An 87,107-nucleotide genomic window follows, 5' to 3' on the forward strand; every position below is an offset into this window, starting at 1 on the left:
GCTAGTTGAATCTCTTGTCAATTTTTCTTTTCCTAAAGTAACAAAAGAGGGATAATTCCGAGTTTTTTGGGTTAGCAATTACATCAATGCAAAGAAATAATTGCATCAACTTTTGTATCCAGCAAAAATGTGATTATGAGTCATGACGATACTCAACCAAAAAATAACAAACCCAAATACAAAGGTAAATATCGAATTGATTCAACCCGTTTACCAGCATGGAATTATGCTAGTGATAGTGGATATTTCATTACTATTTGCACGGATGGTAAGAAATGCTTTTTTGGTGAGGTTGTGCAGGGTGAAATGCAGCGATCGCCTATTGGAGAAATTGCTTATAAACTGTGGTACGAGATTCCTAATTATTTTTCCAATTGCCAGATAGATGCGTTCTGCGTCATGCCTAATCATATTCATGGAATTTTGATTATTAATCAAACACAAAAAGACGCGATTCCAATACAAAAACAAGAAGAAGACGCGATTCATCGCGTCTCTACAAGTCAATGGGGGGATGGGGAACGGGGCGGGGTTACTGGGTTATTTAACCCGATGTTGTCTAAAAATTCCCTTTCTAAAATTGTTAGGTGGTACAAAGGACGATGTTCGTTTGAAATTAATCAAATTTATCAAGGTTTTGGATGGCAACAAAGGTTCCATGACAACATAATTCGTGATGAATTTGCCCTAGATCGCATCAGACAATATATTATAAATAACCCAATCAATTGGCAAAGCGATGCCTACAACGGCACATAACCCATCGCATCCCTTGTAGAGACGCGATGAATCGCGTCTTCTTCTTGAAATTAATTCAAAAGCCTAAAGTTTAAATTTATTTTGTTAATTTTAGTATTAGAAAGATACCCATTTTTTGACATGGGTATCTGGTGTATCATGAGGACTTTAAGACTCTCTCCCAGAAGCCCAAGTATCACGCCATTTAACTGTGCCTTCCTTCGCCACTACCCAACGACGATTTAAGGTATTTTCTCGCAGAGGCGATCGCCCTTCACGCCACATGGCATATTTGTAACTAATGAGTTTGCCTGCGCTTTCATCAAAGGGAATTTCGGCAAACCAAGTATTAGAGTTGATATATTCCAGGGGATAGGCTTTACTAATATCCCAGTTACCCAATTCTGGACAGTCACCGACAACTACAATAGTTTCCCCTGGTTGAGTATGTACACCATTGAGTTGAACGCGGATAATGGTTTGCGCTTTTACTCGTTCGCCTACATGACTTAAAACGATGACTCCTCGTTCTTCGAGTTGTAGATTGTAGATTTTACCGTCTTTTACCTCAAATTTATTCCGAGTCACCGCACAAGTATGTTCACCATCTGGTAAATCTGTTTGGACTTCTGGTAAAGTCACCTCTCCACCACGATTAAGGGCGACGAAGCAAACAGAAGAACGATAACGGCGGACATAACAATAAACATCGGGTGTGAGGTATTTTTGCCACTGGCTACCCATAGAGACGGCTGGATTTAACCGCCGGATACCAGACAACAATCGGAGGTATCTATAAACCTCAGTATCAGTATCCCAATTTTCCATCATGGGGCGGTTATAGGGGTCATTACCGCCGTTGGTATCATCGTGCAGATATTGTTCTGTACCGTAATAGATACATGGAATACCCCGTGATGTCATAATGAGCGCGATCGCTACCTTCAACATTGCTGGATCGGGGTTGAGGGATTGAAAGCGGGGCATATCATGGTTATCAACAAAGGTGATTAACTCCGTAGCCCCGTTGTAGCGATCATCTTGGTCGAATATTTCTTGGATGAGATGGAATCCCCCTTCCGCACCTTGGGCTAATGCGCCGCGAATTGCTACGCACAGTCCAAAATCAAGTAAAGTCATGCCGGAATTATTGGCAAATTCCACCGAGCGATCGTCACTGGGATGATTGTAAATCCACTCACCAAAAATAAACACATCTGGTTTGTGATTATACATATCACCAGTAAATTCTTGCCAAAACCAAATCGGCATATGTTTGACTGTATCTACCCGCAGTGCATCCACACCCCGGTCTAGCCATTGCTTAATTGCAGACTTGATATAGTTACGATACTCAGTATTATTTTCATTAAAAGTAGCTAAACCAGCCAGTTCACAGTTTTGGACTTGCCAATCATCTTCCCAGTTCTGCACTTCACCATAGTGGTGATACCAGTGATTCACATCATCATTAAAGTCGGCAATTTTTACGCCATCATCATATAACTCACCTTTGCTACCACTAGTATCAGGACTGCTATGGTTACAGACAATATCCAGTATCAGCTTCATTTTCCGCTTGTGTAATTCTGCAATTAAGCGGTCAAAAGTCGTATTTCTGGTTTCTTGAGTATTGTTTAAGGAAGGATCTTCTCCGTTACCAATGTAGCGAGGATTTAGCCGCTTAAAATCTTTTGTCCAATAGCCGTGCATGGCAGCGTTACCAACAAATAATTCCTCGACTTGTTCAAATAAAGGAGTTAGCCAAATGGCTGTTACTCCCATATCTTTCAAGTAGTCTAATTTGTCGATTACTCCTTGTAAATCACCCCCCCAATACTTGCCCCAATCTTTTCCACTGGGGTCATAAAGTTCTGGATTATAACCTTCGCTATTTTCAGAATCGCCATCATAAAAGCGATCTACAACAAGGAAGTAAATAGTTTCTTGGCGAAATTCAATATCTCTAGTGTAGAGAAATTCTAAATCTATTTCTGTCTCTGGCGTAGGCGATTCGATTAATGCTTGTACCTCTGCATTAGCATTTTCGACTTTGTATTGCTCTTCGGAAAATTGTGATGGTGGTGTTTGTACCATAAAAAAATGCAATTTTTAATGCGATATAAAGTATGTATAAACAGAGATACAAATTTTTGTATTTCCCTATTTCTGTAGACAATAGGTATTATCTATTCAAAAATTTTTTTTGAGCATCTATCTTTAGGTAAGTTGTATTTAAAGCTTTCTAAAAGCTGTTGTGCAAGCATATCCAGCGTTTTATAAAAAAAATGGAGATATGAAACCTGCTAATTCTACTCCTTTTAGCTATTAACAAATATATCTTTTGGCGCTAGTAAATTATCTCCAAGACAATTCATGATTCTATCTGGAGCTTTTGGGAAAAGTGTGTAATTGATGACATTTGTTGTCGGCTAACCTTTACACAAAATCTGATTTAACGGGAGGATGCTGCGTGAAAATTGGCGCTCACTACTTGGGTAATGGAGAGTGTGAGTTTACAGTTTGGTCTCCAAAATTAAACAGCGTTGCAGTGCAAATCTTAAAGCCAGAGCAACAGTTAATTCCGCTTAAACCTATAGCGGAGGGTTATTGGCAGATAAAAGTAAATGATGTGTATCCGGGTACGCTTTATCGCTATCAATTAAATGACCAAGAAGCCTTTGCTGACCCGGCTTCCCAGTATCAACCAGAAGGAGTCCACGGAGCATCTGAAGTTGTTGATCATCAATTTAAGTGGACAGATGAAAATTGGTGTGGTGTTCCCTTGGAATCGATGATTTTCTATGAAGTCCATGTAGGGACATTCACGCCGGAAGGAACCTTTACAGCTATCATTCCCCGTTTACCAGAACTGAGGGAATTAGGAATTAATGCCATTGAAATTATGCCGATCGCTCAATTTCCGGGTGATACTCATATTGAGGCTGATTTAGCATACCGTAACTGGGGTTATGATGGCGTTTATCCGTTTGCTGTGCAAAATTCCTACGGCACTCCTACAGATTTAAAGCAATTTGTCAATGCTTGTCACGAAAATGGTATTGCTGTAGTGCTGGATGTGGTTTATAACCACTTTGGCCCAGAAGGTAATTACATGGGTGAGTTCGCGCCCTATTTTACTAGAACATATAAGACACCTTGGGGCAATGCGATGAATTTCGATGATGCTTATAGTCAAGGTGTGCGGAATTATTTTATTGAAAATGCGCTGTATTGGTTGGAAGAGTTCCACATAGATGGGTTGCGGTTGGATGCAATTCAAGCAATCTATGATTTGGGTGCAAAGCATTTCTTGCGGGAGTTGGCGGAAGCTGTACATAACTTCTCCCAAGGGGAAACATGGAAACGCCATTTGATTGCTGAAAGTGACTTGAATAATCCCCAAATCATTCGTCCGGTAGAATTGGGTGGTTATGGACTGGATGCACAGTGGAGTGATGACTTTCACCACGCATTACACGCATTGTTAACAGGCGATCGCCAAGGTTATTATCAAGACTTCGGTAAGTGTGCGGATTTAGCTAAAGCTTACGCAGATACTTTTGTCTATGATTGGCGGTATGCGCCACACCGTAAACGTTTTCATGGTATATCATGCCGCGATCGCCCATTATCTCAGTTTTCGGTATGTATCCAAAATCATGACCAAATAGGTAATCAAATGCAGGGGGAACGCTTATCTGCGCGAATTTCCTTTGCAGGGTTGAAGTTAGCGGCTGGTGCTGTGTTGCTATCGCCTTATTTACCGTTACTTTTCATGGGTGAAGAATATGGCGAAACTGCACCTTTTATATATTTTGTGAGTCATTCTGACCCGGATTTGATTCAAGCTGTACGTGCTGGACGTAAGGAAGAGTTTGAGGCGTTCCATTATGCGGAAGACCCACCAGACCCCGAATCGGCGGAAACTTTCTTGCGGTGTAAACTCAACTGGGAATTACGTCATCAAGGTCAGCACAAGGTTTTATGGGATTGGTATCGTCAGTTAATTCATTTACGTAAAACTCATCCCGCATTGCTGAATTATGACCGCGACAGTATTGAAGCAACTAGTGATGAGGATAAGCAAATAGTTGTGGTGCGGCGTTGGTGTGAGTCGGGGGAAGTGATATTGGTGATGAATTTTAGTTCGTCTGCGGTGACGGTGGTTTTACCAATTCAGCAGAGTGCGCGGAAGTTGTTAGATTCTTCTGGTTGTGGAGGGGTTGAGACTTTGTCTGTGGGGGAGGAGGTTGTTTTACAGCCTACAAGTTTGGTTTTGTATGAGGTTTAGGAGGTTTTTTTAACGCAGAGGGACGCAGAGGAAAGCGCAGAGGGGCGCGGAGTGTTTGTTGGGTTTATTAAATTAAGAGTTATAGATTATGAGAATACCAAAGGCAACTTATAGAGTTCAGTTTACACCGGAGTTTGGGTTTGATGATGCTAGAGCGATCGCATCTTACCTGGCAGATTTAGGTATTTCTGATTTGTACGCGTCTCCGATTTTTAAGGCTAGAACTGGCAGTACACATGGTTATGATGTGGTGGATGGGTCACAACTTAATCCCCAATTAGGAACTACTGAGGCTTTTGAGGCGTTAGTGGCTGAGTTACAGTCTTTTGAGATGGGTTGGTTGCAAGATATTGTCCCAAACCACATGGCTTATAGTAGCGAAAATCCATATTTAATGGATGTGCTGGAACATGGGCCGGATTCTAGCTATACAGACTACTTTGATGTTTGTTGGAATTCTCCATTTGCTAATAGTCAAGAGCGTATCCTGGCTCCTTTGCTAGGGGATTTTTATGGTGAGTCTCTAGAAAAGGGAAATATTCAACTGCAATATGAGCAAAATGGTTTAACTGTTAACTATTACAGCTTAAAATTGCCATTGCGGTTAGAGTCTTACACAAAATTTATTACTCATAATTTGGGCAAGCTGACACGCACGCTGGGACGGAATCACCCTGATTTTATTAAACTTTTAGGCATTCTCTACATTCTGAAAAGTGTTCCCTCGGAAGTTGCAGGGAAACAGCGACAAGACCAAATTGCTTTTATCAAGGGTTTGATTTGGGAACTCTACACCAGTAATGATGATATTCACGCATTCATTGAGGAAAATATTCAAATATTTAACGGTGAACCAGGTAATTCTGAAAGTTTTAATTTGTTAGATGACTTACTCAACGACCAATTCTATCGCCTTGCTTTCTGGAAGGTTGGGGCGGAAGAAATGAATTATCGCCGCTTCTTTACTGTTAACGAATTGATTTCCGTGAAAGTAGAAGAATTGCGCGTGTTTAACAATACCCATAGTTTAATTCAACAATTAGTAGAACAAGGCATATTTACTGGATTGAGAATTGACCATATTGACGGACTTTATCAACCGACGCAGTATTTAGAACGTCTACGGGAAAAGATGGGGGATGTTTATGTCACCGTTGAGAAGATTTTAGAATTAACTGAAGATTTACCAGAAAATTGGGATATTCAAGGTACATCTGGATATGATTTTTTGAATTACGTGAATGGGGTATTTTGTCAATCTACAAATGAATCATTTTTCGATCATATCTACCATAAATTTATTGGTAAGCCTGTAGATTATCCATCCCTTGTAAATGAGAAAAAACACCTGATTTTAGACAAGAACTTAGCAGGTGACATAGATAATTTGGCAAATTTGTTAAAGAATATTGCCAGTAAATACCGCTATGGGAATGATTTTACATTGAATGGGTTGAAGCGAGCGATCGCCGAAGTTCTCACCCTCTTCCCCATTTACCGCACTTATATCACTCCCGATGGGATTGGAGATAGTGATAAAGCCTGCATCCTAGAAGTAATCAAGACAGCTAAAAAACAAGTTCCTCTCCTACATCATGAGATGAACTTTATAGAAAAAGTCATGCTGCTGGAATTCGATGCTTCCCTTACCCAAACAGAACGGGAACAGTGGATATATTTTGTCATGCGGATGCAGCAATATAGTGGCCCCCTCATGGCTAAAGGTGTAGAAGACACCACCTTATATGTATACAACCGTCTCTTATCTCTGAATGAAGTAGGCGGAAACCCCAGCCATTTCGGTATTACCGTCGATAAATTCCACAAATTCAACCAACAACACCAAGCTAACTGGCCTCACACCATGAACGCCACAGCTACCCATGACACCAAACGCGGCGAAGATATGAGAGCCAGGTTAAATGTGTTGTCGGAGATTCCCCAAGAGTGGGAAGAACAGGTAAATCAATGGAGCCAACTTAATCAGGTACATCGTAGCAATAACCAACCCGATCGCAACGACGAATATTTTCTCTATCAAACTCTGGTAGGCGCGTTTCCTTTTGCAGAACATGAACAAGCGTCCTTTGTCCAGAGGGTACAAGACTACATGATTAAAGCCATTCGGGAAGCGAAAGTACATACTGCATGGTTACGTCCCGATAATGAGTACGAAGAAGCTTGTACCTCTTTTATCCAGAAATTACTTGACCCCAACCTATCGCGGCAATTTTTAGAAACATTCTGCCCCTTTCAAGAGAAAATTGCCGAATATGGCATATTTAATTCTCTTTCCCAAACTCTCTTGAAAATTGCTGCTCCTGGTGTACCTGACTTTTACCAAGGAACAGAACTCTGGGACTTAAGCTTAGTTGACCCCGACAACCGTCGTCCCGTTGATTTTGAATCACGCGCTGCATACTTAAGCACCATCCAAGAGCAAAGCAAAACCGATATTCTCGGCTTAATTTCCGAACTAATCCATCACAAAACCGACGGTAGAATCAAACTATTTTTAACATTCCAAGCCCTCAAAGCCAGAACACAATACCTAGAATTATTCCAAGACGGCGAATATCTCCCATTAGAAGTTCACGGAACCCACGCCAACCATATCATCGCATTTGCCAGACAAAAAGGTGAGCAAACAGCGATCGCCATCGCCCCCCGCTTCCTCACCACCCTCACCCCCCCAGGACAACCCCCACTAGGCGAAATCTGGCAAGATACTCACCTAAAACTCCCCCCTCAAACCTGGTACAACCCCCTCACCCACCAAACCCTACAAACCGAAAACACCATACCCATCGCCCAAGCCCTCACCCACTTCCCCGTAGCCTTATTAATCGCCCAATAACCCTCTTCCCTCTCTTCTTTGCGCCTCTGCGCCTCTGCGTGAGAAAAAACCCATGACCAAAAACACCGTCAGAACCTACATCAAACAAACCTGGAAAACCCTCACCCGCTCCCACCAACATTTACTAGAATCCGCCCAAGACACCAAACTAGAACACCAACCCAACACCCCTTGGATTATCTACATCTCCCCCCAAGAAGACTGTAATACAGTCAAGTCCGTATTAGAGCGATCGCTCTCCACAAAAGAGATGCAGCAAATAGAAATTCGCACCTTACCCAGCGAAGTTGAAGCCATCCAAGAACACGGATTGTTATATCTCCCTGGTGCTTACGTCGTCCCTGGTGGTCGTTTTAATGAAATGTATGGTTGGGATAGCTATTTTATTTTGCTTGGACTGTTGCAAGATGAAGAATGGGAACTAGCCCAAAGTCAAGTTGATCAGCTACTTTACCAAGTCCAGCATTACGGTACAATCCTCAACGCTAACCGTACTTATATGCTGACGCGATCGCAACCCCCCGTTTTGAGTATGATGGTACTGGCGTTATTCCAACACACCCAAGACCAAGCATGGCTAAAATCAACCGTGCCATTGCTAGAACAGTTTTATTACTACTGGGTAGTTCCACCTCACCTAAATTCAGCCACAGGCTTATCTAGGTACTACGCCTTAGGCGAAGGCCCAGCACCAGAAGTATTATTTTCCGAACTCGATGAAGCCGGACGCAGCCACTACGAACGTGTCAAGGAATATTACAAAACATTTGAGATTGATGATTATGATGTGAGTTTGTTTTATGACCGAGAAAAAGACGAACTCACAGACTTATTTTACAAAGGCGATCGCTCCATGCGCGAGTCTGGTTTTGATATCACCAACCGCTTTGGCCCCTTCAGTGTTGATATCGTCCATTATGCGCCCGTCTGTCTGAACAGCCTGCTTTATCAAATGGAGCAAGACTTGACGCAAATTCACAAGATTTTAGATAATCCAGAACTTGCAGAACAATGGAGCGATCGCGCTAAGATCCGCCGTGAGCGTATCAATCAATACCTGTGGGATGAAGAAAAAGGAATTTACTTAGACTATCACTTCTACAGTGGCAAACGCCGTCATTATGAATTTGCTACTACCTTCTATCCCTTGTGGACAGGACTTTCCTCCCCAGAACAAGCCCAACGCATTGTAGAAAATCTTTCCTTATTCACAGCCCCAGGAGGAATCTTCACCAGCACCCGTGTAACGGGGAACCAATGGGACGCACCTTTTGGCTGGGCCCCACTCACCCTAATTGCAGTCCAAGGACTTTATCGTTACGGATATCGCAAGGAGGGGGATGATATTGCTCATAAATTCCTAACTATGGCGATTCAAGAATTTACGAAATATGGCTTTTTTGTAGAAAAATACGATGTAGAACGTTGTTCGGCTCAAGTTTCCGATGAAATCTGCTTTGGCTATAGTTCTAACGAGATAGGTTTTGGTTGGACAAATGGAGTCATTTTAGAATTATTAGCTAACCTTGACGATTCATGAAGGCTGAGTGGGAATTATAGCTAGGGACTGGGGACTGGGGATTGGGGACTGGGTGAAAAGTCCTGTTGTGTCTAAGTTGTATCATCTATCGATGTCCTAACACTACTGACAACAGCTATACAAATTCAGGACTTACGTATGAAAAAGAAAAATCAAGGGCTTTGGCTAGGGTATAGGGGTGTAGGGGTGTAGGGGTGTAAGAGCTTTAAACCTATACCCCTACACCCTCACACCCTTACACCCTGTCTCCATAGATAACATCAGTGCGTAAGTCCTAAAATTCAGGAAACTGGCGCTTTAGGGCGGAAAAAACTGGACAAGGGGCTTGTTCTTGTAAATTCTCTGGTTTACTCCAAGTAAAGGGGGCTTTTTGCGCCGCAGACATCCACAATAATTGCTTTGCCCTGGTCATCGCCACATATAGTAAACGATATTCTTCCGCCGTTTTCAAGTGTTTTGCTTGCTCCCAAGCCGACGTTACTTCCGGTATCCCAGTTTCACCATGAAGCGCAGCCCGAATCTGGGCGCGGGCAACTTCTGATAAGGTAAAGTCACCCAAAAATTGGCTTTGGGGCGGAACCCAAAATCGACCAGGGATTAAGTTTTCATGGAGGAAGGGAATAAAAACATAGTTCCAATCCAGCCCTTTGGCTTTGTGCATGGTGATAATTGTCAATTGACCATTGCGGGTGTAACGGGCTTCCGAATCATCGGTTTCCACTGGTTCAAAACGTTCGGAATTGACGATTTCACTTAAAGCGGAAAGCATAGCCCCCATTGAGTTGTTACCCGCTATCTGCTTGTTTACCCGTTCTGAAAGTTTATCAGCAGTCGCCAGTTCCGCTTGGTCATAATTTAACGTCAGGGCAAGGAAAGAAATAATCTGATATAAAGGCAATTCCAAACGAGCGCGCAGTAAACTACGACAAAGATGAGAGGCTTTTTGGACTACTTCCGACTGGGGTGCAGCTAAGGGGCCAGGATACAAAAATTCTTCTGGTAGACTAGCCAAGGCGTTGAGGTCTTGAGTCGGAATTAATTGGCGCTTTACCAATGCTTCTAAAGCTGCTTTGAGATAATCGGGGGAATGGGGGCGATCGCAAAATTGCAATAACGCTAAAATCTCTTGGGGGACATGAGAACGGCGATCGCTTTCTCCCACATCAAATAGTGTAATATTATGCTCTTTACACTTAGGTGCTAGCGCCTCCGCCAACCAACGTCCTTGGCGATTCTCCCGCACTAACACCGCCGCACTCTTCCCCATATCTTCGGTTAATAACTCAATTACCCGTTGAGATAGCAATTCTACAGTGTGATAAATATCACGGGGTATATGTAATTCTAATCCCCTACCTACTGGTGCTGGGTTGACATCGGTTTGCTGGACAGGACGTATTGTTTGCAGACTAAAGGGCGCAGAGAGAGGAAGATGGGGAGACTTTTTATTTTTATCGTAAGAATCATTTACCCATTTCAAAGCAGAGTTAGCAGCTGCAATAATCATAGCGGTACTACGACCAGCTTGATCCATTGTCGCTAGTTTATTAGAGCGATCGCATTCTTGACAAAATTCCCGAAAGTAAATCGGGTCAGCCGGGGTAAAAGTAGAGTTAATCGCTTGATTAGGATCGCCAACACGAATTAAGTTGATTGGGGACTGGGGATTGGGGATTGGGGACTGGGGATTGGGGAAGGTGGGGCCCCCTCTGGGGATAAGGGGTAATGGGGATTGGGGATTGGGCGAAAATCTTGCAGTCAGTTCTCCCCCTGCCCCCTGCCCCCTGCCCCCTGCCTCTCCACCACTCGCCAAAATCTCTAATAACTGCGTTTGCAAGGGGCTGGAATCTTGGGCTTCGTCTTCAAAGACGGCGAAAACTTGGTTTTGCTCAATGCGTCGGGCGCTGTCGTTTTCCAGAACGCGTAGGGCTGCTAGGATCATGTCGTCGTAGTCGATGAAGTCGCGCGATCGCATCAGGTTTTGATACTGCTCGTATAAGCCCGCCGCTATTGTTAAAATCTCGTAAGCGTCTGTAGTTTCTTGACTCCATTGCCGTAGTTGCTCTGGTGATATACCAGAACTTTTGGCTTCATGAATCACAGTAGTTGCCAAATCTGGTAAGATTTCCGTCCGCAATACCGACTGGCGACGTAACCTTTCTGTCTCTTCACCATCAAATTGCTGTCCTTCCAATAACCGCAAATAAAGCTGGGGATGATGATTAATCCATTGTTCAACTGCGGTACGAATAAAGCGATGGCTTTGGTTAGGGGTGATGAGGGTAACATTTTCTAACTCTAACCCCGACAAATCAGGATGGCGACTGGCAATATTCAACGCCAAACCATGCAGAGTATAAACAGCAAAACCAGTTTGCGGTAAGGATAATTGCTTGAGATAGTGACGAATTTTTGCTTTAATATTGGCAGCCGCCGAGCGAGTAAAAGTAACTACCACCAACTGACGACGGGAAGATGTGCGCGACTCCGCCGCCTGCTGATACTGACGAGCAATAGCGATCGCCGCCGCCGCCGCCATCCCCGTAGATTTACCAGCACCAGGTACAGCCGATACCGCCAAAGGCCCCGACTGCCAGTCAGCCATTTGTTGTTGTCCTGGGCGCAGAGTACTGCGAATTAGAGCAATTCTCTCCTGCAAAAGCGCAACAAATGACGGTTGGGATACTGATACAGTGGCGGTAACATTAGTCTCTGACATATCAATTTAAAATTCAAAAATAATTACTCATACCATTTCACTAAAATTCTGATACAAATCCGAACCTAGAAACCTTTGCAAAATATAGGTTTCTTAATTTTGAATTTTGCGAAAAGTTCTGTAGGCGGGTTTCCCGCCGTAGGAAACTTTTCAAGACGAATTTTGAATTTTGAATTGGTATCAGGACGTTACTCAACGCCCCGCTACTATTTTCAGCGCTGCTATTCCCGCTTCATAGCACTTAAATTACTCGTCAATTTGCCACGAGTCCTTAGTTACGTTTTCATCCAAAATTTTTCGCGGACGAACTAGAATAATCACTTTTCCTAATATGGGAAACTCTGGTTCAGTTTCAAACCACTGAAAATCTAACTCGCCGTCGTGATCTACGGCAAAATAACTAAAATCATTCCATTCCCGTTGAGAACGATCTACCACCACTAACACAGGCCCAGACTCAGTTTGATTCTGTTTTGGAAAGCGATCGCTCATCGCTAAAATTGTTACTGGGTCTTCTGCTGCTAACAAAACTTGCCAACCAGGTAAAGCCACCCAAGCTTGTTCACCAGCAAATTTCACTAGGCGAAATGGCTCAACTTCTTCAACTAAGGGAACAGCCTTTAATTCCTGGGCTTTTAAAGGTAACTCACCCACGACAGGAACAATCCGGGGTAACTCATCTTCTGTATCGAAGCGGAAAAAGGGCGGGATGGGAGCCGGACGCTTAGAAACAACGGTAAAATCTACTAGTAATTGTTCGATTTGTTTCCTAGCTGTTTCGCTATGAGCAAAACGTAACCCTTTGGCAATGAGACGCGATCGCTCTTGCAAATCTGAGTATTGCCGTGCTAATTTCCAAGCTTGATAGGCGACTGCATCCCCAGGATGGCTAGAGAATCCTTCTGGTAAGATGCGGAAGCGAGAGAAATCTTTAATCGCTTTGGCTACTTCCCGCGCCTCATCTGCATCGACTTTATGAGTAAAAGTCAATTCACCCGCCGCCGCTCGTTCTTCATGGGTGAGCAAACGTAACTCATATAAAACATCACTTCCCCGTGTAGCATAGTGGGCTAAAGTGGCTGCTGATGCTCCTGCTTTTTCTAAAGAATTATAAACTTGAGAACCAACAATTACCTGATTCTGTTGTACTGGTTCAAATCCAGTTGCCTCAAAAATATCTTGAGGATTGTAACCAGATTTTTGTAGAGAGGCGATCGCCTGACCCCATTCCACCCAATTACCTTGTTTTTGTCTTAACTTTCGTAACAATTCTTGTGCCAATTCATTGCTAGTGTTCTCTGGATTAGGAGCGTTGGGTGGTAATTCAGTCATATTGCAATTCAAGATTCAACAAAATGTTTTTGTAGCGTTTCGTAGAGAAGAAATGGTAGCAGTGCTGAGATTATAGATTTTGAATAGGACACAATTTAAACGCTCATCAGCTTAACTTTATACTGCATCAGTAAATCTTATTGTAATCTTTAACAGCTAACCATCTCTACACTCTACCGCCAAATATATTTTTGAGTTATGAATATTACTCATTACAGTAGGGAAAACTATATCAGCAAATTCCCGCAAGGCTTGGTAAGGATAATCTACTAAGCTTGTAGGGAATATAACAATATAAAAATATTTACAGGTAGTAACTTATGGCTGATGCTGTTACCGAAATTCAGACTGGTCGCCGTCAATCCGCAACATTGGAACGAACAAAAAAACTGAAGATTTTAGTGGTTGACGATGAGCCAGATAATTTAGACTTGCTTTATCGCACTTTTCGCCGAGATTTTAATGTCCTCAAAGCTGATAGCGGAGTAAATGCCTTAGAAGTATTGGCCGCAGAAGGAGAAGTAGCCGTAATTATCTCCGATCAGCGAATGCCAGAAATGAAAGGAACTGAGTTTTTGAGTAAAACTGTGCCTCAGTTCCCCGATACAGTGAGAATAATTCTGACTGGTTTTACGGATATTGAAGACTTGGTAGAAGCGATTAATGCTGGGCAAGTCTACAAGTATATTACTAAGCCCTGGGACCCTGGCGAACTGAAAGCAGTTGTCCAGAGGGCAGCAGAAACCTATGATTTGCTCAAGCAAAGGACAGAAGAATTACGCCGTGCTAATGCCCAAATGTCGCTGTTAACAGTTTTGGTGCAGGTGACACAAGCCTCAAACAGTTTAGAAACAATTCTGACACCCATTGCCACGGCATTTGCTGAAAGTTTCGCCGTCAACGCTTGTATTTTACAAATGTTAGAAGGTCAGACCTTAAGCACGATACAAGGCTTTTACAGTCAGCAAGGTACTGTCAACAACTGGTTAAACCAAGACCCATTGACCAACGAGGCGATCGCTACTGGTCAAATTCAGGTAGCTGCCAATATTGCCAAAGACCCCAAATTAGCCAGCATCAGCCAATATCAAGATAACGGTATCCAAGCCCATGTAGTCATCCCCATTACCTACCGCAATGAAATGTTAGGTGTGCTGTCCCTCCAGTGGCAACAACCGATCTCTTTACGGGAAGATGAATTAACACTCATCCATTTATCAGCCCAACTAGTAGCGATCGCCCTAACTAGTAGTCGCTGTAGTTTATAGTCCCTAAGTAGTCAAGCCAGTCCGCAGTTCGCAGTTACTTGATAATTGCGAACTGCGTTGGCGTTGGTCTTTTTTACAAAGTGCTAACGCGTTCACCAATTGCGATACTGCAAATTATTTCGGTCAATACTTGCCAAAAGAATTGTTATACTGCTGACTTTTCACCACCATTTTCTATATAACGCCGTAAAACTGCATTGATTAAAGCTTTGTATTCTCCATCTTGAGCTTTAAACCACTTCAGAATATCTGGCTCAATCTGTACTAGTCTTTGTGCTTGAGATGCAGGAATCCTTAACGTAGCGTTTTCAAAGAAATCTTCCGTTAATGGTGGGATGTCAGAGTAATCAATCCCTTCATCTTCCATTGTCTCAAGTGCAGCCCAGTTAGTACGAGAGGTATTGTTCAAATCTTTGTCGCTCATACCGATTTGCCCTTCGTGCTGAAATTATCCGAATTACTTCATTTTGCCGTTCTGTCCACACAACAACCGCTACCCCATTACCGAGAAAACCAATACCTAACCAATGGTCTTCACCATAGTCAAAACGATCATCTAACTCAACGAACATTGAACTCTCAAACATCTGCGGGACATCAGCAAAATCAATTTCGTGTTTACGAATATTTTCTAGATTTTTTGCTTCATCCCATTCAAACCGCATGAAATTTTATATAACGCCATAATTATCGTGTATTTTACCCCATCTTATGGTTGACTGTTGACTAATGACTATGGACTAACGACCATTGACTAATGACAAACGAAATTCGCGCTATTTTTGACCGCATTGCCCCCGTCTACGACCAGTTGAATGATTGGCTAAGTCTAGGACAGCATCGCATCTGGAAAGAAATGGCGATTAAATGGACTGGGGCTAAACCAGGAGATACTTGTTTAGATTTATGTTGCGGGAGTGGGGATTTAGCCCTGCGTCTAGCACGGCGTGTAGGCTCAACAGGCCATGTATACGGTGTGGATTTCTCTGCTAACCTGCTAGAAACCGCCAAACAACGCTCCCAAGCACAATACCCCCAACCTCATATTTCTTGGGTGGAAGCCAATGTCCTGGATTTACCTTTTGAGGATAATCAATTTGATGCGGCGACAATGGGCTACGGCTTAAGAAATGTCACAGATATTCCCCGTAGCCTCCAAGAACTGCGCCGCGTACTCAAACCCAATGCAAAGGCAGCCATTTTAGATTTTCATCGCCCCAATAATCAACAATTCCGCACCTTTCAGCAGTGGTACTTAGATAGTATAGTTGTACCACTAGCCGATCGCCTGGGAGTCAAAGAAGAATATGCTTACATCAGCCCCAGCTTAGACCGCTTCCCCATTGGCAAAGAACAAGTAGAAATAGCCCTTAAAGTTGGTTTTGCCTCAGCCACACACTACCCCATTGCGAACGGTATGATGGGAGTATTGATAATTAGTAAATAGGTAATTGGTAATTGGTAATTGGTAATTGGTGAGTCCAGTCCTGTAGAAGGGTTTCCCTCCGTAGGGAACTGGTGAATCCGAAGGGGAATTGGTAAACGGGAATTGGTAATTAATAGTTAGATAAACTATTACCCAGTATCCAGTACCCAGTACCCAGTACCCAGTACCTAATACCCATTCCTAATCCAACAAAAAACAGTGGATTGGTCACATCTTTGGCTGTATGTATCTCCCCCAATATTGGGTGGAATTATTGGCTATTTCACCAATGATATAGCTATCAAAATGCTATTTCGTCCCTACCGAGCAATTTATATTGGCGGACGAAGAGTGCCATTCACGCCCGGATTGATTCCTCGCAACCAGGAACGTTTGGCAAAGAATATTTCCGATACAATCATGGGGTCGTTACTGACACCCGATGAATTGCAAAAATTGGCACGGCGTTTATTGAAAACTGAGCGTGTACAAGGTGCAATTCTCTGGTTGCTGCAACTTGCCATAGATCAAATTAAAACCGATACAAACAAGAAAAGTGCCAAAATTGTAGCGGGTATTTTGCGGGATTTGATAGGGGAATCATTGCCTCGCTTACTCAAGGTGTTGGCAAGAAGAGAAGACTTTTTAGAAGCGCAAATTAATCAGATTTTTGATCAGATTCTACTGGAATTACAACTCAGTGAAGAACAAGCCAGCAGACTAGCCGATTGGTTCTTAGAAGTTGTTTTGCCACCAGATGTTATCCGACAGGCGATTGTAGATTTCTTAACAGATCGCACAATTCAAATTATTGACGAAAGCTTTCGGGAAAAAACCAGTGGTACTTATTGGGTAGTAGCAAATCTGTTTGGTTTACGTAACACCCTTACAAGGTTACGTACTTTTTGTCTAGATGAAAAAGAAGCGACTAACAATCGTTTAACAGAATTAATTCAAGATTTGCAGATGCGCGATCGCTTCAGAAAAATTTTGCAGAATTTAACATTGCAAAATTTACCAATCGGCACAGTTAGACAACTGCGAAAAACCACACGAGAAACTGTTCGTCAATATGTTCAAACCAGTGGTAGCGACTTACTACAAGGATTAACAGATTCTATCAACTGGGAAAATATCGCCGAATTGCTGTTAAATCGTCTGAGTAATTCACCAGTGGTTATGAGTTCTTTAGAAGTCGTCAGCCAAGAATTAGCTCTAATTTTAGAACGATATTTAGAAAAAGATTTAGAGGTTATCGTTGCCCAGGTAATTCCTATTTTATCCATCGATCAAGTAATTGTTGACCGTGTAAAATCAACTTCACCTGCTGATTTAGAAGCAGCAATTGAGGGAATTGTTAAAAATGAATTACAGGCAATTGTCAGTCTAGGGGGAATATTAGGCTTAATAGTCGGACTATTTCAAACAGCATTTTTCATTTTTAGTCAACAGTAAAAATTCCTGTTTCCTTTCCCAGCTACCTGGATTACAAACTATTGTAAACTGCTGATGTATCTCAAATATTGCAGTTATAAGTTAAAAATTCAGGTTTATGCAGGCAAATGTGTTTACTAATGTGATTTTGCCTTTAGCCCTAGCGATTATCATGCTGGGCATGGGGCTATCTTTGCAGATAGAAGACTTTAAACGTGTCACGAAATATCCTAAAGCAGTCTCTATTGGTTCGATAACTCAGCTAATTCTTTTACCAATCATAGGTTTTTTAGTTGCTAAAGTTGTGCCGATGCAGCCAGAAATTGCTGTGGGATTAGTCATCTTGTCTTTGTGTCCAGGCGGCCCTTCATCGAATATGATTACCTACCTGGCTAAAGGCGATGTGGCATTGTCGGTGACCCTGACTGTCGTCAGCAGTATGGTTACAATATTTACAATTCCTATATTTGCTAATTTAGCACTCCAGCATTTTTTGGGACAAACGGCAGCGATCGCCTTACCCATTGGTTCCACAATGCTACAAATATTTTTAATTACAATTGTGCCGATTGCTTTGGGAATGTATATCAAGCGCATCTTTCCCGAAACCGCTTTGCGCTTAGAAAAAGTAACTAATCGCTTAGCGATCGCCTTTTTGGCTTTAATTATTTTGATACTCGTAATTCGTGAGTGGAACCGTATCCCCGGCTTTATTGTGCAAGTGGGTGTGGGAGTAGTAATTTTGAATATCCTCGCCATGTTGTCTGGATGGTATATGAGTAAATTCTTTCAACTCAACATCCCTCAACAAATTTGTGTCGCCATAGAAGTGGGAATTCAAAACGGTACACTAGCGATCGCCATCACTGCTGGACTGCTAAAAAACCAAGACATGGCAATTCCTGCGGCTATTTATAGCTTGTTTATGAATCTCACGGCTTTCGTCGCCATTTACTACGGTAGAAAGTTGTCCGCAACTAATTCTCCTACTAATCATTTAGTTGGTAAAGTCTAAATTCACAACAAATTACTATTGACTATTGACTATTGACTAACAATCCCTGACCACTGCACTTTTTTCTGTTTTTCACGACGATAAGAGAAGAAATGCTCTGGGGTTTGGTATGTACAATAAGGTGCGATCGCTATTTGCTCTAGGCTAATACCCAAGTTTTCTAGCTGTAAAGCATTGACTCGTCTGACATCAACCCTCACCCTTCCTGGTTCTGGGTCGGCTAGTAAGGGTGAGTGGGGTAGCTCGTGTAATGAGTTGATGATTACATGAGTGTCTTCATGTGATATAATACTAGCCCCAATTTCGGCGGCGACATTAACAGAAACTTGGTAAACTTCACCGGCGATCGCTGGCCCCAATGCAATGCGTAAATCGGCTAACTGAGTGCCGTGTGTTTGCATCCGGGCGATCGCTTGGGGGACAATTTTCTGGGCTGTACCCCGCCAACCGGCATGGAGTGCGGCGACTTGCCCAGTTTTCACATCTCCAATCAACACAGGTGTACAATCGGCACTGGCTACCCAGATTGCTTGTAGGGGTTGCTGACTCAACAAACCATCAGCAGAGGCTAAGGCAGAATCGTCCGTATTGCCATTAGTGTGATTGTCAACTTCTTGGGGAGTGAGGACAGTATTGCCATGTACCTGCTTCAAGCGATATGCTGATGCTTCTGGGTGCAGCACCTTTGTTAATTCATGGGGCGATCGCGGCCAAAATTGCTGTGTAAAAAAGCCGTGCTGCCAATCTTTTAAGAGACTACAGCTCAAGTAAGGTAGTCCTTCCCAATTGTGCCAGTGCCAAGTGTGCATCTTGAACCAAACCTAAACATAAAATCACTCATCAGCCAATTAATGCTAACTTGATCAACGGGATTTCGGTTCATGGCTGGGGAATTTAATCAACAAAAATTAGAAACTGCGCTGCAAGCAGAGCGAAAATATTGCTATTTACCATTTTCGCTGCATATTTTTTCTACTGTCGCCTCCACTAACAAAACCCTCTGGGAACTAATCAACCAAGGTGCGGGTACAGGTTCCGTAGTTATTGCCACACAACAGACAGCCGGACGGGGACAATGGGGTCGTCAGTGGGTTTCGCCAACGGGGGGATTATATGTTTCTGTGGCACTCACTCCCAAGGTAGACGCAAATGCCAGTTATCAAATAACTTTAGCTACTGCTTGGGGGATAGCCTGTCAATTACGGGAATCTGGGGTGAATGTGGGGATTAAATGGCCGAATGATTTAGTTTTGGAGGGACGTAAATTAGGTGGAATTTTAACAGAAACAAAAATCAGCCAAGGTCAGATTTCCCAAGCGGTTGTCGGTGTGGGTATTAACTGGTCAAATTCAGTACCAGAGACGGGAATTAACTTAGAATCATGGCAGGCTGACAAAACACATAAACCCATATCTTGTCTGGAAAGCTTAACCAGTAAGGTTTTACTGGGTATAGAGTCCGGTATGCTTTGCCTTTTCCAAGAAGGAATTAGCATACTCTTGTCTCGCTATTCAGAATTATTGGTGAATATGGGCGATCGCGTACACGTCCATGATCTTTCCGGTATTGTGGTGGGAGTTACGCCGCAGGGAGATTTACGCGTGTCTTTAGAAACAGATTGCGTAACTGACACCAAAGCACCAGAACTTTATTTAGAACCCGGTACAATTAGTTTGGGTTATCGTAGGTCTTTAGGTACATATTAGGTTTGTTTAAAAAAATCGCTCTTTGGGCTAGACAAACCACTGTCATCATCTGTTTAGCAAAATTAAACATAAAAGAGAGAACAAATGACGCAGCGCCATAACTCTGCCCATAACCATTTGCACCAACCACAGCAACAAGGTTTGACAACAAAACGTCTAGCTTATACCCTACCAGCACAAAGTTTGTGTTTGTTGAGTAGCGTTAGCCTTCTTAGTGGCGGATTAGCAGTCGCCCAAACGGAAACATCCATAGATAACATCGTTCCTACTATTGAAAATGCCCAGCCCGCAGCAGGCACAATTACTGTAAAAAAAGATATTGTTATACCGGAAGCATCACCAACTCAGCCAAAATTTTCCCAACGACGAGCCTCACTTAAACAAAGACTGCGTAAGCAAGAAGTAGCCGAAACTAGACAGTCTCAACCAAAGCCTGAGTCTACTGAACCCGTTTTTAGTGTGCGACAGTCGCAACCACAAGTAGAAACTTCCCGTGTTGCTCCCACTAAGAACCCAGAAGTTAAACCCAAGGTAGCCGAAACTCCACGAGTTACTCCTACCAAAGACCCAGAAGTAGCAACTCCGACACCTTCCCTCAGAGATAACCTTCCAGCCTTTGCCAAACCTGCCAACAATGGTGTTGCGGCAGAGCAAACCAGGGATTTTAACAACGCTTATATTGACCCAAACGATTACAGTGATAAAACTGCGGGTACTTATCAAGCGCCGAATTCTGTAATCATTACAGAACGCTCCAGTGGTTGTCGTACTGTGTTGTCTTCAGGACAAGGGATTGGCAACGCCTGCGCTAAACCTGCGGATAAGCAGCCTGTAGCTAATTCCAGTGGCAAATCATCCCCCTCTTGGCTCAGAAGAAGCCAAAACACTCAGTTAGCCACTGTACCCCCAGCCCGGCGACTCCTAGCCACTAACAACAACACCAGATGGGGCAATTCTGGGGTCGCTGCTGCTGGCTCCACCAAAGCCTCATATCACCCCAATCGCTTTATTCCTAACCCCAGCAATTTCGTCAGCACGACAACAGTTAGCGCGACTCCCATTGCCCCTAGTGGTGGCACACTACCCCCACCAATGGCAGAAGGTAACGTTGCGCCTCGCGTCAGCACCGTAGCTTACGACATCCCCTTGGCATCGGTATTACCACAAATTCCTTACGCCAATACCATCGCCTATCGCGGTACAGGCATGGTTTATCCTTTGGCTGTAGCTTCTCCTATCACTTCTATGTTCGGCTGGCGTGTCCACCCCATCACAGGTAATCAACGCTTTCACGCCGGCACTGATTTAGGTGCGCCTACAGGTACACCGGTTTTGGCAGCCGCTAGGGGTCAAGTCGCGACTTCTGATTGGGTGGGTGGTTATGGTTTAACGGTTATCCTCAATCATGGTTCTGCTCAACAAACCCTATACGGGCATATGTCAGAATTACTAGTCCAACCAGGACAATGGGTAGAACCAGGAATGGTAATTGGACGAGTCGGTAGCACCGGTAACTCCACAGGTCCTCACCTCCACTTTGAAGTACGCCACCTGACACAAAACGGATGGGTAGCTGTTGACCCTGGTGTACAGTTACAGATTGCCCTCAGCCAATTGCTCAACAGTTCACGTACAGCACGAGCTATTCGGGATTAGGGACTGGGTTGCTAGATCCCCGACTTCTTCAAGAAGTCGGGGATCTGAACCTAAGATGTTACAGATATCCATGCTCTAAAAGAAATGCAGGTGTAATATCTGTATCTGTGGTGCGACGTTGACCGGGTTGGAGAAATTTTTCGACGTACTTGCCTAAGATATCCCCTTCCAAATTTACCAAGCTGCCAGGGACAAGATAGCGGAGATTAGTCTCAGCGTAAGTAAGAGGAATAACTGCCACGGTAAACTGAGATAATTCAGGCTCATAGGCAGCTACAGTGAGACTAATGCCATTGACAGTAATGCTACCCTTGGGGACAATGTAACGTGCGATCGCTTCCGGTGCAGTAAAGGTCATTTCCCAAGAACTGGCTGTCTGTTCAAACCCTAGCAATTGACCTACCCCATCTACATGACCCATGACAAAGTGACCGCCGACTTTACCACCAACTCTTAAGGAAGTTTCTAGGTTGACGTATCCTTGTTGTGTTTGCTCAGTTCCTAGAGTAGTGCGGCGCAAAGTTTCCGGGGAAGCTGAGGCGATAAACCCATCTTTTAAAATTTCCTCCACTGTTAAGCAAACACCATCTACCGCAACACTGTCACCGTAAGCCAGATCCTGCATAATTGATAATGACTGACTCACACAAGTAATCTGCCAAGAATCGCCCCCTAAAGGTTTGATTGTTCCTAATGCCTGTACTAATCCTGTAAACACGGCTTTTTTGTAAAACTAACTTTATTTATTACTTAATTTTGCCGAAAATCCACTGGTAATTCTCACAAGAATGGCAAAAATTCTGAGTATATTTTCTGACTCTATTTATTATAAGGTTATTAACACAATTACATCTTTCACAAGGCATACTTGGTTAAGAAGGTTATTGTCTACAAAGACCCATTTTCCATTACTCTGGTGTTCACAACCAGTTCGGAGTTTAATAGAGGCAATTATAGAAAACAATGACTATGTTTATTCCTGATTTTACTTACCCGGCAATGGGTATTATTAATCACTTAGCCTTAATAACTCAAAGGATGATAGAGGCTTAGTCAATGATTGAAATGAAAGTCGCTGGCATAGCATTAGATGCCATAACCCGCAGCCCCATCGTCTTGTTGAAAGACGCTTCCGATCGCCGAGCATTACCAATTTATATTGGTCAAGAACAGGCTAGGGCAATTATGGGCGCACTGGAGAATCAAAAGCCTCCCCGTCCCTTAACCCACGACCTGATGGTCAATATTCTAGAGGCGTGGAACATGACTCTAGAAAAGGTGATTATCCATTCCTTGCAAAAGGATACATTTTATGCAGCCTTAATTGTTCAGCAAGGTGAAGTCAAGAAAGAAATCGATGCACGTCCCAGTGATGCGATCGCTGTTGCTCTCCGTACAAATACCCCCATTTGGGTTATGGAAGAAGTAATTGCTGATGCCTCCATTCCCGTAGACCGTGACGCTGATGAAGCCGAACAAGAAGCCTTTCGGGAATTTATTTCCAATCTTCGTCCTGAGGATTTAATTAAGCGCTTTGGTAATGGTGACAGTTAGACAAAGTGTTGAGCCATAAATTGGGGAATTTTGAAGAAAAAGGACGCAAAAATTAGCATGAAAAGACAATTTTCTGGTATTGGTTTTTGTTAGTATTTAACTCTTTTGGAGAAAAGATTCATCATCTGATACTCAGGAATCAAAACGGGCGGAACATTCTGCTACCGATATAAGCGCACTATGCCCACAGGGCTTGACTGCACTCAAACTATGCTCTACCGACGCTTTGGCAAAACTAATCTGCACCTCTCGGTTTTTTCTTTAGGGACAATGCGCTACTTGGCTGATAGCGAAAATGTGCAGCAAACTATTGCCACAGCTTTAGCGCTAGGAATTAATCATATAGAAACAGCCAGAGGTTATGGTAAAAGTGAGGAGTATTTTGGCCAAGCAATCAAAGTCGGTTTATCTGTAGCTCGTTCCCAACTTTACGTAACTACCAAAATCCCGCCAACATCTGATGCTGATAGTATGCGTCGGTACATCGATGAATCCCTAGAACGATTGAATTTAGATTATCTGGATTGTCTAGGAATTCACGGCTTGAATACTTGGGAACATCTGGAGTGGGTACAAGCCAAAGGTGGCTGTATGAAAGCTGTCGAGGAAGCGATTAACGACGGCCGAATTAGACACATTGGCTTTTCTACCCACGGGTCATTAGAGGTGATTCAAGCAGCAATTAACACAGATTTTTTTGAATTCGTCAATCTCCATTATTACTATTTCTTTCAAAGAAATGCCCCAGCTATCAAACTAGCATCTGAAAAGGATATGGGCATTTTTATTATCTCTCCAGCCGATAAGGGAGGGAAACTGTACACAGCACCCCAAACCCTCCAAGATTTATGTCAGCCCCTTTCGCCTCTAGAATTAAACTATAGATTTTTACTCAGTGATCAACGAATTACTACCTTGAGTGTAGGGCCAGCCACTCCAGAGGAATTGGTCGAACCCTTACAAGTCGCTGATAGTTGTGGCGAACTAACATCAGCAGAAATTACCATTTTTCAACGCTTACAAAATCATCAAGAGTCAGTTTTAGAAACTGATAAGTGTAGCCAATGCTATGCTTGTTTACCCTGTCCAGAAAACATCAATATTCCTGAAGTTCTAAGGTTACGAAATTTGGCAGTGGCATACAACATGACAAATTACGGACAATACCGTTACGGAATGTTTGAAAATGCCGGTCACTGGTTCCCAGGTATGAAAGCTAACCGTTGCACAGAATGCGGTGATTGTTTACCTCGGTGTCCAGAAAAGTTAGACATTCCTAATTTATTAGAAGATGCCCACAATCGATTAAATGGGAGAGCAGGGAGAAGGTTGTGGGGATAACTCGTAATTCATAATACGTAGTTAAATATTTATCCAGATAACAAGGTGAAGTTTGAGGTTGGAGAGCCGCAAGGAAAATTGATACTGTCAAAAACACAGACATTTGTCGAATGGTTGAAGATTTTGTATGAACTCTGATTTTTTGGTGGCTGAAAATGGCGATCGCTCTTGTCACCATCAAATCCCCAGTTCTTTGATGTCTGCATTACATGCTAATAATTCCTAAAAAGCTTAGCCATTATTAGAGCGGTATAGTCCCATAATTAAGAGATTTCCTAGAAATTAACTAATTTTTTTGCTAAAATTATTGCTAATTAGTAGCAATATATATAATTTTTATATAAATCTTGTGTTTGTTGTGATTCCTACATATATCTCAAGATAAATACATTTACCAAGGTGTTTTTCTCATTAAGCGAACTGTTGCAATTAATTTATGGCAGCGAAACTATAAATAAATGTTGCATTTACGAAAAATATTGTTATATTAATTTACATACGGCAATAATCCTTATAAAAATAAGTTTGGAGTGCCACCCATGACAGACACAACAAAAATCTCTGCTTCAGTAGTTGAAGACCGCAATTCTTGGCGCTGGGGTTTTACTCCCCAAGCTGAAATCTGGAACGGTCGCCTAGCAATGATTGGCTTTTTAGCAGCCATATTAATCGAACTATTCTCTGGTCAAGGCTTCCTCCACTTCTGGGGAATCCTATAAGCACGAGAAAGTAGATAATAAAAAATAAACAAAAAAACCTGACAGTGTATTAGTACTGCCAGGTTTTTAAGTTATTTGTCAGTGGTCAATAGTAAAAACAACCGAACACTGACAACTGACTAACGAATATATTCTTTCAGGACGCTGTTGCGGTTGGGGTGGCGTAATTTACGGAGGGCTTTGGCTTCGATTTGCCGAATCCGTTCACGGGTGACGTTGAAGATTTGTCCAATTTCCTCTAAAGTCTTCATCCGACCGTCATCTAAACCGTAGCGTAGGCGGAGAACATCGCGTTCACGAGGGCTAAGGCTATCGAGGACTTTTTCTAAATCTTCCCTTAGCAGGTTTTTAGAAACCTGGTCTTCTGGGGTTTCGCCGTCGGATTCGATAAAATCACCTAAGCGAGAATCTTCTTCTTTACCAATGGGTGTTTCTAATGAAATTGGTAACTGAGCAGATTTAGCGATGAACCGCAGTTTCTCGATGGTCATTTCCATACGAGTAGCGATTTCTTCCTCCGTAGGTTTGCGTCCCATTTCTTGAGACAGCAACTTGGTGGTTTTCTTAATGCGGGAGATGGTTTCGTAGAGATGGACTGGTAGGCGGATGGTGCGGGATTGGTCAGCGATCGCTCTAGTAATTGCCTGACGAATCCACCAAGTAGCGTAGGTGGAGAACTTATAACCTTTCTCATGATCGAACTTCTCAGCCGCGCGAATCAAACCCAGACTACCTTCCTGAATCAAGTCTTGGAATGATAAACCACGATTCATGTATTTCTTGGCAATTGAAACCACAAGGCGCAAGTTTGATTGCACCATTTTATCTTTTGCTCTGCGGCCAATGTGCAAGCGATAACGAAAGGCTGGCAAGGGCAATTGTACGGCTTCTGCCCATTCACTGTCACGGGGATCACGTTCTAACTTTTCTGACAGTCGCTCCCGCACCCGTTCTAGTTCTAATAAGTCAGCGATTTTTCTAGCAAGTTCAATTTCTTCATCTGCCCGCAACAAACGAATTCGACCAATTTCTTGCAAATACAGACGAATTGAATCTTCTGTGTAGTGCTTTTTCTTGCTTTGTGTCCGACGACGCGACTTAGCGGCTTTTCCAGACTTTGCGTCGTCCTCATCAGTCTGAGGCTCTAAAAACTCATCAATGTCGCCATCATCAGCGAGCAACAAATCCTCATCTTCTTCAATGAGGAGGTCATCTAACTCGATTTCAGGCTGATTCATTATTTCTAGGTCAGGCTGATAAATGCTATCGAGTACGTTGTTAGCCTGGTTCATGCCGCGTTCCTCATGCTCCTTGCAGAATCAATTACTCAAGATGGTTTTACTGCTCTTTTTAAAACGAGCTAGTTAACAACCGAAGATAGGGTTTTAAGTTCATTTCCCTAATCTTTTTCGGACGTTTTGTTCCTCATAAAAGAGAAACTTCTGGCTGAGTGTGAAAAGTCACATTAAATGCTGACTTACTCATTTGAGTACAAACCAAAAGTGTTGCTTTCGCATATCACTTTTAACTGGCTTGTCTGAAAAAACTGGTCTTGATAAAAAAAATTACCCCTTCATAACAAATGATTTATGACTGTCGGCATATTTTCCTATAAAGACTCTTCCGATTGTAGCCTGTTTCACAGAAATTGCACTCTTTTTGTGTGTTAATCATGAACTGATTAAGTAGGGTCAAGGCTCCAATATCAAAAAGATATTGTAAATGGTAGTAATCCCCTTAAATTTTCTCTAAAGCTTCTTGCAATTGCTGTGGCATTATCTTTACATTCTCAGGAAATTAAAGTTGCCTTCATACAATTTCTGGTATTGTGTGAAACATAAATTACTTAGAAACAGTGTACTTCAACTTAACTGAGGCAAGAATTATGAACGCACCCATTTTTACATTTCCTTCATAAATAAATTAGTCCGGAGAATTGAATAGGTCTTCCAACAATGTGCATACAGCTAGAGAAATGATCCTTCTTTTCAGAAACTTAACTTTTTGCGTGTTTGTCACTGTTAGCTCGTAGTAAAAAGCTATGAGCTAACTAGCCAAACGACTAGCGGTTGAGATTTCACAAATTTGGTCTTATTCACACATTAGCGTATCGCCGAGATTTTCAACCTCTGAATCTTGACAAACTCTTATTATTGTATCCAACGATATTTTAATCAATTCAAAAGGACTTTGACATTTAAAATTACAGATATTTGTCTACTTAAGGCAAAAATTTATCGAATACAGACAAAATATGTAACCTTCTCCAAGACGAAATAGTAATATATCAGCAGCCTAGTAGCAGGATATTATCTAATACTAGCAACGTCCTGTGTAAATAGAAGTCAAGTGAATTGATTATATTGGAGACTTTTAACTGTCTGACTTGATATGAGGAAAGTGTGAAATAAACTACGTTAGTTCTCAACAGGATTTATTATCTTGTGAGATTTAATCCTTAAGCATAGTCAGGCTCACGTTACAGGCAAGAAGAGATTGAGCTTTGCTCTACAAGCTTAACAAATACTTTTTTGGTCTGTGGCTGGCATCAACCCATGACTCACAAACCTGGTGTTTATCTTGATTACTTAGATACCTGATAAAAAAAATACAATATTCGTATAATATACTTGGCAGTGAGTAAATTTTGTGCATCGGTATATGCAGAAAAAGTGATGATTGTGCTTAATATTCTTTATGTATCCTATCAAACATTTTTCTCGAACTAATAAAAAGACAAAAAATTTTTCTATACGGGATTGGTAAGAAGTGACGAGTGCTGTAAGGCTCCGGGGGCACAGTCACGCTCAAAGAGGTAGCGGGGCGATGAGCAGTGTACTGATAAGAATTTATTTCTCAGCTATTCTGCTTTTAAATTGCATAATCCATCGTAAATTTTGTTAACTGTTGACCGTTAACAGTCAACAGTTAACAGCCCTTGTTAGTAGTTATGCCATTTAGGCGCGCATTAGCTTATACTTTCTCTGCCACCTCTGCCCCTCGATTACCTATTGTGGTGTCGGTGTTGTGTTGGCATTGTTGGGAACATTGGGGGGTAAGATAACTTTGTCTACGACATGAACGATGCCGTTGCTAGCTGGTATATCTGCTTGAGTGACTCTAGCTCCGTTGATGGTAACTGTGTTACTGGTAGGGTCAACTTTGATGGTAACAGGGCTACCTTCAACTGTTTTGACTTGTCCAGATTTGAGTTGTTTTGAAGTAAAAGTGCCGGGAAGGACGTGATAGGCCAAAAGTTTCACTAATTGCTGTTTGTTGGCTGGTTGAAGAAGGTTATTTAAGGTGTTTTTTGGTAAAGCAGCGAAAGCAGCGTCTGTAGGGGCAAATACGGTATATGGTCCTGGGGCGGCTAACTGATCAGTTAAACCTGCGGCTTTTACTGCCTGTATTAATGTTGTAAACTGTCCTTGATTTGCTGCCGAATTTGCGAGTTCTGCCAGGTTACGATTCTCAGTGGTGTTATTTGGTGTTGTGGGGCTGGGAGTTGGGGTGAGAGGAGGAACCGTTGATACGGGAGTTGACGCATCAGGGGGGACTGTGGCAGTGGGGGTTTCTGTAGTCGGTTGAGCGCAGGCAGATAGCGCTGTTAGACTAATCACACCGAAAATATTGAAAAAGGTTTTTCCTAGCAAGCTGTTAGTTGCCGGCATGGTTTTATTGTGACTTTATTAGATCAAGAATTAATGACAATAGTCTTGAAATTTATGTGGTGTTCCCTCATCCTAATGGCGTAGTTTGGAGATTGAGCATTGGGGATTGAGAACTATAGGAATCTGATTTGATTATTGTTTGCTACGCCAAACATAATTAGATCGTATTTCTATATACTTGGAAATTATTTATACTGAAGCACCCCACCAAACCATCAACTTTGGATAATTTATTTATTTAGGACTTACGCAAGACAACCTGGGTGCATAAGTCCTATTTTGGTGTTCCCTAATCAAGTTGTTAAGGCTCATGGAAAGGCGAGCCACTTATCTAGTTGGTGGGTAATATTGTGGATTCATCACTGGAGCGGGATAACTATTAGATATGGGAGGGGCAATTGATGGATTTATGGGTGTGTTGGTGGCTGGAGAAGCCATGATTGGTGAAGGATAAGCAGTTGTGGGTAGATTACTAGTCGTATTACTAGGCGTTGGCTCACTTTGGCTAAACTGTTGGTAAGCCGCACGAGAAATTGAGCTAATAAGTTTTTCCGCACGGGGATCATTATTGGGGCGTTGTACCATGACAGCAACTATATAACGCTTCCCTGTGGGTGTATCAATTAACCCAGCATCTGCCAACATAGTACCGATATCACCAGTTTTATGGTATACTCTGGCACCTGCGCCTAAGCCAGAGGGTAGGAGATTATCTCGCTCTGTCTGACGCATGATATCGAGAATTTGATCACGCGATCGCATACTCACCAAATTACCCTGACTTACCATAGTCATAATGTTTCCCAACTCTTTGGGACTGGTGGTGTTTGTCCCTGGTAGGTCTGGTAATATATTGCGAATCACTGTACTTGTTAATCCCCAACTACGAAAACGCTCATTGAGTGCTTCCATACCTCCCAGTCGGGCAATCAGCATATTAGTAGCTGTGTTGTCACTAACAGTGATCATTTTCGTAGCAACTTCCAAGGCAGGATATTGAGTTCCGGCTGGTTTGTATTGAAAATTTCCTGAACCCCCTGCGATCATTTCCTGTTGCATGGTCAGCACTTCATCTAAGCGGATCTTGCCAGCATCCACATCTTGGAAAAAAGCGACAAGAATCGGGATTTTAATTGTGCTAGCGGCAGGTAAAGCATTAGCAGCATTGATATCTACATAACCTCCTGTGTCTAAATCTACCAAAAAGACCCCAGGGCTGAGGTTAGGATTAGCAGTAGCCAATTGCTGCACAACATTTTTGAGAGGGGTAATTTCTTGAGTCAAGTATAAACCTGCTGTTGGGGTAGGTTTTGACTGAGTTTGTCCTGGGTTGCTGGTATTCGATGGGGTAGAAACAGGAGCCATGCGAGTGGCGGGGTCTAAAACCGACAAAACTGTACCGACGATCGCACCAATACCCACTCCGACAATTAATAAGCGTATAGCATACAAAATGGCTCTGGCCATTGGCTTTAATCTGGTCTTGCGTGATACTCGTCTACCGATTTGGGACATCGGCTGCTTCTGCACTCGTACTGTTCTGACTTTTACATTGTTGGGGTTGAAGGGGGGTATCGGCCCTTTGGCTGTGGGGATGGGTTTGACTACACTAGGCATAACCAACCCTTGTTTGGGTCTGCGACCTCCAACAGCAACAGGGGGAGGTACAGCATTATTATTAGAGCGGGTGATGACTGCTGCACCAGCACCAGCGCGCTGCTGGTTAGGAACTTTGACTTTTTTTGATTCTACCTTTTGGACTTTACGCGATCGCTGGCGGCGGTTGGCGGGTTGTCGCCGCGAAAAATCTCTTAGTTTGTCACTTGACTCTGACACTACCACTCCTTGTGACCCACTCAAATTGTTTTCTGCCGACTCCCGATTCAAAACTTACGCCATCGGCTGGTTGAATTGGGGATTGGGGATTAGGGACTGGGAATTGGGAAAGAAACATTGTCATCCTTTGGTTGTAGGTTTTTCCCTATCAGGAAAATAATGGATAGGAACTATGAGCAAATCTATAGACTTGAACTAACCTCTTTCCAGTCCCCAGTAACCAGTACCCAATCCCTAATTAGTAGTAACATTTTTGTGTTTAGTTTAAGCCATATTAAATATTTTGGGGAATACTTGCGTAGATATTAGACAATGAATTATACCAAATTGGGAAACAATGTCTTCGGGCATAATTACGAACTACACATCACGCTGGTTGTCAATTGCCCATTCTATTTGTCGTAGAATGCCGCGAAGCATACCCACTTCATGAGTTTGCAGATAGGCACGGTTATACAGTTGGCGAAATTTTTCCATCCGACTGGTTGCTGTATGAGGGTATAAATAGCCAATTCTTAGTAGTAAGGATTCTAATTGTTGATAGTAGGCCTCCATAAACTCTAAAGATGCAAACTCAGTTTCGCTGATTGTTTGAGTTTCAGGGGGTGTTAGATTTTGTGCTAGTTCGTAGCAGCAGATCCCGACAGCTGTAGCCAGATTTAAAGACAGATAATCGGGACTGGTGGGAATGCGAATAAATCTTTGGGCGTAAATTAATTCTTCATTACTTAGACCCCTATCTTCTCTGCCAAAAATCAATGCTGAAGGTTGACTGGTTGCTTCTAATAACCAAGGTAGAGCTATTCTGGGGGTTTCTAGCGTTAGACCCCTATCATTATCGCGGCCTGTAGTGGCGATCGCCCGCACACATCCATGTAAGGCTTCTGGTAAAGTTGGGACTGTGATAGCAGATTCTAAAATTTCTTTGGCATGGACTGCCATTCTCATTGCTTCTTCCGACAGTGGATCGCATTGGGGGTTAACTAATACTAGCTGTGCTAAACCAAAATTTTTCATCACTCTGGCGATCGCACCTACGTTCAATGGCCCGGCTGGTTCTACCAACACAACTCTTACACCAGCCAATCCCATTATTTACCTCCAACTATCTCAGTTGACCTATTGGTTAAATATCATCAATGATAGTAGCTTTAGGAAACTGTACATAAAAAATTGATTCACAAAAATCGCACTTGTGATGGGCGACAATGATTAAATTTCTAGCCTACATTAAGAAGGTTGTGTATATATCCGCACCATCATGAAGGTTTCTGGGCTTTTTGTGCTGTCTGTGTTTCTATTCATCACCGCAGCAGCTTGTAACCAGACTAGCGCCTCATTAGATAATTCCCCACCACAAGAAGCATCCACGTCTGCGGCTCAATTGGCACAAAATCCGACAGAAGGGAAAAACCTTATCCCTACAGAAACATTTTCACCTACACCCATCCGCATTGACTTACAGAATTTACCAGCACCCTTTGCTACAGATAGTGCATCTAAAGCCCCGCGAGTTGTACCGATTCCCCAAAAACCAGTTCTGAAAGTCCCAGCCGGGTTTACAGTTAACGTTTTTGCCGAGGGTTTAGATGCACCGCGTTGGCTAGCTTTAACTCCCGGTGGTGATGTATTGGTGACGGAAACTAGACAAAACCGGATTCGTTTATTGCGTGATACTAACGGCGATGGGGTAGCTGATGTCCGCCAGACTTTTGCTAGCAAAGACAATGGTTTGAATATTCCCTTTGGGATGGCGTTTGCTGGTAATGCCTTCTTTTTAGGTAATACTGATGAGGTTTTACAGTTTCCTTTCACCAAAGGACAGCAACAACTCACTGGTACTGGTAAAAAAATTGCTGACCTCCCTGGTGGTGGTTACAATCAACACTGGACTCGTAATGTTGTAGCATCACCAGATGGTAATAAACTATATGTTTCCGTTGGTTCTCGTTCCAATGTGGATGAAGAAGAACTACCAAGGGCTTCTGTACAGGTGATGAATTTGGATGGTTCCCAAAAGCAGACTTTTGCCTTTGGCTTACGTAACCCTGTTGGTCTTGACTTTCATCCTGTGACTAAAGAACTTTATACTACGGTGAATGAGAGGGATGGAATTGGTGATGATTTAGTTCCAGATTACCTGACACGAATTCGCCAGGATGAATTTTATGGCTGGCCTTATGCCTACTTTACACCTAAAAATCTCGACCCCCGACAAAAGACTGGCGATCGCAGTAAGCGTCCAGATTTAGCAGCGCGTACTCGTACACCGGATATATTATTTCAAGCCCACTCAGCCGCTTTGGGTTTGCAATTTTATGATGGTAAAACTTTTCCTCAAAGATATCGTAACGGTGCTTTTGTGGCTTTTCGGGGTTCTTGGAATCGCGATCGCGGTACTGGATATAAAGTAGTATTTGTTCCCTTTAATAGCCAAGGAAGACCGCAAGGTTACTATGAAGATTTTCTCACAGGATTTATGCTAGACCCTGATGTACCAACCACTTGGGGGCGACCTGTGGGCTTACTTGTATTACCTGATGGCAGTCTATTAGTCACAGAAGAAGCAAACGATCGCATTTACCGAATTCAGTATACGGGGGATTAGAGATTGGAGAAAAAACAGGAATTATTCCATCTTTAAATTTAGATACAATTTATGGCCTAGAGTAAACTGAGAGCAGTAGTAATCATCAAATTCTTATACCAATTTGAAATAAGAATGCGACAGATACATACGGACATACCCTTATTCCGTTTGGCTTTCCCAATTTTGAATTTTGAATTGGTATTAGTTTTCTCTGGTTTAAGTTAGATTACCTGAAAACATTAATAATCTTTTAGCTGAGAAGTTTGGTTATGACTCAGAGTGAAAACAATGGGCAGTTAGATGCCAATGATTCTTCCTCACATTCAGGTTTACGTTACTGGGGTAATGTGGAGGTAATAGAAGAGGGAGAGAGCTATAGAATTAGTCGCATTGAAATCAAGCCTAGACATGGTATTAAACCCCAAATCCACTATCACCGTAATGAGCATTGGGTGGTGGTCTCTGGTGTTGCTAAGGTGACTTGTGGTGATGATGAGGTTTTACTAGGTCGTAATCAGTCAACTTATGTACCAGCAGCAACACTACATAAAGTAGAGAATCCAGGGTCTATCCCATTAGTAATTCTAGAAATTCAAAATGGGGAATATTTAGGGGAGGACGATACTGAGCGTCCCTATGACTTAAATTTAGTTAAGCCTGGGGTTGAGAATAAGTAGTGGGGATTGGGGATTGGGGACTGGGGATTGGGGATTGGGGAGTTCTATGAGTCAATAGTCAGTTGTTATTGGTCTTTTCTATCTTCCCCTTACACCCCTACACCCTTACACCCTTACACCCTAAAACCAACCTTCTTGTTCTAAGGTTTCAATCAACTGCAACCCACGGGGGTCGCCTACACCCAATAATGAGGCTTTAGCATCTTCGCGTACGCCTAAGTCTTTGTCTTCGGCGAAGGCTTGAATTAAAGCGTCGATCGCTGTGGCATAAACTATGTTAGAAGGCAGTTCTTTACACAACTGCCCAATTGACCACGCGCTGTTACTCCGCACGGCGGCTACTGTATCTTGAACTAGTGCTTCAATTAGTGGTGGGATTGCGCCAACGATCGCCTCATAGCTAACTCCTGTCATTTGGGCTAAGGCGCTAGCAGACCAAAGGCGCACGGCGGAAATATCCGTTCTGAGAGCATCGGCTAAGGGTGCTAAACAACGGCGATCGCGGCAGTTACCTAATGCCCAAACAACACCTTTCCTGACATAGCCATTCCAATCCCGATACAGTTGGGCAATTAAGGGTTCAACTGCATCTGCGCTGGGATTTCGCCCAATGCCATAGGATGCGCTCACTCGTACCAAAGGACAGTTATCACTCAAAAGACGAATCAAAATTGGCGTAGCGCGTGAGTCTTCGATATCGCAAAAAGCACGAGCTGCGAGCATCCGTTTTTGTGGTTGCGGATTGTCTAGAAGCGCTAGCATTTCATCTGGGTCAGGCTTTGGTATTTCTGACTCAGCCGTAATTGGTTCTATCTTATCTAAGGGGCTTTCTAACTCCTCCTCGATATCGAGTAGGCTTAGGTCTTCTTCGTCATACATATTTCTCTTGCACGCGCGAGTGAGATTTATATAAACCCCCCGTGCTAATTATTTAAAACTTTGTTGTTATGGGTTCAATAATTGTACACTTTCTGATCCATCTCACACGCGATGAATTTGGAATTAGTAAGACTGTTAATGGATGACTGTTGACTAATTAATTTTCTTTACCATCCAAAGGGATTGGGTTTGATAACCTAAGTGATTGTAAAGATTTATGGCTGGGGGATTGGATTGAAATACTTGTAGTGCGATTTGGCGATCGCCTCTTTGCTTTGCCCAATTCTCTGCATATTGCATTAATGCTGTAGCAATCCCGCGTCTGCGATGTTCTGGGACGACGTACAGCAAAAAAATATGAGCATGGCGATCGCCTTTAATTTGATCTATCGCATTTCCCATCCACAGGCAAGCTACGGGAGAAGAGGCAGGAGGGAGTAGAGGGGAGGAGATATTCAAAGACTCTACCCGTGTTATGGTTCCTAATTCTGCCCTTGATTCCTCACCAGAAAAATCGACCCACCACAAAGGTGTGTCTTTAGAGAAATATTGCTCAACTGTAATTGCTAGATGGGCAAAGTCTGTTTGTTGGGGGAACAACTCTTGGTAAGTACGCTGGAGGAATTTGACGAGTTGCGATCGCTCCAAGGTTGAGCCGCGTCGAATATGATAAGTAGTCATTGGTCATTGGTCATTAGTCCATAGTCCATAGTTATTCGTCTTTGCTTCCCCTGCTCTTTTTTTTGAATTTTGAATTTTTTTCTCCCCTAATCCTCTACTTCCTCACAGGGCTACGGGAAAATCGCTAACTGGTATAAGACTGACACCTACCTCTTCAATGGGTGCTGGGGCTGCCATGTCTGAGGGTAAAAAGATGCGGGCGCTGACTGCTACTAGGGCAAATATAAACACTAGTACTACTAGTAAGGGGGCGATGTATTGTCTGAATATAGCCATATTTTGATTTGTCATTAGATCAGGCGTTATGAGACGACCTAATCAAAGATTTGTAAATTTTACTTGACTTATTTTAGCTATATTTGGGCATGACAAACCAAAGATTCAGGACTTACGCACCCAGGTTGTCTGTTGAGACTGGGTGTAAGGGGGTAAGAGTTTTAAATATTTACACACGCCAGTTTGCTCAAGTCGGGAAACCCGCCCACGCAACTGGCTCCCCTACACCCCTATACCCTTGTCTAAACCTTTGATTTTTCGGTTTCATACGTAATTAACGAGTGTCGCGGTCTAGGTCGTCAAGGACTCTCTCGCAGTACCAGTTGTCTGGCATCCCTGGATAGTTTTGCCTTGCTTGGTCTATTAATCGTTCTGCTGCTTCTACATCACCGGATAATCGGGAAATGAGTTTATTTTTGAGATGATTTTCGGGTATTGTTGTGGTTTGCGTTTGTGTTTCTATCTGAGTGGGCAGTTCTGCGGGTATTACTTGCGTCTGTTCTCGCTTCAATTGCCAGAACAATACATAATATAGAGTGCCAAAAATCAAAATCAGGCTGACTGTTCCGAAAAAGGTTAGGAGGTTGAAGGCTAAAAAACCTAGAACCAACTGTGAAAGAACATAGCCGAGTAACAAACCTGTGAGTAAAAGAATAAATGTGCCGACGATAATCACTACTTGGTTTCCCATAAATCCTCGTCATCAAGTCCTGGTCTATTTATTGCCACTGGTTTAGGGTTCCAAGGGGCGACAACAGGCAAAAGCAGCAATCCAGGTAATGCTGCTGCTAGGGTGAGCAAGAAAAATGCCGGCCAGCCTGTGGCTTTAGCCAAGTCTCCTGCTGGTGCAGATAAAACGTCTCTACTAATAGCCATTAAGCTAGAGAATAAAGCGAATTGAGTAGTAGTAAAGCGATGGTTACAAAGGTTCATTAAGAACGCCACTGTAGCAACCGTGACTAATCCTGCACTGAAGTTTTCGATATTCACTGCCAAGACTAGAAGCGAATAATTTTTGCCAGCAATGGCTAGTGCATAATAACCTAAGTTGCTCAGTAATTGAAGAATACCAAAGATCCACAAACTGCGATTGAGGTGGATTTTTGTCATGATGACACCACCGGCTAATACGCCGATAGTTGTGGCAATAAAGCCGATACCAGCCTGAATTGCCCCAATCTCAGTTTTGGTAAAGGCAATTTCTCGCAAAAACAAGTTGGCGGTAATACCTACTAGGGAGTCACCTAGTTTATAAAGGATGATGAAAATCAGGATAATGCCGGCTTGAGTTAAGCCAAATCTGTGAAAAAATTCTTTGAAGGGTAGAAAAATCGCGGCTTGCAAATTCTGGGGAGGACTATCTTCTGTGACTTCTCCTAAGAGTTCTATGGGTAATAACAAGGATGAAACAATCCAAGCAATTATTAAACTCGCCAATAACCAATAAAATACAGGCAGGGCAATATACCCAACAAAAACACCGCCAATTAATCCAGCAACTAGGACTGTGATTAAGACGATAAAAATAACATCCTTAACAGATATAGGCGCATATTGTGCGGTTTCGTTGCGGGTTGCGGGTTCTGGAGGCGACCACAAGGTAGTGAGAATACTCCCCGCCATGAAAACAGCCATGAGTAAGTAAACGCCATTCCAAGGAATATAGTCGGCTAAAACTATCGCTAGGGAACTGGTGATAAACAAGGCGATGCGATAGCCTAGCACCCAAACTGATGCACCTGGTTCAGCTTCGAGGGGGTTTAAAATATCGGTACGGTAAGCATCTCCGGCGATGTCTTGGGTAGCGCTCAAAAAAGTAATGATGAGACAGTTGATAGCCAGGATTTGCAGTACTTGGTCACTTTGAGATGGTTGTTGTAATGCTAAGGCAGCGATCGCTAATGTTAACCCAATTTGGGTGCATATTAACCAACCCCGTCTAGCTCCTAAAAGTGGTGGGACAAATCTATCTAATAAGGGCGACCACAGGAATTTCAGGGAATAAGGCAAAGCCAACAACCCAAATAAGGTGATTTTGCCTAAATCAACTTTGGCATCCTGCATCCATAGCTGCAATGTTCTACTAGTCAAGAACAACGGCAACCCAGATGCAAAACCTAGCAGTAGTAGCGCTCCCATTTTGCGACTTTGAAAGGCTTGTCGCAGTGCTTGAACTTCTCTCATCGTTTATACTTTTCCTTTTCACCAGAGCGCATTGCCGTTATATTGCCATAGTTACAGTGTGATTTCATAATTTGAAAAAAATTGACATTATTCTTCCCAATCTTCAAGCTGTAGTCCATTAATCCGACTAAATTCTCGCGTATTGTGTGTGACCAATATAAATAAATTCAAAATTCAAAATTTAAAATTTAAAATTAAATTGACTAAAAAATCTTTCTAATATTTCTAGATTACTCTCAGTTTTTAAACTGCGGTAAGCACCGTAATAAAGTTCCAATTGGGTTATATAGGACTAGTATTTGATTTCTGAAATATACGTAGGGTGGGCATTGCCCACCGTATCGTGATTTTGGTGGGCAATGCCCACCCTACAGATACTGCGGTAAGCACCGTAATAAAGTTCCAATTGGGTTACAGTAGAAATAAAAATATCCTCTGGCTGTTGATTTGCAAGACGATTGATGACCACAGTGTTACTAGCATTGATTAAACGAATACAGACATTTGTATCGAGAAGATAAGTCAAAATATCTGCTCCCTAGTTTCATATTCTCCTTGGTCTGGTCGTTCTAGTGGTTCTCCTACCCAACCCCCAATTACTTCTTCAAAGAAACCAGGCATCCAGCCTCGTTTTTGTGGCGAAACTTCTTGGATAGTTACTGTCACTTCAATTTCTGTATTGACCATTTCTACGGGAATATCAAGATGTAAAATCCCATCTGCACCAACATGAGATCGGATATTAATACTTTGCATAATTGTTTGTCCTTTGAATGGTGTTAATAGCTTCCACAATCATCAGCTTTTCCTTAATCTTTCTGAATCACATAAACTTCATGTCCCCTAATTTCCACACCATGAGCTGCAAGGCATTTTTCCCAACCTTCACGAGTGCCAATTTCACTTTTCTGCTTGAGCAATCCTAATTCCTGCTCTTGTTGGGTGAGTTTAGCAAATTGTTCATACAGGGGATAGTTGGGAGTAACAAAAGTTTCTTTACGGTGCAGGACGGGTGGATTGGCTCTGGTGCTATAGTCGCGGTGAGTTACATACAGTGTTTTTAAGTCAATTGTGATACTGGCTTTTAAGGAGGGGTGGGGGTCTGTGTCGAATTCTGGATAGAACAAATAGGATATTTGCGGTTGGTCAGTGTAATATTTGATGAGCGTAGCTCCATCGACACGCCCAATGGTACGGCTTGCACAACCTTCGTAAATTCGTAGCAACGGGTCGAGGGCTGCTAATGCAGAAACGTGGACGTATAAAGCACCCCGTGTGTGCTTACCTACTTTGCTTTTTTCGCAAGCTGTTTGGACTACCTTTGGTTTACCTAAACTAAAAAGTTTTTGGTCGGCGACATTACAAGCTTCCTCGTAGCTACCAAAGAAAGCTTTGATGTCGTGGCGCATTTCTGGCGCTAGTTGGGAGAATTTGGGACGTTGATCAAAGTGGGTGAGGGCAAGGTAAACTTGAATATCTAAAGAACGACGATAGGCGATCGCATCCCATTCTGCCTCATCGGTGGCTTGCAGGACAACTGCGAAAGCCCGGCGGAAGTTCCCAAATTCGCTCAGTAATTCTTGTGCGGTGGCTAGTTCTCCTTTTATTGGCAGTCTACCCCGTTTGGTGAAAAATGCCATAAGGGGTGCGAGTTGTTCTTGATAGTCTTCAAACCGTTTGACAGGAATGCGGACTCGCGGTGTAGAGGTGCGAGAAAAGAAACGGATGGCTTTAAAACTTTCTTTTTCGGCTTCATCGCGGAAGACAAAATAAACGCCAAGGGCGACTGGTACTGCATCAACGTTTAAAACTTCATCGATATATTTTTTCAGTTCTTGTTGTTCGTAATATTTTTGGAAAGTATTCCGGCTGGTGACAATACCATCACTGTAAGCCAGTTGGGCTTTACTAGGGGCGTTAATTAATACTTGCGCCGCGACAATTAAAACTTTGCGGGTGAGTTCCCAGGCTTGAATGAGGCTTTGGCGGCGTTCTTCTTGGTCTTCGATGACGTTGAGGACGTAACCCAAATTCACCACATCGGCGGGGTTAATGGCTGCATCAGGGTAGTAGTACGGGTCCCAACCTGTACTGGTGTAGCCAAGATTAGCTACACGTTGCACATCACCACCATAACCACAGCCGTAGTCAAAAAAAACCGTGTCTGGGTTGAGGATTGCCCATTCTATAGCCAATCGTACAGGACGAGAGATTTCAGTCCGAGCGATCGCGGCTCGATGACGTTCGATTTCTACCGTTTCGGCCATAATAACCCCTTATCTACGGGATAAGCTGCCCTTACTTTAACTTGCACATCTTTTAGTGTTAGCTGTTGACTGCTAAAGCTCAACTGTCAACTGTTAGCAGTCTACAAACCATACAAGTAGATGTGTAATTTCAAAGCGTAATAGCTTACTTAAGTCTAGTTTGCTTCCCCGTACCCCTCCGGGGAATTCAAAGTTGAAAATTCATGAGCATACAATATGTGAGTTTACACACGAGTCGAGCAACTTGCTCAATTTGTAGTTAAAGTTAAAACCTATTTGTTTTGGAAACAGGTCTTCTTGCTGAAGTTAAGAGAATTTGTTTGGTTAAATCTTGACCATTAACCTTGATCCAAATTTGATCCAACCTTGCCATTTTTACTATCAGACTTGAGCTGATTAATCACTTGAGCAACATCAACACCAGTAGTTTGACGCAACTGCTCAATTAACGAGGCTATTTTAGGTACACCACCACCATTAGCCGCATCAATCACAGTTAAATTTTCTACTTGTACCTCAGGTACTCCCGTAGCCATCATTTTTAATAATGGTTCGAGTTTTTGGAAGATAAAGATTTCTCGCGCCGATGCGCCTGCATTTTGCCAGGATTCTGCTAGGCGCTGGGTTCCTGCGGCTTGGGCTTTGCCTTCTTCGATGATTTTGGCAGCATCTCCCTTAGCTTGAGCGATCGCTGTTTGACATTCTGCCTCGGCTGGGGCGACTATATCGGCTTGTAGTTGGTTTTCTACTTGAATGATGCGTTCAGTTTGCACTGCTACTTCTGCCTGCACCTTGGCAATTTGGGAATTGACTACCGATTCTACCTCTGCAATCACTGCGGTGCGTTTGGTAATTGCATCTCTAACTCTCCGTTCTGCTTCGGCTTTGGCAATTTGCAAATCCCGTTCAATTTGTCTGAGTTTTGTAATGCGGAGATTTTCTGAAGATTTAATTATCGCTTGGGCTTTCGCTTCGGCTTCAGCTATGCGCGCATCTCGTAGCAACTCTGCTTGTTGTTTGCGTCCTATAGAATCTAGGTAAAGAACCTCATCAAAAATATTCTTGATTTGTAGGTTATCTAGTACCAATCCCAGTTTTTCTAAATCATCTTCAGCTTCTTCCAACAAAGTCTTAGCAAAGGTGATTTTATCTTCGTTTACCTGTTCTGGTGTGAGATTCGCCAAAACCCCCCGCAGATTACCTTCCAATGTGTCCTTGGCTAGTTGTTCAATATCTTTGCGACTTTTACCCAACAGTCGCTCAATGGCATTGTGAATTGTCGGTTCTTCACCAGCAATTTTAATATTCGCCACTCCTTCCACCGTTAAAGGAATCCCACCTTTTGAGTAGGCGTTAGACACCTTCAATTCAATAATCATGTTAGTCAAATCCATGCGGAAAGTTTTTTCTAACAGAGGGATTTGAATACTACTACCACCTTTCACCAAGCGATAACCAACCGATCGCCTCTCATCAATCTGAGTCCGACTCCCTGCAAAAATCAGCACTTCGCTAGGCTGGCAAATATAGTACAAGTTCCGAATCACCCACCAACCTGCGGCGGTTCCAGTCCCAAAAATTCCTAAAAGTAAAGCGATAATTTCCATAATTGTTAGTTGTCAGTTGTTAGTTGTTAGTGGTAATTGGTAATTAGTGCCTACCCCAATCCCCAATCCCTAATCCCCAGTCCCCAAAGTTCCTGTAACATCAATACCCAGGGTGCGATTGACGTTTTCTAGGAATTGCAGGACGATTTCGGGGTAAATATTCACCAAGCTGGCTACGGATTTGCCATCGCCGTTATCAATCACGTTTACCTTGTCTAGGTGAATGCGTTGAGGAATCTGTACTGCTTCTTGGAGGACGGTTTCAATTTGTTGAATGAGGAATAACTTAGAAGCATCGCTGCCAGTTTGCTGCCAAACTTGGGAAAGAATGTCGTTAACTAAAGCTGCGGCTTTGGCATTTTCTTCTAGGAAGGCTGCTTCCCCTTTGGCGCGGAGTTCTTGGGCTTGGCGACGGGCTTCGGCGGGTAGGACTTCATCGGCTTGTAGACGTAGGCGTTCTAGTTCAGCCCGCAGTACTTGTAAGACTTGTTCGGCTTTGGCTTTCTTTTCTTGTGCAGCCGCCGTGGTAATTTCTTCTTCAGACTTGGCTCTTTGTTCTAGCTGGGCTTTGATGGTGCGGAGTTCGTTTTCTTTCTCCAGCACGATGATTTTGTCTTGGGTTTTGGCGACTTGGGCGTATTCTTCGGATTGGGCTTCGATTTGTTCGGCTTGGGTGAGTGCGTTGGATTCAGCAATCTCTGCGTCTCGAATTACAAGGGCAATTTGTTTACGTCCCCACGATTTGAGATAGTCTACATCGTCAGAAACGCTTTGAATTTTCAAGGTGTCCAGTTGCAATCCCAGTTTACTAAGGTCGCGGCTGACATCAGAGGCGATACGTTGGGCAAAACTCAGGCGGTCTTCGTTGAGTTCTTCTGGTGTAAGGGTGGCGACGACACCCCGGAGATAGCCTTCTAGAGTCTCGCGGGAAACACGAGCCAATTCTGAGCGATCGCGGTCTAAAAAGCGTTCAATGGCGTTACCTACAACCACCGGATCTGAGGAAATTTTCACATTGGCGATCGCTTGAATATTCAAAGGCGTTCCCCCCTTGGCGTAAGCATTCCGCACTTCCACCCGTACCGGCATAGTTGTCACATCCATCCGTTTTACCGTTTCCACTATAGGAATCCGAATGGCGCGCCCACCTAATAACACTCGATAACCCATCTCTTGCCCATCTTTAGTCCGCCATTTGCGTCCCGAAAGGATCAAGATTTCGTTGGGTTTACAAATACATAAAAAAGACTTGATAAACCATACCAATAAAAATGCACCAAAAATAGATAAAGCAATGGGAAGACCACTATAAAGTAAACTTTCTATCCCATTATTTTCTTTGTTAGTAGCAGGTGTATTCGGATCAACTTGCGCTACTGTTACAGTCGCTAATTCTTGTTTAATTAAGTTCATAGTTATTTATCAACTGTCATCAAAATTTCCTTCTAAACTGGTCTGCGACAGGCTCCGCAAACTGCCTATCTTATTAAACCTTAACCACCCAAACCTTATTTCCCTTAATTCGCACGATAACAACAGAATCACCTTGATTAAATTGATGAATTTCATCGGTGAAAGCTACAAAGTCTACTAGAGAACCTTTGAGATTGATGCGTACTTTTCCTGGACTATTTTGGTTGATGGGAACTTCCACAATCCCAAAACTACCAACCACGTTATTAATACGGATCAAACTGTCTACTACTTGCCGTCGCCGTTGGAGATAAATCAATCCCACAATTAAGACACCAACAATGATACCGAAAGCAATTACAATACTAGCAGTTGCGAGAATTGGATTATTCATTACCCCATTTCCAGGTATTTTATAATTATTGCTTACCCTTTATTGGTAACAAAAAATCTCAGATGATGTTGATATAACTTTACTATTGCCACTTTCATAAAGGCTAGCTTTAATTAATATTTAACAAATACATATAAGGAAGGCAGAGATATAACATCAATTCTGTTATGTCTCTGATGTTATTGAACGCGGTATATGGAGATTACCGTTGCAGTTATATAGGTATTTCTGTAGAAGTAGGACAAATTTACTCGGTATGTTACAGAAATTTACAATAAATATTCTTTAACTGGTTTGAATGTGTGACAGGTGTCAATATTAACTAATAGAAAATTCCAAATGGGGCGTTGCTCTAGACCACAACACACCATAGAACAAAAGATTGGGACTAATTATTAATGTGTATAACTAGAAAGGCGTAAATATTTTGTTATTGATATCAGGCGGGGGGTAGTCCTGATGTCGATTCTTCTCTGAACAGTATCACCCCACTTTCTTATAGCGGTTTGCAGTTGAGTCAAGAAAAGGAAAAGGGACAGAGAGGGAAACCCTGCTTGCGATTTCTCTTCCTGCTCCCTTTCCCCTGCCTCTGTCGGTCAAAGTGTCTTGCATACAAATGAGAGGCGCTATAATTGACTAAATTTCTCCAGTAATATTAACTAGTTCCTGATTACACTTCATCAACTCGTATAGGTCATAAGCGTATAAATCTTCTTGGCTAGGCTCATTACTATGGCTTGCTGCCACTATGGGATCGCCATAGGCATTAGTTCTGCCAATTAGTAAGAGTTTTTTCCCCGCAAACTCTCCAATTAACTTAAATTTATGTTCAGGTAAAAAGTTAACGTCAGTGAAAAAGTTGCGATTTTGAATGGACATTTTATTCTCCCGAACTGTTTATGAATCGTACTTCTATCGTGAATTTTTCTGACAAACTAATGCCACTAAACTGCATCGAGAATTTACACCTAGCATCAGAGGTTGCTTGAAAAGTATTATTTTAAACATCAAAATCTGAAGAACCTAACCCCTTGAGCCTCCCCTTCCCTATAAGGTAATGGGGGTTCCAAAGCCTATCGACTTTTCAAAGAGAGGTACTCTACGAGAAGCACTCCGCGCTATGGAGAGGGGTCTTTATTATCATTCATAACTTTTCAAATATCCTCTAATGAAGGATGTTTTCTCTACAGACTGCTCAAAGTTTTATCAGTCCTGTGTTTGACTTTTCTCTATAGGAACAACCAAACTTTCAATACTATTTATGGTGGCGCTAACAATGTCTACTGTAATGAAAGTAAAGTGATGATTTATCTGCAAAAACATAGTCAAAAGTACCTCAAGGCAACTAATCCGACCTCAGTCCCTAGAAACACAGACTATAAAATCCTGACTTCCAGTGCGAGGACAGGTAAAACGAAGCGTAAGTTTACCAGCCAAGGATACTGACGACAGGCATTATTTGTATAAATGCTGCTCGTTCAATCTCCTCTCAATGCCTACGAAGTTAGCTGACGGGCTAGGACTGAGAGATGTCCTTCTCTAGATGCTCTAAGTCTAAAATTTGAAATTTATTGTTCACACTTTAGCTTTAGCTTTTTTGGCAGATACGCCCCAAACTTGGTTCCTCCGTTCCTAGCTTAAACCCTGCACATAGATGTTTTGGGGATAAACTTGGATTAGGCAGACTGATTTTTGTTCCCTGTAATACTAGCGTGTTCCGACGTAAGGTAACACTCCAGTAAACAAAAAGATACGATCGCATCCACGATACTGAATATAGGCGATCGCCTCTTTTCCGCTACCGTTTTGCATAGGCAATTAAAGAAGCGCCCAAAATCACAAATACAACTCTGGCAATACGTGTTGGACTAGCCGCCAAATTCAATAATCACATTAACAAAATGTAAGAAATATTTAGGCGTTGGCGCAGCCTCCCATAGAGATGGGCTACGACCCACCGTAGGCGATCGATACTGAATTATCAATGTGATTACTTAACTAATTTCACGGGAACACAAGACAAAATTCTTAGTCATTGAGCGAGTATAGATTAAATATTAAAAGCTTGACTAAGCAGTCGGAAGCTAGAAACCAGCATTAATTAGTGGAAAAATATCCTACTAATTATACTCTGCTAAATATTTGGTTTAGCACCTCTAATAATGTCGTTAATTTATCCAACGATATTACAAGCAAAAACTTCTTCTGACTAATAAATCTGAATTCTGTTGAGATATCTATATCAGCTATTCAGGGCAACTTTAGTTAGCTTAAATTCAGTATGCAGATGTGGCTTCATTAGTTATTGTCAGGCAATTTATCGATAACCATGAGTATCGAAATTGTCGATCATGCTATCCGTTGCTCTTTTTTGCTAACTAATTTAATAATTGACAATCTATACAAGGTAGAGTTAAAAACTTGTATTTATTTCATTGATTAATACGTTAATTATTTGGCTGGAATTCGCTTATTTTATAAGTATATTCTATGTCACAACTCAGGCTGTTAACAATGTCATATACAAGCTCTACTCTACAAAAAATATGATTTATGCAGAGTTTCCTAAATGATTTTTCTGGAATTTCATACATCATATTTGGATCTAAGTCTATTCAAATTATTCAAGTTAGGTGAATCATGAATAATCCCAACATCAAGACAACATCTATCAATTTTGTTCAAGCTTTTCTGGCCGCAGCTACACTAATTACGGCTTCTGTTGGCCCCGCTCTTGCTAGCGACAAAGTTGAAATTTTAGGTGCAGAATATGGCGGTAATGGTTGCCCTGATGGATCTGCCAGCGTCAGTGTCAGCCCTGATGGTCAAGAACTCAGCATCCTCTTCGATAACTTTATAGCTGTGGGTAATAAGTCAAGCGAAAGCCGCAAAAGTTGTAATTTGAGTATTCCTATCAAAGTACCTCAAGGCTTTCAAATCTCCCTCTACGATGCTGATTATCGAGGCTATGTTGCTCCCAGTACAACGGGGAGACTCAGAGCAGAGTACTTTTTTGCTGGTCAGCGCGGCCCTGTTTTTTCTCGGACATTTAGAGGCGAAACAGATTACAATGTCCGAGATCAATTAGTGACCGTGGCTGATGTCTGGTCACGCTGTGGTGATAGTGTGAATATGCGAGTAAACGCCGCCATGACTGCCAGTGGTAACGGTATGGCCACCGTAGACTCTTTTGACCTTTCTCACCGTGGTTTGGTTTATCACATCAAATATCGCCAGTGTCGTTAGGTCTTTTCGTTGTAGCGGGGTAGTTTCATACAATCAGAAGATAAAGACAACTGTGTTTCTCAGCCTCTCCCTTTCGTGTCGAACACAGACCCTGGGCGAACGTAGAAAAGCGACTTGACTAAATTCTTGGAGTTTGGGAAATTTCATATTGGCAGATGAAATTTAGGTAGTTCTTCTCTCAGACTTAGCTAAAAAGGGGACTGTATTCAATCAGACCCCTCAACTCCAGAATTGAATTGTCAGCTTGAGGATAAGGGAGCGTATATGCGAGTAAATGCTATGGCAATGACTCTGTTGGTCTCACTGGCTGCGGCGCAGAGTGCATACGCCCAAGACACTGCCATCACAGGCCAGCCATTCATGCGGGCAGCGCTCACTGTGATGACTTTCGACTACTTCGCTACGAAATGCAAGCAGGGTCGGGGCTTTGTTGCTGCCGACTCTGCCAAGATCGAGGCATGGCAAACCGCGAACGGTGTCAATCAGATTCGTGTCCGGATGCGTGACCTCGATCGCTACCCCTCCCAACAGCAGGAAATCAACCAGGCTTTTGCACAGATCACCGAAAAGGTAACATCTCAGAATAGCAATATCGATGCTTGTGCTGTAGCACTTTCTATATCGAAACTACCTGACTCACAGTTTGCTACGGTATCCCCCCAACTGCTCGCACAAACGAGTAGTCCAGCCAAAAAACCACAGAGGGGCGCTCAGAGGTCTGTTAGCACTCCTGTGAGTGTTACTTCTGGAGCAAATGCCAAAATTGCGGCTCAGATCGATAGTTTTGGTTTTAATTCGCGGCCAACAATAGGTATCGGTGGTTTTGTCGCCATCGACATCTATCCTGTCGTCCTTTTTCGCAACGGTGATGCCCTCACTGATGTGGAAGGACTTTCATTTCCAGGTGGACTCGAAGCCCACAAACGCCTAAAACCGGACAACTGGACGCGTTGGCGTCGTCAGGGTGGCGAATTGCAACTTGCACAAAAGGGCGGTTGGAAGGCGTTACCTTTTCGGACGACCTATCCCAAATTACCGGACAATTTCAAGCTTGACGGACTCTTTCGCTCTCTCTCTGGCACAGGTACAGTGGCGATCGGGGGTAGCCAATCCCTAGCTGTATGGCAAGACTATAGGTTCTCGGCTGATGGTCGAGTTGTGCGTGGTAACGGTGCTGGTGGAAGTGCAGAAGCTGGCGACGTAGCGATCGCCACCAGCAACATAGCACCAAATCGCCGTGGTCGCTATCGTGTCCAAGGGATGACGCTACATATCACCTATGATGATGGCTCCAGGGAGAGTCGCATCCTAATTACCGATCCAAAAGATCCCAAGAGTGCGATTTGGCTCGATGGGGTGAGCTACGTCCGCCGAAAGCAGTAAACCTCAGATACTATAAATCATCAACATCTTGTAAAGTGCCGCAATGCTTACAGTGTGGTAAATGTTTGTAAGTTAGGTTGTGACAATTTTGACATTCAACGTATTGATAATAACCACAGTGTGGGCAATAGGCATCATTAGCCCGAATTTTTTTCGCACACTTCACACACCGTGATTTTTGAATTCTATTAACTGCTTGTAGTTTAGGATTGAGAACAATTTTTTGGAAAAACTTGATAATCCCAAAACCAATTAAAGGAATCAACAATATGTAAACATAGCTGACCAGAAACAGTAAACTACCAAAAACGGCACTAATAATATCAAAGGCAAATTGAAATATTGCCCCTACTTGTAAAAATTCAAATATTTTCAGAACTAAAGGGATGAAAAATATCACTAATAAGTGCCAGCTAATCAGAGCAATGAGTCCGTAACCCCGACGCTGAGAAAATTGATGAACTAATAAAGCCGCAAATATCAGTGGTAACAAAAACAGAGATTGAAAAGCAAGTTGAATACTTGGATACCAAAAAGATGCTTGTTTATAACCTTGCTCAACCGTGGCAAATTTTCCCCCATTTTGCAGGAAAGCAATCAAACTCTTACTTTCTGGTTGAGTCAATAGTTGATTTTTAAGATTAGATATTTCCTTTTCTAATTGAGCAATTTGAAGATTATTTTTATCTAACTCCTGTTTAGCTTTTTCTGCTGGAACTTGATTAATCGATTGCTTAGGAGCTTGTCCGGCAAGTTTATCTAATAGTGTAGAGTCATACTGGGCGCGAATCCGGTTATTAGATTGCTTAAGATTACTTATTTGTGCTTGTCGCTGGTCAATTCCTTTGATAGCTTGCTGATTTTGAGGAGTTTTGATTTTATCGATGTATTCTCCATACCGCAAGCAAGTAGAAGATACTTTACCCAGATGGTCTATCTCATTTTGTTGATAAGTTTGTTTTTGATTGGGTAGATTACTAATATTACCTAGCAGCGATCGCCTAATAATTTCATAATCTTTATCTTTATTAGTTTCTGTGCGATAAGTCTGCCATTGGGAATAACATGGATAAGCTTGCGAAGGGCTGAGATGCCATCTACTAATATCATCTAAACCTGTAAAAACATTAACTAAGATAAAAATATCAATCAAAATAATGACAATCAAACTCACTCTATTCAGAGGTTCATTGTTGATTTTTCTTGACTTACTAAAAAATTGATTGACAAGACGGCGGATTCTGGCAAACATATTGGCTGTTGATGACTATTCAAATTAAACGACTGTGATGGCAAGTTAGTTTGATTGTCCTTGTGATAGAAAATTTCTACGTAAATGTTCAAAAAACAAACAGGAACCCTATATTAACCGTTAAGTAGAGTTACACAGACGTGTTTGTAATTATACTTAGCAGAGGAAGTACCAAAGTTTTTAGTAGTTGAGCAAAGCAAAATTGTTATGAGAGGATGGAAGGGTGGGGAATTCGTGACCTCTACTGATAACATGACTTTAAGAAAAAAACTAACTACCTTTTAAATCAGTCTGTTAAGTTGTGTGATTTTTCTTAAAATCTATCAAGTGAGAATGCGAGGCAATGAAGATTGGACGATAACTATCAAACTTACCTAAATCGGGTAGCAAGACTGACACTACCAGAAGCGTTGAGATCCCAAGCCCAGCATATTCAGGAATCATATAAGTTTCAGCCCTCTTCGGGATCGAGGCAAGCAGTACCTTTTCCTGGGTACACCCTAATTACTCCATCGGCAGCAGAAGATTCGGAAAATTCTGGTTTTTATACTCAGGTACAAGCTTATCAAGAGGAACTGTTACAGTTACCTATCAACAATGGTTTGATAGTTCCTGTACCTCCCGCAAGCTTCCATTTGACTTTGGCAGATTTGATTTGGGACAGTGCTTACCGTGATGCTTGTGAAAAAAATCCTGACTTTGAACAACAATTACGCTCTTGCATAGGTGACACATTACAGCAATATCAAGAATCTCTAACATCAGGGAGTAATCCGATTTATTGGCAGATGTTGGGATTGATTCTCATGCCAAGGGCTGTTGCTGTTTGTTTAGTACCAAAAGATGAACGTTGTTATGAGCAGGTCATTAAATTCCGTCGCACAATTTACCAGAATCCCAAATTAATAGCCTTGGGTATTGAGCAACATTATCATCTTACTGCTCATATAACATTAGGTTATTTTGGGGAGGTTTCGTCAGATTTAGACAGGATCAAATTCAGTGATACACTATCTGATTTGAGTCAAAAATGGCTATTAAATACGCCAGAATTTTTGATTAGCCGTGTAGAATTGCGAAAGTTTGACGATATGACACGCTATTATCGTCAGCCAGACTGGCCAAGCTTGAATTTTTAATTTTGCTTCGAGTATGAGGCTTTGAGAAAAATGTTCACGGCTTTTGGCGCGTCATTAGTTGTTCATCAATAAGTTGATCATTGTGCAATTAACAAAATCCTCATCTCCTTGTTGGTGAGGATTTTTCTTATTACACTAAAAGCAATAAATATGCGGTTACGCTAATTATTTAATACATATTAAATCGTAAGATCCATAATTGATTTTTAAAATATGTGTAGGTGGTTAGTTAATGGTTACTCAAGACTTGAGTGAGTATGTCATCTCCACCCTATTTACTCTAAAAATGCTTTATTTTTTTGCAAAAATTAAATCACATCCCTATATAAGAGTATACTAATTTTTTATTCACCGCTTACGAATACGAGCAAAGATGAGCCGTCATTGCATCAAAATAGGTATCTCTATCATTTTAGGCGTAGGTGCAATAACTGGCATTGAGCATCCTAGCAACGCCGAAATTATTCAAGATAGTACACTACCTGAAAATACTAATGTGACTGTTAATTTCGGTAAAGAGGGTGATTCTACCTTCATTATTAATGGCGGAACAGCAATAGGCAACAATCTATTTCATAGTTTTAGCAAATTTTCCTTACTCAAAGGTCAAAATGCTTACTTTAATAGTACTGACAATATTCAAAATATCTTTAGTCGGGTTACTGGTGGAGAAGTATCAAATATTGATGGCTTAATCACAGCTAGAAGCAGGGTTAATTTATTTCTCATTAATCCCAATGGAATTATTTTTGGGCCTAATGCTCAGATAAATATTCAGGGTTCTTTCGTTGCTAGTACTGCTCATAGTGTCAGATTTGCTGAGGGTGGAGAGTTTATAGCTAAAACTGCAAGTGTTACGCCCTTACTCAATGTCACAACTCCTATTGGTTTACAGTATGGAGCTAATTCTGGCAGCATTCAGTTACAAGGAGAATCCATATATCAGCCTAGTAGGCTGCAAGTTGAAGGCAATCAAACTTTAGCGTTAATTGGTGGAAATGTTATTTTAGGAAACGCTAATCTTAGCACTATAAAGTCTGAAGGCAGGATAGAACTAGGCAGTGTTGCATCAGCAAGTTTAGTGGGAATTAAATCAGTCAGTTCAGGCTTCTTGTTTAAATTTGACGGGGTATCTGAATTTGGTGATATTCAACTATCTTCAGGCACTAATATTAATAGTTTAGGTGACCTCAATCTCACGGGAAAAAATATTGTACTTCAAGATGCGTCTTTGAATGTGTTCAATAATCTCACAGTCAATGCCCAAGAAAGCATTCAGTTAATAGATAGAAGTGCAATTGATACTAGAAGTTCTAATAATTCGCCAGGAAATCACACTATTAATACTCGTAGATTATTATTGAGTAATCAATCTTTCATCGGTATCAACGGCGGTAATCTGGAGGTGAATGCCTCAGATGCGGTGGAACTGACAAGTGATCTCAAAGGTACTCCCAGCCGTATCTATGCCACAACTTCAGATGGTGACGCAGCCAATGGAAATTTAACAATTAATACTGGGGATTTATTAGTCGAGAATGGCTCACAAATTATCACTAATTCTTCTACTGCATTTTCCGGCATTATTCCTCTTAATGTGCAGACAAAAGCTAGTTTAACTATTAATGCCGCAGATTCAGTAACTTTGCGGGGTAGTTCATTGGACGAAATATATTCTAGCGGTGTGTTTAGTCAAACTGATGGTGATGGCAAGGCGGGAGACCTGACGATTAATACTCGTGTGTTACGAATTGAAGACGGGGCGCAGGTCATTGCCAGAAATTTGAGTGTCGGTAAAAGCGGAAACTTGACTGTAAATGCTTCTGATAAGGCGGTAATAATTGGTACTTCTCCCAAAGGTGCAATCCCTGGGAACTGGCCTAACGATTCAGAGCTAGATGAGCAAGTACCTAGAACTGTCGGCCCCTTAAAAGAGTTGTTGATAACAGGGGTGTTACGCAGAGATAGTTTACCTAGTGGTATATTTACTGACTCAGTTTCTTCCGGTGATGCTGGCATGATCACGATTAACACTGGTGAGTTAACAGCACAAAATGGAGGGCGAATTAGTGCTGATGCTTTTTCAGCAGGTAAAGGGGGAGATTTAATGATCAATGCCACTGGTAAGGTGGAATTGATTGGTACTGCTGTTAATGGGGTTGCTAGTGGTTTGTTCACGAGAACAGGTTCTTCAGCTACGGGAAATGCGGGATCTTTGACAATTGTCACTGGTAATTTATTAGTAAAAGATGGGGCGCAAGTCAGTGTTAGTACTTTTGGTACGGCTAATGGTGGTAATTTGTTTGTGCAGGCTGCTGAGGGGATAAAACTAATTGGTGTTTCTCAGAACAATAGTGCTAGTGGCTTGTTTGCCCAAGCTAATCGTTATGCAACAGGAGATGCTGGTAGTTTAAAGATTGATACCTCCACTTTAGTTGTACGTGACGGCGCACAAGTTAGTGCTAGCACTTTCGGGGCAGGTAAAGGTGGAGATTTGTTTGTCCAAGCTTCTGATATCAAACTAATCGGTACTGCTGCTGATGCTTCGTTCTCTAGTGGCTTGTTTACTGTAGCAACGGCAAACTCTACTGGTAGCGCTGGTAAACTCACGGTGAGTGCGGATGTATTGGATATTGAGCAGGGAGCGGGAGTAGGAGTGCAGAGTAGTGGTAAGGGGAGTGCAGGCAACTTAAATATTAATGCTCGTAGAATCAGATTGGATGGTCAAGCTTTTATCAGTGCTGATACTCGTGATAATGGGAGTGACCCTAACCGATCGCAAGCAAATATCAATCTGCGATCGCACAATCTCATCCTATCTCGTGGCAGTAGCATCACCACTAACGCCACAGGCAGTAATGTCATTGGTGGCAATATAGACATTGATACTAACACTTTAGTTGCTATCCAAAATAGTGATATTAGTGCTAATTCTGCTGATTTTCGTGGTGGTCGAATCAATATCAATGCCCAAAATATTTTCGGAACCAAATTTCGCAATCAACGTACCCCCAATAGTGATATTACTGCTACTGGTGTTAACCCTGAGTTAAGCGGTGCAGTGGAAATTACTACCCCTGATGTAGACCCTAGTCAAAGTTTAAGCCAACTCCCATCAAAGGCTGTTGATGTGTCTAATCAAATTTCTCAAGAATGCCGGATTGATGAAGCGACGGCACAGAGACAAAATCAGTTTATTATTACTGGACGCGGTGGTGTACCAACAAATCCCTATGAAATCTTGGATAACACGGCGGTAATTACGGATTGGGTAACTGTTAATGATGTCAATACCATTGCTCACAAAGAAAATAATTTCGCCCAAAAGGAAAACACTGCTGCTGACACTATTGTTGAGGCTCAAGGCTGGGTTTATGATACCCAAGGAAATTTGGTTCTGACTGCCGAAGCAACTAAAATAACAGGTCATGGTTCAGGATTGAGAACCGATTTCTGCCGGGTAAATAAGGGATAAACACTCCACCCACAAGGGGATAGAGTTTTGTCGGTGGTCAGTGGCAAAGATAAACAACACCCGGTTCGCTACTTTGCTCAAGATGAAAGTCGTTTTGGACTGCACACACTGCTGGGACGCTTGATTATTGCCTGTAGAGTCAAACCGATAGGACAATGGCAGTGGTTATCCAAAGCCTTTTGGCTCTTAGTATTTAAGTAGATTTTTTTCTTAACCGCCTTATAGTTATGCTGCAACCCAGGGCGGTAAATAAACCCAGGATAGTACTTGGTTCAGGAACTGGAACTCTCTCTAACTTGGCGTTACTAATCTCCAAAGCCGATGTAGTCCCATAATCATCTACATCCACTACTCCCAAGGCGAAGGTGTAGGTTCCAGGAGTACTAAAGGTATAAGAACGAATCCCTGTTTTTTGAAGAAAGGGACTGTCAGCTTGGGTTGCATCAGTGAAGTCAGCCAACTTAATCAGTGTACCGTCTACCAACAGAAAGGCGAAGTCCTTGTTAAGTGTCTCGTTAGTGCGGAAGTTCCAGTCGAAGCTGAAAGTATCACCAGCCGCTAAAGTAAGTGTATTTTTTATTGCAGACCCCTCAAATACAAATCCTCCAATATCCAGGTCAGAGAGATCAGCTAAAGCGAGAAAATTTTGCAAGTCTGGATAAAAACCTGCATCACCTGCGGGTATACCAGAATAGTTAAAAACACCAGCACTAGTGGGGGCATCATCTTGAAATTGTAAACTGGCAGTGGACAGATTAACCCCGCCTTCTGGGGTCACGACATCGCCAAATTTTTGCCAACTGCTAAAGTCTAATTGGACAGCTAGGGCAGAGGTAGTGATTGCCAAACTTCCCAAGCTGGCAAGGCTGACAAGACCGACTTTGAAAGTTGGATTTTTGATCAATGTGGAAATGTTCATGAGATTTATTTGTTGAATGTTGAATAGGTAGGATTTGAGCATTCTGACAAACTTGATTCAATTCGAGGGGAAGAACAAATGACTAATGATGCTTCCGGCCACTGCAACTTAGAACACGAAGTTATCAGACCGAGCTAGGGTGCTTTGAGATATATTGTTGACAGTTAATAACGGTGTTGGACGAGCGCGACCTGTTGTGCCATCTAGGTCAATCAAGACAGTAGTATTAGTTTGCTGAATCCCAAAACTCAAGTAGCCTTGGCTGGTTGCACTCTCATAGTCGAGGCTCTCCAAACTCAAGCTCTGGAATAATTGGCTCAAGTCAATTTTGTCAGTACCAGCCACAAAATCAGTAATTGTATCTCCGGCATCGCGGATACTGCTATAGACAAAGCGATCGCTGCCAGCACCACCTGTAAGGGTATCTGCCCCTTGTAAACCAGTGATCAGGTTGTTGCTATCATTACCAGTTAGGGTATCGCGCCCAGATGTGCCGTTGAAAATTTGGTCTTGGGCATACAGGCTAATTGCTACCGCCTGAATGTTATTGTCCTCGTTTGTTTCACCCTGGTAATGGTCATGATCAGCAACAAATAACAGGTAGACATCGCCTGGTGCTACGAAGCTGTCAATATAAATATCTTGGGTAATTGTATAGCTACTGCCAGATGCTAAAAGCTTATTCTCTCTTGTGTAGCCGTCGGTGAGGCGGAAATCGCTTTGGTCGAAGAACTGGTCATCAGAAATGTAAATATAGTCATACCAGTCAGATGAGGTAGAAGCTGTACCTTGGTTTTTAACTGTCCAAGTCACAGAAATTGTCTCACCTAACCCAGCTGTGGTTGGGGCATTGGCGGCAGTAATAACTAAATCTACATCTGGAGGATCATTGATGGTAAAGGCTTGGGCGAATACATTATTATCCTCGTTAGTTTCAAGCTGGTTGTTGTAATATCCTCCTCCATCAGTGACAAATAATAGGTAGCGATTGCCAGATCCTACATAGTCGGGAATAAAAATGTCAGAGTTCCGAGTATAACTACTGTCAGAGGCTAGAGGCCCTCCAGAACTTGTGTAGAGGACAAAAGTATCGCTGTCGTCTAAAAACTGGTCATTGGAAATGTAAATATAGTCATTCCAGTAAGTTGTCAAGGCAGAAACTGTACCTTGGTTTTTAACTGTCCAAGACACAGAAATCGTCTCACCTAATCCAGCCGTGCTTGAGACGTTAGCTGCTGTCACGACCAAATCTGGAGCATTTATGGTGATGGCTTGGGCGAATACATTGTTAGTTTCATTGGTTTCACCCTGGTGGTTTCCTCCGTCAGTGACAAATAACAGGTAGCGGCTGATATTACCTCGTGCTACGGAGTTGGGAATAGAAATGTTCTCGGTTGCTGTATAACTCCCCCCAGATGCTAAAGGCGTATTCTGTCCTGCATATTTATAGAAGAGAAAAGTATCGCTGTCGTCTAAAAACTGGTCATTGGAGATGTAAATATAGTCATTCCAGTAAGTTGTCAAGGCAGAAACCGTACCTTGGTTTTTAACAGTCCAAGACACAGAAATCGTTTCACCCAAGTTGACATATGGTAGAGTCATCACAGAAGACACTATCAAATCAATATCGTTCATAAATAATCTCCCAATTGTTTAATAGATGCTGCTTTTTCCAATAAAAACACCAATCGTCCCGCAAACTTGGGTAACTCTCCAGTAGGATTTTTGAACACCCTCCCTGCTTTACAAAGTTCAACTTGTGTGGTGTTTGGTTTTATTGATCTATTCGTCCTCACACAGTGCGATCGCAATGGCAATTGCTTGAGTATTTAAACTTTGGCTCATTCGCTTTCTTATCTGTGCAAATTTAATTTTTCATCGGGATAGAGCTAATTAAAAAACTGACCCAGTCTATCTTGCCGCTACATAATTGAGATGATGACGGATCAATACCTAGAAGTAGCGAAAGCAGTTGAGATTAAACGCTTCATCATGTTTTCTTTCCGTCGTGCTTGAAGAATATGTTTAATATCACTGATTATTATTAGGTGTTCTAGTTCAGTTTCAGTCCACTGCTCTACTGATCTAAAATTGAGCTTGATAGATTTGGCGTAGATAGGCAGCAGTTAAGTGCGGGGATTGCTAGGGTTGCGTTTGGGCGGAATCACCTTTCGCGGTCGTACCCTCTTCTATACTTGCTTGCACCCAACCGATTAATGATTTGATACTGCCAGGATTTCTGATTGAGGGCTGTCTTGGCACGGATACACAACTCAAGCTTTAAATCTTGCCCAATATCGCCACTGCTTAGAGTCAGTAGTGGCTTCACACATCAATTTGGGAACAAGTTATCTTTCAATACGTCTGCAATCGGTTAGTCTGTTAATGAAGAGAAGACAAAAAAGCGATCGCTATGACTTGATTTGATACGTCGGCTAATTGACGGGCTTGTTCGCGTAAATCCTATGAGATAGCTACAGTATAAAAACTTTTCCTCAGCCCACAAGTATGGCGAAAAATAATTCTCTCGTTAAATAATTTTACTTTTGTCCTATATTATGAACTTTTAACAATACTTGGCTGTCTCAGGCTGAAGCCCTGGAAATGATTAAAAGTAGGGAAAGACAATGCCTTATGAGATTACTAGTAGAATACAGAATATATGAATTTTCCGTAAACTTGTTTCATTAAGTGTTTTTACATAAACATGGTATGATATGACTGATTAAGCATATATATCAGGGAATATCTTTGGTGAATAACAACTTACTTATCAATCAACAAACTCACTAGTATTCCTTAGTTATATTCTAGGAAAAAATTGCCGATTATCGGTAATTTAGCACCAATCAGGTGTTTATTACAACTAAAAAATCTTTTGGGTGCTTTAGAGTTTAGGTATTGATATTCTTTTAGCTCAGTTCTTTTAAAGTCACTTTGTCTGTAGAACTTTAAACAAATCAGAGAGCATGAGTTGTATGTGTTGAAGGTGCTTTCATCACTCAAAAGATTCAAGATTGTGTACTGTATTCTGTTCTGTGTATGGGTTAAACCCAAAAAGTACACTTTGTAAAAAATTCATTAGTTAATATTAACTGATGAGTAAATTCAACTAAAAATTGTTTCCTGATAGTAAACAGAAAACATGAAAATTGTTAAGTAGACTACAGTGTTAATGGTTCATAAGCACTGGTATAATCTGCTTTCGACAGTCTTTTTTATAAAAGTTTGTATATATGACAATGGACTCTTTACAAGGTTTTGAAGAAGTAGATATTCACAAATACGTAGAAGTTCTTCAACGACGTTGGTTAGCTGTAGTAGGAATTTTTGGACTATCGCTAACCCTTGGGTGTGTGTATGCCTTTTCACAAAAGCCTTCATACAAAGCAGAAGGAAGTGTGATGATTAAAACTAATCGCACTTCCTCACTCACTGGTTTACCACAGGACATTGGTCGCTTAGAACCATTGAATGTGAATGACAACCCCTTGGAAACTCAAGTGAGAATTATTGGCTCAAATCCAGTACTTGAGCAAACGATTAAAGCACTTAACCTTAAAGATAAAAATGGCAAACCGCTATCAATTAGAATTTTCGCCAAACAACTAAAGATAGAAGGCATCAAAGGCACAGATGTTGTGCAGCTTTCTTACAAGAGTAATGATCCTGCACTAGCTGCCAAAGTTGTCAATAAAGTTATTGACAATTATATAGCCTTAAATATTAAAGCCAATCAAGACGAAGCACTCACAGCTAAACAAGTCCTGATTGCGGAAATACCCAAAGCTGAGACAAGCGTTAAAAAAGCCGAGTCAGAACTGCGGATATTTAAAGAAATCAATAAAATTATTGCTCTAGAACAGGAAGCAACCGTAGCGGTTGATACCGTTTCCAAACTTAGCAACCGCATCTCTGAAGCACAAGCACAACTCAACGACGTTACGGGTCGTTTAGAACAGTTACGCGCTCAAGCTCAGGTTGATTCACAACAAGGTGTCATCGCATCCGAATTGAGCCAAGCACCGGGAGTGCAGAAAGTACTAGCGGAACTCCAAGAAACAGAAAGTAAATTAGCGGTTGAACGTACTCGCTTTGAATCTGAACACCCCGCAATTACTAGCTTAGAAGAAAAGATTGTAGTTCTGAAAAACTTGCTCAAAGATCGCACAGGACAAGTAGCAGGTACAGCGCAGGTTACCCAGGGAAGCTTACAGGTCGGGCAACTGAAGCAAAGCATCATAGCAGATATTACTCGTGCAGAGTCACAACGTGTTGGTTTAGAAAGACAAATCAGTACACTCTTGCAACAACGAGAGGCATACATTAAACGAGCCAACTATTTACCAAAACTCGAACAAAATCAAAGAGAGTTAGAACGGAGGCTACAAGCAGCACAAGGAACCTACGAAACCCTCCTGAAAAAACGCCAAGAAATTGACATTGCCCAAAACCAAAAGATTCCTAATGCGCGGGTCATTTCCTATGCCTTAATTCCCGATTTCCCAGAGGGGCCCCGCAAAATTCTATTTATTATTGGCGGTGGAGTAGCTGGTATTTTCTTAGGTATCATTGCCGCCTTCAGTATAGACTTGATCGATCGCTCAGTGAAGACTGTTAAGGAAGCTAAAGAAGTCCTGAGATACACCGTTTTAGGAGTTATTCCTACATTAGGTAGAAACACTAAAGATGATATACCCATACCAGGACTTGATAGAGCTGTTCCCAAAATCATTGGTAGAGATATCCCTTACTTTCCTTTAGGTGACGCATATCAGATACTGCAAGTTAATCTAAAATTCCTCTGTTCTGATAAACCACTCAAAAGTATTGTAGTCACTAGTTCCGTCCCTAAAGAAGGCAAGTCAGAAGTATCGGCAAATTTAGCTGTAACTATGGCTCAGGCTGGTCGTCGGGTGTTGTTGGTAGATGCAGATATGCGTCACCCCATACAACATCATATTTGGGATCTATCTAATGCGATCGGGCTAACCAACGTCCTCATTGGTCAAGTAACTTTAGATGAAGCAGTACAAGAAGTAATGCCCAATTTAGAGGTACTTCCGTGCGGAATTTTACCACCTAATCCTGTAGCCATGTTAGATTCTCAACGCATGGCCACATTGATGAGTAACTTTGCTAGGGATTACGACTTTATTATCTTTGATACACCACCCCTAACAGGCATAGCGGATGCGGCTGTATTAAGTACCCTGACTGACGGAATTTTATTAGTTGTTCGTCCGGGTGTAGTTGATTTTAATAGTGCTAATGCAGCTAAAGAGTTTTTAACTCAGTCGGGTCAAAAGGTTTTAGGAATAGTCATCAATGGAGTGAATATTAAAAACGAACCGAACGGTTACATTTATTCCTCAAAATACAGACAACTTGAACCAAATTCCATATCTAGTAGCTTAAGCAAGTTGTCTAGAAAAAGTTGATGTAGTATAAGGTGCAGAGGATATCATCGAATATTCATTGAGGCGATTATTTCCATTTACATTTTCAAAAAAATATCACAAATAAATTATGGGAATAATCGCTGACAACTAAATACACTATCATAAAATTCTTTTTGTGAGTTCAGGAAAAATTGGTTGTTATCAACCTACATTCTTGTTTTTTGTTCCCCTGTCAAACTCTTTCCTATGGACACAAAAAAAATCAAAACGTCTTGCTTAATTAATAATTATAATTACGCAGCCTTTCTGTCAGAAGCAATTGCTAGTGCTTTACAACAAACAGTTAAATTTGATGAAATTATTATTGTTGATGACGCATCTACAGATAACTCTGCCGAGGTGATAGCTAAGTTTGCTCAACAGACAGATATTAAATATATATTAAAAGACAAAAATCAAGGTCAGCTATCTTCATTCAACGAAGCTTTTTTAAATGCCTCTGGAGACATCATCTTTTTTTTAGATGCTGATGATGCTTATGAACCTGAATATTTAGAAACTGCCCTGAATTTTTATGATAGACGTAGCGAATGTGATTTTGTATTTTGTGCCTATAAAAAATTTGGAGCAGTAGAAGGCATATTTCAAGATTATCAAATAGATGTAGATTTGGGTTATTCAGTCATTAGAACCTTATGTAATGGTGAATGGATTGGCTCGATAACTTCAACATTGTCAATGCGTAGGAACATACTGAGGAAAGTTTTACCTATTCCTAATACAGAAGATTGGCGAGTTAGGGCTGATGATTGTTTGGTTTGGGGGGCTTCTTTAGTAGGAGCAAAGAAATTTTATTTGTCTCAACCTTTAGTAAGGTATAGGATACACCAAAATAACCAATTTCATAATAGTAAATTTGTAAATACAGATAAAGATTATGAATATAAGAGATTTTGGAAGCGCAATTCATTATTTAATTACATTCTGCAAAAAAATAATTTAGAGTTGCCTTTGTTATTAGCTTTTACATCACTGAATGAGCTAAAAACAATACCATGTCCTAATACTCAAGATTTCATATCGTATTTAAAAATCATATTTCTATTTGAAAAGAATTTATATTGGAAAATTAAGGGCATACTTTTATTATTTAATTATCTTGTCAAAGTTTTGCTGAGTGGGAAATTACAACTAAGGTAAGCATTAATTAAAGAAGGCACAATTTTTTCCCTAAATATTATGAATTTTGACAAATAGCAAAAAATCTAATTAAAAATGCTAAATAAATTAAGGCTTTCAAACTTATCTAAATTAAAATCTCATTCTCGCTTGCGTGCCATCATTGCTAATACTGGTTGGTTGTTTGCCGATCGCATCCTGCGTATGGGTGCAAGCCTGGTAGTGGGAGTATGGATAGCACGTTATTTAGGAGCGCAACAGTACGGTCTGTTTAACTATGCGCTAGCCTTTGTGACTTTATTTACTCCTGTTTTGACTTTAGGTCTAGATGAGATAGTGGTTCGCCATGTGGTACGTGAATCATCAAATAAAGAGGAAATTTTAGGAACCACATTTTGGCTAAAATTTCTCGGAGGTATCGCCTCTGTATTATTAGCAGTTGGTATTACATTATTCTTAGGTGAACGCGAATTTTTAAAAATATCCTTAGTGGCTATTTTAGCAATAGCGGGAATTTTTAGGGCGGCGGATACTATTGAATTATGGTTCCAGTCGCAGGTGCAGTCAAAATATGCTGTTATTGCTAAAAATATAGCTTTTTTATTAAATACGCTGATCAAAGTAGCCCTAATTTTAACAAAAGCACCATTATTAGCATTTGCTTGGGTAACCTTGGCAGAATTTGCCATGAATGCAGTTGGTTTAGCTATTGTTTACCAGTCTAAAGGATTTTCATTTTGGTCATGGCGTTGGAATTTTCAGGTTGCTAAAACACTCCTCAAAGAGAGTTTACCTTTAATTTTTTCCGGCTTTGCCATCATGATTTTTATGAAAATTGACCAGATCATGTTGGGTCAAATGATTGGGGATAAGGAGGTAGGGGTTTATTCTGCGGCTGTGCGGATATCGGAAGTTTGGTACTTTATTCCAGGTGCGATTGTCCCTTCTGTAGCTCCATCAATCTACGCAGCGAAGGATCAATCAGAGGGGGTTTACTATCAGCGTCTAGGACAGTTGTTTCGGCTACTAACTTGTATAGCTTTGGCGATCGCTGTGCCAATGACTTTCCTTTCTGACAAAATAATTATGGTGTTGTTTGGTAATGGATACGCAGGTGCAGGCGCAATACTCGCCGTACATATTTGGACTTCTATATTTGTATTTCTTGGTTTTGCATCATCACCTTGGTTTATTGCCGAAGGTTTGAATCATGTAACTCTAGGTAAGACTGTATTTGGGGCTATATTGAATATTATTCTCAATTTCTTACTGATTCCCCAATATTCAGGGCTGGGTGCAGCGATCGCCACAATTATATCCCAAGCTGCGGCAGCTTTCCTTTGCAATGCTTTTGATAGAAGAACACAAAAAATATTTAAAATTCAATTGCAGTCGCTCCTGCTGTTCTATAAATATTAGCCTGTTTAAAACTAACTAAAATACTAACTCATACTCAATATGGAAACACCAGTAACTTTTATTATTTTTAAACGCCCACAAACAACAGAAAAAGTTTTCCAGGCGATTCGACAAGTCAAACCGAAAAAACTTTTTGTCATTGCCGATGGCCCCCGGAATGACCGCCCAGGTGAGGCGGAAAAGTGCGAAGCAACCAGGGCTATTATTGACAAAGTAGATTGGGAATGCGAAGTTATCAAAAATTATGCAGATACTAATTTAGGTTGTGCAACGAGAGTTTCTAGCGGCTTAGATTGGGTGTTTAATCAGGTAGGCCAGACCATCATTTTGGAAGATGATTGCATTCCACATAATAGCTTTTTTCGATTTAGTGAAGAATTACTAGAAAAATATCAAAATGATACGAGAATTTCTAGTATTTCTGCACAAAATGTCCAAGCTGGCAATAAACGGACAGATTATAGTTATTATTTCTCTCGCTATAGCCATTGTTGGGGTTGGGCAACTTGGAAACGTGCTTGGCAACATTATGATTTAAACATCAAACTCTGGCAAGAAGTGCAAGCACAAAATCTTTTATATGACATTCTGCTCGACTCAAAAGCAGTCAATTATTGGCGTAGAACATTTCAAACTATTTACAAAAATCCTACAGGCATCACTTGGGATTACCAATGGACTTTTGCTTGTTGGATGCAGGGTAGTCTAAGTATTACACCAAACGTTAATTTAGTTGCGAATGTGGGCGTGGGTGCAGATGCAACTCATTTTACATCTAATCAGGAATTTTCCTTCATCAATCTACCGACCCAACCAATGGAATTTCCCTTAAAGCATCCGCCATACATTATTCGTAACGTAGAAGCGGATACTTTTACACAAAAAGTTGTTTATAAAGCAACAGCTTTAGATATTTTTAAAGAGGAATTAAAGAAAAAACTTAATTATTCAAAATCCTATAAATAATGCCCTATAAATTACTACAACGATTAAAATAGCACTATGAATGTCAAGTTACCGGAAAAAATATTAACTATATTACTATTATTAATTGCTGTAGGAGCATTAACAATACATCCTGCACAAGAAATCTCAACCTCTCCTTTAGGTGGCGACAAGCTAGATACTTTATTCAATATAGTTTCATATTTAATTCTTTTCTTCTTTATAATTTCTTACTGGAAAGGTTTTTTATATGTCATTACCAAGGAGCCTTTACAGTTCATTTTATTAGGGATAGTTATATTATCTCTTTTATGGTCGGAAGATATTAGAACTGCTCTGAACTATACCAGAGGGCTAATCAGAATATATTTGTTAGCCATATATTTAGCCATGCGCTATTCCATAAGAGAGCAAATGAGGCTCATAGCTTTAGCTCTTGGTGTAGCCACATTATTATCTCTGTTTTTCTCTACATTCCTGCCAGATTATATTCACAAAGCGCCTGAATTAGCAGGAATGTGGAGTGGAATTTATGGACATAAAAATGAGCTAGGATACATGATGGCGTGGAGTGCGGGAATTTTTCTGCACTTAGCCTTAAGTAGTTATCAATATACTTGGTTGATGTGGACATTATGTGGTATGGCTACATCCCTAATTATCCTTTCCCGTTCTACGACATCTTTGACAATCTTATTAACAATAATCCTAATTTTACCTTTTTATAGATTTTTCAAAAAAACCAATTATAAATTACAAGTTATTATGATTGGTTTAGCTCTAATATTACTCACACTTTCTACAATATTACTGATGACTAATATTGAAAATATCGTGGGTACTTCAGGTAAAGATTTAACTTTTAACGGGCGTGCTGATCTCTGGGAACCAATAATTTCTAAAGTTTGGGAAAGACCTTGGTTTGGTTATGGATATTATGGGTTTTGGAATAGTCCTGAAGCAGCCAATGTCAGAGCAACCTACGAATGGGCTAGTAACTCCCATAATGGTTTCTTGGAACTATTGTTAGACATAGGATTTTTAGGCTTTTTGGTATTTGCAGCCGGTTTTATACGATTTTTTGTCCTGGCATTAGGTCGAATTATTTCAGTAGCCAAAAAGCCAGAAGATTATTGGCCGATGCAAATGTTAATTATCATTGTTATCGTCAATTTTTCTGAAGCCAGATTACTAACTCCGAGTTGGAACTGGTTAATGTATATCACAACTTCCTTATCCTTAAGTCTTAGCTATCAGCGAATACGCATGGGTATTAAAGAAGATTTGAAAGCAGAATTTATGTCGTCGAATCGAATAACTGTAAGGGAGTAAATAATGAATGTTTTACTAATTAATAAATCTGATATTGATGGTGGAGCAGCTCGTGCTGCTTATAGATTGCATTGTGGACTACGGCATATTGGTGTCAACTCACAGATGCTGGTGCAAGAGAAGCTAACTAATGACAAAACAGTGATTGCACCCGAAATTAGATTATTTCAAGGAATTGCTAGAGCAAAACTGACATTTGATGCCTTGCCATTAAAGTTTTATCCTCAGCGTAGTCATAACCCATATTCAGTTCAGTGGTTGCCTGATACAGTAGCTTCTAAAGTGGCAAAAATTGCTCCTGATATTATCCATCTGCACTGGATTCGGGGAGGATTTATGCAAATAGAAACAGTGGCAAAGCTGAAACAACCTCTAGTTTGGACTATTCATGACACGGGGGACTTTACTGGAGGATGTCACGTTATTGGAGAATGCGATCGCTATCAAGTTTCCTGCGGAGCCTGTCCTCAACTTAATAGTAATCATGAACAAGACATATCACGTTGGATATGGCAGCGTAAAGCCAAAGCTTGGAAAAACCTGAATATTACCTTGGTTTCACCCAGTCATTGGTTAGCAGAGTGCGCTCGCTCTAGCCCTTTGTTCCAAAATCTACCCATAAAAGTGATTCCTCACGGACTAGATACACACAAATATCGTCCCATTAGTCAACATTCTGCGCGGGAGATACTCAATCTCCCCCAAGATAAAAAACTGGTACTGTTCGGAGCAATACAAGCAACCAGTGACAGAAATAAAGGGTTTCATCTGTTGCAACCAGCTTTACAACAATTAAGCCAGTCTGCTTGGGGCGATAACTTAGAAATAGTCATTTTTGGTGCATCCCAACCCGAAAAACCAATTGATTTAGGCTTCAAAACCCACTACTTAGGACACTTGCACGACGATATCTCCTTAGCAGCCGTCTACTCAGCAGCAGATGTCATGTTAGTACCATCTCTGCAAGAGTCTTTTGGACAGACAGCCTCTGAATCACTCGCTTGTGGTACTCCCGTTGTGGCATTTAATGCCACTGGCTTAAAAGATATTATTGACCATCAGCAAAACGGCTATTTAGCTAAACCTTACGAAGCCGACGATTTTGCTCAAGGAATTAACTGGGTACTGGAAAATGAGCAGAGGCTACAAAAACTGTCATTTTACGCCAGAGAAAAAGCTGAAAGAGAATTTACCTTGGAACTTCAAGCCCGTCGCTATTCAGCCCTTTTTCAGACAATATTACATAACAGAAATTAGTTTTTATTGAGTTAAAAATCTTATAAATAATTATTATGTCAATACCTTTAGCTTTCATAATTTGTACAGAACCTGGTCGATTAGAAGCCCAATCCTTAATGCTGGCTACCAGTATTCGTAAGTTTTGTGGCAATTTAAAAGATACACCCATATATAGTTTTCATCCTAGAGTTGGTGAGCCAATATCTCAACAAACCCAAGAAGCTTTTGCAGCATTACAAGTCATTCACCAACAAATTCCGATTAACCAAGAATTTCATGAATACTATTTAGCGAATAAACCCTTAGTTTGTGCCTATGCAGAACAGAATATTGATGCAGAAATATTAGTTTTTCTAGATAGCGATAAATGCTTGTTTGCTGAACCAACAGAATTTTTACTGCCGGAAAATTGTAACGTGCGGGTACGTCCTGAGTATGGGCAAGGAATCGGCTCGACAGGTTCGCAAGACCCTCAAGAATGGTACTGGCAAAGATTATACCAAGTGCTGGGGGTCAAGCGTGAGATATTTGTTAACACGCCCATTGGCAATAAAAGAATTAGAGCCTATTGGAATTCTGGTTTAGTCGCTGTGAGAAGAAGTGCAGGTATATTTACAGCTTGGAAAGAAAATTTTACCAAAGTAATGCACCTGGATATAACTCCTCCTCAAGGCATTTACTTTGTTGAACAGTCTGTCTTGTCGGTGACACTATGTGCCTTAACAGATAATGTAGAACATTTCTCTCATAACTACAGTTATCCTCTACCTTTACACAATCGCTTATCACCAGAACTACGGTTGCAGGACTGGGATGAAATTACATCCATTCATTATTTCAATTTATTTTTTTATAACGACTGGAATACACAGATTAAAAAATTGAAAAAATTCAATATTAATTCTGATAAATATAAGTGGTTATCCCAAGAGGTTGTCAGGCTTAATATGTCTCGCACATCAGTGTTACATAGATATATGTTAGCAATTAGAAGAATAGAGCAGAAACTACAAAAGTTCAATATAAAAATTAATTTGAGTAGCTTGATAGAGAAGACAGCTAAATTCTAAAAATCAAATCTGCAAAAATAACGGAAAGTTTCTGATTTTTAACTATTGTTTTCAGGAAAATTATATGAGGTAAATGAGATGGAGCAGCCAACCCTAGCGGTAATCATGACTTGCCACAACCGACGTAATACCACTCTTGCTTGTTTACAAGCTCTATATCAACAAACCAATCATTTTGATGTTTATTTAACTGATGATGGTAGTACTGATGGTACAGCAGAGTTAATTAAAGCAGAATATCCAAATGTCAAAATCCTTCAGGGGGATGGTAATTTATTCTGGGTTGGGGGAATGCACCTGGCCTTTGGTGAAGCGATAAAAAATGAGTATGATTACTACCTGTGGTTGAATGACGACACATTTCTCGCAGCCGATGCTTTAGAGAAGTTATTGCAGGTTCATCAAAATTTGGCAGCACAAGGTTATGAACAATCAATTGTAGTCGGTTCTACTCAAGACCCGATTACGAAGCAAGCCACTTATGGCGGAGCCGTGAAATCGAAAAAGTGGTATTCTAACAAATTTGAATTTTTAGAACCAACTTCAGATGTACAAAAATGCGATGCTATGTATGGAAACTGCGTTCTCATTCCTCATAGTGTCACCCTGAAAGTTGGTAATATTGATACTGCTTTTATTCACAGTTTGGGAGATTTGGATTACGCTCTCAGAGCGCGTAAATTAGGTTGTCACGTATGGGCAGCACCCGGTTATATAGGTACTTGTAATAAAAATTCCTTCCGGAATAGCTGGGTAGATACAAATCTTACTGTATTAGAACGCTTACGAAAAATTCTACAAATAAAAGGATTTCCGTTGCAACCCTGGACTACATTTTGTAGCAGACACTCTGGGCCATTCTGGGTATTTTATTGGTTTTTGCCTTATATCAGAGCAATCATTGGTTACAAGAATTTGGCAACTTCTCCCACCTTCTCTGAAGACCCCAAAGAACCTAAGCCAGAAGTTTAATTACTCCTGTAGAGGTATTTATCAAATGTAGTTGCATAAGAGATATTACTTCTAGTAAATAATTGAACAAATCTGAAAAAATACCTGCCTTAAATTAGAAAAAATATCTCAATCTTTCTATGGGTAAACGCTTACTTATTGTTTCTAATCTTGATTCTAGCCAACCATTTGGCGCTTTTACTAGACCTTTTTACTTAGGACAGAATCTCACGCAATATTTTCAAGTTTTTCAGTTGGGTCTAGATTGTTCGGCTGTAGACTATGCCCCTTCTCTTTCTATTGGCTCACGCAGTCTGAAGTCGTACATTCAAAATATTCAAAAGTGCATTGATGAATTTGCACCAGATATTGTCTATGCTCAAGAAACATTACCTAGTTTAGCTGCTCTCATTGCAACTAAGTTGAAGAAAAAGAATAATTTTTCCCTAGTCTTAGATTTTCATACTTTTTCACCATATGAATATTGGACACGCTTGTTTTCAGTAGCCAATCCTTTTAAAGAATTTACCCAATTAATTAAAACGTATATTGCTCAAGGACTATTAGTGTTCTCTGGATGCCCAATAATTGCGGCGGGTGAATCAACACCTCAACTAATTTCCCAGTGGTATGGTAAGAATCATCAAAAGATTTATTGTATAGGTAATGGAGTAGCTGAAGACCTACTGAATAATGAATCGCGTTTGGCTAAAGACCCTTACCAAGCATTAAGACCAGCTAAAATAGTCGTTGTTATTGCTCCTAAAACATTTCAGTTCCCTACTAATGATATGTCCGTATCCATGACTATGGAGGTGGCAAAATCCCTTGAGAGTCATCAGCAAAACATTCATTTTATTGTCATTGGTAGGGATAGTAGCGATATTGCAGAACCCATTCCCTCTAATATTTCTTTTTTAGGGTTTCTACCTAAACGTGAAGATTTCCTTGAGCATCTTCAATATGCAGACATTGCCTTGCTGCCATTCCCTAAGCAAGCCGTAGCAGGTGGCGCTCGCAATAAAGCCTTAGATTTTTTTGCCAGCAAAAAGTTAGTTGTCTCAACACCAGAAGGCTTGCGAGGTTTAGAAGACTTTCGTCACAAAGAGCATCTTTTAATATCTGGGTACTCTTGCGAAGAAGTTGCTAATACTATTGTGGACGCTACTAGAAATATCGATGAATATCAACAGCTTGTCCAACAAGCATATTTTTTGATTAAAGAAAAATATTCTTGGACTGCCAAGAGTAAGTATACAGCAGAAATACTGATGAAGACAATAGACTCTTAACAATATTTATCTCTCTTCACAAGATATTTAACCAAAAAACTTAGTATTTTTACGTAGGTCAATGATAATATAGACTTAACCGGTTAATTATAAAAACCTTAGCTTTTGTGTGTTCCAGACTCTTAGATTTACAAAATATTTACAAGCCATGAAGAATCGGCCTTCTTATAAACTTCTTGGGGTTCGAGTAGATGCTCTTTCTATCCCTGAATTAAATGGTTTAATTGAGGAGTCTATTGAGCAGGGCAAAAAATGGATTATTGCTAATCACAACCTGCATAGCCTTTATCTATTCCACAAAGACTTAGAAATGCAAGCCTTTTATGCTAAGGCAGAATACATCCATATTGATAGTATGCCTATAGTTTTCATTGGCAAGCTGCTAGGTTTTCCGATGAAGAGAGAACAGAGAGTAACCTATGCGGATTGGGTATGGCCTCTCATGGAAGAAGCAGCCAGTAAGGGTTGGCGGATATTTTATCTAGGTTCCAAACCAGGAGTTGCTGAACAAGGAGCCAGTGTTTTGCGCCAAAAGTTTCCTGGGTTACAAATTGCTTGCTCTCACGGCTATTTTGATACTAGTGAAGAGAGTGAAGAAAATCTCACTGTTATTAAGGCCATCAATGATTACAAACCCCATGTATTAATGGTGGGGATGGGGATGCCACGGCAAGAGCATTGGATTTCCCAAAATTTGGAACGTATTCAACCCAATGCTATTTTGACCAGTGGAGCTTGCCTCGACTATGTGGCAGGGGCGATACCCACACCACCTCGTTGGATGGGAAGAATGGGGCTGGAATGGTTGTATAGGTTGTTGAGCGAACCAACTAGATTGTGGAGACGTTACTTACTTGAGCCGTGGTTTTTAGGCACTCTTTTCTTACGAGAAATCTGGAGTCTATCTAGTCAATCAAAATAGGATTTCACTATTCGTCAGACTTTGACATTAGTGTAATCAATACGTAAGGTTGATTAAAACCTGTGTTTTTAAATACCAATGATTACAATATTTTCCAGAATAAATAACTGGAAAAACATGATTATTTGATTTTTTCAAAGAAAAAACGGATGTTATTAAAACTGTTAGGAAGATTGATTTTGCATAAACCGTAAAATTAAACCTGATATTTTTTTGTTGTCAACGCTGAATATTAAGATGGAGGAATAATATACTCATGGTTTCTGGTAACGTTTCTATAGAAAGTTTAAAACCAGACTTACGCTCTGCTAACAGTCCAAGAATTCAGAGAGGGTTGTTTATCAGATTAATGCGTGTAGTAATTCTGGTATTTCTGGATGCAATATTTATAGCCTCTGCCTGGAATCTAGCAGTTTTATCTAGTAATCCTATTGAATTACTTTCGATACACAATATCTCATTTATGCTGCTCGATTTGAGCTTGGCGATCGCTATATTTCAAACAACAGGGCTATATAAAGCTGGTATTCATAGGCGGAACTATGCAGGTGTAGTTAAAGCCATTTCTTTATCATCTGTATTGTTGTTATTTGTAGAAGTTCTCTATGGACAAAACACTTATATTCCCTATACAACTTTTCTAGTGCATTGGTTATTGTCCATCAGCTTCATTTGCACTTTTCGTTATTTATTTAACTTCTTTACTAATTCAATCCGTCAAAAAGGCGCAGTACGTCACCGGATTTTTATTATTGCTGATGGTGAAGAAAAAGAGCCTTACCATGTAAAGCTACTGGAACGAGAGAATTACTTTGCAATTCAAGGTTATGCTAACTCTAAATGTTTAGATTTAGCTAATAGAGAAAGAACCTTTGCATATCTTCATGCTCAAAATGTAGATGAAGTTTTTATTGCTTGGGATACTATCAAAAATCGGTTGTTCCTTTGCTGGTATTTCTATAACGCTGGAATTACCTTGCGTTTGTTGCCAACAATGAGTGAATTTTCTCTCCCTAAATCTACGTTCGATATGATTGGAGAGGTCTTTTATCCCACAATCCCCGCACCTCTGATTGTTGGTGGTGATTTTTGGATGAAGCGATTTTTTGATCTTTGCTTTTCCTCCATCCTCATCATTTTACTTTCACCCGTATATGTGGCGATCGCTTTGGTGATCAAGTTTGATTCTCCAGGGCCGGTATTCTTCAAGCAAGAACGTGTTGGTTTACATCGCCAAACCTTTAAGATTTGGAAATTCCGGACAATGGTGACGAATGCGGAAAAAATCCAAGCCTCTTTAGAAGCTAAAAACGAAATGAAAGATGGTGTGTTTTTCAAAATGAAAGACGACCCTCGCATCACAAGAGTCGGGAAATTCTTACGCCGCTACAGTTTGGATGAATTGCCACAATTGTTTAATGTGTTCTTGGGAGAAATGAGCCTTGTCGGGCCTCGTCCTTTACCTATGCGTGATGTCCAGAAGTTCCAGAATAATCATTTTATTCGTCAAGAAGTTCTTCCTGGTATCACTGGTTTGTGGCAGGTTTCTGGACGTTCCAACATTGATAATTTCGATGACGCGTTCAAACTAGATATGGACTATATCGAAAATTGGTCTATCTGGTTGGATTGGAGAATTTTGTTACAAACCTTTAAAGTTGTGATTCAGAAGACAGGCGCACATTGATTTGAATCAACATCAAGGTTCTGAATAAGGGGTGTAGGTGTTAAAACGCTTACACCCTTTTCAAATTGGGATTTATAGCTCTAGCTGGAAAGGGGAATATGACAGCTACTATCTAGCAAATATGCAGTACCTATGTGAATGGACTTGAAGAAGCTGCTTTTAAGAAGGCTATTCTCTAGCAAATAGATAGCACCTATTGGAATCATCTTGAAGCAGCAGCCTTGATAAAAGATTGAGCGATCGCTTTACGAGCAAGTTTAGGTTTCAGATTCTCGTCGTAGGGAAGTGGACGCAAAAACTTATGGTAGCTGGGATTTCCCTTAAATTTTTGCGGCATCCAATCAGGGTGACGTATCCAGCTATGGCGATCAGTAATACCCCAAGTAATGATGGTATCAACTCCGTTAGCAAAGCATAAGTCAAGATATCGCTGATAAGAGTCTGCCACCATTTGATCGAGCTTTTCGATAGTGTCTGGTAGAGGGGTATCAATAATAATATCTAGTTCGGTAATTACTGGTTTAACTTCCAGTTCTTTGAGCCTTTTTAAAACACCAACAAATCCTTTTTCATCAAAAGGATAATTGGTAGAAAACCACAGATGGGACTGGATACCTGCTCCATCTATCTTCGCGCCATTATTCTTGAGATACTCAATCATTTTTAAGAAATACCTGGATTTCCAGGTATCACCTTCAATGGAGAAATCATTGAGGTAAAATTTCTTGCTGCTATCAATCGAAGCGGCGATTAAAAACACATCTCGAATTAATTCTGGTTTTACGCCTTTATGTAAGCCATAGGTAGAGGCCTTAGCTTCGTCTTCACTGTAGGCAATAATTTCATTAGCGATATCCCAAGATGTTAAAACCTGACTATGGCGATAATGCCCCATCACGCCGTTAAAGTGCCGTTCGATCATGGGTATAGTGGGGGGGTAAGGAAGCCAGTCTGGTTTTGCCATGTTCCAGAACAGGGTATGTCCGTGCATTTTCAGGTTATTCTTTTGGCAGAAGTTGGCGATCGCATCAGCTGCTGCAAAAGTAAAATATCCAGGCTGCGGTTCAGTGGCATTCCATTTTAATTCGCCATTGGGTGTCACAATTGAACATTCACGGGCAATTAATTTTGCGTAGTCGGGATATTTTTTTAAAGTTTCACTGTCAACTGCTGCACCATAGCGTTTTCCTTTGGCAGCAGCTAATTGCCGCAACGGAAAATTCGTATTTATTGCCGCAATATCCGTACTACGGATATCCCTCTGTTTATCCCTTTGTAAAAACCCCATCGTCAAGAAAGCAGATAGAGTTGTGTATCCTGCTCTCTTTAAAAATTTTCTCCGATGGAACATAAATAATACCTAATAGAAAACACAGGAGTCATTATATTGCACATTAAAGTTTTACAGTTTTTATAGCAGTTTTACTGACGAAATATAAAAAAATAAATGTTAAACAATCAGAGAAAATATACTTCCTAAAAACCATTACAATCGTTCACTCATCCCGATATTTCCTTGTAAGCCACCAGTGTGAATCATCAAAATGCGATGACCTACGGTCGGTCGGAGACCATCGCCTTTTGTAAAATATCTTTGCTTTAACAAGTCCATCACACCATAAAACATTTTCGCGGTATACACGTAATCAAGGGGTACGCCGTGGGTTTGGGTAAACTGCTGACTGAACACGATAAGATCATCTTTCACCTTGGCGTAACCGCCAAAATGGTAATCGCAAACTAATTCCCAAGAGGCGGGAGAACTAGATGAAATGGGCAACCCCGCCGCGACATAATTATTCATAAACTGAGTAATTTCCTGTGCGAGAAAACCCCCATTTTTTAACACAGGAAAACCGATCACACGTTGCTTCCGTTCCAATGCCAGAGCGATACCTGCTAGGGTGGTGGCTGTGCCACAAGCTACACACACAATATCAAATGCTTGTGTTGTGGCACTGATGATTTCTAGACAACCGCGCACACCATTCAAATTACTACCACCTTCAGGAATGATAAATACATCACCAAAGCGTTTCCTTAAGTCTGCGTGTAATATGGTGCTGTTCCGTTGTCGATAGGTTTCCCTGTCCACATAGACAAGCTGCATACCTTGTTTTGTGGCAAAACTTAGTGTGGGATTTAAGGGTAAGGTTTCCTCCCCGCGAATCACACCAATAGTCTGGAAACCTAACAGATTACCGGCGGCGGCTGTAGCAAAGATGTGATTAGAATATGCGCCACCAAAGGTAAGTAATGTTGTATAACCTTTCTCCTTGGCTTCTAAGAGATTGTATTTGAGCTTGTACCACTTATTACCGTTTACCCAAGGGTGCATTAAATCAAGGCGTAATACATCAATTTCTACGCCAGCGTTGTTAGCAATCTCACTATTGATTTTTTGTATTGGGGGAGGAACAAAGGTCAATGACATCGATCCTTGTTAGTAATTATGCAATTTAGGGGCGCGTTAGCTTATCAATGATTAACATTGATTATTTTCAATGCTAATGCAATTTCCATGAATAATAAACTTTGCTAATAAATGGCTTCAGGAATTGGCATTTTACCAAATAGGATTCTCAGTTCAATATAAGAAGAAGAATATTTAACACTTAATCATATTTTTTGGGAGAAAACCTATGGTTGCACTCACCGAAGATACACAAGCTAATGCCAACAGAGGACGTTTGACAGTGCAAACTGTGGAAATTGCAGCTGAAACAACTGCTATTCGCTGTCTGGATTGGGATCGGGAGCGTTTCGATATTGAATTTGGTTTACGTAATGGCACCACATATAATTCTTTCTTAATTCAAGGTGAAAAAATTGCTTTAGTTGACACTTCACACCGCAAGTTTGAGAAACTCTATCTAGAGATAGTTGCTGGATTAATCGACCCAAACACAATAGACTATTTGATTATTAGTCACACAGAACCAGACCATAGCGGCTTAGTAAGGGATATCTTACAACTAGCTCCTAATATCACTATTGTTGGGGCTAAAGTCGCAATTCAATTTTTAGAAAATATGGTTCACCAACCATTTAAATCCCTTCAGGTGAAAAGTGGAGAACGCTTAGATTTAGGTAATGGCCACAACTTAGAATTTGTTTCTGCACCGAATTTACATTGGCCAGATACAATTTTGACCTATGACCACAAAACAGGGATTCTCTACACTTGTGATGTGTTTGGGATGCACTATTGCGATGATCAGACTTATGATGAAAATTTCTTCGCCATTGAAGAAGATTTTAAATATTACTATGATTGTCTGATGGGGCCGAATGCTAGGTCTGTGTTGGCAGCTTTAAAACGCATTGAAAACTTAACAATCAACACAGTAGCTACAGGACACGGGCCTCTACTACAAAATCATATTAGCGAGTGCTTAGGCAGGTATCAAACCTGGAGTTTAGAACAAGCTAAAACAGAGACATTAGTTGCTTTGTTTTATGCTGAAGATTATGGCTATAGTGAACATTTAGTACATACTTTGGGGCATGGATGTACTAAAACAGGTGTGGCGGTAGAACTGATAGACTTAAATACTGCTGAACCACAAGAAGTAAGAGAATTAGTTGCTCAAGCATCTGGCTTAGTCATCGCCATGCCATCCCAATATTCACTGACAGCCCAGGCAGCATTAAATACTATCTTGGCGGCTGTACATCATAAACAGGCCATAGGCTTATTAGAGTCTGGTGGTGGAGAAGATGAACCTGTTTTTCCTTTACGCAATAAGTTTCAAGAATTGGGATTAGTTGAAGCTTTCCCCCCAATTTTAATTAAAGAAGCTCCCACACAAACCACAGAACAACTTTGTGAGGAAGCTGGTACAGATATAGGGCAATGGTTGACACGCGATCGCACCATCAAACAAATCAAATCCATCAACACCGACTTAGAGAAAGCCTTAGGGCGGATTAGCACTGGCTTATATATCATCACTACCAAAAAAGGAGAAATTCAAGGTGCCATGTTCGCCTCATGGGTGACACAAGCTAGCCTCAATCCTTTAGGAGTAGCCATTGCCGTCTCCAAAGAACGCGCCATTGAATCCTTAATGCACGTAGGCGATCGCTTTGTTTTGAATGTTCTGGAAGAAGATAACTATCAAGGATTGATGAAACATTTCCTCAAACGCTTTGCCCCTGGTGCAGACCGCTTTGCAGGCATCAAAACCTACCCAGCCACCGACGGTTCCCCCATTCTTGCAGAATCCCTAGCTTACACAGAATGCGAAATCACCAGCCGTATTGACTGTGGCGACCATTGGATTATCTACAGCATTGTTCACGTCGGCAGAGTTGCCAACGTCCATGCAATGACAGCCGTTCATCATCGCAAAGTTGGCAATCATTACTAATTAAGCACTGGGGACTGGGTTAACAATTCAAAATTCAAAATTCAAAATTCAAAATAAAAGTCTAAGTGAAAATCCCCAGTCCCCAGTCCCCAATCCCCAATCCCCAGTCCCCAATCCCCAATCCCCAGTCCCCAATCCCCAATCCCCAGTCCCCAATCCCCAGTCCCCAATCCCCAATCCCCAGTCCCCAGTCCCCAATCCCCAGTCCCCAATCCCCAATCCCCAATCCCCAATCCCATGTACAAACCTGTAGAAGATAGCCCAATTTCCGTGTACGAAATCAATCGGGGTCGCATTGTCCGCACCTTGGAATTGATTCAAGATGTGATTGTGATTTCCTTATGTATCGGTTTATTTAGCTTCATGGCTATTCAGGTATGGGATATGTTCCTTTCCCTGCTTCCACCTTTAGATTTCCATGTTGTCACTGCCGATATTTTGTTTCTGCTGATTTTAGTCGAGTTATTCCGACTGTTGATTATCTACCTCCAAGAACAACGCATATCTATAGGCGTGGCGGTAGAGGTTTCCATTGTCTCTGCTTTGCGAGAAGTCATTGTTAAAGGTGTATTAGAAACTAATTGGAGTCAAGTTTTAGCAACTTGTGCCTTCTTATTAGTTTTGGGAATATTGCTGGTTTTGCGAGTTTGGCTACCGCCCACTTTTGAAGGGATTGACCCAGAACAACGAATAGCCAAGCGCTATCAAAAAATGCAGGCAAACGGACGAGATTAGCTAGATACCTGACTTCTTCAGCGAGTCGGGTATCTAATAACCCACCAATCTTTAAAGGAGAATTGAATATGACTATTGCAACTTCCAGCCGTCCCAGAGATGTACAAGTGGCGGATATTGGTGAACATACGCTGATTTTGCGATCGCGCACTTGGGAGCGTCTAAAATTTGAAGTTGAGTATTCCCGTCAACGAGGAACTACGGCAAATTCCTATCTTATCCAAGCTGATAAAAAAGCCTTAATTGACCCGCCTGGTGAATCTTTTACGGCAATTTACTTAGAACAACTAGCCCAATATCTCGATTTCACCACTCTGGATTACATCATTCTGGGTCATGTCAACCCCAACCGCCGAGTGACCCTACAAGAGTTACTCTTCAAAGCACCACAAGCTACTTTAATTTGTTCTCGTCCTGCGGCTAACGCCTTGAAAACGGCTTTTCCTGAATGGGAATCACGGATTCAAGCGGTACGCTTTGAAGATATTCTCGACTTAGGACAAGGACATCAACTCACATTTGTCACCGCGCCTACTCCCCGTTGGCCGGATGGTTTGTTTACTTACGACTCAGCCACTAAAATTCTCTACACAGACAAATTTTTTGGCGCTCATATCTGCGAAGATACTTTATTTGATGAAGACTGGAAAAAATTAGACGCGGAACGCCATTATTACTTCGACTGTCTCCACGCACCCCAAGCCAAACAAGTTGAAGCAGCTTTAGATAAAGTAGTCATGCTGGGGGCTAGATGTTATGCGCCTGGTCATGGCCCGGTGGTGCGTTATAGCCTCAGTCGTTTTACTTATGATTACCGTCAATGGTGTCAAGGACAGAAGGCGCAAGATTTAAATGTGGCACTGCTTTATACTTCCGCTTATGGCAACACTGGCATTTTAGCGAATGCGATCACTCAAGGTTTGGTGCAAAACGATGTTAATGTCCAATCCGTCAACTGTGAACTGTGGCGGATACGGCAGAAATTACCCGCATTGTGGAAGCTTGTGATGGCATAATTATCGGTTCCCCCACCTTGGGCGGCCATGCACCAACACAAATTCAAACAGCTTTAGGTGTAGTCCTCTCAACGGCGGCAAAAACTAAGTTAGCTGGGGTGTTTGGTTCCTACGGCTGGAGTGGCGAAGCCATAGATTTAATTGAAAGTAAGCTCAAAGATGCCAATTACCGTTTAGGCTTTGATACAATTCGAGTCCGCTTTAGTCCTACCCCAGAAATTCTGCAACAGTGTCAAGCCGCAGGAGCAACTTTCGCCCAAACTTTAAAGAAAAACAAAAAATTACGTACTCCTCGCCAAGTAATTCCCGAAGCCAAAATAGACCGTACTGAACAAGCAGTAGGGAGAATTATTGGCTCACTGTGTGTAGTTACAACCCGTGACCAAGAAAGCCACAAAGGTATCTTAACTTCTTGGGTATCTCAAGCAACCTTTAATCCGCCAGGGATTATGATGGCGATCGCTCAAGAGCAAAATGCAGATTTAATGAGTCATATTGGTGATCAATTTGTCTTGAATATCCTCAAAGAAGGCAGAAATGTCCGACGCTATTTTTCCCGTCAAAGTACATTAGGCGATAATCCCTTTGCGAATCTAGAAACCAAAATAGCTGATAATGGTTGTTTAATTCTCACTGAAGCATTAGCTTACCTGGAATGTACTGTCACAAATCAACTTGAATGCGGCGACAGACTGTTAATTTATGCTGTGGTAGATAAAGGAGAAGTGTTAGCTAATGACGGTGTAACCGCCGTTGAACATCGCAAATCAGGTAGTCATTAGATTTAGGGCTTACGCAAGTCTCATAATCAAACTAACTGTAGGGTGCGTCAGACCTAATAATTTCGTACAAATTCAGGAATTTTCTACATCTGACGCACCCTACCATTGTACCAGTTGCGTAGAGAAATTTTTCCTGAAAGCTTTTACCACAGAATTATATTTTAAGCGCCTAACGCACCGCCACATAACAAGGTGCGTTAGGCTACGTAAGTTTTTATATTAAGTTAAGTGGCATGATAGTACTGTGACAAATGGGAATTAAAATTTTCCAACGCACAAGCACGCCAAGTCATAACTCTCCGCGCCCCTCTGTCTTGAAAAGTTTCCTACGGAGGGAAACCCTCCTTCTCCTGACGGAGACGCTACGCGAACAGAACTTTTCGCCGCGCCAACCTTTGCGTCACTCTGCGTTAAAAAAAGGATCTAAACCAATGACAATCAAAAACTTAGATGTCCTCATTAACTCCCTAGAAAGCATTGAAACTATCACTGAACCCAATCAAGTAGCAAAATTATCCCAGGACTACCACACCTTTAGCCCCGTACTTGTCCCGAAACTGGCAGGCAAAGTTGGTGATATTGTAGTCCGCCCCGCCAATGAACAAGAAGTCATCAAAGTTGCTGCTGTTTGTGCAGAACATCGCGTACCTGTAACTGTCAGAGGCGCAGGAACTGGCAACTACGGGCAGTGCGTACCTCTGCATGGAGGTGTCATTTTAGACATGACAAAATTACAAGAAATCCTCTGGGTAAAACCAGGTGTAGCTAGGGTAGAAGCTGGGGTGAAATTAGCAGCCTTAGATAAAAAAGCACGAGAAACGGGCTGGGAAATGCGGATGGCCCCTTCTACCTATCGTACAGCCACAATTGGCGGATTTATTGCAGGTGGTAGTGGTGGTATTGGTTCAGTACAATATGGTTTACTAGGCGATCGCGGTAATCTTTTAGGATTGCGAGTTGTCACCCTAGAAACAGAACCCCGTGTCATTGAGTTACGTGGCGACGATGTACAGAAAGTAAACCATGCTTGGGGAATTAACGGCATTATCACACAAGTAGAAATTCCTATGGGGCCTGCCTATCCTTGGGCTGAAGTAATTGTTACCTTCGACGACTTCATCACAGCTGCCACGTTTGGACAAGCTTTAGCTAATGCTGATGGCATGATTAAAAAGCTAGTCACTATCTTTGCGTCACCAATTCCTCAATACTTCCACCCACTACAGCCATACATCCCTAAAGATACTCACCCAGCTTTTCTGATAGTTGCCGAAACCAGTTTAGAATCATTACCTGGGTTAGTGCAGCAATATGGTGGACAAATCACCTACCAAAAGCCAGCCCAGGAAGCAGGTAAGGGATTAAATCTAGCTGAATTTACTTGGAACCACACTACTTTACACGCCCGAAATGTAGATACTTCCCTTACATATTTACAAAGCATTATTCCTGCGGATAAAGGCTTGGAATTAGTCGCGGATTTATATCATTACTTTGGTGATGAAGTGATGGTTCATTTAGAATTTATTCGCGTCAATGGTATGGTAATACCTGCGGCTTTGCAACTTGTGCGCTACTCCACAGAAGAACGCTTAAATGAAATTATCCGCTACCACGAAGCTAAAGGCGTATTTATTGCCAATCCCCACACATATATTATTGAAGACGGCGGCAGGAAAGTGATTGACCCTGAGCAATTAAAATTTAAAGAAATTGTTGACCCCTACGGGTTAATGAATCCTGGCAAAAGTAAAGTATTAAAGTTTTCATAAATTCATCAAGTTATTTTTAAAAATCTTCACTTATTAAAAAAGGGAAATTGTATCAATGGTTTAGTAGTTAAATGGCGAGTCAGTGTGCTAACAATGACTTCCGCCATCTCTCTCAGCGCAATTGCACAAAATGATAAAGTCTAGGCGATGGAATAAAATGCCCCTATGACAGTATTAAAATCAAAAACTAAGGGTTTTAAAAAGTCGGCAAAAGATTCACAGGCAGAAACTCCCAGCCTGAGTATCAAAGAACGACTAGCCCAAAAACGCAAAGTAGCCCAGGCACGAAAAGAACTCATTAGCATAGTCAGTACTGTTACCTTTGTGAGCCTTTTTGTCGGGCTGGCAGTATTTTTAGTAGCCGGGATTAAGACGGCTATTCCCCTTGTCTTAGGGATCATTATCATGTCCCTTTGCTACAAATACCCTCGTATGGGACTTATCGCGTTCTTAATATACGTACCGGCTGGTGGTACTATCACTTACTACATTGGTAACAGTCCCATTCTGCAATTAGCAAAAGATGCGTTCTACTTTCCAGCCCTAATTGCAATTTGGCAAGCTTGCCGTAAGCAAAAATTACCTTTAATCGTTCCCCCAGCAATTAGAATACCCCTATTTGTTTTACTGGGTACGTGTCTTTTGACACTGTTGTTTGTTAATGGCGCACAACAATTCAACCCTCCTGACCTTGGCCCATTCAAACAAGCCAGTAATGAAATACCTTTAGGTATGGGTATTTTGGGACTAAAGGTGCTTTTAGGTTATTTACCTCTGATGGGTTGTGTTTATTACTTAATGAAGGATAAAAAGGACTTTTTATTAATATCGCGCTTACAAGTCAGTCTGATTTTGATATGTGGCACACTAGGTATCTTACAGTATTTGTTGCTACTAACTGGTATATGTGAAGGTACTAGATATGCTACAGGAAATGATTTATTCAGAGCAACACTAGAAGCACGTTGTTATATTGGTGGTTCTTTAGTATACAGTCCCAGCCAAGGGATGATTAGATTGCCTGGAACCTTCGTAGCTCCTTGGCAGTGGGCATGGTTTTTAATTTCTAGTACTTTTCTGGCTTTCGCCACGGGTTTTTCTGATCCTTCCATCATTTGGCGGTTCATCAGTTTAGGTTCTATGGCGACTGTATTTATCAATGCGGTTGTCTCTGGACAAAGAATTGCCTTGACGTTAGTACCCGTCTGTTTTGTCATTCTGCTAGTACTTACAGGCCAAATCGGTAACCTGAAACGCTTTATTCCTATCGGTGCAGGTCTAGCGGCTCTGTTGGCGATCGCTATGGCTAGTAACCCGGCGGTTGTAGAAGAACGGGTCAATAGTTTGGCCAGTCGTTGGGAAGCATCACCACCCCAGGAATTTATTGTCCAGCAATTTGAAGACACCTTGAGAAGTACAAGTAATCCTCTAGGTAATGGTCTGGGTCGAGCTACTAACTCGGCTCGTACCTTGGGTTCAACTAGGTTGATTGAGACTTATTACCCTAAACTCCTGTATGAAGTGGGTTTCGCGGGAACATTTGCTTTTTTAGCATTAGTGACTGCCATAACAATTGCTGGTCACAAAGCCTATCGCTCAATCAAAGACCGTAATTTACGTACTTATGCGGCTGCTATGTGGGTGTTTATATTGTTTATTAGCTATAACACTTACTACTATCCTTTAGACGTTGACCCGGTAGCTGTATATTACTGGTTTTTCGCCGGTATATTGTTTAAATTGCCAGTCATAGACAAACAAGAAAAGGAAAATGCTGACCCTAAACAAAAGAACAAGAAAAAGCGTCCACAATTAAAACTTTTATAGACTAAACTCTCAGTATATGAGCAACAAATATGACAATGTTGTTTATGGCAGACTATTCTCTCAGCCAACAAATTTAAACTAGGTAGAAAGTCGTTATGAGTAATTTGCCTTTGATTAGTGTAGTCATACCAACCTACGGGCGAGAGGAAATCCTCAGAGATAGCATTGTCGATGTCTTAAATCAGGATTATCCAAATTATGAAGTTTTGGTAGTAGACCAGTCGCCAAAACACAAGCCAGAAATTGAAACTTACTTAGAAGAGGTAGCCGCAGCAGGTAAAGTTAAGTGGTTTCGCTTAGATTGGGCTAGTTTACCAGGCGCACGTAATTATGCGATACGGCGAGCCTCTGGAGAGATAGTTTTATTTATTGATGATGATGTCAAATTAAAGCCCGGATTTTTAGCAGCCCATGTGAAAAACTACATACAAAATCCCGATGTAGGTGCTGTAGCAGGTAGGGTATTTGACAGAATGAAATTAGGTGATTCTGGGGGAAATTTGGAGATTGAGTATCTCCCACCTGAAGCGATGGACCCAGGAGTAGCTTGGTATCATATCGACTTGGTGCATACGGTCAAACCCCAGCAAGTATTAACCGCTAGGGGTTGTAATATGTCTTTTCGTCGAGAGATTTTTACTAAGTATGGACTCAGGTTTGATGAAAGATTTCGCGGTAGTGCAGTCCGTGAAGAGTCAGATTTTTGTTTAAGGTTGCGGCAGACAGGGTATAAAATTTGGTATGACCCAGAGGCAGATTTAATCCACTTAGGGGAAGAAACGGGGGGTTGTCATGATATTAGTATGCGATCGCTCCAATATCAATTCACTTTCTACCACAATCATTTCCTCTTAGGACTGAAAAACCTCAATTTTAGCCAAGCTTTACGCCTATACGCCCGTTTATTTGATTGTCACGTCCTTGGTCGTCCCCCTTGTCACAAAAGCGGTTCTCCCGTCAAAATCGTCACCCGTGGCATATTCTATATCTTAGGTTTTTTCAGAGCGTTAGGAAGTGTCATCCAGTCAACTTGGAATGATGGTCAAATTTACAGCCGTCTGGATAAACAATCAGTAGTCAATAGTCAATAGTCAATAGTCAATAGTCAATAGTCAATAGTCAATAGTCAATGGTCATTAGTCATTAGCAAATAACAACTGACAACTGACAACTGACAACTGACAACTAACAACTAACAAATACTTATGAAAATTTTAGTTGCCAGTCACACTTATATTGTAGACCTCAACTGTCAAAAACTAAGAGCTTTATCTCAATTAGAACAGACGATTGAAGTTACAGTTGTCGTTCCTAAAACCTGGAAACCTGGTGGTGTTCAAAACAGAATTATTGAAACTCATTACCGGGATGAAGGTAATTTTAAGTTAGTTCCTGTTTCTAACTTTAGTCAAAATCATCAAGGTCTACTTACTTTTGGGGCTGATTTAATTGCTTTGTTGCGTGAGTTTCGTCCGCAAATTATTCAAGTAGAACAAGGTTCTAGGGGTCTGGCATACGCTCAAATGATTGCCTTGAATCAATTATTAAATCTGAAGGCCAAAAATATCTTTTTTACTTGGTGGAATTTACCTTATGAATTAAAATTACCCATTGCTTTATTAGAGAAATATAACCTTAATAATAGCCACGGTATTATTTCTGGTAATCAAGATGGCGCTGAAGTTTTACGACAACGGGGATATCAAGGAAAAATTAAAGTTATGCCCCAATTGGGTGTAGATGAAACTTTATTTACACCCCAAGCACAACCAGAATTAGCGGCTAAGTTAGGCATCAAATCTGATGAATTTGTGATTGGCTTTGTGGGGCGATTTGTGCCAGAAAAGGGTTTGCTTACACTTTTGCAAGCATTAACTAAGTTACCTCTAGATAAAACCTGGAAGTTACTATTATTAGGTCGTGGTTCTTTACAAGAAGAGTTAATTAAAATCGCCGCAGAAAATCATATTCAAGACAGGGTAATTATTATAGAAAGTGTTCCTCATGATGAAGTTGCCAATTATATTAATTTAATGAGTACTTTAGTTTTACCCTCAGAAACGACTTATAACTTTAAAACCTTAACTTCTGTTGGTTGGAAAGAACAATTCGGTCATGTGTTAATTGAAGCGATGGCTTGCCACGTACCTGTGATTGGTTCTGATTCCGGCGAAATACCTCATGTCATCGGTGATGCTGGTTTAGTCTTTCCTGAAGGCGATGTTCAAGCATTGGCGAATTGCTTATTGCAACTTATTGAACAACCGAATTTCACCAAAGAACTTGGTGAACGGGGTTATCAAAAAGCGATGGTTAAATATACAAATAAAGCTTTAGCAAAAGAGCAATTTGAGTTTTACCAAGAATTAGTCAATAGTCAATAGTCATTAGTCAATAGCAAATGACAAATGACTAATGACAACTAACAAAAAAGCAAATGAAAATTTTACAAATTGTCCCATCTATTTCTTTGATTTATGGTGGCCCTAGTCAAATGGTATTGGGACTATCACCAGCGTTAGTAAAAGCAGGTGCGACAGTTACAATCATTACAACTGATAGCAATGGTGATAGTGGTCAAAAACCTTTAGATGTGCCTTTGAATGTTCCTATAAAACAAGATGGTTATGAAATAATATATTTTCGCTGTTCTCCATTTCGCCGTTATAAATTTTCTTTAGATTTACTCAAGTGGTTAAAAATTCACGCCCATGAGTATGATATTGCCCATATTCATGCTTTATTTTCTCCTGTAAGTAGTGCGGCAGCCACTGTATGTCGCCAACAAAAGTTACCCTATATTTTGCGCCCTTTGGGTACTCTTGACCCGTCTGATTTACAGAAAAAAAAGCAATTGAAAAAGTTGTATGTGGAAATTATCGAACGGCGTAATTTAGCTGGTGCAGCAGCAATTCATTTTACTAGTGAACAAGAAGCGAAAGTGTCAGCTAGATTTGGTGTAGCTACGCGTGATTTAGTGATTCCGTTGGGTGTTATCCCCCCACAAAAGAAAGAAGGAAATAGCTTAGTTAATCAGTTGGGGATTCCAGAAAATATTCCGTTAATATTATTTATGTCGCGGATTGACCCAAAAAAGGGGTTAAACTTATTAATACCTGCGTTAGAAAAACTATTAGCAATCGGGAATAACTTTCATTTTGTCTTGGCTGGGACTAATCCCCAAGACCCAGATTATGAACAGCAAATAAAAGACCAAATTACTAACTCATCACTGCGATCGCATTCTACCATCACAGGTTTTGTCACTGGTGAGTTAAAAGCTAGTTTACTACAAGCGGCTGATTTATTTGTCCTACCTTCATACTATGAAAACTTTGGTATTGCGGTCGCTGAGGCAATGGTAGCAGGTGTACCTGTCGTTATTTCCGACCAAGTACATATTTGGCAACAGGTACGCGATAGTGAGTCAGGCTGGGTAGGGACAACAGATGTAGAATCACTGATAGAACTATTACAACAAGCACTACAAAATCCCCAAGAATGCCAACGCCGGGGACTAAACGCCCAAAATTACGCCTTACAAAATTTTAGCTGGGATGCGATCGCCCAGCAAATGATCCAAGCCTACCAAACAATCATCAAAACTTGAGTAATGACAACTGACTATTGACTATTGACTATTGACTATTGACTATTGACTATTGACTATTGACTA

The 87,107-nt window shown here is 41.3% G+C and carries 66 protein-coding genes, 1 pseudogene and 1 riboswitch; of the genes and pseudogenes, 39 read left to right on the plus strand and 28 right to left on the minus strand.

All coding sequences use genetic code 11. From position 1 onward, the window contains the following. Positions 1-135: 135 nt before the first annotated feature. Positions 136-759: a transposase gene (locus tag ACM5QX_RS19665; protein ID WP_414755040.1), complete on the plus strand. Its 624-nt coding sequence runs from the start codon at positions 136-138 to the stop codon at positions 757-759. Between the two features lie 147 nt (positions 760-906). On the opposite strand, the gene ACM5QX_RS19670 is transcribed toward ACM5QX_RS19665, so the two are convergent. Continuing rightward, on the minus strand, positions 907-2,835 hold the full coding sequence (locus ACM5QX_RS19670; protein WP_414755041.1) for an alpha-amylase family glycosyl hydrolase: 1,929 nt from the start codon (positions 2,833-2,835) through the stop codon (positions 907-909). 376 nt (positions 2,836-3,211) lie between these two features. Between ACM5QX_RS19670 and treZ the strand changes: the two genes are divergently transcribed. The 3 genes from treZ (at position 3,212) to ACM5QX_RS19685 (ending at position 9,429) form a co-directional block, all read left to right on the plus strand. After that, entirely contained in the window at positions 3,212-5,032 is a 1,821-nt protein-coding gene (gene treZ, locus ACM5QX_RS19675) for a malto-oligosyltrehalose trehalohydrolase (protein ID WP_414755042.1), read from the plus strand. 88 nt (positions 5,033-5,120) lie between these two features. After that, positions 5,121-7,889 carry a malto-oligosyltrehalose synthase gene (gene treY, locus ACM5QX_RS19680; RefSeq protein WP_414755043.1) on the plus strand — a complete coding sequence of 923 codons (2,769 nt, stop codon included), beginning with the start codon at positions 5,121-5,123 and terminating at the stop codon, positions 7,887-7,889. A 52-nt stretch (positions 7,890-7,941) separates the two neighbouring features. Then, positions 7,942-9,429 carry a trehalase family glycosidase gene (locus ACM5QX_RS19685; protein ID WP_414755044.1) on the plus strand — a complete coding sequence of 496 codons (1,488 nt, stop codon included), beginning with the start codon at positions 7,942-7,944 and terminating at the stop codon, positions 9,427-9,429. Positions 9,430-9,703: 274 nt separating this feature from the next. Here ACM5QX_RS19685 and ACM5QX_RS19690 read toward each other — a convergent pair whose 3' ends face one another. After that, entirely contained in the window at positions 9,704-12,148 is a 2,445-nt protein-coding gene (locus ACM5QX_RS19690) for an ATP-dependent helicase (RefSeq protein ID WP_414755045.1), read from the minus strand. Between the two features lie 246 nt (positions 12,149-12,394). Continuing rightward, entirely contained in the window at positions 12,395-13,480 is a 1,086-nt protein-coding gene (locus ACM5QX_RS19695; RefSeq protein WP_414755046.1) for a RuBisCO accumulation factor 1, read from the minus strand. Between the two features lie 320 nt (positions 13,481-13,800). On the opposite strand from ACM5QX_RS19695, the gene ACM5QX_RS19700 reads away from it, so the two are divergent. After that, positions 13,801-14,748, plus strand: coding sequence for a response regulator (locus tag ACM5QX_RS19700; RefSeq protein ID WP_011318247.1), 948 nt, complete (start codon positions 13,801-13,803; stop codon positions 14,746-14,748). A gap of 145 nt (positions 14,749-14,893) precedes the next feature. On the opposite strand, the gene ACM5QX_RS19705 is transcribed toward ACM5QX_RS19700, so the two are convergent. Beyond that, on the minus strand, positions 14,894-15,172 hold the full coding sequence (locus ACM5QX_RS19705) for a BrnA antitoxin family protein (protein WP_414755047.1): 279 nt from the start codon (positions 15,170-15,172) through the stop codon (positions 14,894-14,896). Continuing rightward, positions 15,135-15,413, minus strand: a complete 279-nt coding sequence (locus tag ACM5QX_RS19710; RefSeq protein ID WP_414755048.1) for a BrnT family toxin — start codon at positions 15,411-15,413, stop codon at positions 15,135-15,137. Before ACM5QX_RS19710 ends, ACM5QX_RS19705 begins: the two co-directional genes overlap by 38 nt. 92 nt (positions 15,414-15,505) lie before the next feature. Between ACM5QX_RS19710 and ubiE the strand changes: the two genes are divergently transcribed. From ubiE to ACM5QX_RS19725, 3 genes are all read left to right on the plus strand, one after another. Beyond that, entirely contained in the window at positions 15,506-16,195 is a 690-nt protein-coding gene (ubiE, locus tag ACM5QX_RS19715) for a bifunctional demethylmenaquinone methyltransferase/2-methoxy-6-polyprenyl-1,4-benzoquinol methylase UbiE (protein WP_414755049.1), read from the plus strand. 198 nt (positions 16,196-16,393) lie between these two features. Beyond that, positions 16,394-17,629: a DUF445 domain-containing protein gene (locus ACM5QX_RS19720; RefSeq protein WP_414755050.1), complete on the plus strand. Its 1,236-nt coding sequence runs from the start codon at positions 16,394-16,396 to the stop codon at positions 17,627-17,629. A gap of 97 nt (positions 17,630-17,726) precedes the next feature. Then, a complete protein-coding gene (locus tag ACM5QX_RS19725; protein ID WP_414755051.1) occupies positions 17,727-18,623 on the plus strand; it encodes a bile acid:sodium symporter family protein in 897 nt (298 codons plus the stop codon). A 29-nt stretch (positions 18,624-18,652) separates the two neighbouring features. Here the strand turns inward: ACM5QX_RS19725 and pgeF are convergent, their stop codons facing one another. After that, positions 18,653-19,432, minus strand: a complete 780-nt coding sequence (gene pgeF / locus ACM5QX_RS19730; protein WP_414755052.1) for a peptidoglycan editing factor PgeF — start codon at positions 19,430-19,432, stop codon at positions 18,653-18,655. A 72-nt stretch (positions 19,433-19,504) separates the two neighbouring features. On the opposite strand from pgeF, the gene ACM5QX_RS19735 reads away from it, so the two are divergent. Both ACM5QX_RS19735 and ACM5QX_RS19740 read left to right on the plus strand, forming a co-directional pair. Beyond that, positions 19,505-20,329 (plus strand): biotin--[acetyl-CoA-carboxylase] ligase, encoded by an 825-nt coding sequence (locus ACM5QX_RS19735; protein WP_414755053.1) that lies wholly within the window; start codon positions 19,505-19,507, stop codon positions 20,327-20,329. 84 nt (positions 20,330-20,413) lie between these two features. After that, on the plus strand, positions 20,414-21,985 hold the full coding sequence (locus tag ACM5QX_RS19740; RefSeq protein WP_414755055.1) for a peptidoglycan DD-metalloendopeptidase family protein: 1,572 nt from the start codon (positions 20,414-20,416) through the stop codon (positions 21,983-21,985). 58 nt (positions 21,986-22,043) lie between these two features. On the opposite strand, the gene ACM5QX_RS19745 is transcribed toward ACM5QX_RS19740, so the two are convergent. After that, positions 22,044-22,703 (minus strand): riboflavin synthase, encoded by a 660-nt coding sequence (locus tag ACM5QX_RS19745; RefSeq protein WP_190565546.1) that lies wholly within the window; start codon positions 22,701-22,703, stop codon positions 22,044-22,046. Between the two features lie 338 nt (positions 22,704-23,041). Between ACM5QX_RS19745 and ACM5QX_RS19750 the strand changes: the two genes are divergently transcribed. The 3 genes from ACM5QX_RS19750 to ACM5QX_RS19760 all read left to right on the plus strand — a co-directional run bounded on the left by ACM5QX_RS19750 (position 23,042) and on the right by ACM5QX_RS19760 (position 25,599). After that, on the plus strand, positions 23,042-23,539 hold the full coding sequence (locus ACM5QX_RS19750; protein ID WP_011318239.1) for a bifunctional nuclease family protein: 498 nt from the start codon (positions 23,042-23,044) through the stop codon (positions 23,537-23,539). 210 nt (positions 23,540-23,749) lie between these two features. After that, positions 23,750-24,880 carry an aldo/keto reductase gene (locus ACM5QX_RS19755; protein WP_414755057.1) on the plus strand — a complete coding sequence of 377 codons (1,131 nt, stop codon included), beginning with the start codon at positions 23,750-23,752 and terminating at the stop codon, positions 24,878-24,880. A gap of 539 nt (positions 24,881-25,419) precedes the next feature. Beyond that, positions 25,420-25,599: a chlorophyll a/b-binding protein gene (locus ACM5QX_RS19760; protein WP_011318235.1), complete on the plus strand. Its 180-nt coding sequence runs from the start codon at positions 25,420-25,422 to the stop codon at positions 25,597-25,599. A 119-nt stretch (positions 25,600-25,718) separates the two neighbouring features. On the opposite strand, the gene rpoD is transcribed toward ACM5QX_RS19760, so the two are convergent. The 4 genes from rpoD to ACM5QX_RS19780 form a co-directional block, all read right to left on the minus strand. Then, on the minus strand, positions 25,719-26,891 hold the full coding sequence (rpoD, locus tag ACM5QX_RS19765; protein WP_010999387.1) for an RNA polymerase sigma factor RpoD: 1,173 nt from the start codon (positions 26,889-26,891) through the stop codon (positions 25,719-25,721). 1,716 nt (positions 26,892-28,607) lie between these two features. Next, entirely contained in the window at positions 28,608-29,270 is a 663-nt protein-coding gene (locus tag ACM5QX_RS19770; RefSeq protein WP_414755058.1) for a fasciclin domain-containing protein, read from the minus strand. A gap of 327 nt (positions 29,271-29,597) precedes the next feature. Then, the gene (locus ACM5QX_RS19775; protein WP_414755059.1) at positions 29,598-31,106 is read right to left on the minus strand and encodes a serine hydrolase; all 1,509 of its coding nucleotides are present in this window, start codon (positions 31,104-31,106) and stop codon (positions 29,598-29,600) included. A gap of 360 nt (positions 31,107-31,466) precedes the next feature. After that, positions 31,467-32,198 (minus strand): RNA methyltransferase, encoded by a 732-nt coding sequence (locus ACM5QX_RS19780; protein WP_414755060.1) that lies wholly within the window; start codon positions 32,196-32,198, stop codon positions 31,467-31,469. Between the two features lie 169 nt (positions 32,199-32,367). On the opposite strand from ACM5QX_RS19780, the gene ACM5QX_RS19785 reads away from it, so the two are divergent. Both ACM5QX_RS19785 and ACM5QX_RS19790 read left to right on the plus strand, forming a co-directional pair. Beyond that, positions 32,368-33,714: a PQQ-dependent sugar dehydrogenase gene (locus ACM5QX_RS19785; protein ID WP_414755062.1), complete on the plus strand. Its 1,347-nt coding sequence runs from the start codon at positions 32,368-32,370 to the stop codon at positions 33,712-33,714. Between the two features lie 251 nt (positions 33,715-33,965). Next, complete coding sequence (locus tag ACM5QX_RS19790) at positions 33,966-34,373, plus strand: phosphomannose isomerase type II C-terminal cupin domain (protein ID WP_414755063.1); 408 nt, start codon at positions 33,966-33,968, stop codon at positions 34,371-34,373. A gap of 120 nt (positions 34,374-34,493) precedes the next feature. Here ACM5QX_RS19790 and ACM5QX_RS19795 read toward each other — a convergent pair whose 3' ends face one another. The 12 genes from ACM5QX_RS19795 to ACM5QX_RS19850 form a co-directional block, all read right to left on the minus strand. Further along, positions 34,494-35,252, minus strand: a complete 759-nt coding sequence (locus ACM5QX_RS19795; RefSeq protein WP_011318229.1) for a HEAT repeat domain-containing protein — start codon at positions 35,250-35,252, stop codon at positions 34,494-34,496. A gap of 153 nt (positions 35,253-35,405) precedes the next feature. Next, positions 35,406-35,933 (minus strand): GNAT family N-acetyltransferase, encoded by a 528-nt coding sequence (locus ACM5QX_RS19800; RefSeq protein ID WP_414755064.1) that lies wholly within the window; start codon positions 35,931-35,933, stop codon positions 35,406-35,408. A 102-nt stretch (positions 35,934-36,035) separates the two neighbouring features. Then, complete coding sequence (locus ACM5QX_RS19805) at positions 36,036-36,209, minus strand: hypothetical protein (protein WP_414755065.1); 174 nt, start codon at positions 36,207-36,209, stop codon at positions 36,036-36,038. A 274-nt stretch (positions 36,210-36,483) separates the two neighbouring features. Continuing rightward, positions 36,484-36,900 (minus strand): ABC transporter permease, encoded by a 417-nt coding sequence (locus tag ACM5QX_RS19810; protein WP_414755067.1) that lies wholly within the window; start codon positions 36,898-36,900, stop codon positions 36,484-36,486. Then, positions 36,885-38,393, minus strand: a complete 1,509-nt coding sequence (locus tag ACM5QX_RS19815; protein ID WP_414755068.1) for an AmpG family muropeptide MFS transporter — start codon at positions 38,391-38,393, stop codon at positions 36,885-36,887. The genes ACM5QX_RS19810 and ACM5QX_RS19815 overlap by 16 nt, the downstream gene beginning before the upstream one ends. A gap of 292 nt (positions 38,394-38,685) precedes the next feature. Beyond that, positions 38,686-38,919: a type II toxin-antitoxin system VapC family toxin gene (locus ACM5QX_RS19820; protein ID WP_414755069.1), complete on the minus strand. Its 234-nt coding sequence runs from the start codon at positions 38,917-38,919 to the stop codon at positions 38,686-38,688. Next, positions 38,916-39,149: a hypothetical protein gene (locus tag ACM5QX_RS19825; RefSeq protein WP_414755070.1), complete on the minus strand. Its 234-nt coding sequence runs from the start codon at positions 39,147-39,149 to the stop codon at positions 38,916-38,918. Before ACM5QX_RS19825 ends, ACM5QX_RS19820 begins: the two co-directional genes overlap by 4 nt. Before the next feature lie 53 nt (positions 39,150-39,202). Then, positions 39,203-40,660: a DNA phosphorothioation-associated putative methyltransferase gene (locus ACM5QX_RS19830; RefSeq protein WP_414755071.1), complete on the minus strand. Its 1,458-nt coding sequence runs from the start codon at positions 40,658-40,660 to the stop codon at positions 39,203-39,205. 338 nt (positions 40,661-40,998) lie between these two features. Then, positions 40,999-42,267, minus strand: coding sequence for a flotillin family protein (locus tag ACM5QX_RS19835; protein ID WP_414755072.1), 1,269 nt, complete (start codon positions 42,265-42,267; stop codon positions 40,999-41,001). 69 nt (positions 42,268-42,336) lie between these two features. Further along, positions 42,337-43,680 carry a flotillin family protein gene (locus tag ACM5QX_RS19840; RefSeq protein ID WP_414755073.1) on the minus strand — a complete coding sequence of 448 codons (1,344 nt, stop codon included), beginning with the start codon at positions 43,678-43,680 and terminating at the stop codon, positions 42,337-42,339. Between the two features lie 73 nt (positions 43,681-43,753). Then, entirely contained in the window at positions 43,754-44,074 is a 321-nt protein-coding gene (locus ACM5QX_RS19845; protein WP_414755074.1) for an NfeD family protein, read from the minus strand. Between the two features lie 636 nt (positions 44,075-44,710). After that, the gene (locus ACM5QX_RS19850) at positions 44,711-44,953 is read right to left on the minus strand and encodes a hypothetical protein (protein WP_414755075.1); all 243 of its coding nucleotides are present in this window, start codon (positions 44,951-44,953) and stop codon (positions 44,711-44,713) included. 599 nt (positions 44,954-45,552) lie between these two features. Next, a riboswitch (cyclic di-AMP (ydaO/yuaA leader) is annotated at positions 45,553-45,733 on the minus strand. 981 nt (positions 45,734-46,714) lie between these two features. Here ACM5QX_RS19850 and ACM5QX_RS19855 point away from each other — a divergent pair. Together ACM5QX_RS19855 and ACM5QX_RS19860 are read left to right on the plus strand one after the other, a co-directional pair. Beyond that, on the plus strand, positions 46,715-47,320 hold the full coding sequence (locus tag ACM5QX_RS19855; protein ID WP_414755077.1) for a DUF4360 domain-containing protein: 606 nt from the start codon (positions 46,715-46,717) through the stop codon (positions 47,318-47,320). 279 nt (positions 47,321-47,599) lie between these two features. Next, on the plus strand, positions 47,600-48,703 hold the full coding sequence (locus ACM5QX_RS19860; protein WP_414755078.1) for a hypothetical protein: 1,104 nt from the start codon (positions 47,600-47,602) through the stop codon (positions 48,701-48,703). 10 nt (positions 48,704-48,713) lie between these two features. Here the strand turns inward: ACM5QX_RS19860 and ACM5QX_RS19865 are convergent, their stop codons facing one another. Continuing rightward, on the minus strand, positions 48,714-49,955 hold the full coding sequence (locus tag ACM5QX_RS19865) for a hypothetical protein (protein WP_414755079.1): 1,242 nt from the start codon (positions 49,953-49,955) through the stop codon (positions 48,714-48,716). A 350-nt stretch (positions 49,956-50,305) separates the two neighbouring features. Between ACM5QX_RS19865 and ACM5QX_RS19870 the strand changes: the two genes are divergently transcribed. The 3 genes from ACM5QX_RS19870 to ACM5QX_RS19880 all read left to right on the plus strand — a co-directional run bounded on the left by ACM5QX_RS19870 (position 50,306) and on the right by ACM5QX_RS19880 (position 54,770). Continuing rightward, positions 50,306-51,094 (plus strand): DUF1868 domain-containing protein, encoded by a 789-nt coding sequence (locus tag ACM5QX_RS19870; RefSeq protein ID WP_011318216.1) that lies wholly within the window; start codon positions 50,306-50,308, stop codon positions 51,092-51,094. Positions 51,095-51,467: 373 nt separating this feature from the next. Beyond that, positions 51,468-54,569, plus strand: a complete 3,102-nt coding sequence (locus ACM5QX_RS19875; protein ID WP_414755080.1) for a filamentous hemagglutinin N-terminal domain-containing protein — start codon at positions 51,468-51,470, stop codon at positions 54,567-54,569. 27 nt (positions 54,570-54,596) lie between these two features. After that, entirely contained in the window at positions 54,597-54,770 is a 174-nt protein-coding gene (locus ACM5QX_RS19880) for a hypothetical protein (protein WP_414755081.1), read from the plus strand. On the opposite strand, the gene ACM5QX_RS19885 is transcribed toward ACM5QX_RS19880, so the two are convergent. Together ACM5QX_RS19885 and ACM5QX_RS19890 are read right to left on the minus strand one after the other, a co-directional pair. Then, complete coding sequence (locus tag ACM5QX_RS19885; RefSeq protein WP_414755082.1) at positions 54,763-55,488, minus strand: PEP-CTERM sorting domain-containing protein; 726 nt, start codon at positions 55,486-55,488, stop codon at positions 54,763-54,765. The two genes, ACM5QX_RS19880 and ACM5QX_RS19885, sit on opposite strands and share 8 nt — an antisense overlap. Positions 55,489-55,596: 108 nt before the next feature. Beyond that, the gene (locus ACM5QX_RS19890) at positions 55,597-57,123 is read right to left on the minus strand and encodes a CARDB domain-containing protein (RefSeq protein ID WP_414755083.1); all 1,527 of its coding nucleotides are present in this window, start codon (positions 57,121-57,123) and stop codon (positions 55,597-55,599) included. 1,601 nt (positions 57,124-58,724) lie between these two features. On the opposite strand from ACM5QX_RS19890, the gene ACM5QX_RS19895 reads away from it, so the two are divergent. The 11 genes from ACM5QX_RS19895 to ACM5QX_RS19945 all read left to right on the plus strand — a co-directional run bounded on the left by ACM5QX_RS19895 (position 58,725) and on the right by ACM5QX_RS19945 (position 72,926). Next, positions 58,725-60,929, plus strand: a complete 2,205-nt coding sequence (locus tag ACM5QX_RS19895; protein WP_011318212.1) for a GumC family protein — start codon at positions 58,725-58,727, stop codon at positions 60,927-60,929. 207 nt (positions 60,930-61,136) lie between these two features. Next, positions 61,137-62,090: a glycosyltransferase family 2 protein gene (locus ACM5QX_RS19900; RefSeq protein WP_414755085.1), complete on the plus strand. Its 954-nt coding sequence runs from the start codon at positions 61,137-61,139 to the stop codon at positions 62,088-62,090. Positions 62,091-62,165: 75 nt separating this feature from the next. Next, positions 62,166-63,488, plus strand: coding sequence for a flippase (locus tag ACM5QX_RS19905; RefSeq protein WP_414755086.1), 1,323 nt, complete (start codon positions 62,166-62,168; stop codon positions 63,486-63,488). Between the two features lie 39 nt (positions 63,489-63,527). Beyond that, on the plus strand, positions 63,528-64,454 hold the full coding sequence (locus ACM5QX_RS19910) for a glycosyltransferase family 2 protein (protein WP_414755087.1): 927 nt from the start codon (positions 63,528-63,530) through the stop codon (positions 64,452-64,454). Between the two features lie 36 nt (positions 64,455-64,490). Continuing rightward, a complete protein-coding gene (locus ACM5QX_RS19915) occupies positions 64,491-65,765 on the plus strand; it encodes an O-antigen ligase family protein (protein ID WP_414755088.1) in 1,275 nt (424 codons plus the stop codon). Positions 65,766-65,768: 3 nt separating this feature from the next. Next, positions 65,769-67,022, plus strand: coding sequence for a glycosyltransferase family 4 protein (locus ACM5QX_RS19920; protein ID WP_414755089.1), 1,254 nt, complete (start codon positions 65,769-65,771; stop codon positions 67,020-67,022). 35 nt (positions 67,023-67,057) lie between these two features. Continuing rightward, complete coding sequence (locus ACM5QX_RS19925) at positions 67,058-68,074, plus strand: hypothetical protein (RefSeq protein WP_414755090.1); 1,017 nt, start codon at positions 67,058-67,060, stop codon at positions 68,072-68,074. A 78-nt stretch (positions 68,075-68,152) separates the two neighbouring features. Next, a complete protein-coding gene (locus tag ACM5QX_RS19930) occupies positions 68,153-69,046 on the plus strand; it encodes a glycosyltransferase family 2 protein (protein ID WP_414755091.1) in 894 nt (297 codons plus the stop codon). A 119-nt stretch (positions 69,047-69,165) separates the two neighbouring features. After that, the gene (locus ACM5QX_RS19935) at positions 69,166-70,317 is read left to right on the plus strand and encodes a glycosyltransferase family 4 protein (protein ID WP_414755092.1); all 1,152 of its coding nucleotides are present in this window, start codon (positions 69,166-69,168) and stop codon (positions 70,315-70,317) included. Between the two features lie 148 nt (positions 70,318-70,465). Continuing rightward, a complete protein-coding gene (locus ACM5QX_RS19940; RefSeq protein ID WP_414755094.1) occupies positions 70,466-71,239 on the plus strand; it encodes a WecB/TagA/CpsF family glycosyltransferase in 774 nt (257 codons plus the stop codon). Positions 71,240-71,495: 256 nt separating this feature from the next. Then, entirely contained in the window at positions 71,496-72,926 is a 1,431-nt protein-coding gene (locus ACM5QX_RS19945) for a sugar transferase (RefSeq protein WP_414755095.1), read from the plus strand. A gap of 202 nt (positions 72,927-73,128) precedes the next feature. Here ACM5QX_RS19945 and ACM5QX_RS19950 read toward each other — a convergent pair whose 3' ends face one another. Together ACM5QX_RS19950 and ACM5QX_RS19955 are read right to left on the minus strand one after the other, a co-directional pair. After that, complete coding sequence (locus ACM5QX_RS19950) at positions 73,129-74,277, minus strand: endo-1,4-beta-xylanase (protein WP_414755096.1); 1,149 nt, start codon at positions 74,275-74,277, stop codon at positions 73,129-73,131. Positions 74,278-74,412: 135 nt separating this feature from the next. Next, positions 74,413-75,360, minus strand: a complete 948-nt coding sequence (locus ACM5QX_RS19955; protein WP_414755097.1) for a 1-aminocyclopropane-1-carboxylate deaminase/D-cysteine desulfhydrase — start codon at positions 75,358-75,360, stop codon at positions 74,413-74,415. A 208-nt stretch (positions 75,361-75,568) separates the two neighbouring features. On the opposite strand from ACM5QX_RS19955, the gene ACM5QX_RS19960 reads away from it, so the two are divergent. From ACM5QX_RS19960 to hpsP, 8 genes and pseudogenes are all read left to right on the plus strand, one after another. Beyond that, positions 75,569-77,299, plus strand: coding sequence for a diflavin flavoprotein (locus ACM5QX_RS19960; RefSeq protein ID WP_414755098.1), 1,731 nt, complete (start codon positions 75,569-75,571; stop codon positions 77,297-77,299). Between the two features lie 237 nt (positions 77,300-77,536). Further along, a complete protein-coding gene (locus tag ACM5QX_RS19965; protein WP_011318197.1) occupies positions 77,537-78,034 on the plus strand; it encodes a phosphate-starvation-inducible PsiE family protein in 498 nt (165 codons plus the stop codon). Between the two features lie 68 nt (positions 78,035-78,102). Further along, positions 78,103-79,832, plus strand: a pseudogene (locus ACM5QX_RS19970) (diflavin flavoprotein). Positions 79,833-80,263: 431 nt separating this feature from the next. Further along, complete coding sequence (locus ACM5QX_RS19975) at positions 80,264-81,604, plus strand: FAD-binding oxidoreductase (RefSeq protein ID WP_414755099.1); 1,341 nt, start codon at positions 80,264-80,266, stop codon at positions 81,602-81,604. Between the two features lie 165 nt (positions 81,605-81,769). Then, positions 81,770-83,431, plus strand: a complete 1,662-nt coding sequence (hpsL, locus tag ACM5QX_RS19980) for a hormogonium polysaccharide biosynthesis protein HpsL (RefSeq protein WP_414755100.1) — start codon at positions 81,770-81,772, stop codon at positions 83,429-83,431. 95 nt (positions 83,432-83,526) lie between these two features. Beyond that, positions 83,527-84,522, plus strand: a complete 996-nt coding sequence (gene hpsN / locus ACM5QX_RS19985; protein WP_414755101.1) for a hormogonium polysaccharide biosynthesis glycosyltransferase HpsN — start codon at positions 83,527-83,529, stop codon at positions 84,520-84,522. A 114-nt stretch (positions 84,523-84,636) separates the two neighbouring features. After that, positions 84,637-85,815 carry a hormogonium polysaccharide biosynthesis glycosyltransferase HpsO gene (hpsO, locus tag ACM5QX_RS19990; RefSeq protein ID WP_414755102.1) on the plus strand — a complete coding sequence of 393 codons (1,179 nt, stop codon included), beginning with the start codon at positions 84,637-84,639 and terminating at the stop codon, positions 85,813-85,815. A 53-nt stretch (positions 85,816-85,868) separates the two neighbouring features. Next, the gene (gene hpsP / locus ACM5QX_RS19995; protein WP_414755103.1) at positions 85,869-87,041 is read left to right on the plus strand and encodes a hormogonium polysaccharide biosynthesis glycosyltransferase HpsP; all 1,173 of its coding nucleotides are present in this window, start codon (positions 85,869-85,871) and stop codon (positions 87,039-87,041) included. The last annotated feature ends 66 nt before the right edge of the window (positions 87,042-87,107 follow it).

The sequence above is a fragment of the Anabaena sp. CCY 9910 genome, assembly GCF_963920875.1.
GTDB classification, from domain to species: domain Bacteria; phylum Cyanobacteriota; class Cyanobacteriia; order Cyanobacteriales; family Nostocaceae; genus Trichormus; species Trichormus variabilis.

What these genes read in the sequence shown, in the direction of transcription:
- ACM5QX_RS19815 (WP_414755068.1), bottom strand. Translation starts at nt 38,393, where the DNA reads ATGAGAGAAGTTCAAGCACTGCGACAAGCCTTTCAAAGTCGCAAAATG.
- treY (WP_414755043.1), top strand. Translation starts at nt 5,121, where the DNA reads ATGAGAATACCAAAGGCAACTTATAGAGTTCAGTTTACACCGGAGTTT.
- ACM5QX_RS19855 (WP_414755077.1), top strand. Translation starts at nt 46,715, where the DNA reads ATGAATAATCCCAACATCAAGACAACATCTATCAATTTTGTTCAAGCT.
- ACM5QX_RS19925 (WP_414755090.1), top strand. Translation starts at nt 67,058, where the DNA reads ATGTCAATACCTTTAGCTTTCATAATTTGTACAGAACCTGGTCGATTA.
- ACM5QX_RS19950 (WP_414755096.1), bottom strand. Translation starts at nt 74,277, where the DNA reads ATGTTCCATCGGAGAAAATTTTTAAAGAGAGCAGGATACACAACTCTA.
- ACM5QX_RS19940 (WP_414755094.1), top strand. Translation starts at nt 70,466, where the DNA reads ATGAAGAATCGGCCTTCTTATAAACTTCTTGGGGTTCGAGTAGATGCT.
- ACM5QX_RS19790 (WP_414755063.1), top strand. Translation starts at nt 33,966, where the DNA reads ATGACTCAGAGTGAAAACAATGGGCAGTTAGATGCCAATGATTCTTCC.
- ACM5QX_RS19920 (WP_414755089.1), top strand. Translation starts at nt 65,769, where the DNA reads ATGAATGTTTTACTAATTAATAAATCTGATATTGATGGTGGAGCAGCT.
- ACM5QX_RS19865 (WP_414755079.1), bottom strand. Translation starts at nt 49,955, where the DNA reads ATGTTTGCCAGAATCCGCCGTCTTGTCAATCAATTTTTTAGTAAGTCA.
- ACM5QX_RS19705 (WP_414755047.1), bottom strand. Translation starts at nt 15,172, where the DNA reads ATGAGCGACAAAGATTTGAACAATACCTCTCGTACTAACTGGGCTGCA.
- pgeF (WP_414755052.1), bottom strand. Translation starts at nt 19,432, where the DNA reads ATGCACACTTGGCACTGGCACAATTGGGAAGGACTACCTTACTTGAGC.
- ACM5QX_RS19685 (WP_414755044.1), top strand. Translation starts at nt 7,942, where the DNA reads ATGACCAAAAACACCGTCAGAACCTACATCAAACAAACCTGGAAAACC.
- ACM5QX_RS19785 (WP_414755062.1), top strand. Translation starts at nt 32,368, where the DNA reads ATGAAGGTTTCTGGGCTTTTTGTGCTGTCTGTGTTTCTATTCATCACC.
- ACM5QX_RS19905 (WP_414755086.1), top strand. Translation starts at nt 62,166, where the DNA reads ATGCTAAATAAATTAAGGCTTTCAAACTTATCTAAATTAAAATCTCAT.
- ACM5QX_RS19875 (WP_414755080.1), top strand. Translation starts at nt 51,468, where the DNA reads ATGAGCCGTCATTGCATCAAAATAGGTATCTCTATCATTTTAGGCGTA.
- ACM5QX_RS19860 (WP_414755078.1), top strand. Translation starts at nt 47,600, where the DNA reads ATGGCAATGACTCTGTTGGTCTCACTGGCTGCGGCGCAGAGTGCATAC.
- ACM5QX_RS19835 (WP_414755072.1), bottom strand. Translation starts at nt 42,267, where the DNA reads ATGGAAATTATCGCTTTACTTTTAGGAATTTTTGGGACTGGAACCGCC.
- ACM5QX_RS19665 (WP_414755040.1), top strand. Translation starts at nt 136, where the DNA reads ATGAGTCATGACGATACTCAACCAAAAAATAACAAACCCAAATACAAA.
- ACM5QX_RS19740 (WP_414755055.1), top strand. Translation starts at nt 20,414, where the DNA reads ATGACGCAGCGCCATAACTCTGCCCATAACCATTTGCACCAACCACAG.
- hpsL (WP_414755100.1), top strand. Translation starts at nt 81,770, where the DNA reads ATGACAGTATTAAAATCAAAAACTAAGGGTTTTAAAAAGTCGGCAAAA.
- ACM5QX_RS19700 (WP_011318247.1), top strand. Translation starts at nt 13,801, where the DNA reads ATGGCTGATGCTGTTACCGAAATTCAGACTGGTCGCCGTCAATCCGCA.
- ACM5QX_RS19910 (WP_414755087.1), top strand. Translation starts at nt 63,528, where the DNA reads ATGGAAACACCAGTAACTTTTATTATTTTTAAACGCCCACAAACAACA.
- ACM5QX_RS19945 (WP_414755095.1), top strand. Translation starts at nt 71,496, where the DNA reads ATGGTTTCTGGTAACGTTTCTATAGAAAGTTTAAAACCAGACTTACGC.
- ACM5QX_RS19695 (WP_414755046.1), bottom strand. Translation starts at nt 13,480, where the DNA reads ATGACTGAATTACCACCCAACGCTCCTAATCCAGAGAACACTAGCAAT.
- ACM5QX_RS19760 (WP_011318235.1), top strand. Translation starts at nt 25,420, where the DNA reads ATGACAGACACAACAAAAATCTCTGCTTCAGTAGTTGAAGACCGCAAT.
- ACM5QX_RS19900 (WP_414755085.1), top strand. Translation starts at nt 61,137, where the DNA reads ATGGACACAAAAAAAATCAAAACGTCTTGCTTAATTAATAATTATAAT.
- ubiE (WP_414755049.1), top strand. Translation starts at nt 15,506, where the DNA reads ATGACAAACGAAATTCGCGCTATTTTTGACCGCATTGCCCCCGTCTAC.
- ACM5QX_RS19805 (WP_414755065.1), bottom strand. Translation starts at nt 36,209, where the DNA reads ATGGCTATATTCAGACAATACATCGCCCCCTTACTAGTAGTACTAGTG.
- ACM5QX_RS19895 (WP_011318212.1), top strand. Translation starts at nt 58,725, where the DNA reads ATGACAATGGACTCTTTACAAGGTTTTGAAGAAGTAGATATTCACAAA.
- ACM5QX_RS19975 (WP_414755099.1), top strand. Translation starts at nt 80,264, where the DNA reads ATGACAATCAAAAACTTAGATGTCCTCATTAACTCCCTAGAAAGCATT.
- ACM5QX_RS19955 (WP_414755097.1), bottom strand. Translation starts at nt 75,360, where the DNA reads ATGTCATTGACCTTTGTTCCTCCCCCAATACAAAAAATCAATAGTGAG.
- ACM5QX_RS19845 (WP_414755074.1), bottom strand. Translation starts at nt 44,074, where the DNA reads ATGAATAATCCAATTCTCGCAACTGCTAGTATTGTAATTGCTTTCGGT.
- ACM5QX_RS19670 (WP_414755041.1), bottom strand. Translation starts at nt 2,835, where the DNA reads ATGGTACAAACACCACCATCACAATTTTCCGAAGAGCAATACAAAGTC.
- ACM5QX_RS19915 (WP_414755088.1), top strand. Translation starts at nt 64,491, where the DNA reads ATGAATGTCAAGTTACCGGAAAAAATATTAACTATATTACTATTATTA.
- ACM5QX_RS19810 (WP_414755067.1), bottom strand. Translation starts at nt 36,900, where the DNA reads ATGGGAAACCAAGTAGTGATTATCGTCGGCACATTTATTCTTTTACTC.
- ACM5QX_RS19965 (WP_011318197.1), top strand. Translation starts at nt 77,537, where the DNA reads ATGTACAAACCTGTAGAAGATAGCCCAATTTCCGTGTACGAAATCAAT.
- ACM5QX_RS19800 (WP_414755064.1), bottom strand. Translation starts at nt 35,933, where the DNA reads ATGACTACTTATCATATTCGACGCGGCTCAACCTTGGAGCGATCGCAA.
- hpsP (WP_414755103.1), top strand. Translation starts at nt 85,869, where the DNA reads ATGAAAATTTTACAAATTGTCCCATCTATTTCTTTGATTTATGGTGGC.
- ACM5QX_RS19690 (WP_414755045.1), bottom strand. Translation starts at nt 12,148, where the DNA reads ATGTCAGAGACTAATGTTACCGCCACTGTATCAGTATCCCAACCGTCA.
- ACM5QX_RS19935 (WP_414755092.1), top strand. Translation starts at nt 69,166, where the DNA reads ATGGGTAAACGCTTACTTATTGTTTCTAATCTTGATTCTAGCCAACCA.
- rpoD (WP_010999387.1), bottom strand. Translation starts at nt 26,891, where the DNA reads ATGAACCAGGCTAACAACGTACTCGATAGCATTTATCAGCCTGACCTA.
- ACM5QX_RS19890 (WP_414755083.1), bottom strand. Translation starts at nt 57,123, where the DNA reads ATGAACGATATTGATTTGATAGTGTCTTCTGTGATGACTCTACCATAT.
- ACM5QX_RS19750 (WP_011318239.1), top strand. Translation starts at nt 23,042, where the DNA reads ATGATTGAAATGAAAGTCGCTGGCATAGCATTAGATGCCATAACCCGC.
- ACM5QX_RS19770 (WP_414755058.1), bottom strand. Translation starts at nt 29,270, where the DNA reads ATGCCGGCAACTAACAGCTTGCTAGGAAAAACCTTTTTCAATATTTTC.
- ACM5QX_RS19825 (WP_414755070.1), bottom strand. Translation starts at nt 39,149, where the DNA reads ATGCAAAGTATTAATATCCGATCTCATGTTGGTGCAGATGGGATTTTA.
- ACM5QX_RS19850 (WP_414755075.1), bottom strand. Translation starts at nt 44,953, where the DNA reads ATGTCCATTCAAAATCGCAACTTTTTCACTGACGTTAACTTTTTACCT.
- ACM5QX_RS19795 (WP_011318229.1), bottom strand. Translation starts at nt 35,252, where the DNA reads ATGTATGACGAAGAAGACCTAAGCCTACTCGATATCGAGGAGGAGTTA.
- ACM5QX_RS19710 (WP_414755048.1), bottom strand. Translation starts at nt 15,413, where the DNA reads ATGCGGTTTGAATGGGATGAAGCAAAAAATCTAGAAAATATTCGTAAA.
- ACM5QX_RS19840 (WP_414755073.1), bottom strand. Translation starts at nt 43,680, where the DNA reads ATGAACTTAATTAAACAAGAATTAGCGACTGTAACAGTAGCGCAAGTT.
- ACM5QX_RS19885 (WP_414755082.1), bottom strand. Translation starts at nt 55,488, where the DNA reads ATGAACATTTCCACATTGATCAAAAATCCAACTTTCAAAGTCGGTCTT.
- ACM5QX_RS19780 (WP_414755060.1), bottom strand. Translation starts at nt 32,198, where the DNA reads ATGGGATTGGCTGGTGTAAGAGTTGTGTTGGTAGAACCAGCCGGGCCA.
- ACM5QX_RS19735 (WP_414755053.1), top strand. Translation starts at nt 19,505, where the DNA reads ATGGCTGGGGAATTTAATCAACAAAAATTAGAAACTGCGCTGCAAGCA.
- hpsO (WP_414755102.1), top strand. Translation starts at nt 84,637, where the DNA reads ATGAAAATTTTAGTTGCCAGTCACACTTATATTGTAGACCTCAACTGT.
- ACM5QX_RS19960 (WP_414755098.1), top strand. Translation starts at nt 75,569, where the DNA reads ATGGTTGCACTCACCGAAGATACACAAGCTAATGCCAACAGAGGACGT.
- ACM5QX_RS19755 (WP_414755057.1), top strand. Translation starts at nt 23,750, where the DNA reads ATGCTCTACCGACGCTTTGGCAAAACTAATCTGCACCTCTCGGTTTTT.
- ACM5QX_RS19930 (WP_414755091.1), top strand. Translation starts at nt 68,153, where the DNA reads ATGGAGCAGCCAACCCTAGCGGTAATCATGACTTGCCACAACCGACGT.
- ACM5QX_RS19725 (WP_414755051.1), top strand. Translation starts at nt 17,727, where the DNA reads ATGCAGGCAAATGTGTTTACTAATGTGATTTTGCCTTTAGCCCTAGCG.
- hpsN (WP_414755101.1), top strand. Translation starts at nt 83,527, where the DNA reads ATGAGTAATTTGCCTTTGATTAGTGTAGTCATACCAACCTACGGGCGA.
- ACM5QX_RS19830 (WP_414755071.1), bottom strand. Translation starts at nt 40,660, where the DNA reads ATGGCCGAAACGGTAGAAATCGAACGTCATCGAGCCGCGATCGCTCGG.